The 115,343-nt window shown below is 64.3% G+C and carries 105 protein-coding genes and 3 tRNA genes (2 of these 108 only partly in view); 42 read left to right on the top strand and 66 right to left on the bottom strand.

The genetic code is table 11. The features are described from left to right. The 4 genes in view from K6G35_RS06600 to tsaB are tightly spaced (each overlapping or abutting the next) and all read right to left on the bottom strand, a layout consistent with a single transcriptional unit that may run on beyond the window. Positions 1-564: the 5' portion of a DUF1853 family protein gene (locus K6G35_RS06600; RefSeq protein WP_495676225.1), read on the bottom strand. 546 nt of this gene lie to the left of the window's left edge; only the first 564 of its 1,110 coding nucleotides appear in the window; its start codon is at positions 562-564; its stop codon lies beyond the left edge, outside the window. Further along, the gene (locus tag K6G35_RS06595; protein WP_186425321.1) at positions 545-1,507 is read right to left on the bottom strand and encodes a uracil-DNA glycosylase; all 963 of its coding nucleotides are present in this window, start codon (positions 1,505-1,507) and stop codon (positions 545-547) included. The genes K6G35_RS06600 and K6G35_RS06595 overlap by 20 nt, the downstream gene beginning before the upstream one ends. Next, the gene (rimI, locus tag K6G35_RS06590; protein ID WP_186425320.1) at positions 1,504-2,070 is read right to left on the bottom strand and encodes a ribosomal protein S18-alanine N-acetyltransferase; all 567 of its coding nucleotides are present in this window, start codon (positions 2,068-2,070) and stop codon (positions 1,504-1,506) included. Before rimI ends, K6G35_RS06595 begins: the two co-directional genes overlap by 4 nt. Next, entirely contained in the window at positions 2,067-2,828 is a 762-nt protein-coding gene (gene tsaB / locus K6G35_RS06585; RefSeq protein WP_035882150.1) for a tRNA (adenosine(37)-N6)-threonylcarbamoyltransferase complex dimerization subunit type 1 TsaB, read from the bottom strand. The genes rimI and tsaB overlap by 4 nt, the downstream gene beginning before the upstream one ends. 194 nt (positions 2,829-3,022) lie before the next feature. Between tsaB and K6G35_RS06580 the strand changes: the two genes are divergently transcribed. Beyond that, complete coding sequence (locus K6G35_RS06580) at positions 3,023-3,292, top strand: acyl-CoA-binding protein (RefSeq protein WP_008649110.1); 270 nt, start codon at positions 3,023-3,025, stop codon at positions 3,290-3,292. Here the strand turns inward: K6G35_RS06580 and K6G35_RS06575 are convergent, their stop codons facing one another. Together K6G35_RS06575 and K6G35_RS06570 are read right to left on the bottom strand one after the other, a co-directional pair. After that, positions 3,293-4,708: a DHA2 family efflux MFS transporter permease subunit gene (locus K6G35_RS06575; protein ID WP_234706966.1), complete on the bottom strand. Its 1,416-nt coding sequence runs from the start codon at positions 4,706-4,708 to the stop codon at positions 3,293-3,295. It abuts the gene before it with no gap. Between the two features lie 107 nt (positions 4,709-4,815). Beyond that, a complete protein-coding gene (locus K6G35_RS06570; protein WP_035881990.1) occupies positions 4,816-5,286 on the bottom strand; it encodes an SRPBCC family protein in 471 nt (156 codons plus the stop codon). A 244-nt stretch (positions 5,287-5,530) separates the two neighbouring features. Here K6G35_RS06570 and K6G35_RS06565 point away from each other — a divergent pair, with 244 nt between their 5' ends. Further along, a complete protein-coding gene (locus K6G35_RS06565) occupies positions 5,531-5,941 on the top strand; it encodes a VOC family protein (protein ID WP_008649113.1) in 411 nt (136 codons plus the stop codon). Positions 5,942-6,053: 112 nt separating this feature from the next. Here the strand turns inward: K6G35_RS06565 and aceB are convergent, their stop codons facing one another. Beyond that, positions 6,054-7,637 (bottom strand): malate synthase A, encoded by a 1,584-nt coding sequence (gene aceB, locus K6G35_RS06560; protein WP_008649114.1) that lies wholly within the window; start codon positions 7,635-7,637, stop codon positions 6,054-6,056. A gap of 49 nt (positions 7,638-7,686) precedes the next feature. Further along, positions 7,687-8,400, bottom strand: a complete 714-nt coding sequence (locus tag K6G35_RS06555; RefSeq protein WP_008649115.1) for a haloacid dehalogenase type II — start codon at positions 8,398-8,400, stop codon at positions 7,687-7,689. A 165-nt stretch (positions 8,401-8,565) separates the two neighbouring features. Between K6G35_RS06555 and K6G35_RS06550 the strand changes: the two genes are divergently transcribed. Beyond that, entirely contained in the window at positions 8,566-9,525 is a 960-nt protein-coding gene (locus tag K6G35_RS06550) for a LysR family transcriptional regulator (protein WP_035881989.1), read from the top strand. Positions 9,526-9,682: 157 nt separating this feature from the next. Then, a complete protein-coding gene (locus K6G35_RS06545; RefSeq protein ID WP_008649117.1) occupies positions 9,683-10,117 on the top strand; it encodes a universal stress protein in 435 nt (144 codons plus the stop codon). Between the two features lie 235 nt (positions 10,118-10,352). Here the strand turns inward: K6G35_RS06545 and K6G35_RS06540 are convergent, their stop codons facing one another. After that, positions 10,353-10,574 carry a hypothetical protein gene (locus K6G35_RS06540; RefSeq protein ID WP_495676224.1) on the bottom strand — a complete coding sequence of 74 codons (222 nt, stop codon included), beginning with the start codon at positions 10,572-10,574 and terminating at the stop codon, positions 10,353-10,355. 5 nt (positions 10,575-10,579) lie between these two features. On the opposite strand from K6G35_RS06540, the gene K6G35_RS06535 reads away from it, so the two are divergent. Next, positions 10,580-11,938 carry a DUF3131 domain-containing protein gene (locus K6G35_RS06535; protein WP_051705337.1) on the top strand — a complete coding sequence of 453 codons (1,359 nt, stop codon included), beginning with the start codon at positions 10,580-10,582 and terminating at the stop codon, positions 11,936-11,938. Positions 11,939-12,037: 99 nt separating this feature from the next. On the opposite strand, the gene aceA is transcribed toward K6G35_RS06535, so the two are convergent. From aceA to K6G35_RS06450, 17 genes are all read right to left on the bottom strand, one after another. Continuing rightward, complete coding sequence (gene aceA / locus K6G35_RS06530; RefSeq protein ID WP_008649123.1) at positions 12,038-13,333, bottom strand: isocitrate lyase; 1,296 nt, start codon at positions 13,331-13,333, stop codon at positions 12,038-12,040. A 303-nt stretch (positions 13,334-13,636) separates the two neighbouring features. Further along, the gene (locus K6G35_RS06525; protein ID WP_051705336.1) at positions 13,637-14,599 is read right to left on the bottom strand and encodes an alpha/beta fold hydrolase; all 963 of its coding nucleotides are present in this window, start codon (positions 14,597-14,599) and stop codon (positions 13,637-13,639) included. Positions 14,600-14,690: 91 nt separating this feature from the next. After that, on the bottom strand, positions 14,691-15,107 hold the full coding sequence (locus tag K6G35_RS06520; RefSeq protein ID WP_008649127.1) for a gamma-glutamylcyclotransferase family protein: 417 nt from the start codon (positions 15,105-15,107) through the stop codon (positions 14,691-14,693). A 3-nt stretch (positions 15,108-15,110) separates the two neighbouring features. Continuing rightward, on the bottom strand, positions 15,111-15,611 hold the full coding sequence (gene rraA, locus K6G35_RS06515) for a ribonuclease E activity regulator RraA (protein WP_008649129.1): 501 nt from the start codon (positions 15,609-15,611) through the stop codon (positions 15,111-15,113). 80 nt (positions 15,612-15,691) lie between these two features. After that, positions 15,692-16,513, bottom strand: coding sequence for a LytR/AlgR family response regulator transcription factor (locus K6G35_RS06510; protein ID WP_035881984.1), 822 nt, complete (start codon positions 16,511-16,513; stop codon positions 15,692-15,694). Positions 16,514-16,538: 25 nt separating this feature from the next. After that, positions 16,539-17,711 carry a sensor histidine kinase gene (locus K6G35_RS06505; protein ID WP_035881982.1) on the bottom strand — a complete coding sequence of 391 codons (1,173 nt, stop codon included), beginning with the start codon at positions 17,709-17,711 and terminating at the stop codon, positions 16,539-16,541. 242 nt (positions 17,712-17,953) lie between these two features. Continuing rightward, positions 17,954-18,904 (bottom strand): CysB family HTH-type transcriptional regulator, encoded by a 951-nt coding sequence (locus K6G35_RS06500; RefSeq protein WP_008649152.1) that lies wholly within the window; start codon positions 18,902-18,904, stop codon positions 17,954-17,956. Then, positions 18,901-20,004 (bottom strand): sulfate/molybdate ABC transporter ATP-binding protein, encoded by a 1,104-nt coding sequence (locus tag K6G35_RS06495; protein ID WP_008649154.1) that lies wholly within the window; start codon positions 20,002-20,004, stop codon positions 18,901-18,903. Before K6G35_RS06495 ends, K6G35_RS06500 begins: the two co-directional genes overlap by 4 nt. Continuing rightward, positions 20,001-20,909: a sulfate ABC transporter permease subunit CysW gene (gene cysW / locus K6G35_RS06490; protein ID WP_495676223.1), complete on the bottom strand. Its 909-nt coding sequence runs from the start codon at positions 20,907-20,909 to the stop codon at positions 20,001-20,003. The genes K6G35_RS06495 and cysW overlap by 4 nt, the downstream gene beginning before the upstream one ends. Position 20,910: 1 nt before the next feature. Further along, complete coding sequence (cysT, locus tag K6G35_RS06485; RefSeq protein ID WP_008649158.1) at positions 20,911-21,846, bottom strand: sulfate ABC transporter permease subunit CysT; 936 nt, start codon at positions 21,844-21,846, stop codon at positions 20,911-20,913. A gap of 151 nt (positions 21,847-21,997) precedes the next feature. Further along, positions 21,998-22,663: an RBBP9/YdeN family alpha/beta hydrolase gene (locus K6G35_RS06480; RefSeq protein WP_008649159.1), complete on the bottom strand. Its 666-nt coding sequence runs from the start codon at positions 22,661-22,663 to the stop codon at positions 21,998-22,000. Further along, on the bottom strand, positions 22,660-23,487 hold the full coding sequence (locus tag K6G35_RS06475) for an EAL domain-containing protein (protein ID WP_035881980.1): 828 nt from the start codon (positions 23,485-23,487) through the stop codon (positions 22,660-22,662). The genes K6G35_RS06480 and K6G35_RS06475 overlap by 4 nt, the downstream gene beginning before the upstream one ends. A gap of 51 nt (positions 23,488-23,538) precedes the next feature. Further along, entirely contained in the window at positions 23,539-24,411 is an 873-nt protein-coding gene (locus K6G35_RS06470) for an ATP-binding cassette domain-containing protein (RefSeq protein WP_200876276.1), read from the bottom strand. A 65-nt stretch (positions 24,412-24,476) separates the two neighbouring features. After that, on the bottom strand, positions 24,477-25,283 hold the full coding sequence (gene ssuC / locus K6G35_RS06465; protein WP_008649165.1) for an aliphatic sulfonate ABC transporter permease SsuC: 807 nt from the start codon (positions 25,281-25,283) through the stop codon (positions 24,477-24,479). Between the two features lie 12 nt (positions 25,284-25,295). Next, positions 25,296-26,459: an FMNH2-dependent alkanesulfonate monooxygenase gene (gene ssuD / locus K6G35_RS06460; protein WP_035881979.1), complete on the bottom strand. Its 1,164-nt coding sequence runs from the start codon at positions 26,457-26,459 to the stop codon at positions 25,296-25,298. A 27-nt stretch (positions 26,460-26,486) separates the two neighbouring features. Next, the gene (locus tag K6G35_RS06455) at positions 26,487-27,524 is read right to left on the bottom strand and encodes a sulfonate ABC transporter substrate-binding protein (RefSeq protein ID WP_286880839.1); all 1,038 of its coding nucleotides are present in this window, start codon (positions 27,522-27,524) and stop codon (positions 26,487-26,489) included. Positions 27,525-27,778: 254 nt separating this feature from the next. After that, positions 27,779-28,786, bottom strand: coding sequence for a sulfate ABC transporter substrate-binding protein (locus tag K6G35_RS06450; RefSeq protein ID WP_186425311.1), 1,008 nt, complete (start codon positions 28,784-28,786; stop codon positions 27,779-27,781). 313 nt (positions 28,787-29,099) lie between these two features. On the opposite strand from K6G35_RS06450, the gene serB reads away from it, so the two are divergent. The 4 genes from serB to K6G35_RS06430 all read left to right on the top strand — a co-directional run bounded on the left by serB (position 29,100) and on the right by K6G35_RS06430 (position 32,508). After that, entirely contained in the window at positions 29,100-29,954 is an 855-nt protein-coding gene (gene serB, locus K6G35_RS06445; protein ID WP_017515148.1) for a phosphoserine phosphatase SerB, read from the top strand. A gap of 316 nt (positions 29,955-30,270) precedes the next feature. Continuing rightward, positions 30,271-30,570, top strand: a complete 300-nt coding sequence (locus K6G35_RS06440) for a hypothetical protein (RefSeq protein WP_008646801.1) — start codon at positions 30,271-30,273, stop codon at positions 30,568-30,570. Then, positions 30,567-30,857: a hypothetical protein gene (locus K6G35_RS06435; protein WP_495676222.1), complete on the top strand. Its 291-nt coding sequence runs from the start codon at positions 30,567-30,569 to the stop codon at positions 30,855-30,857. Before K6G35_RS06440 ends, K6G35_RS06435 begins: the two co-directional genes overlap by 4 nt. 19 nt (positions 30,858-30,876) lie before the next feature. After that, positions 30,877-32,508: a PepSY-associated TM helix domain-containing protein gene (locus K6G35_RS06430; protein ID WP_035881975.1), complete on the top strand. Its 1,632-nt coding sequence runs from the start codon at positions 30,877-30,879 to the stop codon at positions 32,506-32,508. A gap of 23 nt (positions 32,509-32,531) precedes the next feature. On the opposite strand, the gene K6G35_RS06425 is transcribed toward K6G35_RS06430, so the two are convergent. The 9 genes from K6G35_RS06425 to phaC form a co-directional block, all read right to left on the bottom strand. Then, entirely contained in the window at positions 32,532-33,740 is a 1,209-nt protein-coding gene (locus K6G35_RS06425; RefSeq protein ID WP_024570889.1) for a cystathionine beta-lyase, read from the bottom strand. Positions 33,741-33,860: 120 nt separating this feature from the next. Further along, positions 33,861-34,442: a hypothetical protein gene (locus tag K6G35_RS06420; RefSeq protein ID WP_051069021.1), complete on the bottom strand. Its 582-nt coding sequence runs from the start codon at positions 34,440-34,442 to the stop codon at positions 33,861-33,863. A 75-nt stretch (positions 34,443-34,517) separates the two neighbouring features. Continuing rightward, positions 34,518-35,702 (bottom strand): beta-ketothiolase BktB, encoded by a 1,185-nt coding sequence (bktB, locus tag K6G35_RS06415; RefSeq protein WP_008646810.1) that lies wholly within the window; start codon positions 35,700-35,702, stop codon positions 34,518-34,520. Positions 35,703-35,801: 99 nt separating this feature from the next. Further along, positions 35,802-37,172, bottom strand: coding sequence for a 30S ribosomal protein S12 methylthiotransferase RimO (rimO, locus tag K6G35_RS06410; RefSeq protein ID WP_035881973.1), 1,371 nt, complete (start codon positions 37,170-37,172; stop codon positions 35,802-35,804). Between the two features lie 185 nt (positions 37,173-37,357). Next, positions 37,358-37,735, bottom strand: coding sequence for a hypothetical protein (locus K6G35_RS06405; RefSeq protein ID WP_234706959.1), 378 nt, complete (start codon positions 37,733-37,735; stop codon positions 37,358-37,360). 192 nt (positions 37,736-37,927) lie between these two features. Further along, positions 37,928-38,479 (bottom strand): polyhydroxyalkanoate synthesis repressor PhaR, encoded by a 552-nt coding sequence (gene phaR / locus K6G35_RS06400; protein WP_008646818.1) that lies wholly within the window; start codon positions 38,477-38,479, stop codon positions 37,928-37,930. A 368-nt stretch (positions 38,480-38,847) separates the two neighbouring features. Next, positions 38,848-39,588 carry a 3-ketoacyl-ACP reductase gene (locus tag K6G35_RS06395; protein ID WP_008646821.1) on the bottom strand — a complete coding sequence of 247 codons (741 nt, stop codon included), beginning with the start codon at positions 39,586-39,588 and terminating at the stop codon, positions 38,848-38,850. 115 nt (positions 39,589-39,703) lie between these two features. After that, complete coding sequence (locus tag K6G35_RS06390) at positions 39,704-40,885, bottom strand: acetyl-CoA C-acetyltransferase (RefSeq protein WP_008646824.1); 1,182 nt, start codon at positions 40,883-40,885, stop codon at positions 39,704-39,706. 76 nt (positions 40,886-40,961) lie between these two features. Continuing rightward, positions 40,962-42,869, bottom strand: coding sequence for a class I poly(R)-hydroxyalkanoic acid synthase (gene phaC, locus K6G35_RS06385; RefSeq protein ID WP_495676221.1), 1,908 nt, complete (start codon positions 42,867-42,869; stop codon positions 40,962-40,964). Between the two features lie 328 nt (positions 42,870-43,197). On the opposite strand from phaC, the gene K6G35_RS06380 reads away from it, so the two are divergent. After that, positions 43,198-43,425 (top strand): hypothetical protein, encoded by a 228-nt coding sequence (locus K6G35_RS06380; RefSeq protein ID WP_495676220.1) that lies wholly within the window; start codon positions 43,198-43,200, stop codon positions 43,423-43,425. A gap of 25 nt (positions 43,426-43,450) precedes the next feature. On the opposite strand, the gene pgeF is transcribed toward K6G35_RS06380, so the two are convergent. Continuing rightward, positions 43,451-44,257 (bottom strand): peptidoglycan editing factor PgeF, encoded by an 807-nt coding sequence (pgeF, locus tag K6G35_RS06375; RefSeq protein ID WP_186425306.1) that lies wholly within the window; start codon positions 44,255-44,257, stop codon positions 43,451-43,453. Further along, a complete protein-coding gene (locus K6G35_RS06370; RefSeq protein ID WP_286880848.1) occupies positions 44,229-45,422 on the bottom strand; it encodes an RluA family pseudouridine synthase in 1,194 nt (397 codons plus the stop codon). The genes pgeF and K6G35_RS06370 overlap by 29 nt, the downstream gene beginning before the upstream one ends. A 17-nt stretch (positions 45,423-45,439) precedes the next feature. Here K6G35_RS06370 and K6G35_RS06365 point away from each other — a divergent pair, with 17 nt between their 5' ends. Beyond that, a complete protein-coding gene (locus K6G35_RS06365; RefSeq protein WP_024570892.1) occupies positions 45,440-46,270 on the top strand; it encodes an outer membrane protein assembly factor BamD in 831 nt (276 codons plus the stop codon). A 300-nt stretch (positions 46,271-46,570) separates the two neighbouring features. Here K6G35_RS06365 and yoaA read toward each other — a convergent pair whose 3' ends face one another. The 3 genes from yoaA to K6G35_RS06350 all read right to left on the bottom strand — a co-directional run bounded on the left by yoaA (position 46,571) and on the right by K6G35_RS06350 (position 49,900). After that, positions 46,571-48,718: a DNA repair helicase YoaA gene (yoaA, locus tag K6G35_RS06360; protein ID WP_234818991.1), complete on the bottom strand. Its 2,148-nt coding sequence runs from the start codon at positions 48,716-48,718 to the stop codon at positions 46,571-46,573. 144 nt (positions 48,719-48,862) lie between these two features. Then, complete coding sequence (locus tag K6G35_RS06355) at positions 48,863-49,066, bottom strand: YdcH family protein (RefSeq protein WP_008646837.1); 204 nt, start codon at positions 49,064-49,066, stop codon at positions 48,863-48,865. 57 nt (positions 49,067-49,123) lie between these two features. Continuing rightward, complete coding sequence (locus K6G35_RS06350; protein WP_495676219.1) at positions 49,124-49,900, bottom strand: hypothetical protein; 777 nt, start codon at positions 49,898-49,900, stop codon at positions 49,124-49,126. Between the two features lie 177 nt (positions 49,901-50,077). Between K6G35_RS06350 and K6G35_RS06345 the strand changes: the two genes are divergently transcribed. Next, the gene (locus tag K6G35_RS06345; RefSeq protein WP_035881959.1) at positions 50,078-52,441 is read left to right on the top strand and encodes a Tex family protein; all 2,364 of its coding nucleotides are present in this window, start codon (positions 50,078-50,080) and stop codon (positions 52,439-52,441) included. Between the two features lie 92 nt (positions 52,442-52,533). On the opposite strand, the gene K6G35_RS06340 is transcribed toward K6G35_RS06345, so the two are convergent. From K6G35_RS06340 to K6G35_RS06305, 8 genes are all read right to left on the bottom strand, one after another. Continuing rightward, entirely contained in the window at positions 52,534-54,432 is a 1,899-nt protein-coding gene (locus K6G35_RS06340) for a potassium transporter Kup (RefSeq protein ID WP_495676218.1), read from the bottom strand. A 371-nt stretch (positions 54,433-54,803) separates the two neighbouring features. Next, positions 54,804-55,520: an ABC transporter ATP-binding protein gene (locus K6G35_RS06335; protein WP_008646845.1), complete on the bottom strand. Its 717-nt coding sequence runs from the start codon at positions 55,518-55,520 to the stop codon at positions 54,804-54,806. Further along, complete coding sequence (locus K6G35_RS06330) at positions 55,517-56,284, bottom strand: ABC transporter ATP-binding protein (RefSeq protein WP_017513260.1); 768 nt, start codon at positions 56,282-56,284, stop codon at positions 55,517-55,519. The genes K6G35_RS06335 and K6G35_RS06330 overlap by 4 nt, the downstream gene beginning before the upstream one ends. Further along, positions 56,281-57,345, bottom strand: coding sequence for a branched-chain amino acid ABC transporter permease (locus K6G35_RS06325; RefSeq protein ID WP_035881956.1), 1,065 nt, complete (start codon positions 57,343-57,345; stop codon positions 56,281-56,283). Before K6G35_RS06325 ends, K6G35_RS06330 begins: the two co-directional genes overlap by 4 nt. Positions 57,346-57,360: 15 nt before the next feature. After that, positions 57,361-58,227 carry a branched-chain amino acid ABC transporter permease gene (locus K6G35_RS06320; protein WP_008652164.1) on the bottom strand — a complete coding sequence of 289 codons (867 nt, stop codon included), beginning with the start codon at positions 58,225-58,227 and terminating at the stop codon, positions 57,361-57,363. A 25-nt stretch (positions 58,228-58,252) separates the two neighbouring features. Then, positions 58,253-59,446: an ABC transporter substrate-binding protein gene (locus tag K6G35_RS06315; RefSeq protein WP_008652165.1), complete on the bottom strand. Its 1,194-nt coding sequence runs from the start codon at positions 59,444-59,446 to the stop codon at positions 58,253-58,255. 85 nt (positions 59,447-59,531) lie between these two features. Further along, a complete protein-coding gene (locus tag K6G35_RS06310) occupies positions 59,532-60,347 on the bottom strand; it encodes an alpha/beta fold hydrolase (protein WP_495676217.1) in 816 nt (271 codons plus the stop codon). A 1-nt stretch (position 60,348) separates the two neighbouring features. Then, positions 60,349-61,998 (bottom strand): benzoate-CoA ligase family protein, encoded by a 1,650-nt coding sequence (locus K6G35_RS06305; RefSeq protein ID WP_008652169.1) that lies wholly within the window; start codon positions 61,996-61,998, stop codon positions 60,349-60,351. Positions 61,999-62,246: 248 nt separating this feature from the next. Between K6G35_RS06305 and K6G35_RS06300 the strand changes: the two genes are divergently transcribed. From K6G35_RS06300 to aat, 9 genes are all read left to right on the top strand, one after another. After that, positions 62,247-63,188 (top strand): helix-turn-helix transcriptional regulator, encoded by a 942-nt coding sequence (locus K6G35_RS06300; protein ID WP_495676216.1) that lies wholly within the window; start codon positions 62,247-62,249, stop codon positions 63,186-63,188. Positions 63,189-63,308: 120 nt separating this feature from the next. Beyond that, entirely contained in the window at positions 63,309-64,985 is a 1,677-nt protein-coding gene (boxC, locus tag K6G35_RS06295; RefSeq protein WP_495676215.1) for a 2,3-epoxybenzoyl-CoA dihydrolase, read from the top strand. 41 nt (positions 64,986-65,026) lie between these two features. Continuing rightward, a complete protein-coding gene (gene boxB / locus K6G35_RS06290) occupies positions 65,027-66,451 on the top strand; it encodes a benzoyl-CoA 2,3-epoxidase subunit BoxB (RefSeq protein WP_035881946.1) in 1,425 nt (474 codons plus the stop codon). A 26-nt stretch (positions 66,452-66,477) separates the two neighbouring features. After that, positions 66,478-67,725 (top strand): benzoyl-CoA 2,3-epoxidase subunit BoxA, encoded by a 1,248-nt coding sequence (gene boxA, locus K6G35_RS06285; RefSeq protein WP_008652178.1) that lies wholly within the window; start codon positions 66,478-66,480, stop codon positions 67,723-67,725. Between the two features lie 105 nt (positions 67,726-67,830). Beyond that, a complete protein-coding gene (locus K6G35_RS06280) occupies positions 67,831-68,220 on the top strand; it encodes an antitoxin Xre/MbcA/ParS toxin-binding domain-containing protein (RefSeq protein WP_008652179.1) in 390 nt (129 codons plus the stop codon). After that, the gene (locus K6G35_RS06275) at positions 68,180-68,944 is read left to right on the top strand and encodes an RES family NAD+ phosphorylase (RefSeq protein ID WP_495676214.1); all 765 of its coding nucleotides are present in this window, start codon (positions 68,180-68,182) and stop codon (positions 68,942-68,944) included. The genes K6G35_RS06280 and K6G35_RS06275 overlap by 41 nt, the downstream gene beginning before the upstream one ends. A 122-nt stretch (positions 68,945-69,066) precedes the next feature. Further along, a tRNA-Met gene (locus K6G35_RS06270) sits at positions 69,067-69,142 on the top strand. Between the two features lie 151 nt (positions 69,143-69,293). Continuing rightward, positions 69,294-69,878 carry an NUDIX hydrolase gene (locus tag K6G35_RS06265; RefSeq protein ID WP_008652183.1) on the top strand — a complete coding sequence of 195 codons (585 nt, stop codon included), beginning with the start codon at positions 69,294-69,296 and terminating at the stop codon, positions 69,876-69,878. A gap of 59 nt (positions 69,879-69,937) precedes the next feature. Further along, a complete protein-coding gene (aat, locus tag K6G35_RS06260) occupies positions 69,938-70,687 on the top strand; it encodes a leucyl/phenylalanyl-tRNA--protein transferase (RefSeq protein ID WP_035881945.1) in 750 nt (249 codons plus the stop codon). Positions 70,688-70,799: 112 nt separating this feature from the next. Here the strand turns inward: aat and K6G35_RS06255 are convergent, their stop codons facing one another. Further along, on the bottom strand, positions 70,800-71,264 hold the full coding sequence (locus K6G35_RS06255; RefSeq protein ID WP_008652187.1) for a hypothetical protein: 465 nt from the start codon (positions 71,262-71,264) through the stop codon (positions 70,800-70,802). 177 nt (positions 71,265-71,441) lie between these two features. Here K6G35_RS06255 and K6G35_RS06250 point away from each other — a divergent pair, with 177 nt between their 5' ends. The 3 genes from K6G35_RS06250 (at position 71,442) to K6G35_RS06240 (ending at position 74,442) form a co-directional block, all read left to right on the top strand. After that, complete coding sequence (locus K6G35_RS06250; protein WP_186425299.1) at positions 71,442-72,230, top strand: arginyltransferase; 789 nt, start codon at positions 71,442-71,444, stop codon at positions 72,228-72,230. Positions 72,231-72,303: 73 nt separating this feature from the next. Continuing rightward, positions 72,304-73,338, top strand: coding sequence for a quinone-dependent dihydroorotate dehydrogenase (locus K6G35_RS06245; RefSeq protein ID WP_008652191.1), 1,035 nt, complete (start codon positions 72,304-72,306; stop codon positions 73,336-73,338). A 45-nt stretch (positions 73,339-73,383) separates the two neighbouring features. After that, positions 73,384-74,442 (top strand): aldo/keto reductase, encoded by a 1,059-nt coding sequence (locus K6G35_RS06240; protein ID WP_035881942.1) that lies wholly within the window; start codon positions 73,384-73,386, stop codon positions 74,440-74,442. Between the two features lie 58 nt (positions 74,443-74,500). Here K6G35_RS06240 and K6G35_RS06235 read toward each other — a convergent pair whose 3' ends face one another. After that, positions 74,501-74,737 (bottom strand): hypothetical protein, encoded by a 237-nt coding sequence (locus K6G35_RS06235; protein WP_035881941.1) that lies wholly within the window; start codon positions 74,735-74,737, stop codon positions 74,501-74,503. On the opposite strand from K6G35_RS06235, the gene K6G35_RS06230 reads away from it, so the two are divergent. The 3 genes from K6G35_RS06230 to K6G35_RS06220 all read left to right on the top strand — a co-directional run bounded on the left by K6G35_RS06230 (position 74,736) and on the right by K6G35_RS06220 (position 77,502). Continuing rightward, positions 74,736-75,707 (top strand): ABC transporter substrate-binding protein, encoded by a 972-nt coding sequence (locus K6G35_RS06230; protein ID WP_008652195.1) that lies wholly within the window; start codon positions 74,736-74,738, stop codon positions 75,705-75,707. The two genes, K6G35_RS06235 and K6G35_RS06230, sit on opposite strands and share 2 nt — an antisense overlap. Positions 75,708-75,809: 102 nt before the next feature. After that, positions 75,810-76,706: an ABC transporter permease gene (locus tag K6G35_RS06225; protein WP_035881940.1), complete on the top strand. Its 897-nt coding sequence runs from the start codon at positions 75,810-75,812 to the stop codon at positions 76,704-76,706. 1 nt (position 76,707) lies between these two features. Then, complete coding sequence (locus K6G35_RS06220; protein ID WP_008648603.1) at positions 76,708-77,502, top strand: ABC transporter ATP-binding protein; 795 nt, start codon at positions 76,708-76,710, stop codon at positions 77,500-77,502. A gap of 56 nt (positions 77,503-77,558) precedes the next feature. Here K6G35_RS06220 and K6G35_RS06215 read toward each other — a convergent pair whose 3' ends face one another. Genes K6G35_RS06215 through K6G35_RS06205 form a run of 3 tightly spaced genes read right to left on the bottom strand, consistent with a single transcriptional unit; the run spans position 77,559 to position 79,982 of the window. Beyond that, entirely contained in the window at positions 77,559-77,825 is a 267-nt protein-coding gene (locus K6G35_RS06215; RefSeq protein ID WP_035881939.1) for a hypothetical protein, read from the bottom strand. Beyond that, positions 77,822-79,234, bottom strand: coding sequence for a LutB/LldF family L-lactate oxidation iron-sulfur protein (locus K6G35_RS06210; protein WP_024570901.1), 1,413 nt, complete (start codon positions 79,232-79,234; stop codon positions 77,822-77,824). Before K6G35_RS06210 ends, K6G35_RS06215 begins: the two co-directional genes overlap by 4 nt. A 22-nt stretch (positions 79,235-79,256) precedes the next feature. Beyond that, on the bottom strand, positions 79,257-79,982 hold the full coding sequence (locus K6G35_RS06205) for a (Fe-S)-binding protein (protein ID WP_008648600.1): 726 nt from the start codon (positions 79,980-79,982) through the stop codon (positions 79,257-79,259). Positions 79,983-80,222: 240 nt separating this feature from the next. Between K6G35_RS06205 and K6G35_RS06200 the strand changes: the two genes are divergently transcribed. After that, a complete protein-coding gene (locus tag K6G35_RS06200; protein WP_008648598.1) occupies positions 80,223-81,008 on the top strand; it encodes an IclR family transcriptional regulator in 786 nt (261 codons plus the stop codon). Positions 81,009-81,114: 106 nt separating this feature from the next. On the opposite strand, the gene pbpG is transcribed toward K6G35_RS06200, so the two are convergent. From pbpG to K6G35_RS06180, 4 genes are all read right to left on the bottom strand, one after another. Next, complete coding sequence (gene pbpG / locus K6G35_RS06195; RefSeq protein ID WP_017514839.1) at positions 81,115-82,296, bottom strand: D-alanyl-D-alanine endopeptidase; 1,182 nt, start codon at positions 82,294-82,296, stop codon at positions 81,115-81,117. A gap of 307 nt (positions 82,297-82,603) precedes the next feature. Then, positions 82,604-83,299, bottom strand: a complete 696-nt coding sequence (locus K6G35_RS06190) for a nitroreductase (RefSeq protein ID WP_008648595.1) — start codon at positions 83,297-83,299, stop codon at positions 82,604-82,606. A gap of 23 nt (positions 83,300-83,322) precedes the next feature. Continuing rightward, on the bottom strand, positions 83,323-83,778 hold the full coding sequence (locus tag K6G35_RS06185; RefSeq protein ID WP_008648594.1) for an acyl-CoA thioesterase: 456 nt from the start codon (positions 83,776-83,778) through the stop codon (positions 83,323-83,325). Between the two features lie 106 nt (positions 83,779-83,884). Beyond that, the gene (locus K6G35_RS06180) at positions 83,885-84,823 is read right to left on the bottom strand and encodes a histone deacetylase family protein (RefSeq protein WP_035881938.1); all 939 of its coding nucleotides are present in this window, start codon (positions 84,821-84,823) and stop codon (positions 83,885-83,887) included. Between the two features lie 433 nt (positions 84,824-85,256). Here K6G35_RS06180 and phaP1 point away from each other — a divergent pair, with 433 nt between their 5' ends. After that, on the top strand, positions 85,257-85,835 hold the full coding sequence (gene phaP1, locus K6G35_RS06175; protein ID WP_035881937.1) for a TIGR01841 family phasin PhaP1: 579 nt from the start codon (positions 85,257-85,259) through the stop codon (positions 85,833-85,835). 274 nt (positions 85,836-86,109) lie between these two features. Here phaP1 and lpdA read toward each other — a convergent pair whose 3' ends face one another. The 4 genes from lpdA to aceE all read right to left on the bottom strand — a co-directional run bounded on the left by lpdA (position 86,110) and on the right by aceE (position 93,141). Continuing rightward, positions 86,110-87,888 (bottom strand): dihydrolipoyl dehydrogenase, encoded by a 1,779-nt coding sequence (gene lpdA / locus K6G35_RS06170; RefSeq protein WP_011515978.1) that lies wholly within the window; start codon positions 87,886-87,888, stop codon positions 86,110-86,112. A 39-nt stretch (positions 87,889-87,927) separates the two neighbouring features. Beyond that, positions 87,928-88,524 carry an Ntn hydrolase family protein gene (locus tag K6G35_RS06165; protein ID WP_035881919.1) on the bottom strand — a complete coding sequence of 199 codons (597 nt, stop codon included), beginning with the start codon at positions 88,522-88,524 and terminating at the stop codon, positions 87,928-87,930. A 63-nt stretch (positions 88,525-88,587) separates the two neighbouring features. After that, positions 88,588-90,252, bottom strand: a complete 1,665-nt coding sequence (gene aceF / locus K6G35_RS06160; protein ID WP_286880880.1) for a dihydrolipoyllysine-residue acetyltransferase — start codon at positions 90,250-90,252, stop codon at positions 88,588-88,590. Between the two features lie 201 nt (positions 90,253-90,453). Next, complete coding sequence (aceE, locus tag K6G35_RS06155; protein WP_035881893.1) at positions 90,454-93,141, bottom strand: pyruvate dehydrogenase (acetyl-transferring), homodimeric type; 2,688 nt, start codon at positions 93,139-93,141, stop codon at positions 90,454-90,456. Positions 93,142-93,578: 437 nt separating this feature from the next. Here aceE and K6G35_RS06150 point away from each other — a divergent pair, with 437 nt between their 5' ends. Further along, positions 93,579-96,191 carry a PAS domain-containing sensor histidine kinase gene (locus tag K6G35_RS06150; RefSeq protein WP_035881890.1) on the top strand — a complete coding sequence of 871 codons (2,613 nt, stop codon included), beginning with the start codon at positions 93,579-93,581 and terminating at the stop codon, positions 96,189-96,191. Positions 96,192-96,328: 137 nt separating this feature from the next. Next, entirely contained in the window at positions 96,329-96,961 is a 633-nt protein-coding gene (locus K6G35_RS06145) for a response regulator transcription factor (RefSeq protein ID WP_008650428.1), read from the top strand. A gap of 98 nt (positions 96,962-97,059) precedes the next feature. Here K6G35_RS06145 and K6G35_RS06140 read toward each other — a convergent pair whose 3' ends face one another. Further along, positions 97,060-97,755, bottom strand: a complete 696-nt coding sequence (locus tag K6G35_RS06140; protein WP_495676213.1) for a hypothetical protein — start codon at positions 97,753-97,755, stop codon at positions 97,060-97,062. A gap of 169 nt (positions 97,756-97,924) precedes the next feature. Between K6G35_RS06140 and folD the strand changes: the two genes are divergently transcribed. From folD to K6G35_RS06115, 5 genes are all read left to right on the top strand, one after another. Continuing rightward, positions 97,925-98,782, top strand: a complete 858-nt coding sequence (gene folD, locus K6G35_RS06135; protein WP_495676212.1) for a bifunctional methylenetetrahydrofolate dehydrogenase/methenyltetrahydrofolate cyclohydrolase FolD — start codon at positions 97,925-97,927, stop codon at positions 98,780-98,782. 133 nt (positions 98,783-98,915) lie between these two features. Continuing rightward, entirely contained in the window at positions 98,916-101,018 is a 2,103-nt protein-coding gene (locus K6G35_RS06130) for a M3 family metallopeptidase (RefSeq protein WP_495676211.1), read from the top strand. A gap of 38 nt (positions 101,019-101,056) precedes the next feature. Next, the gene (locus K6G35_RS06125) at positions 101,057-101,512 is read left to right on the top strand and encodes a hypothetical protein (RefSeq protein WP_035881887.1); all 456 of its coding nucleotides are present in this window, start codon (positions 101,057-101,059) and stop codon (positions 101,510-101,512) included. Further along, positions 101,509-102,306: an exodeoxyribonuclease III gene (xth, locus tag K6G35_RS06120; protein WP_008650438.1), complete on the top strand. Its 798-nt coding sequence runs from the start codon at positions 101,509-101,511 to the stop codon at positions 102,304-102,306. Before K6G35_RS06125 ends, xth begins: the two co-directional genes overlap by 4 nt. Before the next feature lie 3 nt (positions 102,307-102,309). After that, positions 102,310-104,121 carry a SulP family inorganic anion transporter gene (locus tag K6G35_RS06115; RefSeq protein ID WP_035881886.1) on the top strand — a complete coding sequence of 604 codons (1,812 nt, stop codon included), beginning with the start codon at positions 102,310-102,312 and terminating at the stop codon, positions 104,119-104,121. Positions 104,122-104,240: 119 nt separating this feature from the next. Here the strand turns inward: K6G35_RS06115 and K6G35_RS06110 are convergent, their stop codons facing one another. Beyond that, complete coding sequence (locus K6G35_RS06110) at positions 104,241-104,504, bottom strand: DUF1488 family protein (protein WP_008650441.1); 264 nt, start codon at positions 104,502-104,504, stop codon at positions 104,241-104,243. A gap of 260 nt (positions 104,505-104,764) precedes the next feature. Between K6G35_RS06110 and K6G35_RS06105 the strand changes: the two genes are divergently transcribed. Continuing rightward, a tRNA-Lys gene (locus tag K6G35_RS06105) sits at positions 104,765-104,840 on the top strand. Between the two features lie 194 nt (positions 104,841-105,034). Here K6G35_RS06105 and K6G35_RS06100 read toward each other — a convergent pair. Both K6G35_RS06100 and K6G35_RS06095 read right to left on the bottom strand, forming a co-directional pair. Further along, the gene (locus K6G35_RS06100) at positions 105,035-106,426 is read right to left on the bottom strand and encodes an 8-oxoguanine deaminase (RefSeq protein WP_040011231.1); all 1,392 of its coding nucleotides are present in this window, start codon (positions 106,424-106,426) and stop codon (positions 105,035-105,037) included. Between the two features lie 120 nt (positions 106,427-106,546). Then, positions 106,547-107,446 carry a LysR family transcriptional regulator gene (locus tag K6G35_RS06095; protein WP_495676210.1) on the bottom strand — a complete coding sequence of 300 codons (900 nt, stop codon included), beginning with the start codon at positions 107,444-107,446 and terminating at the stop codon, positions 106,547-106,549. A gap of 120 nt (positions 107,447-107,566) precedes the next feature. Between K6G35_RS06095 and K6G35_RS06090 the strand changes: the two genes are divergently transcribed. From K6G35_RS06090 to K6G35_RS06070, 5 genes are all read left to right on the top strand, one after another. Then, positions 107,567-107,642, top strand: a tRNA-Lys gene (locus K6G35_RS06090). 254 nt (positions 107,643-107,896) lie between these two features. Continuing rightward, on the top strand, positions 107,897-108,877 hold the full coding sequence (locus K6G35_RS06085; protein ID WP_008650447.1) for a Bug family tripartite tricarboxylate transporter substrate binding protein: 981 nt from the start codon (positions 107,897-107,899) through the stop codon (positions 108,875-108,877). 174 nt (positions 108,878-109,051) lie between these two features. Then, on the top strand, positions 109,052-109,390 hold the full coding sequence (locus K6G35_RS06080) for a hypothetical protein (protein ID WP_040011232.1): 339 nt from the start codon (positions 109,052-109,054) through the stop codon (positions 109,388-109,390). Between the two features lie 390 nt (positions 109,391-109,780). Then, positions 109,781-110,302, top strand: a complete 522-nt coding sequence (locus K6G35_RS06075; protein ID WP_495676209.1) for a MarR family transcriptional regulator — start codon at positions 109,781-109,783, stop codon at positions 110,300-110,302. A gap of 125 nt (positions 110,303-110,427) precedes the next feature. Next, positions 110,428-115,299 (top strand): NAD-glutamate dehydrogenase, encoded by a 4,872-nt coding sequence (locus K6G35_RS06070; RefSeq protein WP_186425290.1) that lies wholly within the window; start codon positions 110,428-110,430, stop codon positions 115,297-115,299. 21 nt (positions 115,300-115,320) lie between these two features. On the opposite strand, the gene K6G35_RS06065 is transcribed toward K6G35_RS06070, so the two are convergent. After that, positions 115,321-115,343: the 3' portion of a hypothetical protein gene (locus K6G35_RS06065; RefSeq protein ID WP_008650454.1), read on the bottom strand. The gene runs 373 nt beyond the window's last position; only the last 23 of its 396 coding nucleotides appear in the window; its start codon lies beyond the right edge, outside the window; the stop codon is at positions 115,321-115,323.

The following is a 115,343-nucleotide window of genomic DNA, read 5'->3' as shown; positions in this document are numbered from 1 at the left end:
CGGGCCGACAAATGCACGAAGGTCGAGCCGTCGGTCCTCGATGCCATCGACCATCAAATAGAACTTGGCCGCCATTTCCCAATGCACGGTTTCCATGACGACGGGATCGCGCCAGACGACATCGAGTTCGCCGAGCGTCTGCACGCCATGCCCATTGGCACGGCGGATGGGCACGTTGGCGGCCAGCAGTTCGATGCCCGGCGCATGGTCCAAGGCGAAGTGCAGCAACCGCTCGGCATGGCGGCCCAGCCGGAGGCTGCGGCCGTCGTTGGCATCGGCGTGGTGACTCAGTTCTGTGATGGTCTCGGGGAGCGTGGACGGATCGGCCTGGGCCAGCCAATCCTGCCATGCGGCGCGCACATCGGCTGGCCATTGCGCTACGCGCACAACATCGGCCCCATCTGGCAACCGGGAAAGCAGCGGCGGCGACAAGGAACTCCACGCCAGGTCGCGGGTACGTTGCGAGGGCGCGCGCCGCCAGAGCGGCGTCTGCCCGTCGGCGCCGGTCATTGCCGGCCCGCCCGGGGGGATGCCCTGCGCGAGATCAGGCTTGAGCTCCCGCACGATCGTGTACCTCGCGGGCCAGGCAAAGATCTTCCCAGGCGCGTGCCTTGTCGGTCAGCGTGCGCAGCAGATAGGCCGGGTGATAAGTCACCACCACCGGGATGCCTTCGTAGCTATGCACCGCGCCGCGCAGCTTGCCGATCGGCGTGGTGGAGCGCAGCAGCGACTGCGCCGCGAAGCGGCCCAGAACCACGATCACCTTCGGCTTGATCAGCGCGATCTGGCGCTTCAGATACGGTTCGCATTGCGCCACTTCGCCCGGCTCGGGATTGCGGTTGCCGGGCGGACGGCATTTGAGCACGTTGGCGATATAAACGTTGCGGCCACGCGCCAAACCGAGGGCCCCCAGCATGTTGTCGAGCAGCTTGCCAGCCTGGCCGACGAACGGCTCGCCTTGCAGGTCCTCGTTCTCGCCAGGCGCCTCGCCGACGAGCATCCATTCGGCCTGCTGATCACCGACACCAAACACGGTGTTCGTGCGCGTCGAGCACAAGCCACAGGCCGTGCATCCGGCCACGCTGTCGGCCAGCACCGGCCAGTCCATCGCGGCGATCGACGCTTCCCGCCCATCCTGCGCCGGCGCCAGTGCGATCGGCACCGGCACTTCCACGACATAGGCTGGGCCAGGGGCATCGAAGGCTTCGATCGTTTCCGCGACCTCCGCCTCGTTGACCGCGTGCGCGATATCCGGTGCCGCGGCAGTTTCGCCCATGTCAGCGACTTCAGCGACTGCGGCAACGTCGACGACATCCGCCCGGCCCGGCGCAACGTCCGAAGGCACCGCAACCTGCGAGGGCTTCGCCGACGGGCGCTCGGCAACGGCGACCGTTTCAGCTATTTCGGCGACTTCGGCCTGGGCAAGTTCAGCGGCTTCGGGCGCCCTGCGGGGCACCCATTCGGCCGGAATGCCAAGCACCTCGAGGAACATGGTCCGACGGTTCATACCGTACCCTCCTCGGTCGACAAAACCGCCGGCGGGTCCGCCGACCAGTCGCGACGCAGTACCAGCGCGTCCTCGCGCCCGAGCGCCGTGGCCGGGTAATAGCCCTTGCGGCGGCCGATTTCCACGAACCCGGCCTCCATGTACAGCGCCAGCGCGCCGGTATTCGACGGGCGAACCTCTAGCAGCATGGTATGAAGCTGGTGAGCGTGCGTGGTAGCCAGCGCGATGCCCAGCAGCAACCGGCCATAGCCATGCCGCTGGAACACCGGATCGATGGTGATATTGAGCAGATGCATCTCGTCGACCACCGGCATCAGCATGACGTAGCCAATCAGCGCCGTCGACGGATCGCGCAAGGTCAGCCCGAGATGACCGGCCTTAAGCGAATTCTCAAAGTTACCGCGTGTCCAGGGATGGCTGAAGGCCCGCTGTTCGATTTCAGCTACCGCCTCCACGTCCAGCGCGCTCATCCGATCCAGCGCCCAGCCCGCGGGCAGCGCCGGCATAGTCGGGGTCTCCGGCCAGATGGGCTGATCGGGAACCGGCGCGATAGCGACACTCACGCTGCATCTCCAACTTTTGCCGCGGCGGCCTTGGCGGCGGCAACCGCCTCGCGCTCGGCGATGGTCTGGGCGACCTTGTCGCGTATGTAGAACGGCATGGCATCCGCGGCGTCGATGGTCTCGCCGCGCGCCAGCGCGCGCAGGCCGATCGTTACCATGGCGCGTGCGTCAGGCATGGCCTCCGGCACCACGCGCCCTGCCTGGGCCGCGACGGCCAGCCGCTCGCCGAACACCTGCGCCGCGTTGCCCGCGATCCAGAAATCGCCGTCGGGCCGCGCCACGGCCTCTGGCGCGACAACCTGCATGTCGCCGTCCATGCGCCATTCGTTGGCAGCATCTTCCCAGCGGAACGCGGCAGCATAGGCTTCGTCCATGCGCGCATCCAGCGCGACCAGCACCGCCGTACCGGCGGGCAACAACGGCGTGCCCGCACGCGCACTTTCCGCGCAGGCCATCAGCACATTGACCGGAATGACCGGCAGCCCGGCGCCAAACGCCAGGCCTTGCGTGACACCGCAGGCCGTGCGCAGGCCCGTGAACGAACCGGGGCCGGCGCCAAAGGCAATGGCAGCGCAATCGGCCAGGCGGATACCGGCCTCGGCCAGCACTTCGCCTACGGCCGGAAGCACGCGCGACGACGATCGCGCGCCGGTATGCTCATGACGGGAGAAACACTCGATGGCGCCGTCTGCTCCGGCGCGTCCGAGTGCGACGGAACACCACTCAGTGGAGGTTTCGACAGCAAGAATCCAGGACATGGCGCGATTGTATCCGTTGCCGGGCCAAAGCTGTAAGGCGCCGACGCACGGCGGCGGCCTTGCGAACAGCATCGCTTCGGCCATGCGCCAACCGGCGCAACCGAGCGGTTCCTCGGTTTTTTTGCGCTGAAACAGCCGACGTCGCCGCTTATCATCGCAGACTGTACTGATCCACCGCCTTACCGGAGATATTCATGAGCGACCTGCAGACCCGTTTCGACCAGGCCCAGATCGACGTCAAGACGCTGAGCGAGCGTCCCAACAACATGACGCTGCTGCGTCTGTACGCGTTGTACAAGCAAGGCGCCGAAGGCGACGCCCACGGCGACAAGCCAGGCATGACCGACTTCGTGGGCCGCTACAAGTTCGAGGCCTGGGAAGCCCTCAAGGGCACCGGCCGCGAGGAAGCGATGCAGAAGTACATCGAACTCGTGACCGACCTGCTCGAAGGCAAGGCCAGCTGATCAATCAGCCGGCACTGGCCGCGGGCGGATGCGCCAGGCGGCCAGGATCGCTGTGGCAATCACCACGCCCACGGCCAGGAAAGTCTCGTCGAAAGCCTGGATGCGCGCGGCTTGCGCCGCCACGTCACCGCCCTTGCCGAGCACGGCGCCGTGTTCGGCAAGGCGCCATTGCAGCCCCACACCAGCCAGACTCACACCGATCGCCCCGCCCAGTTGCCGCACGAAATTGATGCAGCTCGAGCCCTGCGCAATCATCGAGAAATCCACCCCGCGCATCGAGCCCATCGTCAGCGAGGGCAGGACGCAGCCCAGTCCGATCCGGCCGATCACTGCATATAACACCAGCAGCAGGTATGGCGTAGCCGTCGACCCGGTGGCCATGAGCAGAAACGACCCCGCCAGCAACGCCAGCCCGAACGACACCTGCCGGTGCGGCGGGACCCGGCTGGTCAGACGCCCGGCCACGGCAATCGTCACCGCCAGCGCAACGCCAGCCGGCATCAGCACGATGCCCGCGGCCGACGGCGTATAGGACAGCGCCATCTGCATGTAGACCGGCAGCAGGTACGTGGAGCCGAACAGCCCCGCCCCGTAAATGAACGCCACGATGGCGCCGGCCGAGAACTGCCGGTAGCTGTATAGCCGCATGTTCATCAGCGGATACGGCGCGCGCAGTTGCCAGAACACGAATCCGGCAAGCATCACCACGCCCAGGGCGACCAGTCCAATCCCCGAATGCACGTCGCCGCGCATCTCCACCAGCCCGTTGAGCAGGCTGACAGTGGCCACGCCGACCAGCATCAGGCCGCGCCAGTCCAGCGGCTTGCGCTCACCCATCATCGCGGAGTCCACCGCCATGAAGCGACGCGCCATCGCCAGGGCGATCAGCGTCAGCGGCACCACCACGAAGAAAATCGAGCGCCAGCCGAATGTCTCGACGAGAAAGCCGCCCACGCTGGGCCCGACGGCTGGCGCCAGCACCACACCGAAGCCGAACAGCGACAGGGCCTTGCCCTGCTCGCGTTCGTCGAACACGCGCAGGATGAAGATATTGGGCAGCGGCTGCATGATGCCCGCCGCGACGCCTTCGGCCACACGCATCGCAAGCATCACACCGAAGGTTGGCGCGACGCCACCTATCAGGCCACCCACACCAAGCAGCGCGAGCGCGCCGATGAAGGTCCTGCGCAGGCCATATCGGTTCAGCAGCCAAGGCGTGAGCAGCATCGACAGCGTCATGGCGATCATGAAGCTGGCCGCCACCCATTGGGCGCGCTCCTGGCCGAGCAGAAAATGCCGGCTCAGGTCCGGAATGGCGACGTTGACGATGGTCGACGACACGATGGAGGACACCGTGCCAAGCATCAGCGTCAACAGGATCAGCCAGCGCAGGCGATCGCCATAGCGCGCCCGCAACTGCGCGCGCGTGGGCCCACCGCGGCGCGACCCTCCGCCACCACCGCCGTGGTTGCCGCCTCCGGATTCCCCGCTGCCAGTACCTGCCGGCGCGGTGGATTCGCGCTTCACCCGAGCTGCCCCGTGGCGGCAATCTCGCGGATCTTGCGCACGGTGTCGAGGTCGGCCTCGTGGTAGGCGGATTTGACAATCTCGGCGTAGCGGTCATCGCCGCTTGCGTCGACGCTCGGCATCGTGGTCTCGTAAATGAAACGTGCCAGCAACGCGCCCGGCCCCGGGGTCTCGATGATCATGGTCAGCGTGCCGCCCGCATGCTCGGCTGTGGCTGCCGATTCGTACCGCACGGCGCGGCGCGGCTCGAATACGACCCGGTCGCGTATGTTGGCCTGACCGAAATGCAGCACGCGCTCGATCCAGCCATCCCCCCGTTCCACGATCTCGGCCCGGTCCAGCCCGAGCACGAACAACTCTGGCGACTCCGCGCGCAACACCAGTCCCTGCCAGAGTTGGTCCGCAGTCAGCGGCTCCAGCGTGGGGTTGGCCGGGTCATTGATCTCCACCAGGTGCTCGAAACGCAACTTGACTCTCCTAATCGTGAATGTCCGTATTATGAGGCCTCTCGCGTGCCAACGTCGGTGGCTTTTGACCCGGATCGGGTCGATCGCGCGTGGGCATTCGCGCATCACTCCTGACAGCTTTTGTCAGGAGACTGGGCGCACAATGCTCGCCCGGTACCGGCATGGAGTCAGGAGCCGTCAGGAGCGGCCACCGACATGACCCCGGCACCGGAAACATCGCCCAGAAGGCGCTCAGGAGGCAGGCATGGAGTTGTTGATCAACATCGACGTCGATGACCTCGAACGCGGCATCGGCTTCTATGAGACAGGACTGGGGATGCGGCTCGCCCGCACCCTCTTCGACGGCACGGTGGCGGAAATGCACGGCGCCTGCGCGCCGGTCTTTCTGCTGGCCAAACCGCCCGGCACATTCGCCACCACGCGGAGCGACAGCCGGCGCGACTACGCCCGCCACTGGACGCCGGTGCATCTGGATTTCGTGGTCGAATCGCTGGAACCGGCGATCGAGCGCGCGCTCGGCGCGGGAGCGGAACTGGAAGACTGGCCGCGCGATTTCGACTGGGGCCGGCAGGCCATGCTGTCCGACCCATTCGGACACGGACTGTGCTTCATCGAGTGGAAAGGCGATGGCTATGGCGCCAACGCGGAGCGCTGAGCGGGCGCGGGCCATGGCCACGCCCCCACCGCGACGCTCTCATCCAGTCATGGCGGCAAAAAAAATCCCACGGCTCATCACCGTGGGATTTTTTTCAGGCTGACGCCCGGACTCAGACTTCTTCGTACAGCGGCAGCGTCAGGAATTCGGCAAAGTCTTCCGAAGTCGACATCTGCTCGAAGATCTGCGCGGCACGGTCGTACGTGGCGCCTGCGCCCACCACTTCGCGGACCTTGGCCAGCTCTTCCGGAATCAGCGCGCGCACCATCTCGGCGGTCACCTTGCGGCCGTCTTCCAGCTTGCCCTTCGGCGAGCGGATCCACTGCCACACCTGCGAGCGCGAGATCTCCGCGGTGGCGGCGTCTTCCATCAGGTTGTGGATCGGCACGCAGCCATTGCCAGCCAGCCAGGCGCCCAGGTAGTGGATGCCGACGTTGATGTTCATGCGCAGGCCGGCTTCGGTGATCGGCGCTTCCGGCTGGAAGTTCAGCAGGTCAGCACCCTTCACGTCGACGTCCGGACGTTGCTTGTCGAACTGGTTCGGGCGGTCGCCCAGCACGTCCACGAATTCCTTCATTGCCGGCTCGACCAGACCCGGGTGGGCCACCCAGCCGCCGTCGTAGCCGTCGGTGGCGTCACGGCGCTTGTCGCCGATGATGCCCTGCATGGCGATGGCGTTCTTCTCCGGATCGTTCTTGATCGGGATCAGCGCGCTCATACCGCCGATCGCAGGCGCGCCGCGCTTGTGGCAGGTCTTCAGCAGCAGCAGCGCGTAGGCGCGCATGAACGGCGAGGTCATCGTCACCTTGGCGCGGTCGGCCAGGCAGAAGTTCTTGTCGACCTTGAACTTCTTGATGCACGAGAAGATGTAGTCCCAACGGCCAGCGTTCAGGCCGGCGCTGTGCTCGCGCAGTTCGTACAGGATTTCTTCCATCTCGAACGCGGCCAGGATCGTCTCGATCAGCACCGTGGCCTTGACCGTGCCTTGCGGCAGACCGATTTCGTTCTGCGCCATCACGAAGATGTCGTTCCACAGACGCGCTTCCAGATGGCTTTCCATCTTCGGCAGATAGAAGAACGGGCCGGCGCCGCGGGCAATCTGCTCCTTGGCGTTGTGGAACAGGAACAGCGCGAAGTCGAAGATGCCGCCCGAGACGCGCTTGCCGTCGATCGTGACGTGCTTCTCGTCCAGGTGCCAGCCGCGCGGACGCACCTGCAGCGTGGCGATCTTGTCGTTGAGCTTGTAGTGCTTGCCGTTGCTGTCCAGCGTCAGCGTGCGGCGCACGGCGGCCTTCAGGTTCACCTGACCCTGCATCTGGTTGTGCCAGTTCGGGGTGTTGGAGTCCTCGAAGTCAGTCATGTAGCTGTCAGCGCCCGAATTGAAGGCGTTGATCACCATCTTGGCTTCGACCGGGCCGGTGATTTCCACGCGGCGGCATTCCAGCGCCTTCGGCACCGGCGCAACCTTCCAGTCACCTTCGCGGATGCTCTTGGTTTCCGGCAGGAAGTCGGGCAGTTCGCCGGCGTCGAGGCGCTTGGTGCGCGCCACGCGGGCGGCCAGCAGTTCCTGACGGCGCGCCTCGAAGGCGCGGTGCAGCTTGTCGACCAGGGCCAGGGCTTCCGGCGTCAGGATGTCTTCATAAGCCGGCAGAATCTCGCCGGTAATCTTCATGCCCGCGGGCAGCGTGATAGCCATCAGTCATCTCCTGTAGGTGCGATGGTGTGTTAAGGGTTGGCCTGGCTCGTCAGAGCGCAACGCCAGTGGCGGCAACCAGTGGCGAAACGAAAGCAAGCAGGTCGTTCATGTCGTGCCCGGTACCGGTGGGCGCCACGTCGAGGCGCTCCGCCGGATGACCGGCACGATTGATCCAGAAAGTGGTGTAGCCAAACCAGGTGGCGCCACAGGCATCCCAGCAGTTGGACGAGACAAAAAGGATCTCGCCAGCAGGCAGGTTGAACGCTTGCGGCCCCAGCGCGTACGCGGCCGGCGAAGTCTTGTACTGGCGCACCGGATCGACAGACAGCACGTGGTCGAACAGCCCGTGCATCCCCGCGCTCTTCACGGCGATGTCGAGCATCTCCGGATTGCCGTTGGACAGGATGCCGAGCGGCAAATTCGCCCGGCGTAGCCGCTTGAGCGCGCCAAGGTTCTCCGGAAACGCCGACAGGCACGCGTATTCCTTCAGCAGTTGCGCTTCCGCCGCTTCGTCGAGCGGCAGTCCGAGCCGTTCGGCCGCGTAGCGCAGCGCATCGATCGTGATGTCCCAAAACGGCTTGTAGCGCGAACCGTCCGGCGCGGCGAGCGAACGCAGCCGCGAGTAGTCGATCTGCCGCTCGCGCCACAGCAGGGCCAGCGTCTCGCCCTTGCCCGGGAACAGTTGCTCCGCGCGCGCCGTGACCGAATACACGTCGAACAGCGTGCCGTAAGCATCGAAAACCACCGCGCGAATCTTGCTCATCTAACGACCGGATCGACTGAATGGACCTGTACACGATTGAATGCATCGAATTGTAGTGAGACGTTGCAGTGCGGCAAAGCCAAGGCTGGTCACTTGATCTTTTACTTTTGCACCACTAATCTTGCCCAACTTGACCTCGACTTATGTATCAACCGGCGAACATCCGTGGCTCAATTCAAGCAGTTGGAGACATTTGTATCGGTCGCATCACGTGGCAGCCTGTCTGCCGCCGCGGCTGCGGAGGGCGTTGCGCCCGCGATCATCGGGCGCCGCATCGATGCGCTCGAAGAACGGCTCGGCGTGAAGTTGCTGGTACGCACCACGCGCAAGATCACCCTGACGTTTGAAGGCTCGGCGTTCCTGGAGGATTGCCAGCGCATCCTCAATGACCTTCACAATGCCGAGGCCAGCGTCTCCGCCGGCGGCGTCAAGGCCAGCGGCCACCTGCGCATCACCGCGCCTGCCGGCTTCGGCCGCAAGCACGTGGCACCGCTGGTCCCCTTGTTCATCGAATCCCATCCTGACGTCACACTCACACTTGATCTCTCCGACCGCGTTGTCGATCTGGTCAACGAAGGCTTCGACTGCGCGATCCGGCTTGGCGACCTGCCCGATTCGAGCCTGGTCTCCATCCGGCTGGCGGAAAACCGCCGCGTCGTTGTCGCCTCCCCCGAATACCTGGCGCGCGCCGGCACGCCGGCACAGCCCGAGGAACTCGCACGTCACAATTGCCTGGCCTTCGGCGCCAGCGCCAACGTTCAGCGCGGCTGGGTCTTCCAGCAGGACGGCCGGGCCACCACCGTCAAGGTAGGCGGCAACATGGAATGTACCGACGGCGCCGTGCTCCACGAGTGGTGCCTCGGCGGCTACGGACTCGCCTGGCGCTCCTGGTGGGAAGTCGGCCAGGAAATCGCCAGCGGCCGACTCGTGACCGTGCTCGACGAATTCCAGGCGCCGCCGATCGGCATCCACGCCGTCTTTCCGCAACGCAAGCACCTGCCGCTGCGCGTCCGCCTGTTTATCGACCACCTCAAGAACACCTACGGCAACCCCGCCTATTGGCGCCGCGCCGAAATGGCGCAACCCAGCACCAACGCCGGCGTCGATATCACCGCACCTGCCTAGCTCGGTGGCAACCGCCTGCGCCGCTGTCACCACGTGTCTAGTGCTTTCCCTCACGCATTGATATTTCGCAATGGCGCACAGCGCACTCTGACTACAATCAAGTCAGACAGGCGCTGCACGGCCTGGTCCCCCATCGACTCACAAAAGGAGGTCCGGTATGTTCAAGCACATTCTGCTGCCCACCGACGGCTCGGAGCTGTCCAAGAAAGCCATCGACGGCGGTCTTGAACTGGCCAAGGCTATCGGCGCCCGCGTGACCGCCTACGTCTGTCTCGAGGAATATCCGTACACACCCTTCAGCGAGATCGTGGTCGAGGCTCCGCAAGCGTTCAAGGAACGCATCGAGAACCAGGCCAGGCTCTACCTGAAAGAAATCGAGAACGCCGCCGTGGCGGACGGCTTGCCGTTCGATGCCGACATGACCACCTTCGCGGTGCCCTATCTCGGCATCATTGACGCGGCGGAACGCCATGGCTGCGATGTCATCTTCATGGCATCCCACGGCCGGCGCGGCCTGTCGGGCCTGCTGCTCGGCAGCGAAACGCAGAAGGTGCTGACCCACACTGACATCCCGGTGATTGTCTATCGATGACACGACCCCCGATGTTGCAGTTCGCCGCAATAACACGCCAAAAAATCAGCATAGTACGATTCTAATTGTGCGCGATCCCGCCAAGAATGCGTCATTCGACTCATTCTTGGCTAGATCATGGCACACCATGTCCCGGAACTCTCCTTTAGCTGGGGACTCTCCTTTGCGCGCCGGACGTTCTGTATCTGCATCAGCACGCTGCTGATAGCCTGCGGCGGCGGCGATACGGACCCCGTCACGACGGCCACCCCCGCTGCCCCATCCGGCACAGGGGATGCTCCCAATCCCGCTCCCGAGCCCGAGCCCGAGCCCGAGCCCGAGCCAGTGCCAGTGCCAGTGCCAGTGCCAGTGCCAGTGCCAGTGCCAGTGCCAGTGCCAGTGCCAGTGCCAGTGCCAGTGCCAGTGCCAGTGCCAGTGCCAGTGCCAGAGCCAGAGCCAGAGCCAGAGCCAGAGCCAAAGCCGGTGCCGCCCGCTCGCGAACCTGACCCGGAGCCCCCGGGCGAGTATGCGCCCCCCTACGCGGCGCTCAAGGTCCAGGCGCGCGAGTACGCGCGGGCGCTATGGAAGGCGTCCGAGACGCTGGACCCGAAGGGCCGTGCTCTGCCTTCCAACCGTGCATGCCTGAACACCCGTGGCGTGGCATCGGCCTATCCGTGGATCTTCACCGGCAACATCGGCCAGCACATCCAGAACCTCACGGCGGCACGGGATCTCGGCTTCATTCCGCCCGACGAGGCCGAGCATCGCGTTGCCCGCCTGCTGACCACCATCGCCACACTCCAGCAGAAAGCCGGGCGAAAAGGCGCCATCGGCGGCTTGCTGCTCGGCACGACGGACAGCAACACCGCCGAGCCGAACGGCGATGTCGGGTCGATCGAGAACGCGTGGCTGGCCGTCAGCCTTGCCCTGGCCAAACAGGCGTACCCCGCGCTCGCCGGGCAAGCACAGGCCATACTCGGCCAGATGCGGTTTGACACGATGGTGAACCCCGCCAACCAGCGATACTTCATTTCGTACAACCCCAAGACCCAGGCGCACCAGGGCGGCACGTACGGGCTGCTGGGCGAAACGCGGCTGCTGGCCTACGCCGGCATCGCGCTCGGGCAGGTGCCGCGCAGCCAGTACTTCCACATCGGCCGGGTGCCGCCCGGGGCCGCCGGAAAGATCGACGAATCGAAATACCGCACCTACGAAGGCGTGCGCGTCTATGAAGACACGTGGCAGTACGGCGGACTACGCTTCATGCCAACCAACGGCGGTTCCGTATTCGAGACCTTTACGGTGCCGGTCCTGATATCCGAGGCCAAATGGGGCGTCAACAACTGGGGCCGTTCGCACCCCAACTTGGCCAAGGCACACATCCAGTACGGCAAGGACAATTTCGATGGCTACTGGGGCTTCTCGCCCGCCACCATCCCATCCACCAACGGGTACACGGAGTTCGGCGCGCCGCCGTTGTCGGTGGGCGGCTACCGCCCAGACGGGAACCGTGAATCCACACGCGCCGGGCCTGTTGTGTCGATCTATTCCGTGCTGCTGCTGATCGAAGAGCAACCGGAGGCCACCATGGCCAACATGGAACGGCTGCTCAAGAACTTCCCGACGCTGAATCATCCGGTCTACGGCATGATGGACAGCGTCGCCGTGCAAGACGGCACGGTCGCCAAATGTATCCTGCATGCCAATACCGCATGGGCGCTCGGCGCCGTGACCAACTTCCTGACCGATGGCAAGCTGCGCGGCTATGTGGATAAGGAGTGGGGCCACGCGCTCCAGCCGCTGCTTGAACTCGAAGAGTTCTACTTCCCGGCGAACACGTAAGCCGGCCAGCCCGCACCAAAGACAACGCCGCGCCGTCCCCTACCGGACGACGCGGCGTTGCGTACTGCAACTTCAGGTTTCTACTACCTCAAACCCAGGTCAGGCCACCTTCTTTTCGAAGAACTGTTCGTCTTCGGTGGATCCCTTGAGCGCAGTCGTCGATGACTGGCCGCCTTCGATGGTCTGCGTCACGGCGTCGAAGTAACCCGTACCCACTTCACGCTGGTGCTTCACAGCGGTAAAGCCCTTCTCTGCGGCGGCGAATTCCGCTTCCTGCAACTCCACGAATGCCGACATCTGGTTGCGGGCGTAGCCGTGGGCCAGGTTGAACATCGAGTAGTTCAGCGAATGGAAGCCTGCCAACGTGATGAACTGGAACTTGTAACCCATCGCACCGAGTTCCTTCTGGAACTTGGCGATCGTTGCGTCGTCGAGGTTCTTCTTCCAGTTGAACGACGGCGAGCAGTTATAGGCCAGCAGCTTGCCCGGGAATTTCGCGTGCACGGCTTGCGCGAAGCGCTTGGCAAACTCGAGGTCCGGCTTGCCGGTTTCGCACCAGACCAGGTCAGCCACCTCGGCGTAGGCCAGGGCACGGGCGATCGACTGCTCGATGCCGGGCTTCGAGCGGAAGAAACCTTCCACCGTACGCTCGCCGGTCAGGAACGGCTGGTCGCGCTCGTCCACGTCGGAAGTCACAAGGTCAGCGGCTTCCGCGTCGGTCCGGGCGATCACCAGGGTCGGCACGCCCGAGACGTCGGCGGCCAGGCGTGCTGCGGTCAGCTTGGCGACGGCCTCGCGGGTCGGCACCAGCACCTTGCCACCCATGTGGCCGCACTTCTTCACCGAAGCGAGCTGGTCTTCGAAGTGAACGCCAGCGGCGCCCGCGTCGATCATCGACTTCATCAGTTCGAAAGCATTCAGCACGCCGCCAAAACCGGCTTCCGCGTCAGCCACGATCGGTGCGAAGTAATCGATGTCGCCCTTGCCTTCGCTCCACTGGATCTGGTCGGCACGCTGGAACGTGTTGTTGATGCGCTTCACGACCATCGGCACAGAGTTGGCCGGGTACAGCGACTGGTCGGGGTACATTTCGCCAGCCAGATTGGCGTCGCCAGCGACTTGCCAGCCCGACAGGTAGATGGCCTTCAGACCGGCCTTGACCTGCTGCATGGCCTGATTGCCCGTCAGCGCGCCAAGCGTGTTGACGAACGGCTCGGTGTTCAGCAGGTGCCAGAGTTTTTCCGCGCCGCGGCGAGCCAGCGTGTGCTCGATCTGAACCGAGCCGCGCAGACGAACCACGTCTTCGGCGGTGAAGTTACGCTTCACGCCCTTCCAGCGCGGATTGGTGTCCCAATCCTTCTGCAGGGCTTCAATCTGTTGTTGGCGCGACGTCATGTTCACTCTCCTGATAACAACTAGGCGATTGGCGTTGGATTCCGTGACACCCACCGTACTCATCTGCCGAGCGACCCGGACGCCGTGCATTTCGCGTCTCAAGTCATGTGTCTTATATAAGAGTGTAGAAAAGACTCCCGCGTTGCAACAAGCGACTTATGTGGTGATCACCTCGTTTTTTATCTATTTACAAACAATGACTTAGATCAATCTTCCCACGATGCGGCAAGCAATCTTTCATCATGAGAAACCGTCTTGTGCCCCGCACGCTCGTATTTTTGCGAAACAAAACATCTTTCCGCATTATGAAATTTTGACAGCCTCCGACGTAACACGGGCGGATTGCAGTGCGGGGGATGCTGGCGCGCCCTGAAGATGGTCGACAAATTCGCAAACCATTGCCGCCATGAGTTGGGGGGCGGCAAGTGGAAACCAGTGGTGGGCATCCACGGGACGCCGCCACGCCTGAGCGGCCCAGCGTCCCACGCCTTCCGTCACGGCGGGGCGCACGTAGCGGTCGCGTGTCGGCACGATCACCTGTACCGGCGCGTGCGCGTGGCGGTTGTGTGGATGACGCAATCGGTTCCTGAAGTTGGCGCGGTACAGGCGCAGGCCATGGACGCCATCGGCGGTCTGCGTCGGGTTGGCGGCGGTGTGGAGCCCTTCCGTCCGGCGCAGCCAGAACGTCCAGCTGCGTCCCAGCCAGAGTTCCCAGTTCCACTCTGGCAAGCCGGGAATATGGAAGAACACGATGTACCACGATGCCAGCGCCTGGCGCAGTGTGGCGCCCCAGTGCCGAGGCGGCTCGCGCAACGCGCGGGCGGCGTGATCGAGGCAAGGCCCGGAACAGGAGGTGAACGAGGCGATGCGGCCGTAGAGACGCGGATCGGTCACGAACTCCCATCCCTGGATCGAACCCCAGTCGTGGCCCACCAGATGCACCGGTCGATCCGGCGACACCGCGTCGACGACAGCGATGAAGTCGTCGGCCAAGCGTTCGAGCCGGTAATCCGCCATGTCGGCCGGCACGTCGGATGCCCCGGCGCCGCGCACATCGTAGGCCACCACACGGAAGCGGCCGGCCAGGGCTTGTGCCACGCCATGCCAGACATGGCTGTTGTCCGGATAGCCATGCACGAGCACGACCACCGGCTGGGCTGGATCGCCCCACGCCGTGGCAGCCAGCCTCACGGGGCCGGACTGCACGGCAAAGTGTGTCGGAGCGGGCGGAGAGAACTCAGGATGCGCGGAATCTGGAGGGGTCATGGCGTCCGTTGACAGTGAAGGATGTCATCGTCGGCCATGCTAACGCCGTCGCGCACCGGGCAACGGCGTTTGAAACGCGATTCGTGCGCCGTCAGGCAGCCGCCGCGTCCCGCGCGCGCCGATAGGCAACCCAGTCACCGCTATCGATGCGAGCCAGTCCGGCCACCGCGCTATCGGCAACCGGATACAGCAGGCAGTCGGCCGCCGCGCCGGCCAGCGCCACAGGTTGGGTTTCGCGCACGAACAAGGAGGCCTGCCCGGGGTAGACCTCTTCGATCTCGTCCAGCACCGGCAGCAGCGCATCGGGGATGTCGTAGATATCCCCGACCACCGGGCCGGCGGCCGCATCGAGCACCAGCCCGGGGTAGGTACCAAAATCGTAGAGCCGACCGGCAATCGTTCCGATACCCACCAGCGTGGGCGCCTCGATGCCGTGGCGCGTGGCGGCGCGATTCAGGTCATTGACCTCGCCGGCACGCAGCGTGCCATAGACAAACACTCGCGGCATGGCTCAGGCCCCGTCCAGCTTCTCGTCGGAAACCAGCACGCCGTCGGCGTCGGCATAGATCCAGTTGCCCGGCCGCACGACCGCACCCGGCATCTGCACGGTCACGTCTTCCTGACCGACATTGCGCTTCTGGCTTTTCTGCGGATGCACGCCCAGCGCGCGGATGCCGACGTCGCACACCTTGAGCTCTTCCGAATCCCGCACGCAGCCGTTCACGATGATCCCGGCCCAGCCATTCTTCTCGGCCAGCACGCCGAGCATCCCGCCAACCAGCGCGCAACGCATCGAACCGCCCCCATCCACTACCAGCACCCGCCCCGCCCCCGGCGTTTCCAGCGTGGCGCGCACCATCGAGTTGTCCTCGAACACTTTGAGCGTCGCGGCTGGCCCCGAAAAGGCCATGCGCTTGCCGAAATGGAGGAACCCTGGCGTCAGAACGCGCAGGGAGCCATCGGCCAGGCGGTCTTCATTGGCGTCGCAAATATCGGTGGTTACGGGCTTCATAACAGGCTTCATCTCTGACTCCTCTGGATGGGAACTGACGAGGCAGTCATCTTAGAGGAAATTGGAGACACTCGGCCGCGCTACATCTGCTTGAACAGATGGGCGTACTGCCTGGCGACCGCCAGCGATTCCGGGCGATTGCGCAGCTTGAGTGACAGGCGCCCAAGCGATTGCGTCGCCGCGCTGGCCACGCAGTCGATATTGACCACCGTGCCACGGTGGATCTGCCAGAAGCGGTCGGGGTCGAGCTGCTGCATCAACTCCCTCAGGCTCGTGCGGATCAGCGCCTCGCCATTGCTGGACACCACGTTCACATACTTGTCGGTGGCTTCCAGATAGACCACTTCGTCCACCGGGATGATGCGCACCTCCTGCCCCACCAACGCCTTGATGAATCGCAGATACTGGCCCCGTGCCTGTGCGGGTCTCTCCAGCATCTCCAGCCGCTGCAGCAATTGCCCCAGCCGGTCCGTGTCGACCATCGAGCCGATGTCAGTATTGGCATCGCCCTCTTCTTCTGCTTCGGTCCGGGCGGCCATGCGCGCCTTCAGGCGGCCCACTGTGGCTTCCAGCCGCTCATGCTGCACCGGCTTGAGCACGTAATCGACCGCCGCGCGTTCGAAGGCTTCTAGTGCGAACTGGTCATAGGCGGTGACGAACACCACCAGCGGCGGCCGGTCGAACTCGATCAGCTCGCGAGCCACGTCCATGCCACTCATTCCCGGCATCCGGATATCAAGGAAGGCCACATCGGGTTGCTGACCGCGCGTGGCCTCCAGCGCCGCCACGCCGTCATGCACCACGGCGACGATCTGGGCCTCTGGCCACAGCGCCTTCAGTTCGGATTCCAGCACGCGCGCGAGCAACGGTTCGTCGTCGGCGATCAGCAGCGTCGGAGACATGGGGATGGATGGTCAGGCTGTGCAATCAGGATCGGGAAACTGCCGGGGTCACACCAGCAGGCGCATGTTGCAGATCGGCGGCGCCCGCAGCGGTGCGAACCGGTACGGACATTGGTTCGAAACCGCGCTGGAGCGGCAACGTCAGGCGCACCACCACACCACGCGGCGTGTTCTCTTCCATTTGCATCGTGGCCGCCGCGCCGAAGATCCGTGCCAGGCGCTCGCGCACATGGGTCAGGCCAAGCCCGGAACCGCCCTTGCTGCCCTTATTGCCCTGGCTGAATCCCACGCCGGTGTCGGCGATGACCACCTGCAGGCTGCCGTCCCCAGTCTCGCGCGCGGACAGCACGATCTTCCCGCCGCGCATGCACGGCTCGATACCGTGCGTGACCGCGTTCTCGACCAGCGGCTGCACCAGCATCGGCGGAATCTCGGCCTCGGCCAGCGCTGGCGGCAGATCGATCTCGTAGTCGAGCCGCGCGCCGAATCGCATACCCTGGATATCGAGGTAGCTGCGCAGCAACTCGAACTCCTGCGCCAGCGTGCAATGCTCGGCGCGGGTGTGGGACAACGACATGCGCAGGAAACCGATCAGCCGCTGCAGCAACTGGCGCGCCGCGCGGGGGTCGGTGGCGATCAGGCCGTCGAGATTGGCCAACGAGTTGAACAGGAAATGCGGCTCGATCTGTGCCTGCAGCGCCATCAACTGGGCACGCACAAGCTGCTTTTCGGCTTCCTCGCGCTGCAAGGCGTCGAGCGCTGCCTGCCGCTCCAGGTACGCCAGCTTCTCGCGTGACCAGTAGAAGTAGATCATGCTCGCCGACGCCAGCATCCCGACGATCAGGCACATGCGCAGCATGTCGCCGGTCTCCGCCGCGGACTTTTCCGGCAGGCCCAGCAACTCGCGCGTCGCCCAGCTACCCACCACCACGCCCAGCGGCACCGCCACCACGGCCAGGCACATGAACGGCCATCGACGCGGACGATCGTTCCACCAGATCAGGACGCGGGGGATATCAATCAGCACCCAGATCGAGAGACCGATCAGCTGGCTGTAGGCAAAATTCTGGAGCAGCGTTCCGGCGGTACGGAAGCCGTAGTTGAGGCTGACGGCGATCACCGTGTTCATGCAGAGCACGAACAGCAGGTCGCGCCAAAGAATATTGAGCCGCGACGGGCTCGCGCACGATAGGCGCATGTTCTCTCCCTCCTCTCGCTACAGGTACCGCGTGCAAATCTTTGATGCACTGCGGCATCGCGCAAGACCGGGCAAGAAGACGCCGCCGGGCCGCGATGGAGGCACTTTACGCCGGACCGGCCCGGGACGGAAGCGCTGTGCGACGAACCGGCAACAGATGGCGCGAAAGGTAGTGGAGCCCGACAGGCGAGTGGAAAGCGCCAAACATGGCGCTGGCCCCGGTGCCTGCCGGGGCCGCCAACTCAGGCAGCAGCGAGGGCCGGGCGGTGCGCGGATTCGGCCAGGGCCGTGGAGACCGTGTCGCGCGACAGGTGCGGCGCGAACATGTTGATGAACGCATGGGCGTAGCCGCGCAGATAGGCGCCCCGCCGGACAGCCACGCTGGTGACGTTCGGTTCGAACAGATGGTCGGCCGAGATCCGCACCAGCCCCTCGTCCTTGCGCGCGTCATAGGCCATCGACGCGACGATGCCCACGCCCAGTTCCAGTTCGGCATAGGTCTTGATGACGTCGGCGTCCATCGCCGTCAGCACGATCTCCGGCTGCAGTCCGGCCTCGGCGAACGCACCGTCGATCTTGCGACGGCCCGTGAAGCCCGCGTCGTAGGTAATGAGCGGAAAGTTGGCGATGTCCTCCAGCGTCGGCTCGGGCAGCCGCGTCAGCGGATGGTCGGGCGACACCACGATCACGTGCTGCCAGCTATAGGCCTCGAACGAAGTCAGACCGGCTTCGCTGGCCACGGCCTCGGTGGCGATGCCGATATCGGCCTGCCCGGTCAGCAGCAGTTCGACGATATGCGCTGGCGACGCTTCCTGCAGCGCCAGCGTCACATGCGGATACTCGCGCCGGAAGCTCTGCACCACCTTGGGCAGCGCGTAGCGCGCCTGCGTGTGGGTGGTGGCGACAGTCAGCCGGCCCGTATGGCGGCCGGCGAACTCGTCGCCCGCCTGGCGCAGGTTCTCCGCTTCGAGCAGCAGGCGCTCGACAATGCGGACGATCTCCCGGCCGGGCTCGGTCAGGCCGGTCAGCCGCTTGCCATAGCGTTCGAAGATCTCCACACCCAGCTCTTCCTCGAGCTCGCGAATCTGGCGAGACACACCGGGCTGCGACGTGTACAGCGCGTTGGCCACTTCGGTGAGGTTGAACTGGCGGCGCACCGCCTCGCGAATCGATCGCAGTTGCTGGAAATTCATCGTGCCGCTCCCTGTTCTTGTGTTGTCCGGCCCTGATTGAAGACACGCAACTGCCGCGGCCGTACCGCCAGCAGTTCGCCCTCCTTGAAACCATGATGACGGAAGCGCTCGAGCGGCAGCGCCACCTCGATCACATCCTGGTTGTCTTCGCGTTCGAGTTCGAGTTGGGCCACCGGGCCCAGCGTCAGCGCGCGACGCAGCGTTACCGCAATGCCGTCGGTGCCCGGCGCATAGCGTTCAAGGTCGAGATCATGCGGACGGACATAGGCCACCGCATCGCCCTCGGTCTCATGGCCGCTACCGACCACGGGCAGCACGGCCTCGCCGGTGTGCAGCAGGCCGCCGCTGTCGCCCACCTCCAGCCGGCCGTGAAACAGGTTCACGTTGCCGAGGAAGCCGAACACGAACGGCGTGGCCGGGTGGTTGTACACGGCCTCGGGCGTGCCGAACTGCTCCACGCTGCCACGGTTCATCAGCACCACCTGGTCGGCCACTTCAAGCGCCTCCTCCTGGTCATGCGTGACGAACACGCTGGTAACGTGCAGATCGTCGTGCAGCCGGCGCAGCCAGCGGCGCAGTTCCTTGCGCACCTTCGCGTCCAGCGCGCCGAACGGCTCGTCGAGCAGCAGCACGCGCGGCTCCACGGCCAATGCGCGAGCCAGAGCGATACGCTGGCGCTGACCGCCCGACAACTGCGCGGGGAAGCGATCAGCAAGCCAGTCGAGCTGCACGAGTTCGAGCAGCGACTTCACCTTCTCGCGGATCTTCGCCTCGGACGGACGCTCGCCGCGCGGCTTCACGCGCAGGCCAAAAGCCACGTTCTCGAATACGGTCATGTGCTTGAACAGCGCGTAGTGCTGGAACACGAAACCCACGTTGCGCTGGCGCACGTGCTGGGTCGAGGCATCCTGCCCCGCCAGCACCACCTGTCCCGCGTCGGCGCGTTCCAGGCCCGCGATGATTCGCAGCAGCGTGGTCTTGCCGCAGCCCGACGGCCCCAGCAACGCCGTGAGTTCGCCTTCGGCGAAGTCCAGCGAGACGTCGTCGAGCGCGACAAAATCGCCAAAGCGCTTGTGTACGTTCCTGACCTGAATGCTCATGATGGCTGCCCTTCCAGTTGTTCCCGGCTGGCGCGGATTTCGACCAGCGTCTTGATACCGAGCGTGACCAGCGCCAGCAGCGTCAGCAGGGACGCCACCGCGAACGCGGCCGCGAAGTTGTATTCGTTGTAGAGAATCTCGACATGCAGCGGCATGGTGTTGGTCAGGCCGCGGATATGGCCCGATACCACTGACACGGCGCCGAACTCACCCATCGCCCGCGCATTGCAGAGAATCACGCCGTATAGCAGGCCCCAGCGGATGTTCGGCAGCGTCACGTGCCAGAACGTCTGCCAGCCGGAAGCGCCCAGCACGATGGCAGCCTCTTCCTCCTCGCTGCCCTGTGCCTGCATCAGCGGAATCAGCTCACGCGCCACGAACGGGAACGTCACGAAGATCGTCGCCAGCACGATCCCGGGCACGGCGAACATGATCTTGATGTCGTGCGCCTCCAGCCACGGTCCGAACCAACCCTGCGCGCCGAACATCAGCACGTAGATCAGGCCGGAGATCACAGGCGACACCGAGAACGGCAGGTCGATCAGCGTGATCAGCAGGTTCTTGCCGCGGAAATCGAACTTGGCGATGGCCCACGCGGCGGCCACGCCGAACACCACGTTGAGCGGCACCGCGATCGCGGCGACCGTCAGCGTCAGCTTGATGGCCGACACGGCATCCGGCTCGGTCAATGCGGCCAGATAGGTATCGACGCCCTTGCGCAGCGCCTCATAGAACACCGACGCCAACGGGATGAACAGGAACAGCCCCAGGAACAGCACCGCGACCGTGATCAGCCCGTACCGCACCCAGCGCGATTCGCCAGTGGCGTCGTGCGGGAACTGCGCGGCCTGTACTTGGACACCTGGGGCACCTGGGCCACCCAGGCGGGAAATTGCACCAGCCATCTCAGTTCACCTCCGGATTGCCATCGGGCAGCGCGGCGGCACGGACACCGCTCTGGTGACGGCGCGTCCAGGCTTGCAACAGGTTGATCAGCAACAGCAGCACGAAGGAGATCACCAGCATCACCACGGCCACGGCCGTGGCACCGGCGTAGTCGTACTGCTCGAGCTTCGAATAAATCATCAGCGGCGCGATCTCGGAGACCATCGGCATGTTGCCGGAGATGAACACGACCGATCCGTACTCGCCCGTGGCACGGGCGAACGACAGCGCAAAGCCCGTCAGCAGCGCCGGCAGGATGGCGGGCAGGATCACCCTCGAGAACGTCTGCAGGCGGGAAGCGCCCAGGCTCGCGGCGGCCTCCTCCAGTTCGCGCTCGACATCCTCGAGCACCGGTTGCACCGTGCGCACCACGAACGGCAGGCCGATGAAGGTCAGGGCCACCACCACGCCCAACGGCGTGAAGGCCACCTTGATGCCAAGCGGTTCCAGCCAGCGGCCGATCCAGCCGTTGCCCGCGAACAGCGCGGTCAGCGCGATACCAGCCACGGCAGTGGGCAACGCGAACGGCAGGTCCACCAGCGCGTCGATCACCCGTTTGCCGAAGAACCGGTAGCGCACCAGCACCCATGCCACGACCAGGCCAAACACCGTGTTGATGATCGCGGCCACCAGCGACGCACCAAAGCTGAGCTCCAGCGACGCCACCACGCGCGGGTTCGAAACCGTGGTCCAGAACGCGTCCCACGTCATCGTGAACGTCTTCAGGAACGTGGCCGACAGCGGGATCAGGACGATAAGCGTCAGATAGAAGATCGTGAAGCCGAGCGACAGGCCAAAGCCCGGCAACACCGTGAAGCGCTGGCTCGCGGATACGGGCCGCCTTGGCGCTTCGGCGGCCGGCGGGGGGGCGTCCGCCAGGGAAATCGTGGAAGGCATGCGTGTCTCGTCTGGTCTTGCGTCGGCGGGCATTTGTGCCGCATCCGACGCTTCCTTATGAAACCGGCGCATATCGCGCCGGCCTACGAGACAAATTTTGCAGATGCGCCCTTATAAACAGAACGAATCTTTACGAATTTCTTTAGACGTTTTAGATATATGGCGCTGCCTGCGTCACTTCGGTCGACATATCCCAGGTGGTCGATCCATCACCCAGGGAAAGAACCCGGCCGTCCGACTCGATCCGCTGCAGCAAAGTGGCAAGCAAGGCCTGTCCCTGCGGCCAATCGTTCAGGCCGGAGTCCGCATTGATATGGCCGGCTGCCCCGGCATCAACCAGTTCACTGCCCCACAGCGTGCCCCAACTGAAGGCGGTGCGTTGCGACATCCACGGGTCGTTGGTGCTGGCGACGACGATGGTCGGGAAAGGCAGCCGCCATGTGGGCAGCAGCGCTGCCACGCCGAACTTGTCCGGATCGGCGGGCGCTACAAGCAGCGCCCCGGCGATGCCGACCGGATCGAGCACCGCCTGGCGCAGCGTGGCCAGGCAGCCGAAGCTATGCGCCACCAGCACAGCCCCGTGCCGCGCCACGCGCGACGCACGCGAAACGCCCTCGGACACCCGCTCCGCCCAGAGCGGCAGGCTCGGCCGGCTCCAGTCGTGCTGTTCGATGCGTTGCCAGTCCGGATAGCGCGATTCCCAACGGCTTTGCCAATGCGCGGGCCCACTGCCATGCAAGCCCGGCACGGTGAGGATCTGCAAGCCGCGTGGCACTTCCAGCCGGGACACCCCGCCCGGTAGCTTCGATATCGTCATGCCCTCTCCAGTTTGTGTTGTTCTGGTACCGCCCGGACATGCAAACCGCGTGCCGGCACCGGTTCATCGGCAATCACTTTGCCCTGCCCGAGCGCGATGCCCGCGTTCTGCAAGCGCTCGACGGCCTCGTCGTCCTGCAGGCGCCGGCCGATCAACGTCACGCCGGCACCCTCGGCGCTGGCGCGTAGCCCGCTCAGTTGACGGTCGGTCCACGTGCGGCGCATGTCCAGCTTGAGCCAGTCCGGCATGGCGTGCGCCATCAGGGCACCGGCCTCGGCGGGGTCGGATGCCTGCAGGCTCACCGCGAAACCATTGCGCCGGTAGTTGCCCACCACGTGCAGCAGCAGCGGCAGGTCGTCGTTCGCGCTGGCCGGCACCTGGATCACAAAGCGCCCGATCGGCAAGCCCAGCGACTCCAGCGCGCGGCGGAAGGCCGCGCCATGATCGTCCGCAACCGCGGCCAGCAAACGGTTGTGCACATTGAGCACGAGCTTGTGCTCGCCATCTGCCGCGAAGTAGTTGATCGCATGGACCAGCCGCGTCAGGCGATCCAGCGACACCAGCGATGTGTCGTCGGCGGCCATCGCAAACAGCTTCCAGGCCGCCAGCCCCACGCCATCCTCGGCATAGGTACGGATCGACCCTTCGTGCGCCACCACGCCGCGATCAGCCAGTGTGACCAGCGGTTCGAAGGCGCTGGTCAGCGAACATTGGAAATACTGGCCCTGCACCTGCCCGTTCCCGTCACGCCACAGCTCGCGGCCAGGCACGGGTTCACGGGGCAACGTTTGAAGATAGCGTTCAAGTGCGGAATCGATGGTCATGATGGATTCGACTTCAAGACAGCTTTCGATGCGAGCGGATCGCCTGAAAGCTCATGATAGGAACTCCTCGGCGGAGCGAAAGTGAAGTTCGGCATCGGAGGCGGCCGGAGACTCCTGCCGCATCACACGGCGCAGCACCGCGTCCTCGATTTGCGCAAAATCCGCAGTGCCACGCTGGCGCGGTCGTGCCAGCGTCACCTGCTGATCCAGCGTGATGCGTCCGTCTTCGATCAGCACCACGCGGTCCGCCAGCGCGATGGCCTCGGATACGTCGTGAGTCACCAGCAGCGCAGTGAAGCCGAGCCGGCGCCACAGCGATTCGATCAGCGCCTGCATTTCGATCCGTGTGAGCGCGTCGAGCGCGCCGAGCGGCTCGTCGAGCAGCAGCAGGCGCGGATGGTGAACCAGCGCGCGGGCCAGTGCCACGCGCTGACGCTGGCCGCCAGACAACCGCGCCGGCCATTCGTCGGCGCGATCCGCCAGACCCACCTGATCGAGCAACGCCGCCGCATCGGCATGGCGTTCGCGCGGCAGGCCGATCGCGACGTTGTCGAGTACACGCTTCCACGGCAACAGACGCGCATCCTGGAACATCACGCGGACACTCGATGGCGTGCCGCCCGGCTGACCGTCGAGCGCCACCGTGCCGGCGTCCGCGGACTCCAGCCCGGCCACCAGGCGCAGCAGCGTGCTCTTGCCGCACCCGCTACGACCAACAATCGCCACGAACTCGCCTGGCGCCGCACGCAGGTTCACGCCGTGCAACACCTCGCGCCCGTTGTAGCGCTTCACAACCTGCTCCACATGCAGCGCGATGCCGCCGACACCGTGCGAAGCACGCGCGGCCGGGCGCGCCGCATCACGTCGGGCAAGATTCGCGTCAAGCCAGGCCAGCGCGGCCTGTTCCACCGGATGCGTATGCATCATCGCAAGCTCCTTCATCCTTCAAGCAGATCTCAGGCAGTGTTCAGGCAGAGGTCCAGCAGAGGTCAAGCAGACAGGTAACCGGGGTGCCAACGCAGCCAGTGGCGCTCCAGCGCCCGTGACAGCACGTCGGCCAGCTTGCCGAGCAGCGCGTAGAGCAGGATGCCCACCAGCACCACATCGGTCTGCAGGAACTCGCGCGCGTTCATCGTCATGTAGCCGATGCCCGATTGGGCGGAGATGGTTTCCGCAACGATCAGGATCACCCACATCAGCCCGAGCGAGAACCGCACGCCGACGAGGATGCCGGGCAGCGCGCCGGGCAGGATCACCTCTCGATACAGGCGCCAGCCCGACAGGCCATAGCTGCGCGCCATTTCGACCAGCGCCGGGTCGACCGCGCGAATGCCGTGGTACGTATTCAGGTACACCGGAAAGAACACGCCGAGCGCCACCAGGAATAACTTGGCCGTCTCGTCAATGCCGAACCAGAGAATCACCAGCGGAATCAGCGCCAGCGGCGGAATGTTGCGCACCATCTGGAGCGTGCTGTCGAGCAGCGTGGCAGCAGTGCGAAACGTGCCGGTCAGCAGCCCGAGCACGAGACCCAGGCCGCCGCCGATGGCAAGACCGACCAGCGCGCGCCATGTGCTGATCCACACGTGCTTCCAGAGTTCGCCGGATGCGGCCAGCGTCCAGGCCGCTTCGACCACGGCCAACGGCGCTGGCAGCACGCGGTTGGATAGCCAGCCCGCCTGCGAGGCAACCTGCCAGACGACGATCAGCAGGATCGGGACGATCCACGGCGCAATCGCGCGGGCGGCCTGGCGCCAGTCGATCCGGCGTGGCGCAATGGAATGGGGCGCGCTCATGGTCAGCCTCTCTCAGCTTTGCGAGGCGATCGGCACGATGCCGGTGGCCATGACTTCACCAAACGGACCGGACAGCACTTGCCCCGGCAACTTGTCGCGCACCTTGCGCGGCAGCAGCGGGAACACGAGTTCGGCAAAGCGATAGGCCTCCTCCAGGTGCGGATAGCCGGAGAACACGAAGGTATCGATACCCAGCGCCGCGTACTCCTCGATGCGTGCCGCCACGGTCTTCGGATCACCGACCAGCGCGGTGCCAGCCCCGCCGCGCACCAGGCCGACACCCGCCCACAGATTCGGGCTGATCTCGAGCGCCTCACGCGTGCGACGGGTGCCACCCGCGTGCAGCGCCGCCATGCGCCGCTGCCCTTCCGAATCCATCTTCGCGAACACGGCCTGGGCGCGTGCCACGGTCTGGTCGTCGAGCTTGCTGATCAGTTCGTCGGCAGCCGCCCATGCTGCGGCGTCGGTCTCGCGCACGATCACGTGCAGGCGGATGCCGAAGCGCACCGTGCGGCCGTGCTTCGCGGCGCGGGCGCGCACGTCGGCGATCTTCTTCGCGACGTCGGCGGGCGGCTCGCCCCAGGTCAGGTACGTTTCCACCTGCTCGGCGGCGAGGTCGTGCGCAGCCTCGGAGGACCCGCCGAAGTACACCGGCGGATGCGGACGCTGAATCGGCGGATACAGCACGCGCGCGCCCTTGACCGTGATGTGCTTGCCTTCGAAGCTGATCTCGCCGTTCTCGTGGCTGGCGGCCAGCAGGTCGCGCCACACGCGGATGAACTCCGCCGAAGCCTCATAGCGTTCGGCGTGGTTCAGGAACAGGCCGTCGCCTTCCAGTTCGGCCACATCGCCGCCAGTCACCAGATTGACGAGCAAGCGGCCGTTGGACACGCGATCGAACGTGGCGGCCATGCGCGCGGCCAGCGTCGGTGTCATCAAACCCGGACGCAGCGCCACCAGGAACCGCAGCTTGCGCGTGACCGCGGCCAAGGCCGATGCCACCACCCACGGGTCTTCGCAGGAGCGGCCGGTGGGAATCAGCACACCTTCATAGCCAAGCGTGTCGGCAGCCACGGCGACCTGCTTCAGATAGTCGAAGCTGACCTCGCGTGCGCCTTCGGACGTGCCAAGGTAGCGGCTGTCACCGTGGGTGGGAATGAACCAGAGAACTTGCATGTCGTGCCTCCTGCAGGTCAATGAAAATCAGCGCTGCGCCTGTTGCGTGGTGGGGGCTTGCCACGCAGCGTCTGCAACTCTGATCGGTTTGGGAATCAGCTTGAGTGTCTGGAACACATCGGCAATGCGCTGCTGCTCTGCCAGGACCTCGGCCGAGACCGGCTTCGCCCCGTACGAGAATCGCGACACGGCCAGATCGAGCACGCCGGGGTCGAGCGCAGTCTCCTTGACCAGCACGGCGGCAGCGTCCTTCGGATGCTTCTCGGCCCATTCGCCCAGTTGCGCGAGTTCATCGAGGATCGCGGTCACCACCTCGGGACGCGCTTGCGCGTAAGGGCGAGACGCCAGATAGAACTGATGGTTGCTGACCACGTTCTTGCCATCCGCGCCACGGCCATCGACCAGCACGCGGGCATCGAGCTGCTTCTGGGCAGCGGCGAGGAACGGGTCCCAGATCACCCAGGCATCGACGGCGCCTCGCTCGAAGGCGGCACGCGCATCGGCGGGCGGCAGGTAAACGGGCTGAATCTCGCCATAGGCCACCCCGGCTTTCTCCAACTGGCGCACCAGCAGGTAGTGCACGTTCGAGCCCTTGTTCAGCGCCACGCGCTTGCCACGCAGATCGGCCACGCTCTTGATCGTGGAGTTCTTCGGCACGACGATGGCCTCCGCCGTGGGCGCGGGCGGCTCATTGCCGATGTAGGCCAGTTGCGCGCCGGCGGCCTGGGCAAAGATCGGCGGCGCTTCGCCGACTGTGCCGAAATCGATCGCGCCCACGTTGAGCCCCTCCAGCAACTGTGGGCCAGCCGGGAACTCGGTCCATTTGACCGTGATACCTTGCGGCGCCAGGCGCTTTTCCAACGTACCTCGCGCCTTGAGCAGCGTCAGCGTGCCGTACTTCTGATAGCCGATGCGCAGCAGTTTGGGATTGACGGTCTGGGACTGGGCCTTGACCGGCCCGGCAAACAGCACATAGGAAAGGCCGGTGGCAACCACCAGCGCACCGGTCAGCAGACGGCGGCGCAGCGAGTTGTGGAAAAGAGAATTGCGGATGGGCGATGACATACGGGTGTCCTTGCGTTCTGAGTTCTGCGTTCTGAATTCTGAAGTTCTTGGGTCCTGGCGTTGTTGCCCGTATCGGCGGGCAACACCCCTCCCTGCCGGCTTCACGAGCGGCAAGGCAGACGGGATGGATCGGGAATCAGGTCAGGCGGGACATCGCCGCGTGGCGATGCGGGATGAAATCTTGAGAACAGCGGACATCTTCGGGCTCCTTCAACTGGCGCGCCGGGGCAGCGTGGCCGCCCCGGCCGCGCGTGTTACCGCTTGCCAGGCTGATAGACCTGGTCGAATGAACCGCCATCGGCAAAGTGGGCCTTCTGAGCCTTGCCCCAGCCGCCAAACACTTCGTCGATCGTGAACAGCTTCACCTTCGGAAAATTCGCCGCGTACTTGGCGGCCACCTTCTCCGAGATCGGACGGTAGTAGTTCTTGGCGGCGATTTCCTGACCTTCCTCGGTGTAGAGGAACTGCAGGTAGGCTTCGGCGGCCTTGCGGGTGCCCTTCTTGTCGACGACCTTGTCGACCACGGCCACCGGCGGCTCGGCCAGGATCGAGACCGACGGCGCGACAATGTCGAACTTGTCCGGACCCAGTTCCTTGATGGCCAGGATCGCCTCGTTTTCCCAGGCGATCAGCACATCACCGAGACCGCGTTCGACAAAGGTCGTGGTGGCGCCACGTGCGCCCGAATCGAGCACCGGCACGTTCTTGAGCAGCGCGCCGACGAATTCCTTGGCCTTGGCCTCATTGCCGCCCGGCTGGCGCAGCGCATAGCCCCACGCGGCCAGGTAATTCCAGCGCGCGCCGCCCGAGGTCTTCGGGTTCGGCGTGATCACCTGCACGCCGGGCTTGATCAGGTCATTCCAGTCCTTGATCTGCTTCGGATTGCCCTTGCGCACCAGGAACACGATCGTCGACGTGTACGGCGATGCGTTGTGCGGCAGGCGTTTCTGCCAGTCGGGCTTGATCAGGCCTTTGTCTGCAATGGCGTCGATGTCGTAGCCGAGCGCCAGCGTGACCACGTCGGCATCCAGCCCATCAATCACGGAGCGGGCCTGCTTGCCCGAGCCGCCATGCGACTGGCGGATCGTCACGGCGTCACCGGACTGCGCCTTGTAGGCCTTGGCGAACGCGGCGTTCACATCCACGTAGAGCTCCCGCGTGGGGTCGTACGAGACATTGAGCAGGTTGGTGTTGGCCGAGGCGGTCTGTGCGGCGCCGAGTACCGAAAGAACGGCGAGGCCGATGGCCAGTTTGCGAATCATCTGTATTGCTCCCGTCAGGTGTCGTGAAGTGGCGCGTTGGCAATCTGGCGCCCTGCTGTTTTGGGCCCCACGCGGCAGCACGGGGCTTGTGTCAGGGAGAAAGGCTACCGGCGGGCCTATCTGAACGGAACGAATGGTTTCGCCGATCCATGCACGAAATCCGCATAAGATCGGACGGCAATATCGACATATCCGCGCAAGGCGGAAGCAGGAAGGAAGGCTTGGTTACAATACCGCCTTTCCCGCGCGCTTCCGCTCGCCCCCTCAACTCCCGCGACCCCTGCGACGCACGCATCGCCTGCCTACCCCCGCCATGCCGCTGATTCTCCAGAGCCTGTCCCCGCTCGCCAATGCCGACCTCGACACCCTTCGCACCGTTGCCGGCGCCTCCGCCTTCGAGCGCCGCGCCGACAACGTGGCCGCCGCGGACGATTGCGCGCCGCTGACGCCCGCGCTGCGCGAAGCGCTCGACGCGGCGTGCGCGCCACGTGGCATCGACTGGGCCGTGGTACCGGGCGGACGCAAGCTGTCGGACTTCCGCCTGGTGGCGATGGACATGGACTCGACGCTGATCACGATCGAGTGCATCGACGAGATCGCCGATTTCTGCGGCCTCAAGGCCGAGGTGTCGGCCATCACCGAAGCCGCGATGCGCGGTGAGATCACCGATTTCAACGAAAGCCTGCGCCGCCGCGTGGCGCTGCTCAAGGGCCTGGACGCCAGCGTGCTGGATCGCGTGTACGACGAACGGCTGCGCCTGTCACCCGGCGCCGAGAACATGCTGCAGACCATCCAGGCGCTGGGCTTGCGCACGCTGCTGGTTTCCGGCGGCTTCGTCCACTTCACCGACAAGCTCAAGCCGCGCCTGAAGCTGGACTTCACCCGCGCCAACACGCTCGAGATCGTCGACGGCAAGCTGACGGGCAACGTGGTGGGCGAGATCGTGAACGCCGACGTCAAGGCGCGCACGGTGCGCGAGGTGTGCGAACAGATCGGTGCCGATCCGTCGCAGGCAATCGTGATGGGTGATGGCTCGAACGACCTGAAGATGATGGCCGTAGCCGGCCTTTCCGTGGCATTCCGCGCCAAGCCCGTGGTGCGCGCGCAGGCAAGCGTGGCATTCAACCATGTCGGCCTGGATGGCCTGCTGAATCTGTTCCCGCATTAAGAGGCCGTTTCAAAATGAAGCGAAGCGGTTCTGGCTAGACGCGGGGCCGCAGACAGTACAAGTAGTACGGCAAGGCCCCGCAACGACGCCAGAATCTTTTTGAAACGGCTTCTAAGTCCCCGCCTTCCGGTGTCCGGCTGGTGGTGCCGGACACCATCTGCAGCACCACTCCCTGTCATCCCCAAGCCTCGCCGCATCGCCGGCGTCGAGCGCCTCTTCAGCCACTTCACCAATTCTTCCACGCGTTACCACGCTTGATCAATTAAATACGAATCATTATTATTTCGTTCTCTGTCGATCCACAAAAGCTCAATTCATGCAGGCGTTGGCCGTACTTCTCGCTTTGGCAGGCGCCGCCTGCCTCTATCTGGCCGCGCCCAACCAGGTTCTCACCCGCGCTGCGCCGATCCGCCCGCATCTGTCCTGCTGGCTCGGCCTGGGGCTGACGCTCGCCAGCGCGTGGGCGATGAGCGTGCCGGAAGGCTGGCCAGTGGCCATCGCCAGCACACTGGTCACCATGACTTGCTGCCTGTCCGTCTGGCCGTTCATCGGCACGTGGACGCAGAAGCGGCGCTCCAACACGCGCCTCACCGTCGCGGAAAGGCACACGCCATGATGGGAACCCGATGGCTTGCAGGCTCGCTGCTGGGCCTGCCGCTGGCAATCGCCCTGTGCACGCTTGGCATTTTCTGGCTACCCGGTGGCTGGGAAAGCGGCGTGGTAGTGGCCATCATGCTCGGCTTCGTGCTCTGGGTGGCGATCATCTGCCTGAGCCTGCTGTTCGCATCGAGCCGCTCGGCGTGGCTCTGGCTGCTTGGCGGCAACCTGCTCTGCTACGGCGTGCTCTGGGGCGTGCGGGTGATGCACCTCATGCCGCCTGCCTCCCCGCTTTCGGGCGCCTGAGACTCTCCGGGACATCCGCATGAAACCCAACACCCTGCGCGTGTTCAACACGCTCCATACCTGGGTCGGCCTGATGGCAGGCTGGGCGCTGTTCATAGCGTTCTTCGCCGGGGCGATCACGGTCTTCCACCACGAACTGCACGTGTGGCAGAACCCTGCCCGTCTGGAAGGCCAGCACGCCACGGAGGTCCAGGTCGACGGCCCTGCCGTTGATGCCTTCGTACGGCAACTCATCGCCGCGCACCCCGATGCCGCCAACAGTGTCTACGTTGGCCTGCCGAGCAAGGAGGAGCCAGACTTCAACGCGTACTGGCAGGACAAGACCGGCGCCTGGCAGACGATGAACAGCACGCGCCTGAACGGCGATGCCACCGCGCGGAACGATACCTCGCTCGACCATGCAACCGGCGAACTCTCGGCATTCCTGAACGCCCTGCATTACTCGCTCGGCCTGGGCATGAACGGCATGTACTTCATGGGTGTGATCTCGATCCTGTACGGCCTGGCGCTGGTGTCCGGCGTGCTGTTGCATCTGCCGCGCCTGAAGAAGGATCTCTTCGCGGTGCGCCCGGGACGCAACCTCAAGCGCTTCTGGATGGACACGCACAATGTGCTCGGGCTGTTCAGCCTGCCGTTCCACCTGATATTCGCAATCACCGGCGCCTTCTTCTGCCTGTCGCTGATCATGGTGATGGTCTTCAACGTGCTGACGTTCGACGGCAAGCTGATGGAAGTGGTACCAAGCGTCACGGGCACCACGCCCGAGGTCAGCGCCGCAGGCCGCCCCTCCCCCACGATGCCGGCGGCGCAACTGCTGGCAATTGCGCGCGAACACGGTGGTGATCGGTTCACGCCGGAAGCCATCCGCTTCCAGCACTACGGTGACGCGAACGCGCTGGCCGAAGTCCGCGGGGACAGCACCCGGGCGCTCGGCAACGGCGGATCGGTAGGCATTCACGCCGCGGCAACCGAGCCCGATGCGGGCAAGCTGATCGCCAACCAGACCGCCGGCGCGCGCGACACAAACCACATGGTCTACAGCGCGATGTTCGCGCTGCACTACGGCACGTATGGCGACCTGGCCATGCGGATCGTCTATCTGCTGGCGGGGCTGGCGGGTGCGTTTCTGTTCTACTCGGGCAATCTGCTGTGGATCGAAACGCGCCGCAAAACGCGGCAGGCCGAACAGCCTCGTGTGCATCGCCTGCTCGCCCAGGCGACGGTTGGGGTGTGCATCGGCACCTGTATCGGCGTTGCGCTGTGCTTCCCGGCTGCGCTGCTTTGGCCGGAGCAGGCCGTCAGCCATGTGTTCTGGCCCGCATTCATCGCATCCGTGGGCTGGGCTCTGATTCGCCATCCCGCCCGCGCGGCCGTGGAACTGCTGTGGATCGCGGCGATCGCCACGCTGGGCGTGCCGCTGTCGAATGCCATCCTGACCGGCGATCACTTTATCGTTGCGGCACTCAACGGCCGCTGGGCCGTGGCGGGCTTCGACATTGGCGCGATCGCGCTGGCCGCCGGATACGCCGCGCTGGCCCGCGCCACGCTACGCCGCGCGCGTGGCGGGCCGGCGGAATCGGTATGGGCGCTGCGTAGCGCATCGCCCAATACCCAACAGACGGAAGAACCCGCGGCGCTCGAACGCGTCTAGCGCGTCTAGCGCGTCCGGGCTCGTCAGCGCAGCTGAGACTCCAGCGCCTGCTTCAGATCGGCGATCAGGTCGCGGGTGTCTTCCAGACCGATATACAGCCGCACCAGTTCGCCGGCGTTCTCCCATCCAGCGGGCGGCCACGTGCCAGCCGGCCGCATTGTGTCGACGTGATAGGGCACTGCCAGGCTGTGCGCACCGCCCCACGACCAGCCAATCGCGAACAGTTTCAGCGCCTCGACGAACGCATCGACCTGCTCGCGCGTATAGCGGCTGTGCAGAATGATCGAGAACAGACCACTCGCGCCGCTGAAATCCCGCAGCCATTCGGCATGGCCGGGGCAATCGGGCAATGCCGGATGCAGCACGCGCGCGACCTCCGGACGTTTCGTCAGCCATTCGGCCACCTCGCGCGCTGCACGGTCGTGAGCGGCCAGGCGCACCGGCATGCTCGCCAGCCCGCGCAGGACCAGGTAGCAATCGTCGGCGGAGACACCCCAGCCCATCAGCATGCGGGTGCGCTTGAGGCGGTCGTGGAGATGGTCATCCCGCGTGATCACGGCGCCCATCAGTACATCGCTGCCACCGGATTGGTACTTGGTCAGCGCCTGCACGGAGATATCGATGCCCTTCTCGAACGGCCGATAGTAGACGCCGGCAGACCAGGTGTTGTCGATCGCGGTCAGCACGCCGCGTGCCTTCGCGGCGGCCACGATCGCCTCGGTGTCGGGCACTTCCATCGTGACCGAGCCCGGCGATTCCATCCAGATCAGACGCGTGTTCGGCTGGATCATCGAGGCGATTCCGGCCCCGACCGACGGATGATACGGGCGCACGGTAATGCCGAATTCCCGCGCCATCCAGTCGCCATGATCGCGATTGGGCCCGTAGACGTTTTCCGGGACGAGAACATCATCACCGGTACGCAGCAGGCCGAAATAGACCAGCGAAATGGCGCCCAGGCCAGACGGGAACAATAGCGTGTGGCGGCCACCTTCGATCTGCGCCAGTTGCTGGCAAAGCGCCTCGCTGGTCGGCGTGGCGTGCAGGCCATAGCGCCAGTAGGTCTTGCTGCGGTCGCCATAGGCGCGCAGTTCGGCAAGGTTGCGGAAGACGACAGTGGAGCCGCGGTAGGTCGGCGTGGAGAACGAATCGAAGCCCGGCGCGATGTCCAGTTCTGGCTGGACGGCAATGGTCTTGATGTAACGGGACGAGTCGGAAGCGGACACGGCGATTTCCCTGGAGGAGTCGAATCAGGCGTTCGAGCTTACCAGCAAATGCCAGTCAGGCCACGTGCGAGGCCGGCGAAAACACGTCAGGTCAGGAGGGGTGGACTAGCCGAGCCCCATCGGGATTCAGCGAGGCTTCTCGGTCGAAATCGACGACTTTGGCGGAGGTGGGGCGTACGTCGCGCCGCTGCCCTGGCGGCTATCGAATGGCGGGATCACCTGGGAGCCGCCAAGCGGCCGGATAACAAACGGCAGGATGATCGCGGGGTTGAACGCATCGGTCCAGGTACCGCGCACCACGCCCTGCTGGTCGATCTGCCCTTCCCAATTGCCGGATACGCGCGTGCCGTCGTCGGACTCTTCCATCAGGAAGCTGCCATCCTCCCATTCGCCGGAGAGCAGCCGCACGCTCTTGCCATCCCCGATCGAATATTCGCCTTGGAGGCTGTCCCGTGTGTCGGTCTTCGGGGCTACCCGCAACCGCACCGGCTTGTCGCCGAGCGTGCCGGTATAGACCGGATACTTCGCGTACTCGGGGCGCGGTGACAATGGGCCCGCCGAGCCGGTGGACAGCGAGTTGCCCCGCTTGGCCTCACCGGCACGAATGGCGTCATTGATACCGAGCCCACCGCCCCGCTCGTCCGTCGCCTGCCCCGTCGATACAGCGGTTCCGTCGGCCGCGCGCGCCGCAATTGGGAGAGACAGCATCGCGACGGCCAACAGGCAAAGCAAAACGGGGCGGGACAAGACGGTCTTCCTCGGGCAGATTGACTGCCCGCGACTTTAAACGCGCTCGAAGATCGCGGCAATGCCCTGGCCACCGCCGATGCACATCGTCACCAGCGCGTAGCGACCCTGTACACGTTGCAGCTCGTACAGCGCCTTGACCGTGATGAGCGCGCCAGTGGCACCGATCGGGTGGCCGAGCGAGATACCGGAGCCATTGGGATTGACCTTTGCCGGGTCGAGACCCAAAGCCTTGGTCACCGCGCAGGCCTGCGCCGCGAATGCCTCGTTGGCCTCGATCACATCGAGATCCTTGACCGTCAGGCCGGCACGTTCCAGCGCGATCTTCGTAGCCGGCACCGGACCGATACCCATCGTCTTGGGATCGACACCGGCGTGGCCGTAGGACACCAGGCGAGCCAGCGGCTTCAGGCCGCGGCGCTCGGCCTCGGCACGCTCCATCAGCACCACGGCAGCGGCAGCGTCGTTCAGGCCCGAGGCGTTACCAGCCGTGACCGTGCCATTCTCCTTGACGAACACCGGCTTGAGCTTGGTCATGTCGTCCATCGTCGCGTCGTGACGCACGTGCTCGTCGGTATCGAACACGACGTCGCCCTTACGCGATTTCAGCGTAACCGGAACGATCTGATCCTTGAAGTAGCCTGCCTTGATGGCGGCGGAAGCACGACGATGCGATTCGAGCGCAGCTTCGTCCTGCTGCTGGCGCGAAATGTCATATTCCTTGGCGACGTTTTCCGCCGTCACGCCCATGTGGATCGTGTGGAACGGATCGTGCAGTGCACCAAGCATCATGTCAATCAGCTTGGCATCGCCCATGCGCGCGCCCCAGCGCGCCATCGGCGCCAGGTACGGCGCGCGGCTCATGCTTTCCGCGCCGCCGCCAATTGCCACGTCGGCATCGCCCAGCAGAATCGTCTGGGCTGCGCTGACGATTGCCTGCAGGCCGGAGCCGCACAGGCGATTGACGGTCAGTGCCGGCGCGTTGATCGAAACACCGCCATTCACAGCCGCCACGCGGCCCAGATACATGTCCTTCGGCTCGGTCTGGATCACATTGCCGAACACCACATGACCCACGTCATCGCCCGAAACGCCGGCGCGAGCCAGTGCTTCGCGTACGACCAAAGCGCCCATATCCGTCGGGGCCTGATCCTTCAGGCTGCCGCCGAAGGTACCGATTGCGGTGCGCACACCGCTGACAACCACCACTTCACGTGCCATGTCTTGTCTCCATGCGTTCATGTTGCGCCGCACAGTATAGACCCGACCCCGGGAAAACGAACGACCGTACTTTTACCTAATTGTATGCACAAGTACGGCTTACGCCACTTCACCCCAAAGATCGTGACCGTCGGCGCCGGTAATCTTCACATTCACGAAGTCGCCCGTCTTGTAGCGCTGCGAAGCCTTGGCCGCCGGATCGATATAGACCAGACCGTCGATTTCCGGCGCATCCGCCGACGACCGGCCGATGCCACCCTCCTGATTGACCTCGTCCACCAGCACGCGCAGCGTCTGGCCGACCTTGCGCTGCAGACGGCGGGCGGAGACCTCCTCGGCCACCTCCATAAAACGGGCACGTCGCTCTTCGCGCACTTCGTCCGGCAACGCACCGGGCAGATCGTTGGCCGTGGCGCCCTCCACCGGGGAATAGGCAAAGCAGCCCACCCGGTCAAGCTCGGCTTCGGCGATGAAATCGAGCAGCGTCTGGAATTCTTCCTCGGTCTCACCGGGGAAACCGGCGATGAACGTGCTGCGGATCGTCAGGTCGGGACAGACTTCGCGCCACGCACGAATGCGATCAAGTGTCTTCTCGGCATTCGCTGGGCGCTTCATGCGCTTGAGCACATCCGGATGCGCGTGCTGCAGCGGCACATCGAGGTAAGGCAGCACGTTGCCCTGGTTCATCAGCGGGATGATCTCGTCGACGTGCGGATACGGGTAGACGTAGTGCAAGCGAACCCATGCGCCATACTGGCTGGCCAGCTCGCCGAGCGCGGCCACCAGCTCGGTCATGCGCGTCTTGAGCGGGCGCCCATTCCAGAAACCGGTGCGATATTTGACGTCCACGCCATAAGCGCTGGTGTCCTGCGAGATGACCAGCAGTTCCTTTACGCCCGCCTTGAACAGGTTTTCGGCCTCGAGCATGACTTCAGCCACGGGCCGCGAGACGAGGTCGCCACGCATCGACGGAATGATGCAGAACGAGCAGCGATGGTTGCAGCCTTCCGAAATCTTCAGGTAGGCATAGTGCTTCGGCGTCAGCTTGATACCGGCAGCCGGGACCAGGTCCGTGAACGGGTCATGCGGCTTCGGCAGGTGCGTATGCACCGCCTGCATCACCTCGCCCAGCGCGTGCGGGCCGGTCACAGCCAGCACCTTCGGGTGCACGGCGCTCACGATGTCGTGTCCGGCGGCATCCTTCTTGGCGCCCAGGCAGCCGGTCACGATCACCTTGCCGTTCTCAGTCAGCGCCTCGCCGATCGCATCCAGGCTCTCCTGCACAGCTTCGTCGATGAAGCCGCACGTATTGACGACCACAAGGTCGGCGCCATCGTAGGTGCCGCTGATCGAGTATCCCTCGGCACGAAGCTGGGTGATGATCTGCTCGGAGTCCACTAGGGCCTTGGGGCAGCCGAGTGAAACAAAGCCGACTTTGGGCGGATTGGACAAGTTGGTATCAGACGACATGGGGCACCGCAAATAGGGGGATTCGGGGCGCATCCGACCGTCCCCGGTGGCGCGCCGCTCTGGGCCAAGGGCATCCGGCGAGCCTGCCGGGCGCCGTCATTGCCATGAAAGGCCGTGATTTTACCCTGAGCAAGCGATATTGGCGCGCCTGCCCTTGGCGGGCTTCGTTCTGTGCCCGGGTCGCATCACGTTCCAAGAAGACTGACGGCCCGGGCAAGAATCGGCCTCCAGCCGAGCGCCAGGCCCAACACGACCCCGCCGCCACCGGTTGCCCAGAACACCCGTTTGACGCGGTCTTTCATAACGGAGAGCTTGTCCTCGGTCGACTGGATGCGCCCAGATAGATCTGACTCCACTTTATCGACCCTCGCAGTGAGACGAGCCTCGAACTGGTCCATCGCATGAATGATGCGCGACTCGGACTCCCGCATCTGGCTTTCTTGTTGCCGAAGCTGTTCCGCCATGGCCTGCTGGCCTGCCGTGAGCGAACCAATGTCGCGCTGTACCTGGCCGAGCTGGGTGTAGAGGTCGAGTACGAACGGTTGAAATTTGTCGATTTCCATCGGGCGACGAGGAGAGGATGTCTGAACAGGACCCCTGAACAAACAGGGCATGGCCAATTGGACCATGCCCTCTCGCCCGATTCGACGCGTCAAAGAGAATGACGCACGGATATGGGAATTTGCCACGCTTTCACAACAGTCCGTGGTGGTGACACCACTGCACGGCTGTTGCGCGGCGAAAACCGAACCTGCTTACTTCTTGTCCGGCTGGTTGAACGGGAACGTGCCGAACATCGACTTGGCCTGGTTCTGCATCTGCTCCTGCATCTGCACGAACAGGTTTTTGCTCTGTTCGATGTAGTTGCTCATCATGCCCTGCATCATCGGCCCCTGCAGGTTCATGAACTGCGACCACATGTCCGGGCTGAATGCCTCACCCGAGTACAGGCCCTTGGAGTTCTCGGCCAGCTTGCTCTGGATGTCGATGAAGGCCTGGATGTTCTTTTCCAGGTAGGTGCCCATCATGCCCTGCATCGCATGACCGTAGAAACGGATGATCTGCGAGAGCATCGAGCTCGAGAACATTGGCACGCCGCCGGTTTCCTCTTCCAGGATGATTTGCAGCAGGATGCTGCGCGTGAGTTCTTCGCCCGACTTGGCGTCGACGACCTTGAACTCCTCGCTGTCCATGACCAGCTGTTTCACATCCGCGAGCGTGATGTAGGTACTGGTCTGCGTGTCGTAGAGCCGGCGATTGGGATACTTCTTGATCAGTCGCTCTGCGCCTTTTTTGCTCGTGGCCATCGGTGCTCTATCCTTGTGTCGTCGCTGATGCCGTTGTCCGGCATCGCTGCTGCGCCATCGCTCGGTACTGCTGCACCGCGTGCGATGCAGTGCGCAAGAACAACCGGACCAGACACAGCCGAAAGGCTCCACAGTGGTGCCGGTTGCGCTATTGCCCTGATTCTATGCTCAACAAGGCACTAAGAAAAGACGGCAAGGTTTAAGGAAAACCCGCAGCAAAACAGCGTGGAAAGATGACAAACGGGCAATGAACGCGCACGAATGCGCGGCATTGCCCGCCAGAAACGCCAGCCGAAGCCCGGCCGGGTCACGCTTGTGCACCGCGCTGGATGCGCCGCATCAACGGCGACATCCGGCGCGCGCGCCGGTCAGCCCATGTGCAGGCCGCCATTCAGCGAGAAGTCGGCACCGGTCGAGAAACCCGACTCGTCCGACGACAGCCACGCGCAGATCGAGGCGATTTCTTCGGGCGTGCCCAGACGCTTGACCGGAATCGTGCCGACGATCTTGTCGAGCACATCCTGGCGAATCGACTTGACCATGTCCGTGGCGATGTAGCCCGGCGACACCGTGTTCACAGTCACGCCCTTGGTGGCCACTTCCTGCGCCAGGGCCATCGTGAAGCCGTGCAGGCCTGCCTTGGCGGTCGAGTAGTTGGTCTGACCGAACTGACCCTTCTGGCCGTTCACCGACGAGATGTTGACGATGCGACCCCAGCCGCGGTCAGCCATGCCGTCGATGACCTGCTTGGTCACGTTGAACAGCGACGTCAGATTCGTGTCGATCACCGCATCCCAGTCCGCGCGGGTCATCTTCCGGAACACTACGTCGCGCGTGATGCCGGCGTTGTTGATCAGCACATCGACCTCGCCCACTTCGGACTTGACCTTGTCGAAGGCTGCCTTGGTCGAGTCCCAGTCGGCGACGTTGCCTTCGGACGCCACAAATTCAAACCCGAGCGCGCGTTGCTGTTCGAGCCACTTCTCACGACGCGGCGAATTCGGGCCGCAGCCCGCCACCACCTTGTAACCATCCCGCGCCAGTCGCTGGCAAATCGCGGTCCCGATGCCGCCCATGCCGCCGGTCACATATGCAATGCGCTGAGTCATATCCACTCCTAGTTGGCTCGCCCGATCGTGTCGAAGCTTTGGTCTTTCTTATTCACGCCGGCCGCATCCGTCGTCGACGCACACGGCCGGCACACCCCTCAATGCAATGCGATGCTTAATTCCGCTCGACTGCGAGCGCCACGCCCATGCCACCGCCGATGCACAGCGAGGCCAGGCCCTTCTTGGCATCGCGGCGCTTCATTTCGTGCAGCAGCGTGACCAGGATGCGGCAGCCCGACGCACCGATCGGGTGGCCGATGGCGATCGCGCCGCCGTTCACGTTGATCTTCGACTGATCCCAGCCCATTTGCTGATGCACGGCCAGCGCCTGAGCGGCGAAGGCCTCGTTGATTTCCATCAGGTCCAGGTCCTTGACCTCCCAGCCGGCACGCGACAGGCAGCGCTTGCTGGCAGGCACAGGGCCCATGCCCATCACGGCCGGGTCCACACCGGCGTTGGCGTACGCCTTGATCGTCGCCAGCGGGGTCAGGCCCAGTTCGCGCGCCTTGGCCGCCGACATCACGACCACCGCGGCGGCGCCATCATTCAGGCCCGATGCGTTGGCGGCCGTCACCGTGCCGCTCTTGTCGAAGGCCGGCTTCAGGCTAGCCATGCTTTCCAGCGTGGCGCCCTGACGCACGTACTCGTCGGTCTTGAACGCAACCGGATCGCCCTTGCGTTGCGGAATCAGGACCGGAACGATTTCCTCGTCGAACTTGCCGGCCTTCTGGGCAGCTTCGGCCTTGTTCTGGGAGCCCACGGCGAACTCGTCCTGGGCCTGGCGGGTGATGCCGTATTCCTTGGCGACGTTCTCGGCCGTGATACCCATGTGGTACTGGTTGTACACATCCCACAGGCCGTCAACGATCATGGAATCGACCAGTTTGGTGTCGCCCATGCGGAAGCCATCGCGCGAACCCGGCAGCACGTGCGGCGCGGCGCTCATGTTCTCCATGCCGCCGGCGACGACGATCTCGGCCTCGCCAGCCACAATCGCGTTGGCGGCCAGCATCACGGCCTTCAGGCCTGAACCGCACACCTTGTTGATGGTCATGGCCGGCACCATGTCGGGCAGGCCCGCCTTGCGCGAAGCCTGGCGTGCCGGGTTCTGGCCCGAGGCGGCCGTCAGCACCTGGCCCATGATCACTTCGCTCACCTGGTCCGGCTTCACGCCGGCACGCTCCAGCGCGGCCTTGATCACGATGGCGCCCAACTCCGGCGCGGGAATCTTCGCGAGCGAACCGCCGAACTTGCCGACTGCGGTACGGGCTGCGGAAACGATGACGATATCGGTCATTTGATGTCCTTTCGAGAAAACGAATGCGGAACGGTTCGAAATCCGGGCCGGCGTCGCGGGCCGGCCCTCATGAAGCTCAGGCGCGCTGTTTGACGTAGCGCCCTGGCGCGGGTTCAATCGCCCGGTAGTGGTCATTGCCGTAATCGGCTGGCGCGGCACGCTTCTGACCCGCTTGCTTGCCCAGCCATGTCACCCAGTCCGGCCACCAGCTTCCCGGATGCTCCTGCGCGCCGGCCAGCCAATCATGGGCCGATTCCGACAGTTTGTCATTGGTCCAATGACTGCGCTTCTTCTTGACCGGCGGGTTGATGACGCCCGCGATATGGCCGGAGGCACCCAGCACGAAACGCAACTTGTTCCGCAGCAGCGCCGTGGAAGCGTAGGCCGCGGCCCAGGGCACGATGTGGTCTTCGCGCGACCCGTAGATGTAGGTCGGCACGTCGATCGCCCCGAAGTCCACCGGCGCGTTGCAGACCGTAAGCTTGCCCGGCACCTTCAGTTCGTCCTGCAGATACGTATGGCGCAGGTACCAGCAGTACCACGGGCCCGGGAGATTGGTGGCGTCGCCATTCCAGAACAACAGGTCGAACGGAACCGGCGTGTTGCCCTTGAGATAGTTGTCGACCACGTAGTTCCAGACCAGGTCGTTCGGACGAAGGAACGAGAACGTATTGGCCAGTTCCACGCCGCGCAGCAGCCCGCACGGCGCGCCGCCGGCCCCGCCCAGTGTGGCCTCGCGCAGTTGCACGTGCGCTTCATCGACGAAGACGTCGAGGATGCCCGTATCGGCGAAATCCAGCAGCGTGGTCAGCAACGTCAGGCTGGCTGCCGGACGCTCGCCACGCGCGGCCAGCACGGAAAGCGCCGTCGAGACGATCGTGCCGCCGACGCAGAAGCCCAGCACGTTGATCTTGTCCTGTCCGCTGATATCGCGCGTCACTTCGATCGCGCGGATCGCCGCGTGCTCGATGTACTCATCCCAGGTGCGCTCGGCCATCGACGCATCGGGGTTTCGCCACGACACCAGGAAGACGGTATTCCCCTGCTCCACCGCATGACGTACAAGCGAGCTCTCGGGTTGCAGGTCCAGAATGTAGAACTTGTTGATGCACGGCGGCACCATCAGCAGCGGCCGCTCGTAGACCTTGTCGGTCAGAGGCTTGTACTGCAGAAGCTGGAAATACTCGTTCTCGTAGACCACAGCGCCTTCGGTCACAGCCATATTGCGGCCGACCTCGAACGCTGTTTCATCGGTCTGCGAGATCTTGCCCCTGGCCAGATCCTCCAGCATATTGCGCACGCCCTTGCGCAGTGACTCACCACCGGATTCGATCAGACGCTGTTGCGCGTCAGGGTTTGTCGCCAGGAAGTTGGCCGGCGACATGGCATCCACCCATTGCGATACCGCGAAGCGGATGCGCTGACGAACCTTGGGATCCGCCTCGACCGCCTCGGCCAGTTCGGTCATGGCGCGGGCCGTCAGCAGGTAGAAGGCTGCGGTATAGCGATACGGGGCATTGTTGCGCCATGCCGGGCTGGCGAAACGCTTGTCGGACAAGCGCTGGCTGGCTGAATCGGCATTGGCCGCGCCGTTGGGCGCAGGCGTGCTGGCTGCCACGGCGCCCTCGCCCATTTCGCGCCAGAGTTCGGCGAAATCCCTGAAGAAGCGTTCCTGGATACGGGCAAGCTGCGCGGGCGCGATCTTCACGCCGCCGGCGCCATTTACGCCGTTCGCACTTTGCGTGGCGGCACCCTGGAAAGCGTTCTGGAAGGCCTGGACGAATGCCTCGCCGCCCGGGAATCCACCCGGAAACGCGCCGGCCATGCCGGCCGGGAAACCAGACGGCATATCGCCGTTGGCCTCGGGTACCCATTGACGGGACCACTCCAGCCAGGTGGCTGGATCAAATGGCCCCGGCACGAACTGAAACGGTTGGGACTTGCCTTCCTTATCGGAAGCTGCCGCACCTTTGCCGGTCGCCATAATGTATTCGTCTCTCTGCCGTCGTATTGGTTGACGGGCTCGGGGTGACTGTCTCCCGACCCGCCCCTGATCCGGGTTGCGTCTGACACTGCTGCAGAACGACCTCGGATGCCCTGCGTCATACGCTATGCTAGCCGGCGAAACCCTAGAGTAATTCCTCGGTTTCGATACATTTAAAGGCATTGTTGCCTCGCAATGTAGACGCTGTCAATGCGGAAATCCGCACGACAGGTAACTCCCTGGCCGCCAAATCCCGACCTACCGGACGGTAGGCCTGGCGTGGCGTGCCAGGCAGCATGAACTCATACACGAAAGAGATGAAAGTCTGATGTATATCGTGGCAATTGGCTGGCTCTACGTCGTCCTGATGATGTCGATTACCGAGACCAACGCGGTGGCTGGCGTGGCCACCTTTCTGTTTTACGGACTGGCTCCGGTCTCAATCGTGATGTACATCATGGGGACGCCCGGCCGGCGCAGGCGGCGAAAAGCGCGTGAAGCCGCCGAAGCCGCCGCGGCAGAGACGGCGGAACCCGAGTCGAAAGCCGGCCAGTAGACGATGCCACGGCCGGCGGCGGCTGTCAGCGTTCCAGCCAGACGAGCGTGGCCATGCGGCCAGTCGTGCGATCCCTGCGGTAGGAGAAAAAGCGATCGGCGTCGGTAACGGTACAGGCATCCCCGCCATGAATCCGCACGCAACCTGCGCGTGCCAAGCGGATGCGGGCCAATGCATAGATATCTGCCCAGTACTTGCCTGGCGCGCCAGGGAGAAACGCTGCCTCGACCCCCGCCCGCTCGTCGTCGCGCGCGCGCTCGATGAAGGCGGCACGGACCTCGGCACCTACCTCGAATGCCGTCGGCCCGATGGCCGGACCAAGCCAAGCAAGCCAGGTTGGATTGGGGCCGGCATGTGCCGCCATGCGTGCCAGCGTGGCCTCGATGACCCCGTCGCAGAGCCCCCTCCAGCCCGCATGTGCCGCGCCAACGACCGTGCCCGCCGCATCGCAGAGCAGCACTGGCAGGCAATCGGCCGTCATGATCGCGCAGACATGGCCTGACTCGGTGGCGATGCTCGCGTCCGCCTGCGGCACACCATCCATGACGCCGTCGGCCGTGACCACGCCACAGCCATGCACCTGGTCGAGCCAGCGCGGCATGGCCGGCAGATGTCCCACCAAGCGCTGGCGATTCCCGGCCACGGCGGCCGGGTCATCACCGACATGCGTGCCGAGATTCAGGCCACCGGCCGATCCGTCGGCCAGGCCATAGGGGCCTGCACTGACACCACCATGGCGCGTGGTCGACAATGCGCGCACCCACGCCGGCGCAGGCCAGTCGGGCACGATCCAGGCCGGGCGATCATTCCTCGTCGTGGTCGCCTTGGTCATCGTCGTCCCCTTCGTACCAGTCGTCTTCCTCTTCATCGTCCTGCGCCTGCCCCTCGAAGTCGAGGGCATCGATCAAGGCCTGGAGGTCTTCGGGCGGCTCGGCTTCCCACGACATCTTGCGGCCGGTGACCGGATGCACGAGCCCCAGCCGGTAGGCATGGAGCGCCTGGCGCGTGAACGGGACAGGCAGCGGCACACGGATCGCGGGGCGCTGCCCGCGTTGCGTGGCCTTGTGATAGACGGGATCGCCCACCAGCGGATGGCCGATCGACTCAAAATGCACGCGGATCTGGTGTGTTCGACCGGTCTCGAGCTGGCACATCACCATCGACACCTTACCCCGGCCCAGCGGCACCGTGCCAAGGGTCTCGAAGTGCGTGCGCGACGGTTTGCCGCTGTTCGTATGCACGATGGCCATGCGCGTGCGCTCGCGAGGGTCCCGGCCGATCGGCGCATCGATCGTGCCGTCATCGGGGGTCTCGCCCCAGACCAGCGCGAGATAGGTCCGTTTGACCGTGCGCGCGGCGAGCTGTCGCACCAGATCCGTCTGGGCGACCAGCGTCCGTGCCACCACCATCAGGCCGGAGGTTTCCTTGTCCAGCCGGTGGACAATCCCCGCGCGGGGCAGCCTTGCCGCAGACGGATCGCGATGCAGCAGCCCGTTCAGCACGGTGCCGCTCCAGTTGCCGGCGGCCGGGTGCACGACCAGTCCGGCGGGCTTGTTGATGACCAACATGGCATCATCCTCGTACACGACGTCGAGGGGCACGTCTTCTGCCGTGAATGCCATGGACTCCGGGGCGGCCTGCGGCTGGACCTCGATCTTCTGGCCCATCTGGACCGATGCCTTGGCACGGCTTGGCTCGCCATCGACCCTTACGGCACCATCCTCGATCCATTGCTGGATACGGCTACGCGAAAACTCGCTGAAGTGCCGCGCGAGCAGCTTGTCGAGGCGCTCGCCGTGAGACGCGCTATCGACTTCCATGTACAGTGGCACGAAATCCGACGCGGCCGGCGGCGAGACCGGCACATCGTCGTTGAACTCACCGAGGTCGCCAAACTCCTCCGTATCGACGTCCGCTACGGCGGTGGATTCGGTGTGGCGCTCCGGCCCGGTTTCGGGCTTGGGGCTTCGGCTATAATGCTTGGCGCTATTTTTCATCCGGGAACAGGTTGCCCATGCAATTGCAGAGCATGAGACGCGCTAATTGGCGCGCGAGATTTGGAGCGATTTTGCTTGCAGGCGGCTGCGTCATGCTGTCCGCGTGCGGCCTGCTGGGCGACCAGCCGGACGAAACGGCTGGCTGGTCAGCGAACAAATTATATTCTGAAGCCAAGGATGCCCTGGATGGCGGCGACTACACGCGCGCCGTCAAGCTCTACGAGAAGCTCGAGGGCCGCTATCCATTTGGCCGTTACGCCCAGCAGGCGCAGATCGATACGGCCTACGCCAACTACAAGGATGGTGAGACCGCTGCCGCGTTGGCTGCCGTCGACCGCTTCATCCAGTTGCACCCGAGCCATCCGAACATCGATTACGCCTACTACCTCAAGGGGCTGATCAACTTCAACGACAACCTGGGCTGGCTGGGCCGGTTCTCCGGCCAGGACCTGAGCGAACGTGATCCGAAGGCGGCGCGAGCAGCCTATGACGCGTTCCAGATCCTGATCACCCGCTACCCGGACAGCAAGTACACGCCCGACGCGACGCTGCGCATGCAGTACATCGTCAACTCGCTGGCCCAGCACGAAGTTCACGCGGCGCGTTACTACTATCGCCGTGGCGCCTACCTGGCCGCAGTCAACCGCGCGCAGCAGGCATTGAAGGACTACGACGGCGCGCCGGCCAACGAAGAAGCGCTGTATATCATGGTCCGCTCGTATGATGCGCTGGGCATGAAGGATCTGCGCGACGATGCCGCCCGCGTGATGGAACGCAACTATCCGAACAGCGACTACATCAAGTATGGGCAGCGCCGCAAGGACAAGTCCTGGTGGGAAGTGTTCTGAGGTAGCCGAACCTGCCCGCATTGGACCTTACGATGCAAGCAACAAAAAACCGCACGCGATCCGTGCGGTTTTTTGTTGGCCTGATGTCGGACGTCGGGCTCATGGACACTTCACCTTCTCGGCACTATAACCATCGTACGTGTCGCAGGCCGCGTCATAGCGACCATGCCGCTAGGATGCGCTGGCTGCGGTCACTCGAAATCTCGTAGCCGCTGCCGATCGAGTAAGTCTGGTGCGGGAAGACCAGCCCCGGCGGGCTGACGCTACGAACTCGTCGTTGCCCGGTACAAGCTGGGACAGCTACTCCGATTCCGTGCTGGACTCGGACTGCGGCGCCTCACCTCGTCCCAGCCCTTCCAGGAACCGAATGACGGTATCGGCTTCGCGCGTGCGCGTGAACGGCGGAAGACTCTGCCAAATCTGCCGGCCATATGGCTTTTCCACGAGTCGGGTATCGCAGATCGCCAGTACGCCCCGATCGGTCTCGGACCGGATCAGTCGGCCAGCACCCTGCTTCAGCGTGATCACCGCATGCGGTAGCTGGTGGACCGCGAACGGGCTGAGCCCCTTCTTCTGCAGTACCTCCATGCGCGCTGCCAGCACTGGATCATCGGGCGGTGCGAACGGCAGCTTGTCGATGATGACCAGCGACAGCGCCTCGCCACGGACATCAACGCCTTCCCAGAAACTCTGGCTGCCCACCAGCACGGCATTGCCAAGCTCGCGGAAGCGGTCGAGCAATTCGGTACGGCTCGCCTGGCCCTGCACGAGCAGCGGCAGGTTGATACCGCGCTCCGCGAACAGGTCATAGAGCATGTCCGACGCCTTCTGCACCGCCCGCAACGTGGTGCAAAGCAGGAAGGTGCGGCCACCTGCCGCCTCGATCAACGGCAGCGCCCGCTCCACCACCGCCTCGGTAAATTGAGGCGATTGCGGCGGTGGCATATCCCGGGGTACATACAGCAGCCCCTGTTTCGCATAGTCGAACGGGCTCGGCAGTGTCAACGACCGATCGCGATCCAGCCCAAGCTGCGCGGCGTAATGGGTGAAGTTGCCCTTCACGGACAGCGTGGCAGAGGTGAAGACCCAGGCGCGTGCCTGGCCTGCGCGTTGCCGGCTGAAGATCGGTGCGATCGACAACGGCGTCCGATGCAACTGTACCGTGTGCGAGAACACTTCCACCCAGCGTACGGTTTCGGGGCCAAGCTGGGCAGGTTGGACAGACTGGGAAGTCTGGGAAGACTGGGAAGTCTGGTCGCCTTCCGCATCGTCGGCCGGCACGGCCGCAGGCACGGGGGATGCGGCAATCCGGTCGTCGCGCCATGCCGCCAGCCGCTGGGCGAGTTCGAGCGCGCGGCGATGGCACTGTTCAAGCTCCTCGGCACGCTCGGCCTGCGATTCCAGTGCCTCGACAAAGTCGGACAGCGCCGTATCGAGCGCGTCGAGCGTTTCGTGAAACGGCTCGCGAATGCGCGGGTCGGCGTCGATCTGCCCCAGCGCAAGGCGGGCGTTCTCCCTGCCAAAGGCCAGGCGCAGATCGCGGGCAGCCCGTTCGAGCGGTGCCCCAAGCGCGACCCAGTCCACCGCATCGCGCGCGTGCGACAGCCCTTCGGCCACGGTATCGCGGGCCAACTCGAGCAGTTGGCTCGTCGACAACGTTTCGCCAAAGAACAACGTCGCCGTCTCGGGCAACTGGTGCGCCTCGTCGAAGATCACCGTGTTGGCGGCGGGCAGCAATTCGGCCATGCCGGTATCGCGCAGCACAACGTCGGCAAAGAACAAGTGATGGTTGACGACCACGAGGTCGGCCTGCTGCGCCTCCTTGCGGGCGCGCATCACGAAGCATTCCTTGTAGTTCGGACATTCGCTGCCCAGGCAGTTGTCCCGCGTGGAGGTCACGATCTGCCACACTGGTGCGTTCTCGGGCACTTCGGCCAGCTCGGCCTTGTCCCCGGACGTCGTGGTCTTGGCGAATCGGCTGATCTCGCGCAACCAGGCCGCATCCTGCTTCGACGCCAGCCGGCCATTGGCCTGCGCCCGCTCCAGGTGATAGTGGCAAACGTAGTTGGCCCGCCCCTTGAGCAGGGAAACCGAAATCGGCACGTTCAGCGCGTGGCGTACCGTGGGAATGTCGCGGAGGTAAAGCTGGTCCTGCAGGTTCTTGGTCCCGGTCGAAAGGATGACCTTCCCCCCCCAGAGCATGGCCGGCACCAGGTAGGCGTACGTCTTGCCCGTACCCGTGCCAGCCTCGACGATCACCGTGTCGTTGTCGGCGATTGCATTGGCCACGGCCTCGGACATCTTCTCCTGCGCCGCACGCGGCCGGTAGCCGGGGATCGCACTGGCCAGCGTGCCGGTTTCGGCGAAGATCGTGGCGAGTTGCGAAGACCTTAGCGCGGCCTGGTCGGCTGCCGCCGCGGCAACGGCGTTCGCGAGCGACTCCGGCATGTCGGCGGCTCCGGCCGCATCGGGGCCGTCGGATAAGGATGTGTCTTCGATCGGTTCGGACAAGTTGGAACTTCCTGAGGCGTGGCGCGAATGGTCGCGCACGCTTTTGTCATGGCGCCGGAGGGACCCCGGTGGATATCTATGCTATGCGGGTACGTCGGGCTCGACCTGCACCTGCAACAGGGTGATGGCGTCCTTGAGCTTGAGCCGGCGCTTCTTGAGCCGGCGCAGTTGCAATTCGTCGTGCGACGGATCGGACGCAAGGCGGTCGATCATGAAATCCAGATCACGATGCTCGATCTGCAGTTCGATGATCTGTCGCGCCAGCGTATTGAGGTTCTCGTCCATGTTGCGCCTTCCCCTGCCCTGCCTTGCGGCCGTTGCCCGGGTGTTGTTCGAGCCAGATCAGAATCCGAATGGGCTGGGCGTCGACGACTGCCCTTGATTCTGCTTTTCCGCGGCGCGTGCGCGACGTTCTTCCAGTTCCTTCTGGCGTTGCGCGGCATCGACCTGTTTCTGCTGGTATGCCTTCGCGTTCTCCTCGTGCTGACGGGCCTGCTCGGCACCCTTCTGCTGTGCCTCCTGCATCTTGGTGGCGAAATCGTCCTGCTTCTTCTGGTAAGCCTCGGCATTGGCCGCCCGCTGCGGCGCGCCAGCATTGTGCTGCGCATCACGCAGCGCCTGGTCCTGCTGCTTGCGTTCGAAGGCTTCGCGGCTGGCCTGTTCGTCGGCGGCCCGCTTGGGCAGGCTGGCCTCGTACTCCGCACGCCGCAGGGCCTGGTCGTGATCACGCTGGGTCGCACGGTAGGCACGCTCGGCATCGCCCACCTCCAGATCGCGCTCGCGCAGCACCTGGAGCTCCCCGCGTTGGACTTCCTTGGCCTTGTCGATGCAGTTGTTCACCAGGAACTTGCTGTAGCACGCACGTTCCGCCACCGCGTAGCGATATTTGGTCCAGGCCCGCGAGTCGTCGATCGCCTTGCGCTCCGCATCGAAATCGCGCGCGACACCTGGGGCTGGCGGCACGGCCGCGGCAGCCGGCGCGGACGCCTGCGCCATGGCGGGCCGAAACGGCGCAGCCAGCAGCAGCGCCGCGAGCGCGATGGTGAGAGCCGTGGAAGACACTGTGGGCACTTGGGAAACCGGGGCAGCCATGGTGGCCAGATGGGGCTTGACGATCATGCCGGAATTCTAGCATCCGGGGCCACTTCGGACCCTCGGGCGAACGTTGTAACTTGTGTCTGCCCGTGGATGTGCCGCCATGTTGGAAAACAGCGGGCACAAAAGGTGTCTCCCCGTCACCAGCCGTACATCGCGCTTGTGGCACAATGCCCCGCTTTCGACTGACTCGTATTCTCGATGTCCAATCTGCCTGCTTCCGTTCTGCAAAAGATTGTGTCGCTGATCGCGGCCGAACTGTCCGTGCAACCTCGCCAGGTAGCGGCTGCCGTCAACCTTCTGGACGAAGGCGCCACGGTGCCATTCATCGCCCGCTATCGCAAGGAAGTCACGGGCAACCTGGACGACACGCAGCTTCGCACGCTTGAGGAGCGCCTGCTTTACCTGCGCGACATGGAAGATCGTCGCGCCACGATCCTGGCGTCGATCGAGGAACAGGGCAAGCTCACCGACGAGCTGCGCGCGGCCATTGAAGCGGCCGACACCAAGCAGACGCTGGAAGACCTGTACCTGCCCTACAAGCCGCGCCGCCGCACGCGCGCCCAGATCGCCCGCGAATGCGGCCTGGAACCACTTGCGCAGGCACTGCTGGCCGACCCGACGCTCGACCCCCAAGCCGAGGCCGCCAAGTACGTCAACGGCAACCCCACCGCCGACGGCGGCGTGCCCGACGTCAAGGCCGCGCTGGACGGCGCGCGCGACATCCTGTCGGAGCAGTTCGGCGAAACGGCGGAACTGCTCGGCAAGCTGCGCGAGCACCTCTGGAACAACGGCGTGGTGACATCCTCCGTCGTGGAGGGCAAGGAAACCGCCGAGGAAGAGAAGTTCCGCGACTACTACCAGTACAGCGAAACGATCCGCACCGTGCCGTCGCACCGCGCGCTGGCGCTGTTCCGCGGCCGCAACGCGGGCGTGCTGATGGTCAAGCTTGGCCTTGGCGAGGAACAGGACGCGATGGTGCCGCATCCATGCGAAGGCATGATCGCGCGCCACGTCGGCATCCAGAACCAGAATCGCCCCGCCGACAAGTGGCTGGCCGATGTCTGCCGCTGGAGCTGGCGCGTCAAGGTGCAGCCGCATCTGGAAACCGAACTGCTCACGCAACTGCGCGAGACCGCCGAGGGCGAGGCCATCAAAGTGTTCGGCCGCAACCTGCACGAGCTGCTGCTGGCCGCGCCGGCCGGCCCGAAATCGGTGATGGGTGTCGACCCGGGCATCCGCACGGGCTGCAAGATCGCCGTGGTGGACACCACGGGCAAACTGTTGGAAACGGCAACGATCTACCCGCACGAGCCGCGCCGCGACTGGAACGGGTCGCTGGCCACGCTGGCACGTCTGGCCAAGCAACACAACGTCGCGCTGTGCTCGATCGGCAACGGCACGGCCAGCCGCGAAACGGACAAGCTGGTGCAGGACCTTATGAAGGGCGCACCCGAGCTGAAGCTCACCAAGATCGTGGTCAGCGAGGCCGGCGCATCGGTCTACTCGGCCTCGGAACTGGCAGCCAAGGAGTTTCCGGAACTCGACGTGTCGCTGCGCGGCGCGGTGTCGATCGCCCGCCGGCTGCAGGACCCGCTCGCTGAACTGGTCAAGATCGACCCGAAATCGATCGGCGTGGGCCAGTATCAGCATGATGTGAACCAGCGCGAACTCGCGCGTGCGCTGGACGCCGTGGTGGAAGACTGCGTAAACGCGGTGGGTGTGGACGTCAACACGGCCTCCGCCCCGCTGCTGGCGCGTGTCTCGGGCCTGAACTCGGTACTGGCGCGCAATATCGTCGAATACCGCGACGCCAATGGCGCGTTCTCGAATCGCGATGCACTGAAGAAGGTGCCGCGCCTGGGCGACAAGACGTTCGAACAGGCCGCCGGCTTCCTGCGCGTCAACGACGGGGACAACCCGCTCGACCGCTCGTCGGTGCACCCGGAAGCCTATCCGGTGGTGCAGCGCATCCTGGACCACATCAAGAAGGGCCTGCCCGATGTGATGGGCAACCGCGATGCCCTGCGCGGCCTGTCGGCCCAGCAGTTTGCCGATGACACGTTCGGCCTGCCGACCGTGCGCGACATCCTGTCCGAACTCGAAAAGCCGGGCCGCGACCCGCGCCCCGAGTTCAAGACCGCGACGTTCCAGGATGGTGTGGAGGACGTCAAGGACCTGCAGCCCGGCATGGTGCTCGAAGGCGTGGTGACGAACGTGGCGGCCTTCGGCGCGTTCGTCGACATCGGCGTGCATCAGGACGGGCTGGTCCATATCTCGGCGCTTTCGACGAAGTTCGTCAAGGATGCGCACGAGGTGGTCAAGGCCGGCCAGATCGTCAAGGTCAAGGTGATGGAAGTCGACGTCAAGCGCAACCGCATCGGCTTGACGATGCGCCTCGATGACGAGCCGGGCCAGGCCACGGCACGCGCAGGCGGCGCCGATCGCTCGAACGATCGCGGTGGCCAGCGTAACGGCGGTGGCAAGGGCGCCAACGGCGCCAACCGTCGTGAAGCGGTGCCGCAAGGCGCGATGGCGGCGGCATTCGCCAAGCTGAAGCGCTAAGTCCCGGCAGTTCCCCACTCCCGCTCGCGGGAGAGGGGGAAAAACAAAACGCCCCGCTGTTGCGGGGCGTTGTCACATCTGGACCTCGGGAATCAGATTTCTACCTTCGTCCCAAGCTCCACCACGCGGTTGGCCGGAATCGAGAAGAAGTCCGACGGTTTCGCGCCGTTCTGATGCATCCACGCGAACAAGCTTTCGCGCCACATCGACATACCCGGCAGCTTCGACGGAATCACCGATTCGCGCGCGATGAAGAATGAGGTTTCCATCAGCTCGAATTGCATGCCGAGCTTGCGCTGGGCCAGATCCAGCACCCGCTGCACATCAGGCGTTTCCTTGAAGCCGTATTCGGACTTGAGGATGTAGACGCCGCCGCCCAGATCCTTGCAACTCAGGCGCTCGTCGTCGTCCACGTACGGAATGTCGCGCGTCACGAACTGCAGGAAAACCACCCGCTCGTGCAGCACGCGGTTGTGCTTGAGGTTGTGCAGCAACGACACCGGCACCGATTCGGTGTTGCCGGTCAGGAACACGGCCGTGCCCTCCACGCGATGCGGCGGGTGCGCCAGCAGGCCGGCGATAAACGGCTCCAGCGGAATGCCATCTTCCAGACTACGCGCGCGCAGCAGCTTGCGACCACTGTGCCAGGTCATCAACAGGAAGAACGCGCTACCACCCATCAGCAGCGGGAACCAGCCGCCCTCGGCGATCTTGAGCAGATTGGCCGCGAAGAACGACATGTCGACCACCAGGAACGTCAGACTGATCAGCGTCACCAGTGCAGGGTTCCACTTCCAGACGTTGCGCATCACCAGCGCGGCCAGGAACGTGGTGATCACCATCGTCGTGGTCACGGCGATACCGTACGCGGCCGCCAGGTTATCGGACTTCTTGAAGGCCAGCACCACGCAGATCACAAGTACCAGCAGGATCCAGTTGATCACAGGCATGTAGATCTGGCCGATCTCCGCCGCCGAGGTATAGCGGATACGCATCCGCGGCATGAAACCAAGCTGGATGGCCTGGCTCGTCAGCGAGAACGCTCCCGAGATCACGGCCTGCGACGCAATCACCGTGGCCGCGGTGGCCAGCAACACCATCGGCAATTGCAGCGCCGACGGCACCATCAGGTAGAAAGGATTTTCGATCGCGTCGGGGTTGCCCAGCAGCATCGCCCCCTGGCCAAAGTAGTTCAGGATCAGGCACGGCATGACCAGCACGAACCAGGCCGTGCGGATCGGCTTCGCGCCGAAGTGGCCCATATCGGCGTAGAGCGCCTCCGCGCCAGTCAGCACCAGGAACACGCTACCCAGCACGATGAACGCCTGGAGCGAGTGGTCATGCAGGAATGACACCGCATAGACCGGGTTGATGGCCTTGACGATCCCGGGTGCCTGCAGCAGATGCATCACGCCCAGCGCGCCGAGCGCCAGGAACCACACCACCATGATCGGTCCGAACAGCTTGCCCACCACATGCGTACCGCTGCGCTGGATAAAGAACAGCAAGGCCAGGATCAGCAGCGTGATCGGAATCACGAAGTGGGAAAGCCCCGGCGCGGCAATCTCCAGCCCTTCGACGGCAGACAGCACCGAGATGGCCGGCGTGATCACCGCGTCGCCGTAGAACATGCACGCGCCGAAGATGCCGAACATCATGATCAGCTTGGCCATGCGTGACCGTGGCGCCGCCGTGCGCAAGGCCAGCGCCATCAGCGCCAGAATGCCGCCCTCGCCGTTGTTGTCGGCCCGCATCACGAACATCACGTACTTCAGCGACACGACGATGACAAAGGCCCAGAACAGCATCGAGATGATGCCGAGCACCGCATCGGGACTGAACGGAATGCCATGTTCCGGGCTGAAGCATTCCTTGAGCGAGTAAAGGGGACTGGTGCCGATATCGCCGAAGACGACACCGATCGCGCCGACCACGAGCGCACGGGAGCTCGGGCTTTCGACGTAGTAGTGACTGGTTGTGGATTGAGTCATGGATTTGGGTCTGGTGGACCGGCTCGCGCCTCTCCGGCCTGACTTCGGCTCACCCGGCGGGCTGCCGGACATAAAACCTACCGATGTGGTGATTCAGGCACAAATTCTCTCGCGCAAGCGGCTCCGGTCCCCGATGGGGCGGTATGGCCGTCTCTGCCTCTATTGCATTGCACAAACGCGCGCATTCTAGATGAAGTGCTGTAAGACGACCACTGTGGAAGATGCCCGTGTTGCCAATGCGACCGAACAAGCATGGAAGCGAAGTGGGCCATGGTCAAGCCCTGGTCACCCTTCGCGGTGGGTTGCCCCACCAAACGAGCGTTGCGGACAAGCCACACTGGCGCCCCATGGCGGGCCGCCGATTCTGGAAATCAAACGCCCAGGTAACGGTCCAGCGCGGCCGGCGCGGCGGCCAGATCGGCGGCGGGCCCGGACATGACCACCAGCCCCTTTTCCAGCACGACCACCCGGTCCACATGGGCCAGCACGGCCCGGTAGTTTCGGTCGACAACCACCGACGCGATCCCCGTCGCCCGTATCGTGGCGATCACATTCCAGATCTCATGGACGATCTTGGGCGCCAGCCCTTCGGTAGCCTCGTCCAGGATCAGGCAATCCGGGTTGGTCATCAGCGCGCGGCCGATCGACAGCATCTGCTGTTCGCCGCCCGACAACTGCTGCCCGCCGTGCGACAACCGCTCTTTCAGGCGCGGGAACAGGTCCAGCACGCGGGCCTCGTCCCAATCCTTGCGGCCCTGGCTCCCGGCGCGCGCAGCCATCAACAGGTTCTCGCGCACGCTCAGGTTAGGAAATATCCCCCGCCCTTCCGGGACATAGGCGATACCGAGCCGGGCGACCTCATGCGGCCGCGCGCGCGACATATCGCGCCCCACCACGCGGATCCCGCCTTCACGTTCGCGCACGTGGCCCAGCAGCGTCCGCAGCAACGTGCTCTTGCCCATACCGTTGCGACCAAGCAAACCAACTGACTCGCCGGCGCCGACGCGAAAGTCGATCCCGCGCAGCACGTGGCTCGATCCATACCAGGCGTTGACGCCATCTGCGTCAATGATCGCGGCATGGCTCATGCGGCCTCCTCTTCGCCGAGATAGGCCAGTTGCACTTCCCGATTGGCGCGGATGCTGGCCGGATCGCCGGTGGCGATCACCGTGCCGTTCACCATCACCGTGATGCGATCGGCCACGGCAAACACGGCCTCCATGTCGTGCTCGACCAGCAGGATCGCGTGGCCCTCCTTCAGGCCGCGCAGCAGGTCAAGCATCCGCTCCGACTCCTCGGCCCCCATGCCAGCCAGCGGTTCGTCGAGCAGCAGTGCCACGGGCTCGGTCGCGAGACACATGGCCACCTCGAGCTGGCGCTTCTGGCCATGCGCGAGATCGCTGGCAAGCCGGCCAGCGTGCTGCATCAGCCCTGCCCGTTCGAGCGCCTCGTCGGCCAGCGCGCGGCTCGTGCGGCAGCCCTGCGCCGGCTCCCAGAGCCGCCAGGCCCGCTGCGCGCGCGATTGCGCCGCAAGCCGGCAATTCTCGCGCACGGTCAGCGGCAGGAAGATGTTGTTGCGCTGGTAGCTGCGACCAATGCCGTGGCGCGCCAGCTTGGGCTGCGCCCAGCCCGTGACATCGCGCCCTTGCAATTGCAGCCGGCCCTCCGATGGTGGCAGTTCGCCCGACAACAGGTTGATCAGTGTCGACTTGCCGGCGCCGTTGGTGCCGATCACCGCATGGATCTCGTGCAGATGCAGGGCCAGGTCCACGCTGTTGACCGCCGTGAGCCCGCCAAATCGGCGCGTCAGGCTTTGCGCATCGAGTACCGGAACCGATGGGATCGTGTTCATACGGCCTCCCGGCTGCGTGTGTTCGATTCGGTGGCCGCGCCCGCCCGCCGCGCGCGACGCGGAGAACGATGCCGCAGTACCGCCGGCACGCTGACCAGCCCGCGCGGCAGCAACGCCACCGCCAGGATGATGAAACCGCCCATCAGCAGCTGCCAGTGCTTGGTCAACGTGCCGAACCATTCGGCCAGCAGCACGAACGAGAACGCACCCAGCACGGCGCCAGCCAGGCTGCCGACGCCGCCAAGAATCACCATCAGCATCGCGTTGCCCGACTGGTGCCAGGAAGCAATCTCGGGATTCACGAAACCGAACTGGATCGCATAGAGGTACCCAGCCAGCCCCGCGAACGCACCGCCCACGACGAACGCCCCGAGCTGATAGCGATAGGTGCCGAACCCGGCCGCCCGCATCCGCTGCTCGTTGTGCCGGATCCCCACCAGCGCGTGGCCGAAGCGGGAACGCAGCAGCAAGGTCAGCGCGGCCACGGTCAGCGCCAGCGCAACGAGCACCAGCCAATAGAACTGCACAGGGTCGTTGACGGTCACCGGTCGCGCCGAAAACAGCCCGAACTCGGGACGGAAGTAGATGTAGGTGCCGTCGCTGCCACCGGCGATCTTCGTGTCGTGGAACACGAAGTACACCATCTGCGCGAAGGCCAGCGTGACCATGATGAAGTAGATGCCGCGCGTGCGCAGCACGAGCGCGCCAACCACCAGCGCCAGCGCGGCCGCCGCGCCCACGGCGCCGAACAGCAACAGCCAGCCATTGCCCGGCCCGCTCTCGGGCGCCAGCATCGCCGTGGCATAGGCGGCCATCGCGAAGTAGGCGGCGTGGCCCAGGCTCACCAGTCCGGTGTAGCCAATCAGCAGCTGCAGCGACAGCGCGAAGATCGCCATGATCATGACCTTGCTGAGCAGCTCGATGTAGTACTTGTGGCTGTCGGCGGTCAGCAGCATCGGCATGGTGCAGAGCACGGCCAAGGCCACCAGCCAGCCAGCGGCCGCCATCCAGCCCGGGCGGCGGATGTCCTGTCGTGGCGGTGTCAAGGAATCGGAATGCATGTCAGGATTTCCTGCTCAGCCCGCGCGGAACAGCCCCTGGGGCTTCCACAGCAGGATCACGGCCATCAGCAGGTAGACCAGCACGCCAGCCGCATCCTGCCAGAACACCTTGCCGAACGTATCGACGAAGCCGATCAGCAGCGACGCCACCAGCGCACCCTTGACCGAGCCGATACCGCCGATCACGACCACGACGAAGCAGATGATCAGCACCTGCCCGCCCATGCCCGGGTAGACCGAGGAAACAGGCGCGGCGATCATGCCTGCCAGCACGGCCAGGGCCACGCCGAGCGCGAACACGAAGCGATAGAGCACGGTCACGTTGACGCCAAGCGACTGCACCATCTCGCGGTTCGTGGCGCCGGCGCGGATCATCATGCCCACGCGCGTGCGGCGAATCACGTAGTACATCGCGCCGGCCACCAACAGGCAGACGGCCGAGATGAACAGGCGATACACCGGATAGGTCATGTCGTTGCCCACCGGCAGCGACCAGTCGAGCAGCGACGGCACTTGCACACCGTGCACGTCGTCGCCCACCAGGATGCTGCGCAACTCCTCGAATACCAGGATTAGCCCGTATGTCATCAGCACCTGTTGCAGATGGTCTCGCTGATACAGGTAGCTGAAGAAGGCCCACTCCAGCACGTACCCGAACAGCACGGCCAGCACGATGCCGAGCGGCAGCGCAATGAACAGGTTGCCCGTCAGGCTGGCCAGCGTGAATGCCAGATAGGCCCCCAGCATGTAGAAGCTGCCATGTGCGAGATTGATCACGCCCATGATGCCGAAGATCAGCGTCAAGCCGCTGGCCACGAGGAACAGCAGCAGCCCGTACTGCACGCTGTTCAGGCACTGAATCAGAAACGAGACAAGGTCCATCGCGATGCCGCTTTCCAACGTGCGATTACAGGCGGCAGCCGCGCGCCGGATCGGCCAGCGCCTTCACGGCGACGCTGCTGACCTTGTTGTCGCGGCCATCGACCTTGCGCAGATAGAAGTCCTGCACCGGGTTGTGCGCCTTCGACAGCGTGAAGGCGCCACGCGGGCTATCCACCTTCGCGGCTTCCATCGCCTTGATGACCTCCGGCTTGCGCGACATGTCGCCCTTGACCGCATTGGCGCCAGCCGCCAGCAGTTGCGCGGCATCGTAGCCTTGTACCGCGTAGACATCGGGCTGCAGCTTGTACAACTTGGCGTAGTCGAGCCGGAAGCTCTTGTCGCGCGGATTGGTCAGGCCATCGGCATAGTGCAGCGTGGTCTCCAGACCCTGCGCCGCGGCACCCTGCGCCTCGAGCGTGCCGTCGGTCAGGAAGCCTGATGCGTACAGCGGAATCTTGTCCTTGAGACCGGCGGCCTGCCAGTCCTTGACGAACTTGACCGCGCCGCCGCCGGCGAAGAACACGAACACGGCGTCGGGCTTGATCGAAGCCACTTCGGTAATCAACGCCTGGAATTCGACATTCGGGAACGGCAGGCTCAACTCCTTCACCACCTTGCCGCCCTTGGCTTCGAACGCTTCCTTGAAGCCCTTGACCGACTGCTCGCCCGCTGCGTATTTCCACGTCAGCGTGACCACCTTCTTCAGGCCGCGATCCGCCAGCACATGGCCCATTGCATAGCCCGGCTGCCAGTTCGAGAACGACGAGCGGAAGATGTTGGAGCCGCACAGCGGCCCGGTGGCTTCGTCCACGCCGGCATTGGGAATGATCAGCAGCGTATTGTTTTCCTTGGCCACCTTGACGATGCCCATTTGCACGCCCGAATGAACCGTGCCGACCACCACGTCGACCTGGTCGCGCTTGATCAGCTTGGTGGCATTCTCCGGCGCCTTGGCCGGATCGGACTCGTCATCGACCTTGAAGTATTCAACCTCGCGGCCGCCCAGCTTGCCGCCCTGCTCCTGCACGTACATCCGGAAGCCATTTTCGATGGCCCCGCCGAGGGCGGCATAAGTGCCCGTGTACGGCAGCATGAAGCCGACCTTGATCTTGCCGGATGTGGCCGGCGCGCTCTGGGCCAGTGCCACGGACCCCGTGGCGAGCAGCGTGGCGACGGCGAGGCAGGCTGGCAATAGCCTGCGCGATGCATTGCGATGCATGGGGGTCTCCTCCCTGGTGGTCTGAAGCCTTTGGTTTCAAGCCATTTGGCCCGCGGTACGGCAGCGTTCCTGCCGTCAGGGCCAATTATTTTATATTTGAAGTATGTGTGTTTATAAACGCCACGGCTGCCGCCGTCAATGCGCCGGACTGGTCCCGGTGCGGCGAATGTCCACACCGCGCGAGTTTAAGCAGCACCGTCTGCGGCGCATATCGCTGGATACCCTCGATTTGCTCCATCGTGCCGTACTCGTCGTCCTCGCCCTGTACCGCCAGCACTGGGCAGCGGATGTCGGCCAACAACGGGCGCAGGTCGAAGCGGCGGAAGTCGGGGTTGAGCCAGATGTCGTTCCATCCCCAGAATGCCGAATCGACATCATGGTGGTGACGCGCGAGCTTCTCGCGTAGATCTGTCTGCAGATAGGTCTCGCGCGTGACGGCGATGCTGCGCACGGACAGGTCTTCAACGATGATGTGCGGCGCCAGCACCGTCAGGCCATCGACCGCATCCGGAAAGCTCGCCGCGTGAATCAGCGCAATCGACCCGCCGTCGCTGTGTCCGAGCAACCACGGCTTGCCATGGCGGCGACCCGGCCCGATATCCAGCGCCTCGAACAAGGCCGGCAGCGCCTCCCGCGCCTGCCGGTGCATGAAATCGACGCCCCATTTCTCTGCGTGCGGGCGCGGCGTGGAGCCGCCGTAGCCATAGCGCGAGAGTACGAGCCCACGGAAATCACCGGCTTCGCAGAACTGGCGCGGAAAGTCGCGCCACATGCTGATCGAGCCCAGCCCCTCATGCAGGAAGACCACGAGCGGCCGCGTCATCCGGTCCGCGCGCAGCCATTGGTACTCGATGCCGATCCTGCGTCCGTCGAACGGAATCTGAACGATGTCGGTATGCATGTCAGCGCTGCCGTGCGGCTTCCTCGCGCTGGCGCAGCCGGAAACGCTGGATCTTGCCAGTGGCGGTCTTGGGCAATTCTTCGACGCATTCGATCTGCCGCGGATACTTGTACGGCGCGAGGCGGGACTTCACGAACGCCTGCAGTTCCGCGGCCATGCCTTCGTGCCATTGCTGGCCCGGCCGCATCACCACGAACGCCTTCGGCTTGATCAGGTCGTCCGCATCGGCCACGCCGATCACCGCGGCCTCGAGCACCGCGGGATGCAGGGCCAGCGCTGCCTCCACCTCGAACGGCGAAACGTAGATGCCGCCGACCTTGAGCATGTCGTCGCTGCGGCCCGCGTACGTGAAATAGCCGTCGGCATCGCACACGTACTTGTCACCGCTGCGCGTCCAGGCTCCAACGAACGTGTCGCGGCTCTTCTCGCGATTGCACCAGTACATCAGCGCGGCCGATGGGCCTTTGATATAGAGGTCCCCAACTTCGCCGGGCGCGCAGGGCTCGCCTCGCTCGTCGAGCAGTTTCAATTCGTAGCCCGGCACCGGCTTGCCCGTGGTGCCATAGCGCACCTCGCCTGGCCGGTTCGACAAGAAGATGTGCAGCATCTCGGTGGAACCAATGCCGTCGAGGATGTCGCACCCGAAATGCTCGAGAAAGCGGTTGCCGATGTCCTGGGGCAGTGCCTCACCTGCTGACGTGCACACACGCATCGCCACATCGGCGCGCGGCGGCAAATCTGGCGAGGCGAGCATACCGGCGAACAGCGTGGGCACCCCACAGAACACAGTGGGACGATGGGTGGTCAGCCGCTGGAACACGGCCTGCGGGGTTGGCCGTTCGGCCATCAGGATCGTCGTGGCGCCCACCGCCAGCGGAAACGTCAGCGCGTTGCCGAGCCCATAGGCAAAGAACAGCTTGGCCGCCGAGAACACGGTGTCGTCCTCACGGATGCCCAGCACGCGACGCGCATAGAGGTCGGCGGTGTGAAACAGGTTGCCATGCGTGTGGACCGTGCCCTTGGGCCGACCGGTCGACCCGGACGAGTACAACCAGAACGCCATATCGTCGGGCCCGGTTGCGACGGATTGCGCCAACGGCGGCGCGCTCGCCGCCATGGCGCTGACCGTGTTGGCCGCGTTGGCCGAATCCTCGGTATGCGGCGCGGCCACGATCAGATCCGGTGTGACACCCGCCTTGGTCATAGCCGCGCGCATCGTCGGCAGCAATTGCGCCGAGACCACCACCGCCCGCGCCCCGCTGTGCTCCAGCATGTAGGCGTAGTCCTCGGTCGTCAGCAGCGTATTGACCGCCACCGGCACCACGCCGGCAAGCAGGCAGCCAAGAAACACGGTGGGAAAATCGATCGTATCGAACGCGCAGAGCAGTACACGTTCCTCGCGGCGGAAGCCCGCCCGCACCAGCGCGCCGGCGAAACGGCGGCAGCGCTCGTCGAGTTCGGCGAAAGTCAGACTGCCCGCGTCATCAATGTATGCCGTCCTGACGCCCCGTCCTGCGACAAGGTTGCGTGTCAGCAAATCCTCGGCGGCGTTATAGCGCGGCGGCAACGCGGCAATCGCCGTTTCGGCATGGGGGTCGGTCGATGCGGCGGCGCAGCCGGCCTGGCCAACGCTCGAGATCGGGGGCGTCATGTCTCCACTCCTCTGGCCATCCGGCGGTCTCGAACAACACTGCGCGCGGCATGGCATCCAGCAGGTTTGTCTTTTTGTGCCGACAGCCATGGAAGGTTGCCGACAATGTGCGATGCATTTTATTGCATATCGACTATTATGCAAGCAAGGGTATGCACTATATGACCGCAGAGGCACGGACCCGCCGCGCACTTTCCTGCACGTATAATGCCGCCGCTCCGATTGTGGAACCCCAACCGCCCTGAACCATGCGCCGCGACCCTGATCCGCTTATGACCGCCGAAGGCCGCCCGGACAACCGCGCGACCGGAGAACGGGACCCATATCTCACGCATCTGGGCGAGCGCATCCGCTCACTGCGCGCGGCACGCGGCATGTCGCGCAAGGATCTGGCGCGCGGCGCGGACGTATCGGAACGCTATCTCGCCAATCTCGAAACCGGCACCGGCAACGCATCGGTGCTGCTGCTGCGGCAGGTGGCCAACGCGCTGGACGTGCCACTGCCCGTGGTGTTGGCGGAGGTCGATGGCCATGCCGACGCGGGCAACCCTCGCGCCACAGAGTTCTCGCAACTGATTCAGTGGCTCGCACAACTGCCGGCGAGCGATCTGGCGCGCGTGCGGGAAGCCGCGCGGCACGCGCTGTCACCGACGGAATCCCGTGACGCCCGCCATCGCCGCATCGCGTTGATCGGCCTGCGCGGCGCGGGCAAATCGACGCTGGGCCGCGCGCTCGCAGCCGCGGAGGACATGCCGTTCGTCGAACTGAACGCCGCCATCGAAAAGGAAGCTGGCGCGAGCCTTTCCGAGATCCATTCGCTGTACGGCCAGGCCGCGTATCGCCGCTACGAAATGCGCGCGCTGGAGCGCGTGCTGCGCGAGAACGACACCATGGTGCTGGCCACGCCGGGCAGCCTGGTTTCCGAACCCGCCACGTTCAACCTGCTGCTGTCGCGGTGCTTCACGATCTGGGTACGCACGTCACCCGAGGAGCACATGGCGCGCGTGGTGGCGCAAGGCGACATGCGGCCGATGGAAGGCAACCGCGAGGCGATGACCGACCTGCGGCGCATCCTGCAAGCCCGCACGCCACTCTATTCGCGCGCGGACGCCTCGATCGACACCAGCGGCCAGGATGCCGCCACGTCACTGCACACGCTGCAGGCGCAGATCCTGCATACACGGGCCTGACACCCCTCCCCTCAGTTTTTTCTTCGCAACGGGCTTGCGCGATCTTGCATCGCCCCGACTGATGCACTATATTTCATGCCGGAAGATAAGGCACTATAGTGCATCAAGGAGACAGCCCTCATGTCGGATACCGCCCCCATCGCATCCAGCGCCCCCGTCACGTTCGAGCGCGATCCCGAGCAATACCGTCACTGGCAACTTACGTTCGAGGGCCCCATCGCCACACTGGCGATGAACGTCGACGAGGAAGGCGGACTGCGCCCTGGCTATGCGCTAAAGCTGAACTCCTATGATCTGGGCGTCGACATCGAACTGCACGATGCCCTGCAGCGCATTCGCTTCGAACATCCGGAAGTGCGCACCGTGGTGATGACGAGCACGAAAGATCGCATCTTCTGCTCGGGCGCCAACATCTTCATGCTCGGCAAGTCCAGCCACGCGTGGAAGGTCAACTTCTGCAAGTTCACGAACGAGACCCGTAACGGCATCGAGGACGCCAGCCTCCACTCGGGCATCAAGTTCATCGCCGCCTGCAACGGCACCACGGCGGGCGGCGGCTACGAGCTGGCGCTGGCCTGCGACGAGATCGTGCTGGTTGACGACCGCTCCTCGGCCGTGAGCCTGCCCGAAGTGCCGCTGCTGGGCGTGCTGCCGGGCACCGGCGGCCTGACGCGCGTCACCGACAAGCGCCATGTGCGCCGCGACCACGCCGACATCTTCTGCCTGACCACCGAAGGGGTGCGCGGGCAACGCGCCAAGGACTGGAAGCTTGTCGACGAGGTGGTGAAACCCGCACGCTTTGCCGAATACGTGCGCGAACGCGCGCAGGCGCTGGCCGCCCAGAGCGACCGCCCTGCCGATACACAGGGCGTGAGACTGACGCCACTGACGCGCGCCGTGACCGCCGAAGGCTATCGGTACGAAACCGTTCGCGTCGACATCGACCATGAGTCACGCCGCGCAACGATCACCGTGTCGGCGCCCGACGCCGGTCAGCCCCGGGATCTGGCCGGCATCCTCGCCGCCGGCGCCCAGTGGTGGCCACTCAAGATGGCACGCGAACTGGACGACGCCATCCTGACGCTGCGCACCAATCATCTCGATATCGGCATGTGGATCCTCAAGACCACCGGCGATGCCGCCCAAGTGCTGGCGGCCGATGCGCTGATGGATGCCCATGCCGGCCACTGGTTCGTGCGCGAGACGATCGGCATGCTGCGCCGCACGCTGGCGCGCCTGGATGTGTCGTCGCGCAGCCTGTTCGCGCTGGTGGAACCGGGCTCCTGCTTTGCCGGCACGCTGCTGGAACTGGTGCTGGCCGCGGACCGCGCCTACATGCTGCAACTGCCCGACACGCCGGACGAAGCTCCCCGCGTTCATGCCGACGTTGCCAACTTCGGCCGCTATCCGATGCCGAACGGCCTGACGCGCCTGGCCGCACGCTTCTATGAAGATGCCAACGCCATCGCCGCCGTGCGCGAACAGGCCGGCAAGCCGCTCGACGGCCCCGCCGCCGAAGCCGTTGGCCTGATCACGGCCGCGCTCGACGACATTGACTGGGAAGACGAAATCCGTATTGCCACCGAGGAACGCGCGAGCCTGTCCCCCGACGCCCTGACCGGCCTGGAAGCCAACCTGCGCTTCGGCGGGCGAGAAACGATGGAAACGCGCATTTTCGGCCGCCTGACGGCCTGGCAGAACTGGATCTTCAACCGGCCCAACGCGGTCGGCGAACACGGCGCGCTCAAGGTATTCGGCACCGGCAACAAGGCACGCTTCGACTGGGATCGGGTCTGACGACTGTCCGATCTGACGGCAAATATAAAAGGAGACCCGCAATGAGCATCGACTACAGCCAGAAGATTCCGAACAACGTGAACCTCTCCGAGGACCGCACGCTGCAGCGCGCGCTCGAACACTGGCAGCCGGCGTTCCTGGACTGGTGGCGTGACATGGGGCCGGACGGCTCGCACAACTTCGATGTCTACCTGCGCACTGCGGTCTCCGTCGATCCGTCAGGCTGGGCGCACTTCGAGCACGTGAAGATGCCCGACTATCGCTGGGGCATCTTCCTGCAGCCGGCGGATCCCAATCGCCGGATTCACTTCGGCGAGCACAAGGGTGAAGCGGCCTGGCAGGAAGTCCCGGGCGAACACCGCGCCAATCTGCGCCGCATCATCGTCACGCAGGGTGACACGGAACCGGCATCGGTGGAGCAGCAACGCCATCTGGGCCTGACCGCGCCGTCGCTCTATGACCTGCGCAACTTGTTCCAGGTCAACGTGGAAGAAGGCCGACACCTGTGGGCCATGGTCTACCTGCTGCACCGCCATTTCGGTCGCGACGGCCGCGAGGAAGCGGAAGCGCTGCTGGGCCGCCGCTCGGGTGACGAGGACAATCCACGCATCCTGGGCGCGTTCAACGAGCGGACCCCGGACTGGCTGTCGTTCTTCATGTTTACCTACTTCACCGATCGCGACGGCAAGTTCCAGCTCTGCGCGCTGGCTGAATCTGGCTTCGACCCGCTTGCGCGCACCACGCGCTTCATGCTGACCGAGGAAGCACACCATATGTTTGTGGGTGAGTCCGGCGTCTCTCGAGTGATCCAGCGCACCTGCGAGGTCATGCGTGAGCGCGACATCCAGGACCCGGCGGACGTGCGCGCCGCTGGCGTGATCGACCTGGAAACGATCCAGCGCTACCTGAACTTCCACTACAGCGTCACGATCGACCTGTTCGGGGCGGACCAGTCCTCCAACGCCGCCACGTTCTACAGCGCCGGCCTCAAGGGTCGCTTCGACGAAGGCAAGCGCGACGATGACCACTTGCTCAAGGGCGACGTGTACCGCATCCTCGACGTCCGGGATGGCAAGCTGACCGAGCGTGAAGTGCCGATGCTGAATGCGTTGAACGAGGTGCTGCGCGACGACTACATTAAAGACTCCATGGGCGGCGTGGCACGCTGGAACAAGGTCATCGAGAAGGCGGGCATCCCATTCCGCCTGACCGTGCCGCACAAGGCGTTCAACCGCAAGATCGGCACCTTCGCGAACCTGCACGTGTCGCCCACCGGCGAAATATTGACGACCGCCGAATGGGAAGCCAACAAGGACAAATGGCTGGCGACTGAACAAGATCGCAAGTACGTGGCTTCGCTGATGGGGAGGGTGGTAGAACCCGGCAAGTACGCCAACTGGATCGCGCCGCCGGCAGTTGGCATCAACCGCCAGCCGGTTGATTTCGAGTACGTTCGTTTCAACTGACGACCTATCCATCGAGGCTGACGATCATGGGCGCCGCCGACATCATCAAGCAACATCTGATCGACCCGGAAATCTGCATTCGCTGCAATACCTGCGAAGACACGTGCCCGATAGATGCCATCACTCACGACGACCGCAACTACGTGGTCAAGGCTGACGTCTGCAATGCGTGCAATGCATGCCTGTCGCCCTGCCCCACCGGCGCCATCGACAATTGGCGCACGATGCTCAAGGGCCAGGCCTACACCATCGAAGCCCAGTTGACCTGGGACGAACTGCCGGAAGAGGTACCGCTGCCCGAAGCGGAGATCGAGGCAGCGGCTGCAGCCGGACAGGTCATCGATGAAGCGTCGCGCGGCAGCAAATCCGTGGCCGTTCAGGAGGTGGAGACCAGCCGGCATACGTCATCCAGGGCACCGTGGTCGGCCGCGCATCCGTACGTCAACCTGCACGGCGTGCGCGAGCCGGTGACCGCCACGGTGGCCGGCAACTACCGGCTGACCGCCGAGGATGCATCGAGCGACATCCATCACATCGTGCTCGATTTCGGCAATCACTTCTTTCCGGTGCTGGAAGGTCAGGCAATCGGGATCGTGCCGCCCGGCACCGATGCATCCGGAAAGCCGCACTACATCCGCATGTATTCGGTGGCCAGCCCGCGCGACGGAGAGCGGCCGGGTTACAACAACCTCGCGCTGACCGTGAAGCGCGTGGACACCGATCACGATGGCAACCCAGTGCGCGGCGTGGCGTCGAACTTCCTGTGCGACCTGGCCAAGGGCGACCCGGTGCAGGTGGTCGGGCCGTTCGGCAGCACATTCCTGATGCCGAACCACCGCGAAGCGAGCGTGATGATGATCTGCACCGGTACCGGGTCCGCGCCGATGCGGGCAATGACCGAGCGTATGCGCCGCAACATGGACCACTTCAGCGGTCGCCGGCTGCTGTTCTTCGGCGCCCGCAATCGGCGGGAACTGCCCTACTTTGGCCCGCTGCTGAAGCTACCCAAGGACTTCCTGGACATCCACTTCGCGTTCTCGCGCGATCCGGAGGTACCGCGCCGGTATGTGCAGGACGCCATTCGCGAGGCCTCGGCCCAGGTGGCCGCGTTGCTGGCAGACCCGCATGGTCATATCTACATCTGCGGACTCAAGGGGATGGAGGAAGGCGTGCTGGATGCATTCGCCGAGGTCTGCGCCACGTCGGGTCAGTCGTGGCAGGACATCGAGCCGCGTCTGCGTGCCGAAGGTCGCCTGCATATCGAAACGTATTAGGAACGGGATCGGGAAACGGAATCACCACAGGAATCAACACCATTTGCAGCTTCCCTTCTGAAACCGGGTGCCTATAATGTTTCTCAAGAAACAGGAGCATAGGCGATGCAATCTGGTCAGATTCCGACGCCGGACCCCGGAAGTGCCCCCGATCCTGGCGTAACGCTCACCAAGGCCGTGATGCGCGCGGCTGGCTTTCTCGGCATCAGCCAGGCCATCGTGGCCAGCGTGCTGGGGATCAGCACCGCTTCGGTTTCGCGCATGGCCTCGGGCGGCTACGTGCTCGACGCCCATCGCAAGGAATGGGAGTTCGCCGTCCTGTTCGTGCGCCTGTTCCGCTCGCTCGATGCCATCCTTGGCCACGAGGAACAGGCGCGGCTCTGGCTGACCCACGACAATCTCGCACTCGGCGGCAAGCCGCTCGAACTGATCCGCACAACGGAGGGCATCGTACGTGTCGTTCACTACCTGGACGCCACCCGCGGTCGCATCTGAGCGCAAGCCGTTCGCGCTCAGGCTCTGGCGGGCGGTAGAAGCGCAACACGTGGTGTCGACCATGCCGCTGGTCGACACGCTCGAGGAGCAGGCCGTGCTGGAGGCCGTCCTCGACGCCGGCAAGCCCGTCGTGCCACTCGATGCGCGGCATCTGCACTATCTGATCTACACGCCGTTCCGCTACCCGCCCGCCGCCGAGGGCTCACGCTTTCGCGGCCCTCAGGACATCGGTGTGTTCTATGGCGCCGAAGCCATTCGCACGGCCTGCGCGGAGCTTGGATTCTGGCGCTGGCGGTTCCTGCAGGACAGTCCGGCGTTGCCGCGCATCGATGCGCGCGCGCAAACCCTGTTCCAGGTCAGCGTGAAGACCGACGGCGTGGCACTCGATACGCCGCCGTTTGTGGAAGACGGCGCGCGCTGGACCGACGCCAACCAGCATGACGAATGTCAGGCGTTCGGGCGCACCGCGCGCGAAGCAGGCATCGGCCTGATCCGGTACACATCGGCGCGCGACCCCGTGCACGGCGCTTGCGCCGCCATCCTCACTCCCCGCGCCTTCGACGTGCCCGAGCCGCTCGCCACCACTACCTGGATGCTGACCGTACGCCGCGACCGCGTGATGTGGCAACGCGACGACCTGCAGCAACGCGACAGTTTCGAGTTCGAAGGTGCCTGGTGGGATGCCCTACGGCAGCGCACAAGCGAAAGTCCGCCCACACCCTGAACCGACTGCCACGCGCAACGATCTAACCCTTGTCAGCAGGCCATCCAGCGTGTCTCCGCAATTATTCGGATGTTTCTGTTGCATTGCGTCAACGACTCACCTATAATCACAGCTTCGACGGACGCGGGGTGGAGCAGTTGGCAGCTCGTCGGGCTCATAACCCGAAGGTCGCAGGTTCAAGTCCTGCCCCCGCAACCAACCGACCGTCGCACAGCAAACCCGCCTATTGGCGGGTTTTTTGTTTGCCATGGCGCACACGCTTTGCATGACGTGCCGGACGGCAGGGGCCATACAGAAGCGCCCCGGCGCGGTGATACACTTGGCGCCATTCCTCCCGAATGCTTCCCTCATGAAATTCTGCTCGAACTGTGGCCATGCGGTAGTTTTGCGCGTGCCTGAAGGCGACAACCGCCCGCGCAGCGTGTGCGATAGCTGCGGCACCATCCACTATGTGAATCCGCGCAATGTCGTGGGCACGATCCCGGTGTGGGAAGACAAGATCCTGATCTGCAAACGCGCAATCGAGCCGCGCTATGGCTTCTGGACGCTGCCGGCGGGGTTCATGGAAATTGGCGAGACCACCGCACAAGCCGCTTCGCGCGAAACGCTGGAGGAAGCCGGCGCCCGCGTGGAAGTGGGTGAACTGTTCTCGATGCTGAACGTGCCACACGTGCATCAAGTGCATCTTTTCTATCTGGCCCGCCTGCTGGACCTGGATGTAGCCCCGGGCGAAGAAAGCCTCGAGGTCAAGCTCGTCGACGAAGCCGATGTGCCTTGGGACGATCTGGCATTCCCCACGGTCATCCACACACTGCGCTGCTTCTTCGCCGACCGCGCTGCCGGCAGGATCGCCGATAGCAGCTTCCGGTTGCATACGCTCGACATCGACAAGCCGATGCGCCCGCTGACCAGCCGCGCCACGGTCACGCCGTAAAAAGCGGCGCCCAACCCGCAGGCTTCCCGCGATTCCAGCCACAACCCCAGCCTCAGAGCATGATCACCTGGCTCGACCCGCAGGACCCGTTTCCACCGGTCGAGCGCGCGCTCGGGCCAGCAAGTGACGCGCCGGGGCTCCTTGCGGCCAGCCGCGATCTTTCACCGCAGCGTCTGCTTCTAGCCTATCGACAGGGCATCTTTCCCTGGTACTCGGAGGGCCAGCCCGTTTTGTGGTGGAGCACGGACCCGCGAATGGTGCTGGCCCCGCATGGGCTGAAGATATCGGTGTCGCTACGGAAGACCCTGCGTCGCATCCTGCGGGACCCCGACTGGGAAATTCGCGTCGATGACGATTTCGTCGCCGTGATGCAGGCTTGCGCAATGACCCCACGCGATGGCCAGCTCGGCACCTGGATCACGGACGACATCGTCGCAGCGTACGGCAGCCTGCATCGCCTCGGACTCGCGCACTCTGTCGAGACCTGGTATCGCGGCGAACGCGTTGGCGGTCTCTACGGTGTGGCCCTGGGACGCATGTTCTACGGCGAGTCGATGTTCGCCCACCGCACGGATGCGTCGAAGATCGCCCTTGCGGCGCTATGCGGATTCCTGGAACGCCACGGCGTGACCATGATCGACTGCCAGCAGGAGACCGATCACCTCGCCTCGCTCGGCGCAGAGCCAATCCCTCGCGAGCAGTTCATTGCACACGTTCGCCAGACGGCTGCCGAAGCCAATATCTCGCCCTGGCGTTTTGACAAATCTGAACTGACGCGCTGGACGTCACAGGCAAGTACCGGACTCTGATTGCACGGATCATCGGGGACAAGTGTCGGCGTCACGTGCCCACACTGGTATCAGCGCCCCCTCGACCCGTACCCGGCGATTGCCCACGCTGCAGCCCCCCACGTACGCGCGGCTACGGGACATTTCGTCTGCTCACCTGGATCCGATCAATTCGCTGATCCATCTGATGCAGGCGTCGATCGACCTGGTCCAGCCGCCCCGTGAGTCGCTTATCCATCTCACCAATCGAATTGGTAAGCCGCTTGTCCATCTCGCCAATTGAATTGGTGAGCCGCTTGTCCATCTCCACGATCGACGTAGTGAGCCGCTTGTCCATTTCGCCGATCGAGGTAGTGAGGCGCTTATCCATCTCAATGATCGACATGGCAAGTGGACTCACCGCAGCCGTGAGCTTTTCCTCCATGATCGCATTCTGATAGCTCATCACCGCGACCAGTGTCGCGCCGCCAGCAGCGATCGCCGCGATCAAGGCGGCGATCTCCGTGATCCTGGACGGCCGCGATTCACGTGGCCCGTGGGTGCTGGCGTCTGCGACGCTGCGCTCGATAGTCTCTGCCTGAATGACCATGGCTGTCATTGCAAATTCTCCGCTGTGTCAGATGACTCACATGCTAGGCGTCCGCCATCCGTCGCACCATGCGAGGAATCTCAAAATGGTGCCTCACCTCGGCAGCACGCCACGGCATTGCCTTGCAGACGTGCGCCGGCCCGCTCTGATAGACTGCCAGACAAGCCCCCGTCCATCTCCGACGCCATGAGCAAGCTGAAGGAACTCCCGCTTTCCGCGCTGCAGTTTTATGCGACGGCGCCCTACGCTTGCAGCTACCTCGAAGGCCGCATGGCACGCTCTCAGGTGGCCACGCCGGCGCACCTGATCAATGCCGACGTCTACTCACGGCTGGTACGGGCTGGCTTCCGGCGCAGCGGCATCTTCACCTACCGCCCCTATTGCGACGAATGCCGCGCCTGCACGCCATGCCGGGTGCTGGTCGAGCAGTTCAGACCCGATCGCAGCCAGCGCCGCGCATGGCGAGACCATCAGGGCCTTCAGGCCCTCGTGGCGCCGCTCACCTACGTCGAGGAGCATTACTCGCTGTATCTGCTTTACCAGTCGATGCGCCATGCCGGCGGCGGCATGGACCAGGACAGCCGCGACCAGTACGAGCAGTTCCTGCTGCAGAGCCGTGTGAACTCCCGTCTGGTGGAGTTTCGTGAACCACCGGGATCCCCGGAAGCGGGACGCCTGCGCATGGTCAGCATGATCGACGTGCTCGACGATGGCCTGTCGTCCGTCTACACGTTCTACGACCCCCTGATCGTGGGCGCGAGCTACGGGACCTACAACATCCTGTGGCAGATCAACCAGACCCGTGAGCTTGGCCTGCCCCACCTGTACCTCGGGTACTGGATTGCCGACAGCCGCAAGATGGCCTACAAGGCACGCTTTCAGCCATTGCAGGTACTCACCGGCAATCAGTGGCACACCTTCGAGGCTCCGGCGGAGGCATCCGGGCAACCTGCACCCGGCCCAGCCCTGGAGTAAGAACGGACGCAGGAGGCGCTACAATGCCGCCTTGGTTCAGACTCCTCGCCGGCCCTGGCCGCGCCCCACCCTCGTGCTCAACGCGCTTTACCCCCTGCTGCGCCCCGCCCTGTTTTCCATGGATGCGGAGGACGCCCACCATTTCACGCTCAATAACCTGATGCGCGCCAAGCGCATGGGGCTGGCCGGATGCATCGGCAACAGCATCGCCGACGACCCGCGCACGGTCATGGGCGTTCGCTTTCCGAATCCGGTCGGCCTGGCGGCCGGCCTGGACAAGGATGGCGCGTATATCGATGGCCTGGCGGCATTCGGCTTCGGCTTCATCGAAGTCGGTACGGTCACACCTCGGGCGCAGCCGGGCAACCCGCGCCCGCGCATGTTCCGACTGCCGCAGGCCGACGCGCTGATCAACCGCATGGGCTTCAACAACGGGGGCGTCGATGCATTCATCCGGAACGTCCAGGCATCCCGCTGGAAGGCCGAAGGCGGTGTGCTGGGGCTCAATATTGGCAAGAACGCCGATACGCCGATCGAGCGCGCGGCAGACGATTACCTGTACTGTCTTGAGCGCGTCTATCCGCACGCAAGCTATGTCACGGTGAATATCTCATCGCCTAACACCAAGAACCTGCGCCAGCTCCAGGGCGCCAGCGAACTCGATAGCCTGCTGTCCACACTCAAGGCCGCCCAGCAGCGCCTGGCCGACCAGCACAAGCGCTACGTGCCCGTGGCGCTCAAGATCGCTCCCGATCTCGACGATGACCAGGTTCGCAACATCGGCGATGCGCTGGTGCGCCACAAGATCGACGGCGTGATCGCCACAAACACGACGATCTCGCGCGACGCCGTGAAGGGCCTGCCTCATGCGGAGGAAGCGGGCGGTCTGTCCGGCCGGCCGGTGTTCGAAGCCTCCACGCGCGTGGTTCGCGCGTTGCGCGAAGTCATTGGCGACGCGCTGCCGATCATCGGTGTAGGCGGCATCTTCAACGGCGCCGATGCGCGCGCCAAGATCGATGCCGGCGCGCAGCTCGTGCAGCTCTACAGCGGCCTGATTTATCGCGGGCCGACGCTGGTACGCGAGTGCGCCAGCGCCCTGCGCCGATAGCGGATTTCAGGCATTCTGTCGGCCGACACGATCCAGGGAAACACCATGAAAAAGATCCGACTCGGCCGCAGCGACCTCGAAGTCTCGCGCATCTGCCTGGGCACGATGACCTTCGGCGAGCAGAACACCGAGGCCGAAGGCCATAGCCAGCTCGACTACGCATTCTCGCGGGGCATCAATTTCATCGACACCGCCGAGATGTACCCGGTCAAGCCGCGCGCCGAGACGTACGGCAGCACCGAGCGCATCATCGGCACCTGGCTGAAGAAGCAGCCGCGTGATCACGTCGTGCTCGCCAGCAAGGTGGCCGGCCCGGCGCGCAACCCGTGGATACGCAATGGCGGCGATCTGACGCCAGACAGTATCCGCGCTGCGGTCGAAGACTCCCTCAAGCGGCTGCAGACCGACTACATCGACCTCTACCAGATTCATTGGCCGGCGCGTAACGCACCGATTTTCGGCCAGAAGCGCTTCAACCCCGAAGCTGAGCGGCAGTGCGCAACAATCGAGGCACAACTCGAAGCGATGGGCGACCTGGTGCGGGCCGGCAAGATCCGCTACGTCGGCGTGTCAAACGAAACGCCGTGGGGCGTGACGGAGTTCGTCAATGTGGCCGAACGGCATGGCCTGCCCCGCATCGCCACGATCCAGAACCCGTACAACCTCGTCAACCGCAGCTTCGAGCAGGGGCTGGACGAGACCTGCTTCCGCACCGAGGTCAGCCTGCTGGCGTACAGCCCGCTCGGGTTCGGCCAGTTGACCGGCAAATACCTGACCGGCGATGCAAACCACCCCGTATTCGACCCGGACGCCGTTGGCCGGCTGACGCGCTTCTCCCCTGACTGGAGCCCGCGCTACATGCGAGCCGAGACGATGGCGGCCGCGGCGCGCTACCAGGAACTCGCCCGCGCGCACGGGATGTCGGGCGCCACATTGGCACTGTCATGGTGCTATTCGCGCTGGTTTATCGCTAGCACGATCATCGGCGCCACGAGCCTTGCGCAACTTAAAGAAAACGTAGACGCCCTAGACACCGCACTTTCAGCCGAGGTGCTGTCGGCCGTTGAGCGCATTCACGCCGAAATCCACAATCCGGCGCAATAATTTGCGGCGCGCCTCCCCAGTAGAGGTGTTTTTCAGCAGGATATGGCGCGGTGCGGCATTAAAAGCGAGCCATCCAGGCGGTGAAAATGGTATGCTGCGAGCCTTCGCGCCGTCGTATCCGTTGCGACCGCGCGCGCGCCCGCACCTGCCGCCGGGCGCAGCGCGCCCGCACGCGGACCGACCGGGTCACCCTGCCTGACATGTTTTCCAGTGCCAGCAGGCTTACTGTCAGGACGGCGGTCACGTTTTTGCGGCTGATCCAAAGCACCGAACCCTCGGGGGAGAACAAATACATGCTGCGTCTCAAGGCATCCACCAAAACCATCCTCGGCAGCGCAGTCGCGCTGGCTCTGCTCTACGGCGGCGCCGTGCAGGCCCAGACTGTGAAGGTCCTGTCGATCGTGGATCACCCGGCACTCGACGCCATTCGTGACGGCGTGCGCGACGAACTGAAGGCCAACGGCTACGACGCCGACAAGAACCTGAAGTGGGAATACCAGAGCGCCCAGGGCAACACCGGCACGGCCGCCCAGATCGCCCGCAAGTTCGTGGGTGACCAGCCGAACGTGATCGTGGCCATCGCCACGCCGTCGGCGCAGGCCGTGGTGGCTGCCACCAAGTCCGTCCCCGTGGTGTACTCGGGCGTGACCGATCCGGTGGCTGCTCAGCTGGTCAAGAGCTGGGGCGCATCGGGCACCAATGTGACCGGCGTGTCGGACAAGCTGCCGCTGGACAAGCAGGTCGCCCTGATCAAGCGCGTGGTGCCCAAGGCCAAGAACGTGGGCATGGTCTACAACCCGGGTGAAGCCAACTCGGTGGTGGTGGTCAAGGAACTGAAGGCACTGCTCGCCAAGGAAGGCCTGACCCTGAAGGAAGCCGCCGCGCCGCGTACCGTGGACATCGGCCCGGCCGCCAAGAGCCTGATCGGCAAGGTGGACGTGATCTACACGAACACCGACAACAACGTCGTGTCCGCGTATGAATCGCTGGTCAAGGTGGCCAACGAATCGAAGATCCCGCTGGTGGCTTCGGACACCGACAGCGTGAAGCGTGGCGCCATCGCCGCCCTGGGTATCAACTACGGTGATCTGGGCCACCAGACCGGCAAGGTTGTGCTGCGCATCCTGAAGGGTGAAAAGCCGGGCGCGATTGCTTCGCAAACCTCCGACAACCTTGAGCTGTTCGTGAACACGGGCGCCGCCGAGAAGCAAGGCGTCACCCTGTCGCCGGACCTGATCAAGGAAGCCAAGACCGTCATCAAGTAAGACCCAAAGAGGCCGCGCCCCCTACCCAACGAGCGCGGCCTTGAGCGCCCCCAGGGCCCTACCCGGGCCAAACCGGTCGGGCTAGCAACAGGATTTCCCCCAATGTCCCTCTTTTCCCTTCTGGGCGCCCTCGAGATCGGCCTGATCTTCAGTCTCGTAGCGCTCGGGGTGCTGATTTCCTTCCGCATCCTCAATTTCCCCGACCTGACCGTCGACGGCAGCTTCCCATTGGGCGGCGCCGTGGCTGCCACGCTGATCTCGGCCGGGCACGACCCGTTCACCGCCACGGTGGCCGCCATCATCGCCGGCTCGCTGGCCGGTTTCATCACGGGCTGGCTCAACGTGCGACTCAAGATCATGGATCTGCTGGCCAGTATCCTGATGATGATCGCGCTGTACTCGATCAACCTGCGCGTCATGGGCCGCCCGAACGTGCCCCTGATCACCGAACCGACCATCTTCACGATCCTGCAGCCGGAATGGATGCCCGACTACGTGCTGCGCCCGGTAGTGCTGTTCGTGGTGGTCGTGATCGCCAAGGTTGGCCTGGACTGGTTCTTCTCGTCGCAACTTGGCCTGGCGATGCGCGCCACCGGCGCCAACCCGCGCATGGCCCGCGCCCAGGGCGTGCCCACCGGCCGCGCGACGCTGGCCGGCATGGCGCTCTCCAATGCGCTCGTCGCACTGGCGGGCGCGTTGTTCGCGCAGACGCAAGGCGGCTCCGACATTTCGATGGGTATCGGCACGATCGTGATCGGCCTGGCCGCCGTGATCATCGGCGAAACGATCATTCCGGCACGACGTCTGGTGTACGTCACGCTGGCTGTGGTGGTTGGCGCAATCCTCTATCGCTTCTTCATTGCGCTGGCGCTGAACAGCGAGTTCATCGGCCTCAAGGCACAGGATCTGAACCTGGTGACGGCTGCCCTCGTGACGCTGGCGCTGGTGCTGCCGGCCACGCGCAAGAAGCTGTTCGCCCGCAAGAACGGAGGTGCCTGACATGCTGCGCGCCGAAAACCTGAAGCTCACCTTCAACCCGGGTACTCCGATCGAGAACCGCGCCCTGCGCGGCCTGAGCCTGGAGATTCCGGCTGGCCAGTTCGTTGCCGTGATCGGCTCGAATGGCGCCGGCAAATCGACCTTCCTCAACGCGGTCAGCGGCGACCTGATGGTCGACACCGGCCGCATCATGATCGATGACGTCGACGTCACGCGCAAACCGGCATGGGATCGTGCCCATCTGGTGGCCCGCGTGTTCCAGGATCCGATGGCCGGCACCTGCGAGGCGCTGACGATCGAGGAAAACATGGCATTGGCGATGGCACGTGGTTCGCGTCGCGGCTTCCGCCCGGCGCTGAACAAGTCGTCGCGCGAGCTGTTTCGCGACAAGCTGCGCCTGCTGAACCTGGGCCTCGAGAACCGGCTGACGGACCGGATTGGCCTGCTGTCCGGCGGCCAACGCCAGGCAGTAAGCCTGCTGATGGCTTCGCTGCAGCCGTCGCGCATCCTGCTGCTCGACGAACACACCGCGGCGCTGGACCCGAAGACGGCGGCATTCGTGCTCGAACTGACGGCCCGGATCGTCGAGGAAAGCAAGCTCACGACGATGATGGTCACGCACTCGATGCGCCAGGCACTCGACTATGGCCAGCGCACGGTGATGCTGCACCAGGGCCAGGTCGTTCTGGATGTGTCCGGCGACCAGCGCAAGGGGCTGGACGTGCCCGATCTGCTCAAGATGTTCGAGCAGACACGGCATGAGCAGCTCGATGACGACGCGCTGCTGCTGGGGTAAATAGGCAAGCTCCCCTCACCCGCATTGCGGGAGGGGAGCTTACCTGTGGCAGTACCTTATATCGTTCCCGCCTTATCCAGCCACTTCTTGAGCTGGTCGGTCACCGCAGTGCTCGAGAACGAGCAGCTATCCTGCGCGAACACGGCCGACATTTCCATCCTGCGCAGCAACTCTTCCATCGCCTGACCGAATACCGGCGGCAACGTCAGCGACGATGCCGAGGCACGCCACTGTTCGATCAGATCCACCACCGGCAGGCTGCCGGCGACGTGTGCATCCAGCGCAGTCCGCATTGCGGCCAGCGTCTCCTGATTGGCGCTCATGAACGCGCCCTCCTTTCCTTGTAAAGTTCGCGGAACGTCCGGCCGCTCGGGGCCGGCATGTCACGCGTGTCCGTCCATCCCTTACCCGCCATCGGCAGGCTTGCGATCAGCTTTCCACGGCCGCCCATGCGTGCGAGCAGTCGCGCGCCCATGCGCGTGACAAACGCGTACAGATCCGGGCGTCGTGCAATAAAACCCCAGGCCTGCAGCGCCGCCCGCTCTTGCCACGGACGCAGGCGTCGTTCCATCTGTTTCTCGCGCAGCTTGCGCAGCAGATCGGACAGCGGGATCGACGCCGGACAGACGCGGTTGCATTCGCCGCACAGCGTGGCTGCCTGCGGCAGGTCCAGTGCATTCGCCAGCCCGACGTAACTCGGCGTCAGCACGCTGCCCATCGGACCCGGATAGACCCAGCCATAGGCGTGCCCGCCGATCTTCTGGTACACGGGGCAATGGTTCATGCAGGCGCCGCAGCGAATGCAGCGCAGCATCTCCTGGAACTCTCCGCCGATCAGGCCGCTGCGCCCACCATCGACGAGCACGAAGTACATGTGCTCCGGACCGTCCCGCTCGCCCTCGGCACGCGGCCCAGTCAGCAGCGAAAAATAGTTCGAGATCGCCTGCCCCGTTGCCGAACGCGGCAACAGCCGCATCACGGTGGCCAGATCCTCCAGCGTCGGCAGGACTTTCTCGATACCGGTTACGGCCACGTGCACGCGCGGCATGATCGTACACATGCCCTCATTGCCTTCGTTGGTGACCACGGCCACCGAGCCGGTCTCGGCGATGATGAAATTCCCGCCCGTGACGCCCATGTCGGCGGACAGGAACTCTGGCCGCAGCACCTCGCGCGCTTCGCGCGTCATCTCGGGGATATCGGTCAGACGAGGCTTGTTATGGACCTTGGCGAACAGGTCGGCAATCTCGTCCTTGTCCTTGTGGATCACCGGCGCAATGATGTGCGACGGCGGCTCGGCATCGTTGATCTGCAGGATGTACTCGCCGAGGTCGGTCTCGATGCTCTGCACGCCCATCTCGCCAAGCACCTGGTTCAGGCGCATCTCCTCGGTCACCATCGACTTGCTCTTGATGACCTTCTTCACACCATGCTTTTGCGCGATTTCGCCCACTAGCCTCGCGGCATCGGCGGTCGATTCGGCAAACAACACCGTGGCGCCACGCTTTGTCGCGCTCTCCTCGAACTTGGCCAGCCAGACGTCGAGATTCTCGAGCGCCCGGTTGCGCCGCTCCTTCAACGCGGCGCGCGTGGCATCGAAATCGATGTCGCGGATCGCATCGGCGCGCGCGGTGACGAACTTGGTCGAGAGCTTCTTGAGGTTCTGCTGCAGGCGCTGGTCGGCAAGCTTCTGCCCTGCGCGCGCCTTGAATTCCATGCTGTGGACTTGCATCGTGGGGGCTCGTTGCGGGTCTTCAGGCGTCGCCAGCCAGCACCTGGGCGATATGGAGCACGCGTGTGCGCGTATCGCCCGTGCGGCGCAGCCGGCCTTCGATGTTGAGGATACAGCCGAGGTCACCGAGCACCACGGCATCGGCCCCGCTGGACTGGATATTGGCGCACTTCTCGTCGACGATCGCCGTGGAAATATTGCCGTACTTGACCGAGAACGTGCCACCGAATCCGCAGCACGCCTCGCAGTCCTTCATTTCGGTCAGCGTCACACCCGGCAGCTTGCCCAGCAGTTCGCGTGGCTGCTGCTTGACGCCCAGTTCACGCAGGCCGGAACAGGAATCGTGATAGGTGACATTGCCGGCAAAGGTGGAATCGAACCGATCGATCTTTGCCACGTTGACGAGAAAATCGGTCAGTTCGAAGACGCGCTCCCGCAGGCGCTCGTAGCGGCCGTGCAGTTCCGGATCGTCGCGCAGCAGGTCCTGGTAGTGCTGGCGAATCATGCCGCCGCAGGAGCCAGACGGCACCACCACGTAGTCGAACATCTCGAACTCGCGCAGGAATTTCTCCGCCAGGTCGCGTGATACGGCGCGCTCACCCGAGTTGTAGGCAGGCTGTCCGCAGCAGGTCTGCGCCTCGGGCACCATGACCTCGTAGCCAGCCGATTCCAGCAGCTTCAGCACCGAGAACCCGATCTCGGGGCGCATGAGGTCCACCAGACAGGTGGCGAACAGTCCGATTCGCATCGCTTCCCTTTTTCCAGACCCAGAAACATCGCAATTATGCCCCTTGCCCCCGCCGCTGCGGGCATCCGGCGCCGCAATCTTGTTCATCCCGCTGCACAATGCGGCTCATGCGAAATGTTCGGTCATCGCGCAAGCGATTGGAGGTTGGTTTCAGTAATCACGTTTCATCAGTTGAAATTTTCACGATGTGAGATAGAATCAGGCAAACGCTTAATTTGCCGCACGGCACAAATTTTCTCCATGGCAGAAGCAGACAAGTCACCCGGCAAGACCTCGATCCAGGTGATCGAGCGCATGATGACGCTGCTGGACGCGCTGGCCCAGCACGCCGACCCCGTCAGTCTGAAAGAGCTTTCGCTGGCCACCGGCCTGCACCCGTCCACGGCCCACCGGATCCTGAACGACATGGTGGCGTGCCGCTTTGTCGACCGCTCCGATCCGGGCAGCTATCGACTGGGTATGCGGCTGCTCGAGCTGGGCAATCTGGTCAAGGCACGCCTTTCGGTGCGTGACGCTGCACTGGCGCCAATGCGTGCCCTGCACCGCGTCACCGGCCAGACCGTCAACCTGTCGGTACGTCAGGGCGACGAAATCGTCTACATCGAGCGCGCCTACAGCGAGCGCTCGGGGATGCAGGTGGTGCGTGCCATCGGCGGCCGCGCCCCACTGCACCTGACCTCGGTCGGCAAGCTCTTTCTGGCCGCGGACGAAGGCGCGCGCGTACGCAACTACGCCACCCGTACCGGGCTGGCCGGTCATACGCGCACGTCGATCACGGACATCTCCAAACTCGAACGCGAACTGACCTGGGTGCGCTCGAATGGCTACGCACGCGATAACGAGGAACTGGAACTCGGCGTCCGCTGTATCGCCGCAGGCATCTATGACGACTCGCGACGCCTTGTCGCCGGCCTGTCACTCTCTGCACCGGCCGATCGGCTTCAGGATAGCTGGCTGCAGAACCTCAAGGACACCGCGCTGCAGATCTCGCGTGGCATGGGATATGTCCCCGAGCCTACAGCTTGATCGTCTAATCGCCTGACAACTGCCGAGGCAAACAAAAAACGCGCCGCCGGGTTTTCGCCCGGCGGCGCGTTTTTCTTGGACGGCCCAAACGCTCAGATGTCGTCGCTCAGGTACCGTGCGACTGCTGCGAGACCAGGATCGCGGTGGGCGATTTAGGGCCCTGAGTGAGATTGGGATTCGACGGGAAAGGGCGCGGTTGCGCCGACGTCGCCGGTTGATGCTCAAGCCAGCTACGCACGCGCGTGGCATCGGCAAAGCGCGACAGCTTGCCAACCGAGTCGAGGAACACCATCACCACGTTGCGATCATTCACGCGTGTCTGCATCACCAGGCACTGGCCGGCTTCAGAGATATAACCGGTCTTCTGCAGACCGATATCCCAGTTGCCGCCACGCACCAGGCGGTTGGTGCTGACGTAGTGCATCGGACGGCCAAACACGGTGACTTCGTGCTCGGGTTGCGTCGAGTACTCACGGATCGTCGGATTGCGATAGGCGGCATTGACCAGGCGAGCCAGATCCATCGCGCTCGACACGTTGCTGCTCGACAGGCCATTCGAATCGACAAAGTGGCTGTCACTCATGCCAAGCTCGCGCGCCTTGCGGTTCATCGCGCCAACAAAGGCAGGCAGGCCACCCGGATAGTTACGACCCAGTGCCGAAGCAGCACGGTTCTCCGACGACATCAGCGCCAGCAACAGCATCTCCTGGCGGGTCAGCTGGGTACCAAAGCGCAGACGCGAGCTGCTGTGCTTCTCGGTATCGCGGTCTTCCTCGGTCACCGTGAGCATTTCGTCCATCGGCAGACGTGCGTCCATCACCACCAGCGCGGTCATCAGCTTGGTAATGGATGCGATCGGCAGCACAGCCGTGGGATTCTTCTGGAACAGCACCTCATTGGTGTTCTGATCCATGACCAGCGCCACTGACGAACGCAGGGCAAGCGCATCCTCGGTATCGCGCAGGCCCATCGCCTCGCCCAGCGACGGCTTGGACGGCACAAACGCCGCACGCACCGGCGTTGCGCGGCTTGCGACGACGGTACGTTTGCCGTTGCGCAGGACGATCACCTTGCGTGGCGACGCCTCCGCTTTCGCGGAAGCCACCTTTTTGGTGGTTTTAGTGGATTTTGCCTGCTTTTTCGACGACGACTTCGTCGCAGTCGACGACGTCGCTGCGTACGAGGCCGGCGCGGCCAGCAGGGCAATGGACACGACCGCCGAAGTGGCGAGCGCGGTCAATTGGGGTAGGCCGAAGAATCGGGGCATGAGAGATTCGATCCGGAACATGATCTGATCAGCGCGGCTGCGGAATGGCGCTAGTTTAGGAAATTAAGAAATTGTTAGCAAGATTAATGACTTAGAAGCGCTCGTTAAAGTTTGGTTGGCAAACATTTCCACATCACGGGAAAAGCGCCTACTTCGTCATATTTCCGCAACTCCAAAAACAACAACTGGGTCGGCTGCTATGTAACCGGCATCACGTCGACAAACCATGTCGACACCCCGGCACAGCCAGCCACCCTTTACAAAATCAAAGTGCCCTCGGCGTCCATATCGGTCGATTTCGTCGATTCCTGAGGACACCGATAGCGACTCAGGAAAGAAAACGCGCGAACCCGCTGACCGGTTCACGTTCCGTCGTCAATTGATTGGCCGTAGCCTCGGGGTCGGCATATCCAAGCGACATGCCACACACCACCATCTCTTCCTCTGGCAGACGCAAGTGCTGCCCAATGATCCTGTGGAACTGCGTAAAGGCGGCCTGCGGGCACGTATCCAGGTCGCGCGCGCGCGCCGCCACCATGATGCTTTGCAGGAACATGCCGTAATCCAGCCAGCTTCCTTGTTCCATGATGCGATCAATCGTGAAGATCATGCCTACAGGTGCATCAAAGAAACGGAAATTGCGCGCATGTTGTTCGTGCATTCGCGCCTTGTCTTCGCGGCTGATCTGCAACAGGCTGTACAGATCCCAGCCAACCTTGCGGCGGCGCGCCAGATACGGATTGGTCCACTCGCGCGGGTAGTACGGATACTCCTCGCGGTACTTGGCATCGCGCTCGGGATCCTCGTACGCGGCCAGCACATCCGCGCACAGGCGGGCCTTGGCATCGCCGGCCAGCACATACACTTTCCACGGCTGGGTGTTGGTACCGGAGGGTGCGCGGCTTGCCACCGCAAGAATCTCTTCGACGGTCTCGCGTGGTACCGGCGTATCCAGGAATGCGCGAATCGAACGGCGCGTTGTGATGGCGCGATCGACGATCGCTGCGTCACCAGGGGTCGACATGCTCTGCGGTCTCCTTGTTCTTGTTAATGTGGTCGCTGTGCCTGCTGGCCAATCACCAGCGCCTCGAGCGCCTGGCGCAAAGGCTGCGGCAGCGGCACCGGCCGGCGCGTTTCGCGATCGACATACACGTGCACGAAATGTCCTTGCGCGGCGGCGACGTCATCATCGTTGCAAAACAGCCCTACCTCGTAGCGCACGCTCGAATTGCCGAGCTTCGCCACGCGCAGCCCCGCCACCACTGTGTCGGGAAAACTCAGTGACGAGAAGTAGTTGCACTGCGTCTCGATCACCAGACCGATCGTCTCGCCCGCCTCGATGTCCAGCACGCCAGCCCGGATCAGGTACGTGTTAACGACCGTATCAAAATAACTGTAGTAGACAACGTTGTTGACGTGACCATAGACATCGTTATCCATCCAACGCGTCGTGATCGGCTGGAAGTGTGCGTAGGCACTGCGGCAATCAGGTTCGGGCTTCATTGTTATTGGGGTCTGGAATGGCTCGGACAAATGGCACCGGCCAGATGCACGACAGCTCGATATGAGCGCACTGGCCGCCACAAGGTTCCAATGGATTGCAATCAATTCATGACACGTTCGCGCGTTCGACGGCAAGTTGCGCGTGATATCGCGCGGCAAGCGTGATGGTCTGCGTATGCACGGCGACCGTGTCCTCGATCTGGTTGCCATAGCCACCTGCCATAGCGACGGCGACCGGCAACCCACGTGATCGCGCAGCTTCGAACACCATCGTGTCTCGCCGCGCAAGACCGGCCATCGTGAGCTTCAATCGCCCCAGGCGATCACCCTCATGAGGGTCGGCGCCGGCCAGGTAGATCAGCAGATCGGGATCGAATCGTGCGAACAGGGTATCGAGCGCGGACGCCAGCGCGACGGCATAGGCGCCGTCATCGCACCCATCCGGCAACCCGACGTCGAGATCGCTCGCTTCCTTGCGGAATGGGTAGTTCTTCTCGCCGTGCAGCGACAGCGTGAATATCGTCGGATCATCACGCAGGATCGATGCGGTACCGTTGCCCTGGTGGACGTCGAGATCGATGACTGCCACACGCCGCACGCTGCCGTCGCGCTGCAGGCGACGCGCCGCAATCGCCGCGTCATTGAATACGCAAAACCCTGCCCCCTTGTCCGCGTACGCGTGGTGAGTGCCGCCAGCCAGATTCGCCGCGATACCCTGCTCCAGCGCGACCCTGCAAGCGGCAATCGTCGCGCCGGCCGAGCGTCGGGAACGCTCCACCATTTCATGCGACCAGGGAAAGCCGATCTCGCGCTGACGCGCCGCATCGAGTTGGCCGGTGGAGACCTCCTCGATATAGGCAGCGGTGTGGGCCAATGCGAGTGTTTCATCGTCGGCACGCGGCGCCTCGCGCAATTCCACCCCACCCACCTCACGCACCACCGCATCACGCACCACCGCATCACGCAGCATGCTGTATTTGCGCATCGGAAAACGGTGACCCGGCGGCAACGGCAGGACGAAATGATCGGCGTAAAAGGCAAGCATCGGGAGGGGCAGGATGAGCAGCCCGGAAAGTGCCTGAATGACATCATTATCCGACCGGGCAGTCAGCGATGGTAGCACTCCCCTCCCGCTGCGGCACACCAATCGCCGAAACCGCCAGAAAACGCCAGGATCTCCCGCGCCGCATCAAGCGGTGGACTCAGGAAAAACCCTTAATTTACGCGGCATACGTCGACTTCTATGCGCTTTCGACGGGGTGGTTCGGGCGATTTTTTGTGCAACGCACAAAAACCGCTTGACACTCATCGTTGTTCTCTTAGAATTGCAATTGTTGCGGCGCATCAAAGCCTTCGGGCAGCGCCGAAATACGAGACACACGCTCGGGCTGGCCAGGACACTGAAGTCATGGCTTTGACATCTGGGCGGCTTAATTTCACTTTTGCTTGACCTTGAAGCTCACCACTGGAGACCCGCAATGATCCTGACCCCGGAACAAGTTGCAGCCGCACATAAAGCCAACCTCGAAACCCTGTTCGGCCTGACCTCGAAGGCTTTCGAAGGCGTGGAGAAGCTCGTTGAGCTGAACCTGCAAGTGGTCAAGGCCACCCTGGCTGAGAACGCCGACAACGCCAAGAAGGCGCTGACCGCCAAGGACGCCCAGGAACTGCTGGCCATCCAGGCATCGCTGGTGCAGCCGGTTGCCGAGAAGACCCTGGCCTACACGCGTCACCTGTACGAAATCGCTTCGGAAACCCAAAGCGAGTTCACCAAGGTTGCCGAAGCCCAGCTGGCTGAAGGCACGAAGAACGTGCAAGCCCTGGTCGACAACCTGGCCAAGAACGCTCCGGCCGGTTCGGAGTCGACCGTGGCGATCGTGAAGTCGGCGATCTCGGCGGCCAACAACGCCTACGAGTCGGTGCAGAAGGCTACCAAGCAAGCCGTTGAAATGGCTGAGAGCAACTTCCAGGCCGCTGCCACCGCCGCGACCAAGGCTGCCCAGCAAGCCAGCGCCACGGCCCGCACCGCCACCAAGAAGTCGGCCGCTGCTGCCTAAGCATCTGTATCTGTAATACCAACGCACCGGCTCTGGCCGGTCCGTTGGCAAAACGCCCCGCCCACGCGGGGCGTTTTGCCAACGGAGGCGATCCCGATCGCCTCGTACCGGTGTCTCCTCGGTACCCGATTCCAAAAGGTATCGTTCAAGCCCGGCCCCTGACTACCAGGGGCCGGGCTTTTTTTCGTCGCGCCCTCCCCGCTGCTCGCAGGAAAATCGAGACAAATAAAAAAACCCGCCGAATCGGCGGGTTCTCTCACTACGGCGCCAGCAATCAGCGCTTGCGCGGCGGCGGCACGTCCGTGCACACACCTTCGTAGATTTCCGCAGCCATGCCGATCGACTCGCCCAAGGTCGGGTGCGGGTGAATCGTCTTGCCAATGTCCACGGCATCCGCGCCCATCTCGATGGCCAGGCAAACTTCGCTGATCAGGTCGCCCGCATGGGTACCGACGATACCGCCACCGATGATGCGATGGGTTTCCTCGTCGAAAATCAGCTTGGTGAAACCCTCGTCACGGCCATTGGCAATCGCGCGGCCCGAAGCGGCCCATGGGAACACGCCCTTGCTGTACTTGATGCCTTCGGCCTTGCACTGGTCTTCGGTCTTGCCGGCCCATGCCACTTCCGGATCGGTGAACGCCACTGACGGGATCTGCTTCGCGTCGAAGTAGGCCTTCTCGCCATGCGCGGCCTCGGCGGCCACGTGTGCCTCATGCACCGCCTTGTGTGCGAGCATCGGCTGGCCAACGATATCGCCGATCGCGTAGATGTGCGGCACGTTGGTGCGCATCTGCTTGTCGACATCGATGAAGCCACGATCGGTCACAGCCACACCGGCCTTCTCGGCACCGATCTTCTTGCCGTTCGGGGAACGGCCTACCGACACCAGCACGGCGTCGTAGCGCTGCGGCTCGGCCGGCGCGGACTCGCCCTCGAACTTCACGTAGATACCGTCCGGCTTCGCTTCCACGCCGACAGTCTTGGTCTTCAGCATCACGTTATCGAAGCGATGCTTGTTCACCTTGTCCCAGACCTTGACCAGATCGCGGTCAGCGCCCTGCATCAGGCCGTCGAGCATTTCCACGACATCGAGTCGCGCGCCGAGCGTGCTGTAGACGGTGGCCATTTCCAGGCCGATGATGCCGCCGCCAATCACGAGCATCTTGTTCGGGATGTCGCGCAGTTCCAGCGCGCCCGTCGAATCGAAAATGCGCGGATCCTCAGGGACGAACGGCAGCTTCACGGCCTGGCTGCCGGCCGCGATGATCGCCTTTTCGAAGCGGATCACGGTCTTCTTGCCATTGGTGGCCTTGCTGTCGCCTTCCGTTTCCTGCACTTCCAGATGATGCGGATCCAGGAACGTGCCGATGCCGCGCACCACCTGCACCTTGCGGGCCTTCGCCATTCCCGACAGACCGCCGGTCAGCTTGCCGACCACGCTTTCCTTGTAGTGCCGCAGGCCATCCAGATCGATCTTGGCTTCGCCGAACAGGATGCCGTGCGCGGCCAGCGCCTTGGCCTCGTCGATCACCGCCGCGTTGTGCAGCAGCGCCTTCGACGGGATGCAGCCCACGTTCAGGCAAACGCCGCCGAGGGTGCCATAGCGCTCGACCAGAACGGTGTTCATGCCGAGGTCCGCCGACCGGAAAGCCGCCGAGTAACCGCCGGGGCCTGCGCCCAGCACCAGCATTTCGCACTGGATGTCGGCGCCACCGGCATGCGTGGCGGCCGCCGGAGCCGCTGCCGGCGCCGGAGCGGGCGCAGCCGCGGGCTTGGGCGCTGCCGCCGGAGCCGGGGCAGGAGCCGCCGCCGCGCCACCTTCGACGGTGCAGATCAGCGTGCCCTTGGCAACCTTGTCGCCCACCTTGACCTTGACGTCCACGACCTTGCCGGCGGCCGACGACGGCACTTCCATGCTGGCCTTGTCGGACTCCAGCACGATCAGCGACTGTTCTTCCTCGACCGTGTCGCCGGCCTTGACCAGCACCTCGATCACTTCCACCGCGTCGAAATCGCCGATATCCGGCACCTTGACTTCGATCACACTCATGTTCTTCCTCCTGGGATGCGCACGCTGTCCGCCTTGGGATCAGGCCGCGCCGTCTTTGTTGGTTGCCACTTGCAGCCGTACCGTATGCACGTCGATCGGTGCCGCCGAACTCTTGTCGAACTCGATACCCGCTTCCACGCCGATTCGCGCAATCGCTCCAGCATCCAGGTCCGAGCGGTCATACACCGCGTGCATGGCGCCGAGCGCGTAGTTGCGGCCCGAGCCAATGCCCCAGAAGCGATCGAACGAAAACACCTCGCGGTACGAATAGACGCCGAAAATGCCGCCCGAATTGGCGATCAGGCAAACGATCTGCGATGACTCGTAGGGGTCGTCCTCGTCTTCCTTGGTGTTGATGAAATACTCGTTCTTGAGCTTTTCATGCACCTTGAGGAAGGTTCGGAACACATCGTCGCGGGTATGCAGCCGGCATTCCTCGCCCATGCCCGTCAGCAGGCTTCGCATGACCGGGAAATGCGCGGTGGTGCCTGCCAGCCCGACGAAACTGTCGCCAACGGGAATCACCTTCTGGTTCCGCTCATAAGCGCGCGACAGCCGCGTATCGCCGAATGTCACCAGCGCATCGGCACCGATCGCCACCTCGTCACCTTTCCTGACGACAACGCAGGTAGTCATGGCTCGCCCCTTGAATGCAATGCAGACGCGCCCGCCAGGTTCGCTGGCGGGCGTTGCCGATGCTTACAGCAGAATCCGGCGGAAATCCGCCAGCAGCGCTGCGAAGTACGTGTTGAAGCGCGCGGCCTCGGCGCCGTCGATCACGCGGTGATCCCACGACAGCGACAGCGGCAGCGTCAGGCGCGGGGCGAATTGCTTGCCGTCCCATACCGGCTTCATATACGACTTGCACACGCCCATGATGGCCACTTCCGGCGCATTGATGATCGGCGTGAAGTACGTGCCACCGAGGCCGCCGAGCGACGAGATCGAGAAGCAGCCGCCTTGCATCTGGTCAGGCTTCAGCTTGCCGTCGCGCGCCAGCTTGGCCAGATCGCTCATTTCCTGGCTGATCTCGAGCACGCCCTTCTTGTCGGCGTCCTTGATCACCGGTACGACCAGACCGTTCGGGGTGTCGGCCGCGAAACCGATGTTGAAGTACTTCTTCAGCACCAGGTTGTCGCCGTCCAGCGAGGCGTTGAAGTTCGGAAACTTCTTGAGCGCCGCAACGGTAGCCTTGATCATGAACGCAAGCATCGTCACCTTGATGCCAGCCTTCTCGTTTTCCTTGTTGAGCTGCACGCGGAATGCCTCAAGCTCGGTGATGTCCGCTTCGTCACAGTTCGTGACGTGAGGGATCATGACCCAGTTGCGATGCAGGTTGGCGCCAGAGATCTTCTTGATGCGCGACAGCGGCTTCGACTCCACTTCGCCAAAGCGCGTGAAGTCCACCTTCGGCCACGGCAGCAGGTCCAGGCCCACGCCGGTGCCAGCGGCGGCAGCCGGTGCGGACGGCGCGGCAGTCTGGCCGCTCATGACGCTCTTGACGTAGTTCTGCACGTCTTCCTGCGTGATGCGGCCCTTGGGAGCTGTGCCCGGCACACGCGACACGTCGACACCCAGCTCGCGCGCGAACTTGCGCACGGACGGGCTGGCGTGAGCGGCCTTGCCGGTCGTACCTTGCACCGCAGGCGCGACGGCCGGCGCGGCAACAGGTGCCGGCGCCGCGGCCGCCGGTGCGGGCGCGGGAGCCGCTGCGGCAGGCGCCGGGGCGGCTGCCGGGGCCGGAGCTGCTGCGGCAGCGCCGCCAGCAGCTTCCAGGATCAGGATCAGCGTGCCTTGGGCGACGTTATCACCGACCTTGACCTTGATTTCCTTGACCGTGCCGGCCTGCGGCGACGGCACATCCATGGTGGCCTTGTCGGACTCCAGCGTCACCAACGCGTCTTCGGCGTTGATCTGGTCACCCACCTTGACGTGGATTTCGATGACCGGCACGGCGTCGTAGTCGCCGATATCGGGCACCTTGACCTCGACCGTGCCACCGCCAGCAGGGGCAGCGGCCGGAGCCGGGGCAGCGGGAGCGGCCGCCGCGGGTGCCGCGGCGGCAGGGGCCGGAGCCGCCGGAGCAGCAGCGGCTGCGGGAGCCGGAGCGGCGGCAGCGGCGCCTGCGGGCTCGAGCATCACCAGCACGGAGCCTTCGGAAACGCTGTCACCCACCTTGATCCGGACTTCCTTGACCGTGCCGGCCTGCGGCGACGGTACATCCATGGTGGCCTTGTCGGATTCCAGCGTCACCAGCGCGTCTTCCGCGTTGATCGTGTCGCCCGGCTTCACGTGCACTTCGATGACGGGAACGGCGTCGTAGTCGCCGATATCCGGCACCTTGATTTCAATCGCTTGACTCATTCAGTGTCTCTCCTGGGCAGCCGGCACTCTGGCCAGATACGACAAACGCGACAAACGCAATCGGCGAGGTTACTCTCGCCACACGCATCTGTCACGCTGCCGCGCATCACCATTCGCCGCGGTGCGCCGCCGGGTCAACCAGTGGCACGCCGCGGCGCGGCGGGTGCCGCGCTGCGGGGGTTCAGTCGTGCAAGTCCGGGGTCAGACCGACATCGGGTTCGGCTTGTTCGGGTCGAGGTTGTACTTCTTGATGGCCTCGGCCACCTTCTCGCGACCGATCGCGCCTTCGTCGGCCAGCGCCTTCAGCGCGGCCACCGTGACCCAGTAGCGGTCCACTTCGAAGAAGTGGCGCAGCTTCTCGCGGGTGTCCGAGCGGCCGAAGCCGTCAGTGCCCAGCACCACGTAGCGACGCGGCACGAACGGACGGATCTGCTCGGCGAACGCACGGATGTAGTCGGTGGACGCGATGACCGGACCGCGCACGCCCTTGAGCTTCTGGGCGACGAACGATTCGCGCTGCGTGCCGGTCGGGTTCAGCAGGTTGTGACGCTCGACTTCCTGGCCTTCACGGGCCAGTTCGGTGAAGCTCGGGCAGCTCCACAGATCCGATTCCACGCCCCAGTCCTTCTTGAGCAGGTCGGCGGCGGCGATCACCTCGCGGAAGATCGTGCCCGAGCCCAGCAGTTGCACGCGCGGCGCGTTGCTGTTCTCCACGCCCTTGCGGAACTGGTACATGCCCTGAACGATGTCGCGTTCCACGCCAGCCGGCATTTCCGGATGCTCGTAGTTCTCGTTCATCACCGTCAGGTAGTAGTACACGTCTTCCTGTTCGGCATACATGCGGCGCAGGCCGTCCTGCATGATCACGGCGAGTTCGTACTGGAACGTCGGATCGTACGAGATGCAGTTCGGGATCACAGCGTGGAACACGTGTGAGTGACCGTCCTCGTGCTGCAAGCCTTCACCGTTCAGCGTGGTGCGGCCAGCGGTACCGCCCAGCAGGAAGCCGCGCGAGCGCATGTCGGCGGCGGCCCAGCACAAGTCGCCGATACGCTGGATGCCGAACATCGAGTAGTAGATGTAGAACGGGATCATCTGCACGCCATGCGTCGAGTACGACGTGGCGGCGGCGATCCAGTCGCACATGGCGCCGGCTTCGTTGATGCCTTCCTGCAGTACCTGACCCGTCTGCGATTCCTTGTAGAACATCAGTTGGTCATGGTCTTCCGGCACGTACTTCTGGCCTTCCTGGTTCCAGATACCAACCTGGCGGAACAGGCCTTCCATGCCGAAGGTACGCGACTCGTCCGGCACGATAGGCACCACGTGCTTGCCGACCTGCTTGTCCTTGAGCAGCGTGTTCAGGATACGCACGAAGGCCATCGTGGTGGACACTTCGCGGCCTTCGCCGGTGGCCTTGAGCAGCGCTTCGAACGCCGACAGCTCGGGCACCTTCAGCGCCTCGGCCTTCATGCGGCGGGCCGGCAGGTAGCCGCCCAGGTCCATGCGCGCCTTGCGCATGTATTCCAGTTCCTTCGAGCCTTCCGGGAAGGTCAGGTACGGGACTTCTTCCAGCTTGTCATCCGCCACCGGGATGTTGAACTGGTCGCGGAACGCGCGGATCGCGTCCACCGGCATCTTCTTCTGCTGGTGGGCCACGTTCATGGCCTGGCCGGCATCGCCCATGCCATAGCCCTTGATGGTCTTGGCCAGGATCAGCGTCGGCTGGCCCTTGTGCTCGCTAGCTGCCTTGTAGGCCGCGTAGACCTTGTGCGGATCATGGCCGCCGCGGTTCAGGCGCCAGATGTCGTCGTCGGACCAGTCGGCCACCATGGCCTTCAGTTCCGGCGTATTGAAGAAGTGCTCGCGCACGTAGGCGCCGTCCTTGGCCTTGAAGGTCTGGTACTCGCCGTCCACGCATTCCATCATGCGCTTCATCAGCAGGCCCTTGGTGTCGCGCTGCAGCAGCGGATCCCAGCGGCTGCCCCAGACCAGCTTGATCACGTTCCAGCCCGAGCCACGGAATTCCGATTCCAGTTCCTGGATGATCTTGCCATTGCCGCGCACCGGGCCATCCAGGCGCTGCAGGTTGCAGTTGATCACGAAAACCAGATTGTCCAGCTTCTCGCGGCCGGCCATGCCGATCGCGCCCAGCGATTCCGGCTCGTCGGTCTCGCCATCACCCAGGAACGCCCATACCTTGCGGTCGCCGGCGTTCACCAGGCCACGGCTGGCCAGGTACTTCATGAAGCGGGCCTGGTAGATCGCCATGATCGGGCCCAGACCCATCGACACGGTCGGGAACTGCCAGAAATCCGGCATCAGCCAAGGGTGCGGGTACGACGAGATGCCCTTGCCGTCCACTTCCTGGCGGAAGCTGTCGAGCTGTTCGGGCGTCAGGCGACCCAGCAGGAAGGCGCGCGAGTAGACGCCCGGTGCCGAATGGCCCTGCACGAAAACGAGGTCGCCACCGCTCTGCTCCGACGGAGCGCGCCAGAAGTGGTTGTAGCCCACGTCATAGAGCGTGGCCGCCGAGGCGAACGACGAGATGTGGCCGCCGACGTTGGTGTGCTTGTTGGCGCGCAGCACCATGGCCATCGCGTTCCAGCGCGTGTACGAGCGAATGCGGTGCTCGATGTCCTGGTCGCCGGGAATGCGGGCCTGCTGCTCTACCGGGATAGTGTTGATGTACGGCGTTTCGGCATGAAACGGCTGGGTAACGCCGTTCACGCGCGCGTATTCGATTTGCTTGTCGATCAGGAACGCGGCGCGCTCGGTGCCTTCCGCGTTGAGGACGCCCTGCAGGGCGTCCAGCCATTCGTGCGTTTCCTGGGGATCTGCGTCGTTGGCGCTGCTGGCGCCGAGGATCTGCTCTGGTACAGCGGACATGACTGTCTCCTGGTGAATTCCTGCCCGGTGCCCACACAGCGAAGCGCGGGACTCCAGCGGCCGGTCTTGACGGTTTGTGACGTCGCGGCGGAGCGCCAAGCCTTGCCCTGGCATCGGTAGGCCAAAGCCGGATCCTCTCTGGGGCTGATGACGCGTTCATCGCCCGGATCCTGTACTCAGCAAGCGCAGTGCGCCCGCCCGCATTGATCGGTCGAAGCGATTCTATGGAAGCACAGCAAGTGATGACAAGCTAAATTTTCAGATTACGAAGTCATTTCTTATAATGTGAAATATTGCGGCAGTGCATCAGAAATCGCATCGCGTCCGTCTTCCAAGGCCTCGCGACCAGCGCACAAATACTGTGCCGTGTAGGCGCTTTCCCCAAGCGACGCACCGCAATAAAGTGGATAAACTGCTCGGTCAGCCGTCAATCCCCTATGCAGTTTCTCAAACGAATTCTCTCCGGCCTGCGCACGGCCATTCTGCCTCCGAACCCTGCCGGCGCCGTCAGCGATGCCCCTCACGGGGTAGTTCATGCCGCCCGTACAAATGGTGGCGACGCCCATGGCGCCCCCCAGGCCGAGGCACAAGACAGCACCGATGGCACGGACGGCGGCACGCCGCTTGCCGCCGCCCCCCGCCGCCTCTGGATCACGCGCTGGCGCAATCTCGTCGCCACGAGCTGGTTCATGTTCATCCCGCTCGTGGCCATCGTGCTGTTCACGGTGGCGATGGGCGTCATCCTCTGGTCGCTCCACGAAACCGAGCACCAGCAGCAGCGCGACGCGCTATACCGCGACGCCGCCTGGGCGCAGCAGCGAGTGCGCCTGTCCCTGCTGAGCAACCAGGACCAGTTGGCCTCACTGGCGCGGGATATTGCCGCCGCACAACTCGACCAGGGCGCCTACCGGACGGCCGCACAGGAAATCCTGCGCGAGAACCCGGAGATCGTCTTCATCAACTGGCTCGACGCCACGCGGCGCGGCCGCTGGTCGCTGCCATCGACGTCGGAATTTGCTGCCCGCCTGCGTGAAACCGCCGATCAGCCGCTCGAGCCCGAGGTCCTGGACACGTTCGACGCCGCGCGCGAGACCCAGCGTGTGGTCTATTCCCGGCCGCTAATGAACGATCGCGGCGACAGCTTCATGCTGATGGAAGTGCCGATCGTGCGCGATAACGAGTTCCTGGGCACGCTGGGCGCGCTCTACTCGATCAACGGCATCCTGACGCACCTGCTGCCACCGGAGTTGACCGAGCGCTACCGCTTCTCGCTGATCGACAAGAACAACCAGACCCGGGCCAGCACCTCGGTACGTCCGGTACCGGGCAACGCGCTGTCCTACGAAGTCTTGCTCGACCCGCCGGGCCATTCGCTGTCCCTGCGCGCCGACGCCTACCCGCCGCCGTCGAACCTGCCCAACAATATGTTGCTGTGGCTGGTGGTGGGCCTGTCGTGCTTCCTGCTGTGGAGCCTGTGGAGCATGTGGCGCCATACCAGCCGTCGCTCCGAGGCCCAGCGCGCCCTGCTGGCCGAAACCTCGTTCCGTCGCGCGATGGAAAACTCGATGCTGATCGGGCTGCGGGCGCTAGACCTGAACGGGCGAATTACCTACGTGAATCCCGCGTTCTGCCGCATGACGGGCTGGACCGAGAGCGATCTGGTCGGCCGCGTGCCGCCCTTCCCCTACTGGCCGCCCAATGACCAGCAGGAGATGCAAAAGCAGATCGACCTGACGTTGCAGGGCAAGTCGCCGGCCACCGGCTATGAAATGCGCGTCATGCGCCGTGACGGCAGCAGCTTCTTCGCCCGCATGTACGTATCGCCGCTGGTCGACAGCCGTGGCCGCCATACGGGCTGGATGAGCTCGATGACGGACATCACCGAGCCAAAGCGCGCCCGCGAGGAACTCGCCGCCGCGCATGACCGCTTCACGACGGTGCTGGAAAGCCTGGACGCGGCTGTGTCGGTGCTGGCCACGGACAAGGCCGAACTGCTGTTCGCCAACCGGTACTATCGGCAACTCTTCGGCTGGGAAGCCGAGGGCCACCTGAAGCTGGCCGGGGACGATTTCGACAAGGACCAGATGTCGAGCGACAACACCGACTTCGTCGACGCCTATGCCGGCCTGCCTGCTTCGGAACTGATGCCGTACGCGTCCGACGCCCGCGAGGTGTTCGTGCCGGACATGCAGAAATGGTTCGAAGTGCGCCGCCGCTATATCCAATGGGTGGACGGCCACCTCGCGCAGATGCAGATCGCCACCGACATCACGGTGCGCAAGGCAGCCGAGGAAATGGCGCGCCAGCACGAGGAACGCCTGCAGTTCACGAGCCGCCTGACCACGATGGGCGAGATGGCGTCGTCGCTGGCGCACGAGCTGAACCAGCCGCTGGCGGCCATCAACAACTACTGCATGGGCGCCGTGGCTCGCCTGCATTCGGGCCGGAGCACGCCGGAAGACCTGATCCCGGTGCTGGAAAAGACCTCGGCGCAGGCGGTGCGTGCGGGCACGATCATCAGCCGCATTCGCGGTTTCGTGAAACGTAGCCAGCCGCAACGGCGCGAGGCCTCGCTGCACGACATCGTGGCCGATGCCGTGGGCCTGGCCGACCTGGAGGCCACGCGACGCCGCGTCACGATCCTGACCCGCCTGCCGACCCCGCCGCTGATGCTCTACGTGGACCCGGTGCTGATCGAGCAGGTACTGGTCAACCTGCTCAAGAATGCCGTGGAAGCGATGGCTGGCATGCCGGCCCTGCGCGCCGCGGGCGTGGTACGGTTGCACGCCCGGGTAGAAAACGTCGAGTTTGGCCAGTGCGTCTGCATCGACGTGATCGATCAGGGCCCGGGCGTGGACGAAGCCACCAAGGAGCGCCTGTTCGAGCCGTTCTTCAGCACCAAATCGGACGGCATGGGCATGGGCCTGAATATCTGCCGTTCGATCATCGAATCCCATCAGGGCCGTCTGTGGGTAGAAAACAATGTGGACGGCATCGGCTGTACGTTTAAAATCACCCTGCCGCTGCAGCCTGCGCTACCCGAACAGTAACGGGGATGCCCTCGGGCGAAGCGGACGACCCTCTGCCGCGGGGCATCGGGAGGTCGTCCGGATCGTTCACCCGGGGTGTTGCGCACTGCCGCTGGCGGTTACACTTCGTTGCAAACGACTTTGCCCCAGGAGATTTCATGACCGCAACGCCCAGCCCCACGCCTCATCGTGGCGAGACCGTATTCATCGTCGACGACGATGAAGCCATGCGTGACTCGCTGACCTGGCTGCTCGAGGGCAACGGCTACCAGGTGCGCAGCTTCAACAGCGCCGAGCAGTTCCTGTCCGCCTACGACGCCAGCCAGGTTTCGTGCCTGATCCTGGACGTCCGTATGCCCGGCATGAGCGGCCCGGAGTTGCAGGAGCGCATGATCGCCGAGAACATCGACATCCCGATCGTCTTCATCACCGGCCATGGCGACGTGCCGATGGCGGTCTCGACGATGAAGCGCGGTGCGATCGACTTCATCGAGAAGCCGTTCGACGAATCGGAACTGCGCTCGCTGGTGGAACGGATGCTGCAGAAAGCCCGCACCGATCACTCGGCCGCGCGCGAGCAGCGTGCCGCCAAGGACCTGCTGAGCAAGCTGACCACGCGCGAGCAGCAGGTGCTCGAGCGCATCGTGGCAGGCCGTCTGAACAAGCAGATCGCCGACGACCTGGGCATTTCCATCAAGACCGTGGAGGCGCACCGCGCCAACATCATGGAAAAGCTCAACGTCAACACGGTGGCGGATCTGCTGCGCCTGGCGCTCTCGCGCAATAGCTGAGTCCCGCCTTGCCGCTCCTTCTCCCCGTCGCGGCGGGAAGGAGCTGGCCCCTTGCCGATTGCCGACCGAACGGCGCCTGCCCGTCTCTTGGCCGCTCGTTACTTCCCCGTCAGATAGTCCTCGTCCGTGAACGTCAGCACCCATTGCGGGCGATAGACGACGAAGATCGCCACCAGCATCCCGGTCAGGAATGCCTCGCCGAACCCGATCACCACGGCGCCGGTCAGGCTGTCCCCGATCGTCAGCCCGGCGTGGGGCGGTCCCAAATGGAAATGCCAGAGCGTGCGAAGGCTGCCGGCGACGATGGCGGCCACCAGCGGGGCGAAATAGCCGTGGCCGAGAATGAAGATGAACGGGTGGCGCGGTAGCCGGCGTCGCATCACGGCCTGCAGCCCGGCAGTCAGCACCCCCGGAACCACCGCCATCCAGATAAAGCGCGGCGCCATGGATACCCAGGCGATATCCGCCCAGCCCTGCCCCGCCAAGTAAGCCAGCCCCAGCAGCGACACCAGATCGACGACGGCCAGCGTCAGCATCGCCAGCGGCAGCCCGAACATCGTCACCGCCAGCGGGGCCCCCATCAGCTGAACCACGACCCCGGTCCCGACCGTCGCCCGCGCCGACCACAGCAAGGTCAGGAATACGAGCCCGCCGAGCCAGGCGTGCTGGAGCGGTTCCTGCCGCAGCAGCCGCCATGGCCGCTGCGACGCCACCCAGGCGAGCATCGCCACGGAGAGGGTCGGAAGCGGCCAGGTCGCCAGCAGGGCCTGAAGTGAGGAATCGTCGATCTGCATCGGGCGGATGCTAGCAGCCCCGGCCAGAAACCGGGTTGTATCCGATCAAGCCAGGCAGCCCGTTCTGATTCTGGTCAACCCCTTTATAATTCGGGTTTCACGAGCGACGCCGGCCACCCCGCCGGCGCCGGCTCCCCGTTTCCCCAAGCCTCTCCAGTCACGTATCCCCATGTCCGCTCACCTGATCGACGGTAACGCCCTTGCCAAACAAATCCGCGCCGAGGCCGCCCAGCGCGCTGCCCGCCTGACCGCGGCCGGCCACCAGCCCGGCCTGGCCGTGGTACTCGTAGGCGAGGACCCCGCCAGCCAGGTCTATGTGCGCAACAAGGTGAAGGCGTGCGAGGACAACGGATTTTATTCGTCGCTGAACCGCTACCCGGCCGACCTGTCCGAAGCCGACCTGCTGGCCCGCATCGACGAACTGAACAACGACCCGAAGATCCACGGGATCCTGGTCCAACTGCCGCTGCCCAAGCATATCGACAGCCACAAGGTGCTCGAAGCCATCGCCCCAGAAAAGGACGTAGACGGCTTCCACGTGGCCAACGCCGGCGCGCTGATGACCGGCGCCCCGCTGTTCCGCCCCTGCACGCCGTACGGCTGCATGAAGATGCTCGAATCGATCCAGTATCCGCTGCGCGGCGCGCGCGCCGTGGTGGTGGGTGCCTCGAACATCGTCGGCAAGCCGATGGCCATGATGCTGCTGCAGGCTGGCGCAACGGTAACGATCTGCAATAGCAAGACGCGCGACCTCGCTGCCCACACCCGTGATGCCGACGTGATCGTCGCCGCCGTGGGTCGCCGCAACATCATTACTGCCGACATGGTCAAGCCGGGTGCCGTGGTGATCGACGTGGGCATGAACCGTGACGACGCCGGCAAGCTGTGCGGCGACGTGGACTTCACCGGTGTGCGCGAAGTGGCCGGCCATATCACCCCGGTTCCGGGTGGCGTGGGCCCGATGACGATCACGATGCTGCTGATCAATACGCTGGAAGCCGCGGAACGCAAAGCCGGCATCGCCTGAGTGATGCTCTAGGTGAGGGCCTGAGTGATGGGCCAATCGCGCCAATAGCTAAGTCGTACTGGATATTTCGGCGCATAGGCCTCATCTTGCACGTGTGATGCCGCATCCCGGCAGCCAATCGGAATTTGCCACCATGACTGATACTACCGACCGCGCCAGCAACCCGTTGCTTGATTTCTCCGACCTGCCGCGCTTCGCGGAGATCCGGCCCGAGCACATTAGCCCGGCGCTGGACGTGCTGCTCGCCCAGGCGCAGGCAGCCGTCGCCCGCGCCGAGGATTCGGCCACCCCCGCCACCTGGGCCAGCGCCGTCGAGGCACTGGAAGTCGCCACCGAGCCGCTCGGCCGCGCCTGGGGCGTGGTCGGCCATCTCAGCGCGGTAGCCGACACCCCCGAGTTGCGCAAGGCACACGCCGATTACCTCCCCCGCATGACCGAATTCTGGTCATCGCTGGGCCAGAGTCTGGCCCTGTACGAAAAGTACAAGGCCGTCGCCGCCGGCCCCGAGTTCGCGAGCCTTTCGCCGGCGCGCAAGCAACTGCTCGAGAACGAGCTGCGCGGGTTCCGCCTGGGCGGCGCCGAACTGGCCGAGGACAAGAAGCCGCGCTTTGCCGAGATCCAGGAACAGCAGGCGCAACTGTCAAAGGCGTTCTCCGACCACGTGCTCGATGCCACCAATGGCTACGCCCTCTATATCGAGGACGAAGCACGCCTGTCCGGTATTCCGGCCGACGCAAAGGAAGCCGCGGCGCTGGCCGCCCAGAAGGATGGCAAGGCAGGCTGGAAGTTCACGCTGCACTTTCCGTCGTACTTCCCTGTGCTGCAATACGCGGACGACCGCTCGCTGCGCCAGACCATGTACGAGGCCAGCGTCACGCGCGCCTCGGAACTGGGCCCGCAGCACGGCAATGGTCAGGCCGACTGGGACAACACGGCCAATATGCGCGAGCAACTGACGCTACGCCGTGAAGAGGCGCATATGCTGGGCTACGCCAACTATGGCGAAGTCTCGCTGGTGCCGAAAATGGCCGAGTCGCCGGCCGAAGTGCTCAAGTTCCTCGACGAGCTGGCCGTCAAGGCCCGCCCGTTCGCCGAACACGACTGGACCGAACTGCGCGAATTCGCCGCCGCCGAACTCGGCCTGAACGACGTCGCGCCGTGGGATGTCGCCTACGCGTCTGAAAAGCTGCGCCAGAAGCGCTATTCGTTCTCCGACGACGAGGTCAAACAGTACTTCCAGGAACCGAAGGTGCTCGAAGGGCTGTTCGGCGTGGCCGAGAAGCTGTTCTCGGTCCGCATCCAGCCGGACACGACCCAAACCTGGCACAAGGACGTGCGCTTGTTCCGCGTGGTGTCGCCTCAGGGCGCGCTGCTCGCCCAGTTCTACATTGACCTGTACGCGCGCGAAGGCAAGCGCGGCGGCGCCTGGATGGATGATGCGCGTGGCCGCAAGGAACGCGGCAACGGCACCGTGCAAACGCCGGTGGCCTACCTGACCTGCAATTTCACCGCGCCGGTCGGCGACAAGCCCGCGCTGTTCACGCATGATGAAGTGATCACGATGTTCCACGAGTTCGGCCACGGGCTGCACCACATGCTGACGCAGGTGGGCGACCTCGGCGTGTCCGGCATCAACGGCGTGGAATGGGATGCCGTGGAGCTGCCGTCACAGTTCATGGAGAACTTCTGCTGGGAATACGAGGTGCTGTCGACGATGACGGCCCACGTGGAAACCGGCGCGCCGCTGCCGCGCGCGCTGTTCGATCGCATGCTGGCCGCGAAGAACTTCCAGAACGGCATGATGACGCTGCGCCAGATCGTGTTCTCGTCGTTCGACATGCACCTGCATACCGACTACGACCCGCAGGGTGCGGTATCGGTGCTCGAACTGTCGCGCAAGATCAACGACGCGAAGCACGTGGTGCCCCAGTCGCCGCTGTCGCGCTGGCCGAATACGTTCAGCCACATCTTCGCGGGTGGCTATGCCGCCGGTTACTACAGCTACAAGTGGGCCGAAGTGTTGTCCGCCGATGTTTACGCAGCATTCGAGGAAGCCGCACAGCTCTCCGGCAGCGTGCTCGACAGCGCAACCGGCGAGCGTTATCGCCGCGAGATCCTGTCGGTGGGTGGTAGCCGCCCGGCGATGGAATCGTTCGTGGCGTTCCGCGGCCGCGCGCCGCAGATCGACGCGCTGCTGCGGCACGGTGGCATGACGGAAGCAGCAGTCGCTGCCTGACCGCCACCTACCCCGCCCTGCCCCCAGGCGCCCGGACCATGAACATTCCTTTCCCGATTCGCAAGGAATGTCCACCGGGCGCCTGTGTCTGCAATCGCGATGCGCTGCTGGCGGACCCCCACGCCGATCTGCGCATCCTGCAACTGACACAGCAGGAAGAGAAGAAGCTGGTTGACCGGCTGGAGAACATTGCCACACTCGATGAACTCGAGCGGATGAAGGCCAGGATGCGCGATTTGCTCGGCATCGTTATCAGCATCACGCCGAGCGACAACGTGGTACGCACGACGCGCGGCTTCCGCATTGAACTTGCGGACCAGCCAGGCCTGTGCCGCAAGACCCGGCAGGCGATCCCGGCCGCGATCCGCCGCAGCATGGATACCCATCCGGAAATCGCCTACGCGATCCTGGACCAGCGCGGACTGCTTGGCGGCATGGACGCCATCGGCGACGCGCACGGCGACAACGACAATCCAAACAAAAACGAGATATGAGAATCGCAAGCTGGAACGTCAACTCCCTCAAGGTACGTCTGCCGCAGGTACTGCAATGGTTAGGCGCTCAGGATGCCGCGGGCGCGCCGATCGACGCGCTGTGCCTGCAGGAACTGAAGCTGCCCGATGACAAGTACCCGCTGGCCGAACTCGAAGCGGCCGGCTTCCATAGCATTTTCACGGGCCAGAAAACCTACAACGGTGTGGCGATCCTGGCACGCAACGCGGCCATGCCCGTGCCGACTGACGTGGTGCGCAACATTCCCGGCTATGAGGATGCGCAGCAACGCGTGATCGCCGGCACGTACGGCGACGTACGTCTGATCAGCGCGTACTTCCCGAATGGTCAGGCGCTGGACTCGGACAAGTTTGTCTACAAGCTCGACTGGCTCAAGGCCATGATCGAGTGGCTGCGCGCCGAAATGGCCCGGTATCCGAAACTCGCGCTGCTGGGCGACTTCAACATCGCCCCGGAAGACCGCGACGTCCACGACCCGGCCAAGTGGGAAGGCCAAAACCTGGTCTCGCCGCAGGAGCGCGACGCGTTCCGGACATTGATCGGCCTGGGTCTGGTCGACTCATTCCGCATGTTCGAACAGCCCGAGAAAATGTTCTCGTGGTGGGATTACCGAATGATGGGTTTCCGCCGCAATGCCGGGTTGCGTATCGACCATATCCTGCTTTCGGCCGACCTGGCGCGGCAGTGCGCGACATGCGTCATCGACAAGGAGCCCCGCCGCTGGGAGCAGCCGTCCGACCACACCCCGGTCGTGGCCACGCTCACGCTCGGCTAGCCGATGCGTGCGAATCTGGCCCTGACGCGCTGGCTTCCCTGGCTCCCGCGCGTTACGCCGCTGACGCTGCGCGCTGATCTGATTGCCGGCCTGCTCGGCGCGGTGCTGGTGCTACCGCAGGGCGTGGCCTTTGCCACGCTGGCAGGTCTACCCCCGCAGTACGGCATCTATACGGCAGTGATCCCCTGCATCGTCGCCGCCCTGTTCGGCTCGAGCTGGCATGTGATGTCGGGGCCGACCAACGCCAATTCCCTCGCGCTGTTCGCCATGCTGAGCCCGGTGGCATTTGCGGGCAGCCCCGCCTATATCTCGCTGGCGCTGGCGGTCACGATGCTGGTCGGCATCCTGCAACTGGCGGTAGGCGCGCTCCGGCTCGGATCGCTCGCCAATTTCATTTCGCCATCGGTACTACTCGGTTTCACCTGTGGCGCCGCGACCTTGATCGGACTTCACGCGCTGAAGGATCTACTCGGGCTTGCCGTGCCAACCGGCACGAGCGCCTTCGGCGTGGTGCGCTTCCTGCTCGACAATCTCGACACGGTCAGCGGTAGCGCGTTGATCGTCGGCGCCGTGACGCTGGCGGTCACGCTGCTCGTCAAACGGATCTCGCGCCGCGCGCCTTTCATGCTGATCGGCCTGCTCGCCGGCTACGGCGTGGCGCTGCTGCTCAACACGACGGGCTGGGGCGACGCCAGGCATGTGAACGTGGTGGGGCCGATTCCATCGGCGATCCCGCCGTTCCATATCCCCGACATCAACTGGCGCACGGTGCCTGACCTGCTTGGCATTGCCTCGGCACTGACCATCGTCGCGCTCGGCCAGTCGATTTCGATTGCCAAGGCCGTGGCCTTGCGCTCGGGCCAGCACATCGACGCCAATCGCGAGTTCATCGGCCAGGGGCTGTCGAATATCGCGGGCGGATTCTTCTCTGGCTACATTTCGTGCGGGTCGCTGAACCGCTCGGTCCCGAATTTCGAGGCCGGCGCGCGGACGCCACTGGCCAGCGTGTTCTCTGCGCTGCTGCTGGTCGTGCTCGTCATGGTCAGCGCCCCGTTGCTGGCGCAGATTCCGCTGGCGGCGATCTCGGCCATGCTGCTGCTCGTGGCCTGGGGCCTGTTCGATTTCCAGCGCCTGCGCCGTATCGCGCGACTATCGCGCACCGAGTTCGCGATCGCGGTAGGCACCTTCGTCGCCACGCTGGCGATCCGGCTCGAGATGGCCGTATTGCTCGGCACGATCCTGTCGCTCGTCGCGTACCTGTATCGCACCTCGCGCCCCGCCGTACGCAGCCTCGTGCCCGATGCCGATGACCCGGGCCGCCGCTTCACACCGCTGGACGAACTGCGCCGCCCCCAACCGGAATGTCCGCAGTTGAAGCTCCTGCGCATGGAAGGCGCGATCTACTTCGGCGCCGTGCAATACGTCACCGATCGCCTGCACTGGCTGCGTACGGTCAACGCCAGCCAGAAGCATCTGCTGGCGATGACCAAGAGCATGAATTTCATCGACCTGGCGGGCGCGGAGATGTGGGAAGCCGAGTTGGCGGAGCGGCGTGCAGCCGGCGGCGACCTCTACTTCCATCGTCCGCGCACGCAGGTCCTCGAAACTTGGGAACAGACCGGTTTCACCGCAAAGCTCGGCGACGACCACATCTTCCCCACCAAGCGACAGGCGCTGCACACGATTATTGGCAGTCTTTCGCCCGACATCTGCGCGCAATGCCAGGCGCGCATCTTCGAGGAATGCGCTCAGCGCCCGGGAGCCGTGCCGCGCTCGCCACAAGCCAGCGCGTCAGACGCAGCAGCCTCTGCCTGAGCGGCAATCGGAACAACCAGACGTTGATATAAGACGAAAGACGGTAGGTATGTGAGCGCGCCGGCCGGTCTACGCGTGAAACGTAGCCGAAGCCGGCGGCGGAGGGGTGCCCCGCCGGGTCAGACCGGCGCCACGTGCGCGCGCTTGACCACGATAGGTTGCGGCACGCCCTGCTCTATCAGCACCAAGGCCGCGCGCTCGATCGTTTCACGACCAGCACGGAAAGCCTCTTCGAGCGACAGCACCTGGTCGGCACTAAAGCCTTCCCACAGCGCCTCGCGTGTTACGACACATGTCACTTGCTCACCATCGACAATCGCGTGGAACAGCAAACCCTCGTTGTTGATGTCGTAGCGGTCTTGCTCCTGGAATTTGATTTCCATCATCACAGCCCTCCAATATGCAAGTGGAAAAGCATCCTAACATGGCTTGGCGGAAATCGTCTTCGATCCCATGCGCGGAAATATGAGAATGCGATGTGTCTCAATGCTCGTCACGACGTCGGGCGAATTCCCATCGCGGCGCACGCGCTGCGCACGAGCATGTCAGTCGTATATGTCAGGGCGATGTGCAGGCTGGCAGAAGAATCTCTCATCAAAGATTTGACAAAGCCAAAAATGCTGCTAGAATCTCGGTCTTCGTCGGGGCGTTAGCTCAGTTGGTAGAGCAGCGGACTCTTAATCCGTAGGTCGAGTGTTCGAGTCACTCACGCCCCACCAGACATCAAAAAGGCCGGAAGCAGCAATGCTTCCGGCCTTTTGCTTTTGGTGGCTTGGCGCCGCTCAATGTCGAGCCCCGAGCCACCGATGTCGCGCCGGTGCCGTCCAGCGCATGCGCCGTCGCAGCACACCAGCCCCAGCATCGACCGGCGTTGATGTCATCCGCTCATCAAATGCCGGACGCTTTCAGCGAATCACGCACCCGCCGCCTGCGCGCGCTCGAACAGTGTGCGCGCCAGGCGCCGATGATCCGACAGCACGTTCGGCAGATCGGCAGTCAGCAGATGTCCGTCGCGAATCACCACGCGGCCATTGATGACGCTCATCGACACATTGCCCGGCGTGCAGAACACCAGGGCCGCCACCGGATCGTGCCCAGCCCCGGCGTAGCCGACGCCCGACATGTCGAAGGCGACGATATCCGCCGACATACCCGGCGCGAGCGCGCCAATATCATCCCGATTCAGCACCTTGGCCCCGCCAAGCGTGGCAATCTCTAGCGCCTCGCGGGCGCTCATTGCGGCCGGGCCATACCCGACCCGCTGCAGCAGCATCGCCTGACGCGCTTCGCCAAGCATGTGCGCGCCGTCGTTCGATGCGCTGCCGTCGACGCCGAGGCCCACAGGCACGCCGGCATCACGCATCCGGCGAATCGGCGCGATGCCAGAAGCCAGCCGCATGTTGGAGCAAGGGCAATGCGCCACACCCGTGCCGGTACGGGCGAACAACGCCACCCCCTCCTCATCGAGCTTCACGCAGTGCGCGTGCCAGACATCGTGCCCAACCCAGCCCAGATCCTCCGCGTACTGCGCGGGCGTCATGCCGAACTTCTCGCGCGAGTAGGCAATGTCGTTGTCGTTCTCCGCAAGGTGCGTATGCAGCGACACGCCGTAGTGGCGCGCCATCTTCGCGGACTCTCTCATCAGGTCGCGCGACACGGAAAACGGCGAGCACGGGGCCAGCACCACACGCAGCATCGCGTGCCGCGACGCATCGTGATACTGCTCGACCAGCCGCTGGCTGTCGCGCAGGATCGCTGCCTCGGTTTCCACGACGACATCGGGCGGCAGCCCACCCTGGCTACGGCCGACACTCATCGAACCGCGTGCCGCGTGAAAACGCATGCCAATCTGGCGCGCCGCGTCGATCGAATCGTCCAGGCGCGATCCATTCGGATAGAGGTACAGGTGATCGCTGGTAGTCGTGCATCCGGACAGCATCAGTTCGGCCATCGCGGTCTGGGTCGACACACGGATCATCTCCGGCGTCAGGTGCGACCAGAGCATGTAGAGATTGGTCAGCCACCCGAACAGCTCGGCATCCTGCGCGGCAGGCACGGCGCGCGTGAGGCTCTGGTACATATGGTGATGGGTGTTGACCAGCCCGGGCATGACCACATGCCCGCGCATATCGACGACCTCGGCGCGCCCCTCGTCGGCAAGCCGACGGTATTGCTCGGGCAGTTCGGCCGTGGGCCCCACCCACTCCACCGCCGGCCCGTTCGCGACCAGCGCGCCATCGGCAATCTCGCGCCGCTGCGCGTCCATGGTGACGAGTACGTCGGCGTGCTGAAGGATCAAAGTCATGGTGATGTGCATGGGTTGTGAACGTTGCGCAGTCTACGCAACGCCAGTACACACCAAAAGCGCAGAATTTCGCGCTTGGTGTCCACAAAATGAGGACACCTAGACCGTGGACGAGCGGAATTAACGGAACAGGCTGTCCAGCGCCGTGCCGATACGCTCCGCCATCAATTCGGCTGCGGGACTCAGCGGCGCCCGCACCCGCGCAACCATCCTCAACGCTTGCTGCCGTAGGTCGCTGTCGCGCAGCGGCACGAACACCACGGCGCCACGTGCGCGCTCATCCATCACATCGAGCGGATTGAGCAGTGCCACGCCGACCCCGGCTGCCGCGAGTCGCTGGATCAACACGACCGAGGTCGATTCCACAGCGGGTGTCACCTCGACCGACTGCCGCGCGAAGGCGTCGTCGACGAGCGCGCGGATCGACAGCGAAGGCGCCGGGAGGATCAACGGATAGCCGGCGCACTCCGCCAGCCGCGTCGACGGCTGCATGGCAAGGGGATGCCCCGGCGCCACCACCGCGCCAATCGACCAGTCACGGCTGGCCATCACGCGGAACGCCGCCACCTCCGGCAAGTCGTACCCGAGCCCCAGGTCCGCATCGCCCTGCTCCACCGCCGCCACAATGCCGGCCACGGGCAGGTCCGCCACACGCACCACGATGCCAGGATGATGCTGACGGAAGTCGTGCACGAGAGACGGCAACAGGGAGCCCGCCAGACCCGACGTGGTCGCAACCGTGACCATGCCACGCCGCGCGCCCTTGATCTCGGCAACGCGCACCTGCAGCGCCTCATGCTCGCGCAGCGTCTGCCGCACGTGAGCGAGCACCATCTCGCCCAACGGCGTCAGGTGCAGGCGGCGGTTGATCCGATCGAACAGCGGCGCCCCCAGCTCCGCCTCTAGCTCAAGGATCTGCCGGTTGATCGCAGTTGGCGCCACGTGCAGATGCTCGGCGGCGCGGCGGATCGAACCACGGCGCACGACTTCATCGAGATAGCGCAGGACACGGGCGTGCATGACGGATAGGAGCCATTGAGACAGTGGGCGCATTGTAAGCGGCACCTGACACGCCGATGAAAAAAATGCGAACAAGGGCTTGCGCAGTATTCGGTACCTTGCTAGAATCTCTTTCTCGTTGGGGCGTTAGCTCAGTTGGTAGAGCAGCGGACTCTTAATCCGTAGGTCGAGTGTTCGAGTCACTCACGCCCCACCAGCGAATTCAGGAAAGGCCGAAAGCAGCATTGCTTTCGGCCTTTTTGCTTTGGCGCGCCCGCAGAGTTTCCTGCTTCATACGCGCGTCATTGCTCACCCGCTACGCTCTCCCACGCGCATCCACGGGTTCTCCCCGATTCCCCGCCCCCGCCATTTCAGGGTTGAATGCCCGTCGACGTACATCACGGAACGAAGTTCCGTATTGCGGAACCAGCACAACTAGCAACACGTACTAGCAACACCTGGAGGCATCTTTTGAAAGCAGTTCTGAATACGGGCGCCATCGCCGCCCTCGCCGTCCTCGGCCTGACCCAGACCGGCATCGCCCACGCGCAAGCGTATCCGACCAAGCCGATCCGCCTGATCGTACCGTTCGCCGCCGGCGGTACCACCGATATCGTCGGCCGTGCCGTGTCCGATGCGATCGGTCGTGAACTGGGTCAGCCGGTGGTGGTGGAAAACCGCGGCGGTGGCGGCGGCGCGATCGGCGCCGATGCGCTGGCCAAGTCCTCGCCTGATGGCTACACGCTGGGTATCGCCACGGTCAGCACGATGGCCACCAACCCGGCCACCAACCCCAAGAACCCGTACGACCCGATCAAGGACTTCGCGCCGATCACCAACCTGGTGAACGTGCCGAACGTGCTGACCGTGAACCCGAAGGTGCCGGCAAAGAACCTGAAGGAGTTCATTGCCCTGGTGAAATCGAACCCCGGCAAGTACAGCTATGCGTCGGCCGGCAAGGGCAGCATCTCGCACCTGGATGGCGAACTGTTCAAGTACATCACCAAGACCGACATGGTCCACATTCCCTACCGTGGATCGGGCCCGGCGCTGAATGACACGCTGGCCGGACAGGTCAACGCGCAGTTCGACAACCTGCCGTCGTCGATGCCGTTCATCCAGAGCGACAAGCTGCGCGCCCTGGCCGTCGCCGCGCCGAAGCGCGTGGAAGGCCTGCCCAACGTGCCGACGTTCGCGGAAGAAGGCATGAAGGACATGAACAACATGGCCTGGTATGGTCTGGTGGCCCCGGCGGGCACCCCTGCTGCCATTGTCACCAGGGTGCACGATGCGGCGGTCAAGGCCCTGCAGGACCCCAATGTGAAGAAGCGTCTGCACGACGCCGGCGCCTACCCCGACGGCAACACGCCGCAACAGTACACGGCACAGATCAAGCGTGAACTGGAACTGCGCAAGAAGATCGCCGTCGATCAGAACATTACCCTGGAGTAAATGGCGCAATAAGTACCGTATGCCGGCCTTGTGACGTGGCTGTCTCGCCGCCTGAACATTGTTACTACAACTTTCGCTAGCCGAGTCTCCACGATCACCGGTACAGTACAGATGAAGTCATTTTTTTCCTATTTGCCGGGCCCGTAAGCCCGGCGGTTACCTGTGAGGATGATGATGCTGAAGAAGACCGTACCGACGCTGGTTGTTGCCGCCCTGGCTGCCTTGGGCACCGTGCAACTGGCCCATGCGCAAAAGAACTACACGGACGGCGGCGATCTCTACAGCGGGGCCCACTCGAAGGACAAGGCCAACCCGAACCAGAGCGCGGCCAAGTCCGGCAAGTTCGATCCGTACACCGACGGCGCCAAGAAGTCGACCAAGTCGGAACTGGCTCCGGGCAAGAAGGCTGACCCGTACACTGACGGGGCGAAGTCTGGCAAGTTCGATCCGTACACCGACGGCGCGAAATCCGGCAAGTTCGACCCGTACACCGACGGCGCCAAGAAGCAGTAAGCGTCGTCCTTCATGGCCCCCGTTCTCAGGCGGGGGCCATGTTTCTCTTCCCTCCCGCCCCCCTCCCCCGCATCTCCGAGTGGATTAACCGTCGCTTCCACGCGATTGTGATCCGTCACTGCATTGCCGCTGTCACGCAGGTCTCCCGCCCCCTTTCCAGCACGCCAAGCGGCGCCCGGTTCGCCTCATCCCAAAGACTGACTAGGACATACCCGACCTGTCACACCAATGTCTCTACATTGCTGCTAGTGTTCGGCCTACCAATGATTTCGAGCAGTACCAGGCGTGACCTGCCCGCGTTGAGAGGCAGGCACCCAAGCCGCCCGGGCCGGCCAATGCACCGGCCCAGATTGCATCAGGCGGCAACCCTAATATGGGAGACCTGAGCTAATGCAGCCCAAAGCACTCGATACCCACGAACCCGTAGTGCTCGCGCTGGTCGAGGCCGTCACGGCCTGGCAAGGCGCGCTTGAACAGACCCTGGGCGTATCGGGGCTGACCTATCCCAAATGGCTGCTGTTGCGGGCAATCCGCCACGAGGAATTCGTACGCGGCAAGCCGTGCGAAACCGCCATCTTTCTCGATGTCGCGCAGAGCGAGCATATGCTGCGCGAACTGGGCGACGATGGCTGGCTCGATTTCGATGCTGACGGCACGCCGCGCATCGCACCGGCGTCGGTCGCGCGGATGACACGCGCAGCGCAGGCCATCAAGGCCCTGCACTCGGTATCCGCCGGTCAGTTCAGCACCTCGGAGCGCGCGGCGCTAAGCAGCTTGCTGCATCGCATGACCACTACGCTGGAAGACCACGTTGCTCGCCATATTCGCCATGCGGCGTGGGAACGCGACGAGATGTCGATGGTCGTGCCGGACGAACTCCGCCGCGTTGCGCAACAGGCTATCGCTGCCTGACCGCCCCGCCCCGCCCCGCAGCCATGACGCCCCGCCCCGCGCGGGGCGTTTCTGTTTTGTCACCCGGGCAAGGCAATTCTTTCCTACAGTGTGATCATGCACCGGCACGCCGCCGAGGAGACACCATGCCCCCGGAAAACGAAGAAAAGGTTGCGCAGTTGCTGGATGAATTGGTCGCGTTCGCGCAAGAACGGCTGCCGGCTGCGACGTTCGGGATTGTCGAACCCCTGCTGCGGCACTACTACGACCTGGCCGATGGCGAGGACCTGCTCGCACGCAACGTGGCCGATCTCTACGGCGCCGTCATGGCGCACTGGCAGACGGCGCAGAAGTTCGTGCCGGGCACCGCCCGATTGCGCGTCTACAACCCGAACCTCGAGGAACACGGCTGGCACTCGGACCACTCCATTGTCGAGATCGTCAACGACGACATGCCGTTCCTGGTCGATTCGGTCACCACGGAGATCAACCGGCATGGACTGACGCTGCACTCGGCCATTCACCCGGTCTTTCGCGTCTGCCGCGACGCGCGCGGCGGCATCGAGAGCATCGGCCTTGGTGGCGGCGAAATGGGTGCCACCAACTGCCGGCTTGAATCGTTCATCCATTTCGAAGTCGACCGCACAGGCGAGGCCACGCAACTCGAAGCCTTGCGCAATGCCATCGCGCGCATCCTCGGCGATGTGCGCGCCGCCGTGGAAGACTGGCCGCGCATGCAACAGATTGCGCGCGACACGATCGGCAGCATGGCCCAGGCCCCCGATGCCGCCACGCCGGAGTCGGTGGAAGCACGCTCGTTCCTGGAATGGATGCTGGACGACCACTTCACGTTCCTCGGGCATCGCGATTACGAACTGATCTCGCGCGATGGCCAGTTCTGGCTGCGCGGCGTGCCCGGCACCGGCGCGGGCATTCTGCGCGAGGCTCTGCGCGACCCCGCGGCCGAGGACCTCACGTCCCTGCCCGCGGCCGCCCGCAGTGTCATCGAGGGCGCCACGCCGATCTTCCTGACCAAGGCCAATTCACGCGCCACGGTGCATCGACCCGGCTACCTCGACTACGTCGGGGTCAAGCTGCTCGACGCTAACGGCAAGCTGTTCGGCGAACGCCGTTTCGTAGGCCTGTACACGTCCACGGCCTACATGGTCAGCACCAGCGAGATCCCGCTGGTACGCCGCAAGTGCGCCAACATCCTGTCGCGCGCCGGCTTCCTGACCAAGGGCCATCTGTACAAGTCCCTGATCACCATCCTGGAACAGTACCCACGCGACGACATGTTCCAGGCCGACGAAAACGAGCTGTTCGACATCACGCTCGGCATCCTGCGACTGCAGGAACACCAGCGCACGCGCCTGTTCGTTCGGCGCGACCGCTTTGACCGTTTCATCTCCTGCCTGGTATTCGTCCCGCGCGACAAGTACAACACCGACCTGCGCCAGCGCATCCAGAAGTTGCTGATGCAGGCGTTCAACGGCACGGGCTGCGAATTCACGCCGTTGCTGTCCGAGTCCCCGCTGGCACGTATCCAGATCACGGTGCGCGGGCAGCCAGGCACGATGCCGGAGGCCGATACGCGCGAGCTCGAAGAGCGGATCGTGCAGGCCACGCGCCGCTGGCAGGACGACCTGTCCGCCGCGCTGCACGAGACCCGTGGAGAGGAGCACGGCAACAGGTTGCTGCGCCGCTATGGCGACTCGTTCCCGGCTGGCTATCGCGAGGACTATCCCGCTCGTACCGCCGTGCGCGATATCGAACTGATGGAGCACGCGCGCCAGCATCCGAACGGCCTGGCCATGAACCTCTATCGCCCGATCGAAGCCGCCCCCGGCGCGTTTCGCTTCAAGGTATTCCGCGCCGGCCTGCCGATTGCGCTGTCGGCAAGCCTGCCCATGCTCGAACACCTGGGCGTGCGCGTCGACGAGGAACGTCCCTATCTGATCGAACCCGACGCCGGCGACCCGATATGGATTCACGACTTCGGCCTGGAGATCGCCGCCGACCATGAGGGCCAGCCGGTCGATATCGAGATCGAGCGCGCCAAGCCGCTGTTCGAAGACGCTTTCGGACGCGCCTGGAATGGCGAGATCGAGAACGACGACTTCAACCGGTTGGTGCTGCGGGCAGGCCTCGCCGCGCGCGACGTGACGATCCTGCGCGCCTACGCCAAGTACCTGCGCCAGGTGGGCTCCACGTTCAGCAACGCCTACATCGAACAGGCGCTGGCGGCAAACCCGCGTATCGCGGCGATGCTGGTCTCGCTGTTCGTTGCCCGCTTTGACCCGGCCGTTGCCGCCGCCGGCACACCCGACGATGCCCGCTGCCGCAAGCTGCTGGCCGATATCGAATCCGCGCTCGACCAGGTGCCGAATCTCGACGAGGATCGCATCCTGCGGCTGTTCCTCAACGTGATCAGCGCAACCGTGCGCACCAATTACTTCCATCACGGCGCGGACGGTCATCCACGCCCGTACATTTCGTTCAAGTTCAATCCGGCGCTGGTACAGGGGCTGCCCGAGCCACGACCGATGTTCGAGATCTGGGTCTACTCGCCACGGGTGGAAGGCGTGCACCTGCGCGGCGGACGCGTGGCGCGTGGCGGTCTGCGATGGTCGGACCGGCGCGAGGATTTCCGCACCGAGGTGCTGGGCCTGATGAAAGCGCAGATGGTCAAGAACACGGTCATCGTGCCGGTCGGCTCGAAGGGCGGCTTCGTCGTCAAGCGGCCGCCGCCGCCCACCGATCGCGATGCCTTCCTCGCCGAAGGCGTGGCCTGCTACCAGACGTTCCTGCGCGGCCTGCTCGACCTGACCGACAACCTTGTCTCCGGCAACCTCGTGCCACCACCCGAGGTGGTGCGTCATGACGATTCGGACCCATACCTCGTGGTGGCGGCCGACAAGGGCACAGCCACGTTCTCGGATTATGCGAACGCCATCTCGGCCGAATACGGTTTCTGGCTCGACGACGCCTTCGCCTCCGGTGGATCGGTTGGCTACGACCACAAGAAGATGGGCATCACCGCGCGCGGCGCGTGGGAAAGCGTCAAGCGGCACTTTCGCGAGATGGGCACCGATATCCAGGCCACACCATTCACGGTGGTCGGCGTTGGCGACATGTCTGGCGACGTGTTCGGCAATGGCATGCTGCTGTCTCCCCACATCAAGCTCGTGGCCGCGTTCGACCATCGACATATCTTCCTCGACCCGGATCCGGACTGTGCGAAGAGCCTGGCCGAGCGCGCGCGCATGTTCGATCTGCCGCGTTCGAGCTGGGCCGATTACGATGCCACGCTGATTTCCGCGGGTGGCGGCATCTATCCACGCACGGCCAAGACGATCGCGCTCTCGCCGCAGGTACAGGCGGTGCTCGGCATCACGGCGGCATCGCTGCCTCCGGCCGAACTGATCCACGCGATCCTGATGGCCCCTGTGGATTTGCTCTACAACGGCGGCATCGGTACCTACGTCAAGGCGAGTACCGAAACCCACCAGCAAGCCGGCGATCGCGCCAACGATCCGGTACGTGTCAACGGCAACGAACTGCGCTGCAAGGTGGTGGGTGAAGGCGGAAACCTCGGTTTCACCCAGCTCGGGCGTATCGAATTTGCCCGCCACGGCGGCCGTATCAATACGGATGCCATCGACAATTCCGCCGGCGTCGACTGCTCCGACCACGAGGTCAATATCAAGATCCTGCTTGGCATCGTGGTGGCCGATGGCGAGATGACCGAGAAGCAACGCAACAAGCTGCTGGCCGAGATGACCGACGAAGTCGGCCTGCTGGTGCTGCAGGACAACTACTTCCAGACCCAGGCGCTCTCGGTCGCGGGTCGCGTGGCACCGGTGCTGGTCGATGCCGAAGCGCGACTGATCCGCTGGCTGGAACGTGCGGGCCGTCTCAACCGGCCACTCGAGTTTCTGCCCACGGACGAGGACATCACCGAACGCAAGGCGCTGGGCGCCGGGCTGACATCGCCCGAACGCGCGGTGCTGCTGGCCTACAGCAAGATGTGGCTCTACGACGAACTGCTTGCGTCCGATATCCCCGAGGATGTGCTCGTGGCCGGGCTGCTGGCCGACTACTTCCCGCAGCCGCTACGCCAGCGCTACGCGGAAGCCATGCAGCGCCATCCGCTGCGGCGCGAGATCCTGGCCACGCACCTGACCAACATGCTGGTGAACCGCGTCGGCGCCACGTTCGTCCATCACCAGATGGAGGAAACCGACGCGCGGCCCGCGGACATCGTGCGCGCCTGTCTGCTGGCCCGCGATGTGTTCGGGCTTACCGGGCTCTGGGAACGGATCGACGCGCTCGACAATCGCGTCGAGGACGCTGTGCAGGCGCGCATGTTCGGCGATCTGGCGCGGCTGCTAGAACGCGCCACGCTCTGGTTCATCCGCTATCTGCGCGCGGGCGGTACGGTGGAGCCAGGCGCGACCAGGTTCGTCGATGCGGCGCATTGGCTCACGCCGCAATTGCCGACGCTGCTGCCGCCCGATCCATCGCAGGCCATGGCCGAACGCGCCATGGCCCTGACCGAGGCTGGCGTCGACGAAGATCTGGCGCTACGTGTGGCGGCCAGCGATATCGCGGCGGCAGCGCTCGACATCGCGGAAGTCTCTGGAACATGTGGCCGCAGCCTTGGCGCCGTGGCGGGGGTCTACTTCGCCCTGGACACCGAACTCAACTTCGGATGGCTGCGCGAGCGCGCGCTGTCTCTGCCGGCGGAGACGCACTGGGATCTGCTGGCGCGCACGACCACGCTCGACGATCTGGGTCGGCTCAAGCGTGCGTTGACGACGAGCGTGCTGGGCCAGTCGCGCGACACGGATGACCCGCAGGCGCTTATCGAGGGCTGGCGCGGCACCCGTCAGGCGGCGCTGGACCGCTATGCCCAGATGCTGGCCGACCAACGTGCCTCGGGCGTTTCAGGCGTGGCGGCCCTGTCGATGCTGTCGGTCGCGGTCAGGGAGATTGGCTTGCTCGAACGCGCCTGAGTCCGGCTGCCACCAGTGGGTTCAGGCGTGACGGTCCTCGTCAT

It is taken from the genome of Cupriavidus sp. HY129 (assembly GCF_059492215.1).
Note: the sequence above shows the minus strand (reverse complement) of the source record. Positions and strands in the feature narration are given on the sequence as shown.

Coding starts and splice junctions, on each gene's coding strand:
- K6G35_RS06595 (WP_186425321.1), bottom strand. CDS start 1,507: ATGAACCGTCGGACCATGTTCCTCGAGGTGCTTGGCATTCCGGCCGAA.
- tsaB (WP_035882150.1), bottom strand. CDS start 2,828: ATGTCCTGGATTCTTGCTGTCGAAACCTCCACTGAGTGGTGTTCCGTC.
- K6G35_RS06580 (WP_008649110.1), top strand. CDS start 3,023: ATGAGCGACCTGCAGACCCGTTTCGACCAGGCCCAGATCGACGTCAAG.
- K6G35_RS06565 (WP_008649113.1), top strand. CDS start 5,531: ATGGAGTTGTTGATCAACATCGACGTCGATGACCTCGAACGCGGCATC.
- aceB (WP_008649114.1), bottom strand. CDS start 7,637: ATGGCTATCACGCTGCCCGCGGGCATGAAGATTACCGGCGAGATTCTG.
- K6G35_RS06555 (WP_008649115.1), bottom strand. CDS start 8,400: ATGAGCAAGATTCGCGCGGTGGTTTTCGATGCTTACGGCACGCTGTTC.
- K6G35_RS06545 (WP_008649117.1), top strand. CDS start 9,683: ATGTTCAAGCACATTCTGCTGCCCACCGACGGCTCGGAGCTGTCCAAG.
- aceA (WP_008649123.1), bottom strand. CDS start 13,333: ATGACGTCGCGCCAACAACAGATTGAAGCCCTGCAGAAGGATTGGGAC.
- K6G35_RS06525 (WP_051705336.1), bottom strand. CDS start 14,599: ATGACCCCTCCAGATTCCGCGCATCCTGAGTTCTCTCCGCCCGCTCCG.
- K6G35_RS06520 (WP_008649127.1), bottom strand. CDS start 15,107: ATGCCGCGAGTGTTTGTCTATGGCACGCTGCGTGCCGGCGAGGTCAAT.
- rraA (WP_008649129.1), bottom strand. CDS start 15,611: ATGAAGCCCGTAACCACCGATATTTGCGACGCCAATGAAGACCGCCTG.
- K6G35_RS06510 (WP_035881984.1), bottom strand. CDS start 16,513: ATGTCTCCGACGCTGCTGATCGCCGACGACGAACCGTTGCTCGCGCGC.
- K6G35_RS06505 (WP_035881982.1), bottom strand. CDS start 17,711: ATGCGCCTATCGTGCGCGAGCCCGTCGCGGCTCAATATTCTTTGGCGC.
- K6G35_RS06500 (WP_008649152.1), bottom strand. CDS start 18,904: ATGAATTTCCAGCAACTGCGATCGATTCGCGAGGCGGTGCGCCGCCAG.
- K6G35_RS06495 (WP_008649154.1), bottom strand. CDS start 20,004: ATGAGCATTCAGGTCAGGAACGTACACAAGCGCTTTGGCGATTTTGTC.
- cysW (WP_495676223.1), bottom strand. CDS start 20,909: ATGGCTGGTGCAATTTCCCGCCTGGGTGGCCCAGGTGCCCCAGGTGTC.
- cysT (WP_008649158.1), bottom strand. CDS start 21,846: ATGCCTTCCACGATTTCCCTGGCGGACGCCCCCCCGCCGGCCGCCGAA.
- K6G35_RS06480 (WP_008649159.1), bottom strand. CDS start 22,663: ATGACGATATCGAAGCTACCGGGCGGGGTGTCCCGGCTGGAAGTGCCA.
- K6G35_RS06475 (WP_035881980.1), bottom strand. CDS start 23,487: ATGACCATCGATTCCGCACTTGAACGCTATCTTCAAACGTTGCCCCGT.
- K6G35_RS06470 (WP_200876276.1), bottom strand. CDS start 24,411: ATGCATACGCATCCGGTGGAACAGGCCGCGCTGGCCTGGCTTGACGCG.
- ssuC (WP_008649165.1), bottom strand. CDS start 25,283: ATGAGCGCGCCCCATTCCATTGCGCCACGCCGGATCGACTGGCGCCAG.
- ssuD (WP_035881979.1), bottom strand. CDS start 26,459: ATGCAAGTTCTCTGGTTCATTCCCACCCACGGTGACAGCCGCTACCTT.
- K6G35_RS06455 (WP_286880839.1), bottom strand. CDS start 27,524: ATGTCATCGCCCATCCGCAATTCTCTTTTCCACAACTCGCTGCGCCGC.
- K6G35_RS06450 (WP_186425311.1), bottom strand. CDS start 28,786: ATGATTCGCAAACTGGCCATCGGCCTCGCCGTTCTTTCGGTACTCGGC.
- serB (WP_017515148.1), top strand. CDS start 29,100: ATGCCGCTGATTCTCCAGAGCCTGTCCCCGCTCGCCAATGCCGACCTC.
- K6G35_RS06440 (WP_008646801.1), top strand. CDS start 30,271: ATGCAGGCGTTGGCCGTACTTCTCGCTTTGGCAGGCGCCGCCTGCCTC.
- K6G35_RS06435 (WP_495676222.1), top strand. CDS start 30,567: ATGATGGGAACCCGATGGCTTGCAGGCTCGCTGCTGGGCCTGCCGCTG.
- K6G35_RS06430 (WP_035881975.1), top strand. CDS start 30,877: ATGAAACCCAACACCCTGCGCGTGTTCAACACGCTCCATACCTGGGTC.
- K6G35_RS06420 (WP_051069021.1), bottom strand. CDS start 34,442: ATGCTGTCTCTCCCAATTGCGGCGCGCGCGGCCGACGGAACCGCTGTA.
- bktB (WP_008646810.1), bottom strand. CDS start 35,702: ATGGCACGTGAAGTGGTGGTTGTCAGCGGTGTGCGCACCGCAATCGGT.
- rimO (WP_035881973.1), bottom strand. CDS start 37,172: ATGTCGTCTGATACCAACTTGTCCAATCCGCCCAAAGTCGGCTTTGTT.
- K6G35_RS06405 (WP_234706959.1), bottom strand. CDS start 37,735: ATGGAAATCGACAAATTTCAACCGTTCGTACTCGACCTCTACACCCAG.
- phaR (WP_008646818.1), bottom strand. CDS start 38,479: ATGGCCACGAGCAAAAAAGGCGCAGAGCGACTGATCAAGAAGTATCCC.
- K6G35_RS06395 (WP_008646821.1), bottom strand. CDS start 39,588: ATGACTCAGCGCATTGCATATGTGACCGGCGGCATGGGCGGCATCGGG.
- K6G35_RS06390 (WP_008646824.1), bottom strand. CDS start 40,885: ATGACCGATATCGTCATCGTTTCCGCAGCCCGTACCGCAGTCGGCAAG.
- phaC (WP_495676221.1), bottom strand. CDS start 42,869: ATGGCGACCGGCAAAGGTGCGGCAGCTTCCGATAAGGAAGGCAAGTCC.
- K6G35_RS06380 (WP_495676220.1), top strand. CDS start 43,198: ATGTATATCGTGGCAATTGGCTGGCTCTACGTCGTCCTGATGATGTCG.
- pgeF (WP_186425306.1), bottom strand. CDS start 44,257: ATGACCAAGGCGACCACGACGAGGAATGATCGCCCGGCCTGGATCGTG.
- K6G35_RS06370 (WP_286880848.1), bottom strand. CDS start 45,422: ATGAAAAATAGCGCCAAGCATTATAGCCGAAGCCCCAAGCCCGAAACC.
- K6G35_RS06365 (WP_024570892.1), top strand. CDS start 45,440: ATGCAATTGCAGAGCATGAGACGCGCTAATTGGCGCGCGAGATTTGGA.
- yoaA (WP_234818991.1), bottom strand. CDS start 48,718: ATGCCGGAGTCGCTCGCGAACGCCGTTGCCGCGGCGGCAGCCGACCAG.
- K6G35_RS06355 (WP_008646837.1), bottom strand. CDS start 49,066: ATGGACGAGAACCTCAATACGCTGGCGCGACAGATCATCGAACTGCAG.
- K6G35_RS06350 (WP_495676219.1), bottom strand. CDS start 49,900: ATGATCGTCAAGCCCCATCTGGCCACCATGGCTGCCCCGGTTTCCCAA.
- K6G35_RS06345 (WP_035881959.1), top strand. CDS start 50,078: ATGTCCAATCTGCCTGCTTCCGTTCTGCAAAAGATTGTGTCGCTGATC.
- K6G35_RS06340 (WP_495676218.1), bottom strand. CDS start 54,432: ATGACTCAATCCACAACCAGTCACTACTACGTCGAAAGCCCGAGCTCC.
- K6G35_RS06335 (WP_008646845.1), bottom strand. CDS start 55,520: ATGAGCCATGCCGCGATCATTGACGCAGATGGCGTCAACGCCTGGTAT.
- K6G35_RS06330 (WP_017513260.1), bottom strand. CDS start 56,284: ATGAACACGATCCCATCGGTTCCGGTACTCGATGCGCAAAGCCTGACG.
- K6G35_RS06325 (WP_035881956.1), bottom strand. CDS start 57,345: ATGCATTCCGATTCCTTGACACCGCCACGACAGGACATCCGCCGCCCG.
- K6G35_RS06320 (WP_008652164.1), bottom strand. CDS start 58,227: ATGGACCTTGTCTCGTTTCTGATTCAGTGCCTGAACAGCGTGCAGTAC.
- K6G35_RS06315 (WP_008652165.1), bottom strand. CDS start 59,446: ATGCATCGCAATGCATCGCGCAGGCTATTGCCAGCCTGCCTCGCCGTC.
- K6G35_RS06310 (WP_495676217.1), bottom strand. CDS start 60,347: ATGCATACCGACATCGTTCAGATTCCGTTCGACGGACGCAGGATCGGC.
- K6G35_RS06305 (WP_008652169.1), bottom strand. CDS start 61,998: ATGACGCCCCCGATCTCGAGCGTTGGCCAGGCCGGCTGCGCCGCCGCA.
- K6G35_RS06300 (WP_495676216.1), top strand. CDS start 62,247: ATGCGCCGCGACCCTGATCCGCTTATGACCGCCGAAGGCCGCCCGGAC.
- boxC (WP_495676215.1), top strand. CDS start 63,309: ATGTCGGATACCGCCCCCATCGCATCCAGCGCCCCCGTCACGTTCGAG.
- boxB (WP_035881946.1), top strand. CDS start 65,027: ATGAGCATCGACTACAGCCAGAAGATTCCGAACAACGTGAACCTCTCC.
- boxA (WP_008652178.1), top strand. CDS start 66,478: ATGGGCGCCGCCGACATCATCAAGCAACATCTGATCGACCCGGAAATC.
- K6G35_RS06280 (WP_008652179.1), top strand. CDS start 67,831: ATGCAATCTGGTCAGATTCCGACGCCGGACCCCGGAAGTGCCCCCGAT.
- K6G35_RS06265 (WP_008652183.1), top strand. CDS start 69,294: ATGAAATTCTGCTCGAACTGTGGCCATGCGGTAGTTTTGCGCGTGCCT.
- aat (WP_035881945.1), top strand. CDS start 69,938: ATGATCACCTGGCTCGACCCGCAGGACCCGTTTCCACCGGTCGAGCGC.
- K6G35_RS06255 (WP_008652187.1), bottom strand. CDS start 71,264: ATGACAGCCATGGTCATTCAGGCAGAGACTATCGAGCGCAGCGTCGCA.
- K6G35_RS06250 (WP_186425299.1), top strand. CDS start 71,442: ATGAGCAAGCTGAAGGAACTCCCGCTTTCCGCGCTGCAGTTTTATGCG.
- K6G35_RS06240 (WP_035881942.1), top strand. CDS start 73,384: ATGAAAAAGATCCGACTCGGCCGCAGCGACCTCGAAGTCTCGCGCATC.
- K6G35_RS06230 (WP_008652195.1), top strand. CDS start 74,736: ATGCTGCGTCTCAAGGCATCCACCAAAACCATCCTCGGCAGCGCAGTC.
- K6G35_RS06235 (WP_035881941.1), bottom strand. CDS start 74,737: ATGTATTTGTTCTCCCCCGAGGGTTCGGTGCTTTGGATCAGCCGCAAA.
- K6G35_RS06225 (WP_035881940.1), top strand. CDS start 75,810: ATGTCCCTCTTTTCCCTTCTGGGCGCCCTCGAGATCGGCCTGATCTTC.
- K6G35_RS06220 (WP_008648603.1), top strand. CDS start 76,708: ATGCTGCGCGCCGAAAACCTGAAGCTCACCTTCAACCCGGGTACTCCG.
- K6G35_RS06215 (WP_035881939.1), bottom strand. CDS start 77,825: ATGAGCGCCAATCAGGAGACGCTGGCCGCAATGCGGACTGCGCTGGAT.
- K6G35_RS06210 (WP_024570901.1), bottom strand. CDS start 79,234: ATGCAAGTCCACAGCATGGAATTCAAGGCGCGCGCAGGGCAGAAGCTT.
- K6G35_RS06205 (WP_008648600.1), bottom strand. CDS start 79,982: ATGCGAATCGGACTGTTCGCCACCTGTCTGGTGGACCTCATGCGCCCC.
- K6G35_RS06200 (WP_008648598.1), top strand. CDS start 80,223: ATGGCAGAAGCAGACAAGTCACCCGGCAAGACCTCGATCCAGGTGATC.
- pbpG (WP_017514839.1), bottom strand. CDS start 82,296: ATGTTCCGGATCGAATCTCTCATGCCCCGATTCTTCGGCCTACCCCAA.
- K6G35_RS06190 (WP_008648595.1), bottom strand. CDS start 83,299: ATGTCGACCCCTGGTGACGCAGCGATCGTCGATCGCGCCATCACAACG.
- K6G35_RS06185 (WP_008648594.1), bottom strand. CDS start 83,778: ATGAAGCCCGAACCTGATTGCCGCAGTGCCTACGCACACTTCCAGCCG.
- K6G35_RS06180 (WP_035881938.1), bottom strand. CDS start 84,823: ATGCTTGCCTTTTACGCCGATCATTTCGTCCTGCCGTTGCCGCCGGGT.
- phaP1 (WP_035881937.1), top strand. CDS start 85,257: ATGATCCTGACCCCGGAACAAGTTGCAGCCGCACATAAAGCCAACCTC.
- lpdA (WP_011515978.1), bottom strand. CDS start 87,888: ATGAGTGTGATCGAAGTCAAGGTGCCGGATATCGGCGATTTCGACGCG.
- K6G35_RS06165 (WP_035881919.1), bottom strand. CDS start 88,524: ATGACTACCTGCGTTGTCGTCAGGAAAGGTGACGAGGTGGCGATCGGT.
- aceF (WP_286880880.1), bottom strand. CDS start 90,252: ATGAGTCAAGCGATTGAAATCAAGGTGCCGGATATCGGCGACTACGAC.
- aceE (WP_035881893.1), bottom strand. CDS start 93,141: ATGTCCGCTGTACCAGAGCAGATCCTCGGCGCCAGCAGCGCCAACGAC.
- K6G35_RS06150 (WP_035881890.1), top strand. CDS start 93,579: ATGCAGTTTCTCAAACGAATTCTCTCCGGCCTGCGCACGGCCATTCTG.
- K6G35_RS06145 (WP_008650428.1), top strand. CDS start 96,329: ATGACCGCAACGCCCAGCCCCACGCCTCATCGTGGCGAGACCGTATTC.
- K6G35_RS06140 (WP_495676213.1), bottom strand. CDS start 97,755: ATGCAGATCGACGATTCCTCACTTCAGGCCCTGCTGGCGACCTGGCCG.
- folD (WP_495676212.1), top strand. CDS start 97,925: ATGTCCGCTCACCTGATCGACGGTAACGCCCTTGCCAAACAAATCCGC.
- K6G35_RS06130 (WP_495676211.1), top strand. CDS start 98,916: ATGACTGATACTACCGACCGCGCCAGCAACCCGTTGCTTGATTTCTCC.
- K6G35_RS06125 (WP_035881887.1), top strand. CDS start 101,057: ATGAACATTCCTTTCCCGATTCGCAAGGAATGTCCACCGGGCGCCTGT.
- xth (WP_008650438.1), top strand. CDS start 101,509: ATGAGAATCGCAAGCTGGAACGTCAACTCCCTCAAGGTACGTCTGCCG.
- K6G35_RS06115 (WP_035881886.1), top strand. CDS start 102,310: ATGCGTGCGAATCTGGCCCTGACGCGCTGGCTTCCCTGGCTCCCGCGC.
- K6G35_RS06110 (WP_008650441.1), bottom strand. CDS start 104,504: ATGGAAATCAAATTCCAGGAGCAAGACCGCTACGACATCAACAACGAG.
- K6G35_RS06100 (WP_040011231.1), bottom strand. CDS start 106,426: ATGACTTTGATCCTTCAGCACGCCGACGTACTCGTCACCATGGACGCG.
- K6G35_RS06095 (WP_495676210.1), bottom strand. CDS start 107,446: ATGCACGCCCGTGTCCTGCGCTATCTCGATGAAGTCGTGCGCCGTGGT.
- K6G35_RS06080 (WP_040011232.1), top strand. CDS start 109,052: ATGCTGAAGAAGACCGTACCGACGCTGGTTGTTGCCGCCCTGGCTGCC.
- K6G35_RS06075 (WP_495676209.1), top strand. CDS start 109,781: ATGCAGCCCAAAGCACTCGATACCCACGAACCCGTAGTGCTCGCGCTG.
- K6G35_RS06070 (WP_186425290.1), top strand. CDS start 110,428: ATGCCCCCGGAAAACGAAGAAAAGGTTGCGCAGTTGCTGGATGAATTG.